This window comes from Exiguobacterium sp. s95 (assembly GCF_018618655.1).
Classification (GTDB): Bacteria; Bacillota; Bacilli; order Exiguobacteriales; family Exiguobacteriaceae; genus Exiguobacterium_A; species Exiguobacterium_A oxidotolerans.
In genome coordinates this window covers 57,672-173,014 of sequence record NZ_JACSMM010000004.1, presented here as the reverse complement: position 1 = coordinate 173,014, position 115,343 = coordinate 57,672, and the positions used below count along the sequence as shown (strand labels likewise).

Sequence of the window (115,343 nt, the reverse complement as noted above, 5' to 3'; positions counted from 1 at the left end):
TGACGGACAAAGCGGGATGCGTGCTTTCTCACGCGCTGCTTGCAAACACGCGGAAATCATCCACGATTACAACTACGCGCAAGTCTTGACGTTGAACCTCGTTCGTAAAGGATTCCGTCTGAAAGAAGTACCGATTCGTTACCGGGTACGTGAATCAGGAAAATCTTTTATCCGCTTGAACTATATTCAACGTGTGGTCCCTGCCATTTACAAAGAGTGGCGTCGACCAATCGTTGCACTACCGATTGAAGAACGTTTTGAACGAAAGGAGCATCTCGGATGATAAAACGTTTAGTCCTTCCGGTCGTTGTTTTCTTCTGTCTCCTCGCGACTCCTTTATCGGCGTTTGCTTACAGCTATGGTGACCCGGGCAAAGAAGCTTTTGCGGAAGCTTATAAACAATTTGAGGAACAGCTCGATCAAAAAGATTATGCACTTGCGAAGGAAACGATTGACGCGTATGATAAAGAATTTAAACTTTACTTCCCTGAAGCGAAGGAAAAAATTGATGCTGCGTTAGCGGAAGAAGACGCAGAGAATGCCAAACAGGCGTATCGCGTTGCCTTACGTCAAAACATCGAACGTCGTCTTCATTTTGCGGATGAGCAGTTCGAAGACTTCGGACAGGCGAAGCTGTTACTTGCGAAAGCACGCGGCACATATGATGTACTTGCTCCTTATGTCAAAGAAAGCACAGATGCAAAAACGTCCGATGCATTGTATACTGCGTTTGACGATGCACTTACTGCGCTCGGGAACCCCGGACTGTTCGGAGTCGGGAAAAAAGCGAGTGATAAAGAAACATTTGATCAAAACATTGCATTAATCGAAGATACAATTACACCACTATTCGTTTTACCCGGAGAAGAAAAAACCGGTTTATTTGAAGAAGAGGATTCGATTTTCGGACAATCCTTCGGAACAGATGAGATTTGGAAAACGATTGCGATTGGTCTTGTCATCGTTCTAATCGTCATCGTCATCATCGGTCAACGAAAAAAGAAACGTCAACATCACTGATTAGGGAGGAAGGACGATGGATTTTCAAGCGTTTTTAATTACGCTTCGTGAATGTCTCGAAGCTGTCTTGATCGTCGGTTTGATTCTCGGCTATCTCGATCGACTCAACGCACCGCAATATAAAAAATGGGTCTATGCCGGAGTCGGACTTGCGCTGCTCGCGAGCCTCGGTGTCGCCTTTTTATTCCAAGTCGTCTTTACGAGTTTCGCAAGCTTCGGTAGCGACACGTACTTGCGTCTTGGTATTATGATGATCTCCGTCATCTTACTGACACACATGGTGCTCTGGATGGGGAAAGAGGCGAAAGAAAACCAACAGGCCTCGCAGGCAAAAGTCGCGGCGGCGGTCTCGACAGGCAGTGCCATCACGATGATCATCCATTCGTTCCTCGTCATCGTCCGAGAAGGCATCGAGACGGTTTTCTTCTTCGCTGCCATTTCCGGCGGTGAAATCGAGAAAGTCTTGACGAGTTATGGTGCCGTGTCTGGTCTCTTGCTCGCACTCATTTTCGGTTACCTGTTCGTTTCCGGAACGATGAAGATTCCAGTCAAACGTTTCTTCCAAGTGACAGGCATCCTGATTCTGTTTATTGCTGCCGGCATGCTCGTCCAAACGATTGGACGTTTCCAAGACCTTGGATTGCTCGGAAGCCTGTTGACGAACGCCGATGGAACACCGGCAGCCTTGTATAACATCGTCGGGTTTATGCCGGAACACTACATCGACCAAATTCAATATTTGCGCGATACAGGCAATCCGACATTAATCAGCGGACAAATCGGTACGTTTATGGGTGCGATGTTCGGCTACAGCCATAATCCATCACTTGAGCAAGTGATCGCCTGGTGGGGCTACTTCGCGTTTGCCGGTTTCATGCTGATGCGTCAAAATCGAACACCAAAAGCAGCCAAAAAACTTCAGGAGGTTTCTTGACCGTTCGGAGCGATCGTCTACTTGGACGATCGCTTTTTTTCACGCTCTGTTTCGCCATCTCACTATTGCTGGGTGTTCATCTTTATCTGGTCAGCCCGTTTGTCGCAAGCTACGACATCGCCAACTTTACGTTAGCGGTTGGACAGTATGATTTGGCGAATTTGCAGCCACATTTTCCGGGGTACCCGTTTTTCATCTTACTCGCGACAGGTCTCACACGACTCGGGCTTGAACCCGTCCGTGCGCTTGGCATCGTCTCGACGCTTGGCTTCACGAGCGGACTGATTCCGTTATATTTGCTGTTAAAACGTCAGTCGTTTGATACGGCACGTTTACTAGCTGCTTTCACTGTCATCTCGGTTGCTTCACTCGTCGTCATCTCTGCGACCGGGATGTCGGACGGTCTTGCACTTGGTGTCCTCTGTTGGTTCATGTGGAGTGTCGAACGTGCTCGGCACGGTCATTTCCGTCTTTTGCCGTACCTCTTATTCGGACTGTTGATGGCAACACGATTATCCTATGCGCCGTTCGGAATCGTGTTACTCTTTTTACTTTGGCAAACCCGAAAAGACTACTGGCAACTCCTGTCCGAACTGGCGACGTTACTCCTGGCACAACTTGCCTGGCTGTTACCGGTCGCCTTCTCGGTCGGGGGACCCGCGTCCTTCGCTCAATTGTCACTCAGTTTCGTGACGGGTCACTTTTCGGACTGGGGCGGTACGGCACAAACGGACGAAGCCTCGTTGATTGAACGACTTGGATTGACACTCAAACAAATCGTTTGGCATGGTTTAGGATTTACAAGTTGGCTCGGTCTTGCTTCAGGGCTATTCTTGTTCTGCCAACGAATCCGTCCGCTTCCTCTTTGGTGGAGCGTCACCGGTACTGGTTATTTCCTTTGGGTCTGGTTGGCCCAAAACATTGATAAACCACGCCATGTTTTACCTCTCGTCTTACTGCTCGTCTTCCTGCTTGTTCGCCATCTGTCAGTGCGTTGGCTCGTCCCATTTTTATGTATTCAATTGGTGATGGGAAGTATCGCCTTGTACCGCCAAGCGACAATTGAACCGGCAACTATCCAGTTGGCGGATGCCATTACCGGTTTACCGGCGTCAGCGACCATCTTTACGGATGAAGAAGACCGCCAGTTTTTGATGGCACGTCCTGACGCTACGATCGTTCCGATTGGATCTGTCAGCAAATGGCGGGCGGAGCCTAAATCAGCGGAAGTTTACCTGACCGGACGATTACTCAAACAGTTGCGGGTGGCAGATGTATCGATTGAAGTGACGGAGGTTTTCCGCTTCACGAGTGACCCCCGGTTTGAACCGGAGGATGCGGAGGCGCGGTTGTACCGGATGATCTTACGATAAGGAGCGGATTGGGATGAGTATCATTGGAACCGGCAACACGGCAACGATTCAAAAAGAAACTGCGGCGATTGTTCGAAAGCAGTTTCACGCACACGTTCCGCATGCAGCGGTCCAGCAGGAATTTCAAAATCATCTGTCCATCCAGAACCACTTTCCGATGACACCTCGTGTTTATAATCAAGTTGATCATTCCATTCGAATGGAGTATTTAAAGGGTGAAGCGCTCGGAGATTTGATGAAACGTCATCCCGTTCGGATTCTCCGCTACATGACGATCATGGTCACCTTACACCAGCACCTTCACAGGTTATCCGTCGGCGGGTTACCGCGTCTTCAAGAACGGTATCCCGCTCACACTACACTTGTAGCGGGACATACTTTATGTCATGGTGATTTTCACCCGTATAATCTGTTGCTTGTTAAAGAAAACGTCTATGTCATCGATTGGATGGATGCCTCCATCGGCAATCCACTGATGGACGTCGCCCGTACTTTTTTGTTGATTCGCTATGGAGGACGAATGTCTTTACGAAATCCGGCAGAATGCATTTCCCGATTCATCCTCAGTCATTTGTATCGTGTCTGTTATTTTAAGCGCATCAGAAAAGTCACCGCATTCGAGGCTTGTTTACGGCTGTGTGCAGCTTCCCGCTTGAAAGAGCAGATTACGCCTGTCGAATCCGTTCTGTTACAGCGTTTTTTAAAGTGATATCCAACGAGTCACAGATCATCGCCACTTAATTAATCTGAAAATAAAAAATCACTCTTTTCCACGCGCTTTCCTCAGGCGAGACACAAGCCAGTTTTCCTGCCTCCATGAGGCAGAAAATCGGGTCTTGTTTGTCTCTGACAGCGCAAGTCGTCTTGCGCTTTTTCCTGTAGGAGTCGCGTGAAGCGAGTGATTTTTTGATTTCAGATTCTTGATGGATGGATTTTAACAGCTTAACAAAACGTCGTTGAGAAGCAGACAAGACGAAGACTCCTGCGGGAAAAGCGGAACAGGTGAGACCCCGTAAGTCGCGCAGACGACGCGGAGGCTCACGTTTCGCCCGCGGAAAGCGAAGTCTTGTCTGCGTATCAACGAATCTTGAAATGAATTCAAAGTACTTCACTCATCATTCAAGTTGCATACGGTCGTTCCATGTAATCAAATTGTCCGCCACTGATTTCAATCGTCTTGACCGGGACGAATCCAAGACGTCGATAGAGACGTTGCGCCCCAGCATTCGTCTGATCGGCATTTAACGTAAACGCGCGTAATCCACGCTTCTCCCCTTCGTCCGCTGCTGCCTGCAACAGCTCAGACCCGATTCCTCTTCCGCCATATGCCGGATCGACCGACAATGTATCGAGATAAAAGACGTTTCCTTCCGTCTCTTGATCAATTTGTATCTCTTGACCTGTCCACGCGAGGAGCTGACGTTTAATCGGTTCATCCAACTGCGCTGCATCCACTCCCGCATATGCGATGACGATGCCGACGACGCGCCCATCGAGCTCCTTGACGAGAATGTTCTCGTGACTTAACCGGTTTCCCGTTTGCGTCACAAACAGCGCAAGCCGTTCCAAAATCAATTCCTTTTCCTGCGTTCCGGTCAGTGTCTCGGCAATTTCATGAATCGCCTGTTCAATCAATGGTGCGATTTGATCGGCGTCTTCCGCAGTCGCTTGTCTAATCATTGGGTAGCCCCCTTCTCGTTATCTCTTTTTATCCTAAAACAAAATCCCTCCTGATGTCAGGAAGGATTTTATTTATTTCAGTTGTGGCGCTGGTCTAACTACTGGTACAGTAACCGGTTCGCGTGTCATGACTGAGACGACGCGTCCCGCGATGGCAACTGCAAGTAACGTATAAAGCGTCAAACTGACTGGCAAGTAGACGAGTGAAATGACAAGAACAATTGCATCGAGACTAAATAAAATCGTCCCGATCGATAAACCTGTCACTTTGCTAAGGGCCATTGATAAAAGGTCGTCACCACCGGTCGCAGCACCACTCTTCAACACAAGACCAAGTCCGTATCCCGTGATGATCCCACTCGCAATGGCGGCGATTAACGTTGCCGGCCAGGCCTGTTCCGGGAAATGGAACAAATCAAGCTGATGCCACATCTCATAAAAGAGCGATAGTGCACCTGCTGAGACAAGTGCCTCACTGACAAAGCGTTTTCCTTTAAAATAAAGTGCTCCAATAAAGAATGGAATGTCGAGCACGATCATCGAAATCGATGGATTGATATCAAAGAAATACCGTCCTAATAAAGATAACCCGATAAATCCGCCTTCTGCTAATCCAAACTGTTCATTCAAAGTATAGTAGCCGAACGCCATAAGTAACGTTCCTGCTAAGATGGTTGCGATTCGTTTCATGTTTTATTGTCCTCTCCCGTATCTTCCATGGGAGAGGTTTTATTGTTGCCGTTTGGGTATTCATCTATTTTCGCTCTCCCTGATTTTTTTAACCATTACTGTCTTGTTTACGTAAGACCAGCGATGCTAAAAATCAGGTAAGCTAAATAGATGATCGGTCCTCTCGGTATCCATCGGTTTCCACCCTTTCATTTAGTTCTCCATCTTATTATAACCCGAACTTCAGAAACTAAAACATTTTTACGGACTTTTAACAAAAACGTTATAAGTCATTACCTCTTTGTTCACAAATTCACAATCCAGACAAAACTATGCTCAATTATGAACAAACTACTTGAAACCGACATTGTGAAGTATTACACTAAGGTTATCAAATCGAATGTGATTAATATCACAATTAAACAAAAAGGGGACTTTACTCATGAAAGTAGCAGTCATCGGTTGTACACATGCAGGAACAGCAGCAGTCAAAGAGCTTACGGCAACGAACGAAAACCTTGAAATCACAGTCTATGAACGAAACGATAACGTTTCATTTCTCTCTTGCGGGATTGCCCTTCACGTCGGTGGCGTCGTTGAGCATGCCGAGTCACTCTTCTACTCTTCACCTGACGAGCTGGCTGACCTCGGAGCAACGATGCGCTTGAAACATGATGTCCTTGAAATCGATAGTACGAACCAAACGATTCTTGCGAAAAATCTTCTGACGGGTGAAACCGTTCACGATACGTACGACAAATTAATCATGACAACAGGTTCATGGCCAATCATTCCGATGTTACCGGGCATTGAACTGAATCAAATCGAACTTTGTAAAAACTACCACCATGCTCAAACCATCATCAAAAAAGCAACGGATGCCGAGCGGATTACAGTTGTCGGTGCCGGCTACATCGGTGCTGAACTCGTTGAAGCGTTTGAAGCATACGGCAAAGAAGTGACGTTCATCGACAGTGCCGACCGGATTTTAAATAAATACCTCGATCGTTCATTCACGGATATCATTGAAAGTGAATTGACAGATCGCGGCATTCAGCTCGAGTTGAACCAGACTGTCCAAAGCTTTACCGGCGTAGACGGCAACGTCACACAAGTCGTCACGGACAAAGGAACGTTCGAAACGGATCTCGTCATTCTTTGTGTCGGTTTCCGTCCGAGTACGGAGCTTTTAAAAGGACAAATCGATATGTTACCGAACGGTGCCATCATCGTCGACGACTATATGCGGACGAGTAATCCGAATATCTTTGCTGCCGGTGACAGCTGTGCCGTCTACTACAATCCGGCCCGGACACATGCCTATATCCCACTCGCGACGAATGCCGTCCGTATGGGAACGCTCGTCGGGAAAAACTTACTTGCCCCGACGATTCGTTACCAAGGGACGCAAGGGACGTCCGGTCTCCGGTTATATGACTTAAATATCGCGTCGACCGGCGTCACGGAAGATGCTGCTCCATTCTTTGGACTAGAAGTCATGAGTACGACCGTCACAGATGCGTATCGACCTGAATTTATGCCGACTGCAGAAGACGTCCAACTCAAACTTGTTTTTGAACAAAACTCTCATCGCGTCGTCGGGGCCCAAATTATTTCGAAGGTCGATTTGACGCAAGCGATGAATACGTTATCGGTCGCGATTCAAAATGAAATGACGCTTGAAGAACTGGCCTTCGTCGACTTCTTCTTCCAACCGCACTACAACAAACCGTGGAACTTACTGAATCAAGCAGCTCTACAAGGGATGAAAGAGCTGACAGCAGAACGCGTCTGATCGCTCATCCACCTTATCTTTAGTAAAAATCGGAGTTCACACCTGTGGACTCCGATTTTTTTATTCGCTCTTCGTTCGCATTCAGTTATTTGTTGCTATAGCCTTATCGAGCAGCCTTTTCGCTCTAATAAAAACTTCACTTGGTTAATAAGTTGACGTTTAAACGTGAAATGACAGGGAACATATTTCTTATGCAAATCAAACCACTACCTAGGAGGAATCAGTTCATGTCACAGTCTAAAAATCCACTTACACAACACTTCAACGATGATTTCCCAAAACAGTATCAGGAGCCACCGGCTGTCCAGGCAAAAATGGAACCCGTTCCGGATTGTGGAGAAGAAAGCTACAAAGGTTCAGGTAAACTAAAAGGTAAGAAAGCGTTGATTACAGGCGGTGATTCAGGAATCGGACGTGCTGCTGCGATTGCTTATGCCCGTGAAGGAGCAGATGTCTTCCTGAACTATCTCCCGGAAGAACAACAAGATGCAGAAGAAGTAAAAGCACTTGTCGAAGCAGCTGGTCAAAAAGCGTACTTACTCGCAGGTGATTTAAGTGACGAATCGTTCTGTCAGCAACTTGTCAAAGAGGCACATGATTCACTTGGCGGACTCGACATCCTTGCACTCGTCGCCGGAAAACAACAAGCTGTCGAGGACATCATGGATCTGTCAACAGAACAACTGCGGAAAACATATGAAATTAATGTCTTCTCGCTGTTTTGGGTCGTTAAAGCCGCTCTCCCACTTCTAAAAGAAGGCGCTTCGATCATCACGACAACTTCTGTTCAAGGATACAATCCGAGTGAGAACTTACTTGATTACGCCTCAACGAAATTTGCCATCAATGGATTCACACGCGGCCTCGCGAAACAAATTGCGCCAAAAGGCATCCGCGTTAATTCGGTCGCACCGGGTCCAATTTGGACACCACTTCAAATCTCAGGTGGTCAACCGAGCGAAAACATTCCGGAATTCGGACAAGAAACACCACTCAAACGAAGTGGTCAACCGGTCGAACTTTCGAGCGTCTATGTCTTCCTCGCGTCTGACGATGCCAGTTATGTCACGGCACAAATTTATGGTGTGACAGGCGGAATTGAACTTGCTTAATTGAATGCCAGAGTAAAAAGCGGTTTTGATGGCGACATCAAAACCGCTTTTTTTGGTATCAGTTGCTTCTCCCCGTCCGATTTAGTCTAATGAAGATATACATACCGTTAGGAGATGATTCATGTGACAGAAAAAGAAAAGATGATTCAAGGTCAGTTGTATTTAGCCGGGGATGCGGAGCTCGTGGCGGACCGGAAACGGGCGCAGATGCTTTGTCATCAATTCAACCAACTGAGCATCGAAGAGCTGCCCGACCGAAAATCTCTCCTGCAACAACTTTTCCGGACGGAACAAACGGATTTTTACATCGAACCGTCTTTTAAATGTGATTATGGCTACAACATCACGCTTGGCGCCCGGTTTTATGCCAATTACGATTGTGTGCTGCTCGACATTTGCCCGATTACGATCGGTGACAACTGTATGCTTGCTCCGGGCGTCCACATCTATACAGCGACGCATCCGTTAGATCCTGTCGAACGAAATAGTGGGTATGAATTCGGCAAACCCGTCGTCATCGGGGATAACCTCTGGATCGGCGGACGAGCTGTCATTAATCCCGGTGTGACGATTGGCGATAATGCGGTCATCGCTTCCGGGAGCGTCGTCGTTAAAGATGTCCCTGCGAATACGGTCGTGGGTGGAAACCCTGCTAAGATCCTCAAAACGATTTGATATGGGAAACAGACTGAACCGGCGGCAAATGAAACTTTTTTTCTTAATTTGGCGTACACTAGAGACAGAACGTCATATTTATGGAAGAAGGAATTCATGATGGATAAAAAACGTTGGGGAGGCCTTGCCGTCGCCGGAGCATTTTTGCTCTCGAAAGGAAAGGTCGTCCTTGCACTCTTAAAATTTTCGAAGTTCGGAGGAACGCTGATTTCGTTCGGTATTTCGCTTCTCTTTTATGCCCAAATTTTTGGTGTTTGGTTTGGTGTTGGTTTGCTTTACCTATTGTTCATTCATGAGATGGGACATTTAGCTGCTGCAAAACGCCTGGGTTTTAAGACGGGACCAGCGATTTTCGTTCCGTTCATGGGGGCCGTCATCGGGATCAAAGATACATTCCGAACGCCGAAACAAGAAGCAATCTTAGCCTACGGGGGTCCGCTCGCCGGACTGCTCTCCCTTATCCCGCTTTTGATTGGATATGCCGTGACAGGAAATGATTTTTGGCTCGTTATCTTCCACTTAAGTGCCCTGCTCAATCTATTCAATTTACTCCCGGTCAGTCCGCTCGATGGCGGACGGATTTTAGCTGGTCTGCCGATCGTCGTCTGGATTGCAGGACTCGCTGCCCTGATTGCCTACGGTCTCACCCATTTCAGCATCATCTTATTGTTGATCGCTTTCCTCGGCGGCAGTGCCGTCTGGAAACGGTACCGTTTTGCGAAACAATACGAAGACAATCAATCCGTCCTGATGTTGTACCGGGCAGCCCGCAACCGTGTTTTACAAGCAAAAGCGGAACAGGAACAACAGCCAATCGCTGAACCGGCTGAGAGCGATCAACTCGACTCAGGTGAGACTACAGTCTCCGCTACATCGAGCTATGATCCGATTGCATGGACTTTACGCCATGACTTGCAAAGTCTGCGGAGTGCAAGTCCGGAAGAAGCAAAACCAGCTGCTGACGAACTCTTACGCTATCAATATGATTCGGCGAATGATTACGATGCCTTGCTGCGTCGACTCGACCAACGCATCGAACCGTTGCTTGAAGCGGAAAAATCGGTTGAGTACCACCAGATGCCGAAAAAACAACAAGCGATTACGTTAGTTGCCTATTTGGCACTCGGAGCGATTCTCTTCCTCGCTTTCGAATACTCAAAAGGCTATTTACCGTTACCCTCTTAACGCGCAAACACTCCGTCACTGTACTGTTGTCGGAGTGTTTTTGTTTTCATACCGATTCGTCACAAGGATAGAACAGTTCCTCTTTGCACATTGCCTGGAGTGATTTCTTGCATCTGCCGACCCAAGCGACTAGTCTGAGTAAAAGTCAACGTACTTACCTTAAAGGAGGCTCTCCTACTGATGAATAAGAATACTGCCCAATTGGGAGATGCACCCATCAATAAATTATTGATTGGATTATCGCTCCCGGCGATGATTGGTATGCTCGTCACTGCGCTCTATAACATCGTCGATACGATTTTTGTCGCCCAAGGAATTGGGACGATTGCTGTCGCTGCCGTCGGAATCGCGTTTCCCGTCCAACTCGTTTTGATGGCGATTGCTAATTCACTTGGAATCGGCGGCGCCGCGATTGCCTCCCAACGACTCGGTCAAAAAAATTTAATCGGAGCCAGTCGCGCATATGCGAATGTCTTGATGGTCGTGTTCGTCGTCAGTATGCTCGCCATCGTCTCCGCCTTCATCTTCGTCGAGCCATTGTTGCGTGTCTTTGGAGCAACCGATGAAATCATGCCATACAGCATCGATTTCTTGCGTGTTTTGCTGTTCGGTTCCCCATTCTTCATGTTGACGATGGCATCAAGTGCGATGTTACGGGCGGAAGGACGCGCGAACTACCAAATGCGTGTCATGTTGACAACTGTCGCCATTAATACGATTTTGACCCCTTTGTTCATCTTCGGATTCGATTGGGGCATTAAAGGAGCGGCACTCGGGACCGTCGTCGCTCAAATCGTCGGTTCCATTTTGATTTTCCGGTTCTTCTTTACGAAACAGAAAAAGACAAGTCTCCTATTAGACCGTGAAGCCTTCCGTTTTGAACCAAAGCTTGTTGTCCGGATGTCGCAAATCGGTTCGTCGTCCTTCATCATGCAAGTTTCCCAATCGATTTTGTTCATCACCGTCAACCATATGCTCGTCCGATACGGGGGGACGACGGAACTTGCGACCTTCGCCGTCATCAACAAATTCATGGCGCTCGTCGGGATGCCGATCATGGGAATCGTCCAAGGGATGCAACCAATCGTCGGCTACAACTTTGGTTCGAAACAATTCGACCGCATGTCGCTCGCCATCAAACTTGCGATGCGGTACGGTCTGTCATTATCGATTACACTTTGGTTATTGATTCAACTCTTCCCACGCTTTTGGGTCGGAATGTTCACGAATGATACCGCACTGCTCGATGATGGTTCGACCGCGATGCGGATTCTTTTCGCCGTCTCGTTTGTCTATGGGATTCAGATGATCATTAACGGCATGTATCAATCACTCGCGAAAGCCCGTGTCGCGCTTTTCCTTTCTTTATCACGTCAAACACTTTACACGATTCCACTCGTGTTGATTTTACCGATGTTCTTCGGCGTCAGCGGTGTCTGGTTCGCCTTTCCGATTGCTGACTTGATGGCAGTCCTGACTGCGAGTGTCTTTGCTTATCGCGACCGGGTCATGCTCTTTAAACCCCAAGAATATACAGACCCAGCACCTGAAGCCGTTCAAGCTAAATAATTATCATCGCCGTCCCGTTCACATGTCATGTGAGCGGGTTTCTTGAGGAAAAAAAGATGCTTGGGCCGAAATACGAACATGCATTCTAAGTCTGAATACGGTATGCTCTAAGAAAAGGAGTGATGATTATGGTACAACCCTATACATTAGCCATCGACTTTGAAACAGCGAATCGAAACAGTCGCAGTATTTGTGCATTCGGTTGGTCTGTCCTCGCGAACGGTCAGGTCGTTACGAGTAATCAAGTCTTGATCAATCCAGAAGAAGAATTCGATGCCGGAAATATTCGGGTCCATGGCATCCGTCCGAGTGACGTTTGGAACGAACCTGCTTTACCGGAAGCGATGGAACAACACGGCTTATATGATTTGATTGCCGGTGCCGAACTGATTGTTGCACACAATGCAGCATTTGACATGGGTGCTCTGCAAAAAGCAATTCAAAAGTATGACTTGTATCAAATCCCCGCATTTCGATATGGCTGCACCGTCAAGCTATCCCGTAAACTTTATCCGTGGCTGCCGAATCATAAATTGAACACGATGGCCGAGTTTTTAGGTGTATCGTTTAAACACCACGATGCAAAGGAAGATGCCTACATTTGCGCATTGTTGCTAAACGATATGCTCGACCGGACAAATCTTGACCATCCCGTCACCCTCCACGAATTTTGTGGTGTACGAATGGGACAAGTCGCTTATTAATTCTTATTTCATAGGCGATTTGTTCGGATACAATAAGATGACGCTCATGGTTGCTTTTCGCTTTGGAAGCGATCCACGACGGAACGCGCTTTAAAACGTCTGCATGCTAAAAGGAGGACTCGACTACATCGTCGAATCCTCCTTTTTTTAAGCGCGTTGTTTAGTTTGTTGTTTGTTTAATCGGGAACCAGCCTGGACGGCTAATAATTCCTTGCCACAGTGCATCCGGCATCACGAGTTCTGCTTGTGTTGTTGGATCAAGTTCTGTCCGAATCGACGCGACGTCTCCTGCTTCGACTTTTTCGACCCAGTTCGGTTCCATGATTAATTCACGACCGAGTGCGACGAGCGGCACTTCTGTCAAGGCACGTTCGACTTCTTCTGGTGTGTGGAGTGATCCGACACCGATGACTGGAACTTGTTGTCCCACACGCTCTTGAACGAGTGTGATTGGTGAACGTGTTTCGTTTTCATCACGAATCGAACCAGCAAAGAAGTTCATGACGGAGACGTGCAGGTAGTCTAAGTCTTTTTTAGCGAGCACATCAACGAGCTGCATTGTGTCTTCTAGTGTAATCCCCGGGTTTTCGATTTCTTCTGGTGAGAAGCGATATCCGACGATGAACGATGGGTCTTGTTTTGCGACCGCTTCGACTGCATCGACGACAGCAAGTGGGAATGCCAAACGTTTTTCAAGGCTGCCCCCCCATTTGTCATCACGACGGTTTGAGTGTGGTGAGACGAATTGTTGAATCAGGTACGTATTTGCACCATGAATTTCAACACCATCAAATCCAGCTTCCATCGCACGACGCGTCGCTTGACCGAATGCTTCGATGATGGCTTCGACTTCTTCTGCTTCGAGTGCACGTGGTGTCATGGCACCTTCACGTTCTGGCGCTACAGCACTCGCGCTGACCGTCTGCCCGCCGACGAGTTCTGGTGGTGCCATCCGGCCTGCATGGAAAATTTGAAGAATCGCTTTTGCGCCTTTGTCTTGGATTGTTGTTGCAAGACGTTTTAAGCTTGGAATGAGTTCATCACGCTCTGCGCCGAATTCATTCGGGAAACCTTGTCCATCCGCTGTGACGTTGGCACAAGCTGTGATGACTGCACCGACGCCGCCTGAACGTGCTGCATAATAAGCGAGTTCCGCTTCCGAAACTTCACCATTCTCTTCTGCCGCATAGTTGGTCATCGGCGCCATCATGACGCGGTTTTTCAATGTCACTCCGTTTGGAAGTGTAAACGTATCAAACATCTTTTCATTAGCCATTGAAACATATCCTCCTCTGAAATCTTAACTTGAATATCGTCAGTATACGCTCGGACTTTTCAAAATACCTAATGATGTGCCTAGCCAATCTGCTCGCTTGTTTAGTGGAGCTTCATTTGGCGTTTCCGTCGACCGCCCGGCCACCACCAGTTCCAGTGTCCGAATAACTTCATCAAGGCTGGAACTAACAGCATCCGAACGATCGTCGCATCGATGAAGATCGCGAGCGCAATCCCGACACCGAGTTGCTTAATCGGGCTGACACCCGTGAAGGCAAACGCTCCCGTGACGACAATCATGATCAAGGCAGCCGATGTGATGATTTTACTTGTTTTCGCAAGCCCCATTTCCGTCGCCACGTCATTGTCACCCGTCTCGTCATAGTATTCTTCCATCCGTGAAACTAAAAACACTTCATAGTCCATCGATAGACCGAATACGAGCGAGAAGATAAAGACCGGCGTCAAAATGCCAATCGTTTCTGCCGGAAAAACGAGTCCTGATTCAAATAAAATGACGAGCAATCCGAATGTCGCACCGAGACTGAGTAAGTTCATCAAAATCGCTTTAATCGGAATTAAGATCGAGCGAAACGCAATCAATAAAATCAAGAACGTCGCGAGTAACACGACACTGAGCGCAAGCGGCATCTTGTCATAAATCTCATCGTAGATTTCTTGATTGAATGCGGCAGGACCACCAATCGTAAAGCCCATTTCCCGGACTTTCCTGACCCAGTCCTGCGAGGCTTGATCACCGGGGTCACCGGCTAAATTGACGTTCACCCGGGCGACGTCCGCGTCAAACGCAATCCAAGGGGTCAACTGTTGTTTCGCCTGCTCGATTTGAACGGCTTGCTGCAAATCGAGTCCGTTCTGCTCGGCTAAGGTCGCGCCGGAAATTACTTCTTTCACACCGCTATCTGTTTGAAACTGTCGTGTCGCGTCCTCGAGACGACTGAGTCCTGCTTCAGACGAAAAGTCTCCCTCGACTAACACGACTGCGTCGGTCCCGTCATCCCCAAACGTTTTTTCCCATGACTCAAAAGCAAGCCTTGATGCATAATCTTCCGGCAGGGCACTCGCTTGCGGAATGTTCAACTCAAGATCACGCAATGGAATCAAGCACGGGACGAGTAATATCAATGAAAATACCGTAATCGCCACAGGACGCTTCATGACGAAGCGCGCCAGATTCCGCCAGCGTCGTTCACCACGATCCGAGCCCGACTTAAAAATCCGTCCTTTTTCTAATCCTGCACCGAACAGTGCGAGCAAGGCGGGTAATAACGTGATGGCACTAATGACCGCGCCAAGTACCGAGACGAGTGTCCCGATTGCGACCGCTTGAAAGACGTCGACATCGATGACTAACAGACCAGCGAGCCCGACAAAGACGCAAATCCCAGAAAATAAAATCGAACGACCGGCTGTCGCGACAGAGACTTCTGCTGCCCGCGCAATCGAATACCCTTTGCCCTGTTCCTCTCGAAAACGATTGACGTAAAGCAGTGAAAAATCGATTCCGAGCGCGAGTGAGATCATCGCGACGGCGTTTAGAACGAAAATCGATAACTCTTGTTGTCCCGCGACAAAATAGAGAATCCCGGCACCGAAGATGAACGTAACGAGTCCCATGATGAGCGGTAAGACAGCTGCCAAGGGTGTCCCGAAGACGATAAGTAAGACAAGTAAAGCCGCTGGAACACCAATCAATTCAGCACGAACCAAATCGTTTTTCGAGGCCGTGTTCAAGTCGTCGACGATCAGTGGTTCTCCAGTTAGACGGACAGTTACATCACTCGGAACATCCAGCTTGTTTTCGATGGCTTTTGCCCATGTCCGTTCGATGTCCGGTGTCCCGACCGTAAGATATCCTTTGCCGTCCCGAATCGCTTGTGGATTTTCGGTTGGTCCAACGACCTGTCCGACTCCTTTGATGTCACGAAACAACGTGACATGCCGCGTCATTTCTTTGCGAATCGTTTGTTCATCCCCTTCAAACAAGACGATGATTTGATGGGGGTCTTGCTTAAATTCTTGTTCTAACACCTGCTCCACTTGTTGAAATTCCCCATCACGGGTGAAGCCGTTCCCTTTCAATTGATCGGGTAACTGAAGGGCGAAATACCCAAGGACAATCAGTGCAATCAACCAGACGAGACTGATGCTTTTTCGAAAACGAACAATCTTCTGACCAAGACGTTCCATCTGTCGACTCCTCCTTTTTTCTACTTAGACAGCAAAAACATCCTTCGTACGACCGACAAAGGATGTGTTTACGTCTTGTGAAAAATTTGAACCCACGTGTTTCCGAAATTCGGTGACGTCGAAACGATTGCTAGTCGTCTTGCCTGTTCGTCAAGCAACAGACTTTTTAACAATACGGACGACTGACACCCTTCAAATTTAAACTTTAATTGTTTATCCTCATAGAGGTAAAATCGTGTCGCATCTGTGACAGAAAACAATTGTTTCTGACTATCGACGAGTGAATATTCTTCATAGTCCGAGAACGGGATGACTTGTTCTTCTTGCTTGACCGCATCCCAAATGACGTATCGCGTCTGATCGGGATCGTACGAGATAATCGTCGCCGGCGCAATAAATCGTTCGAACGTCAATTGTTCATTGTATCCACGCTCGACGATGCGCCCTAATAAAGGGGCTTCTTCATAGTCTGAAAAAGTTCCTGCTTCCGTCATCAAATCAAAGCGGACGATATCCGTTTCCGCTGCGTATAAGAACAGTTGATTGCCACTCCACTCATACAGGTTACTAAACCAAGCATCCGCCCAGATATCCGGGCGATTCATATATGTTATCTGACCATTCTTTAAATCAAGTAATCCGAAGACAATCGTTTCTTCGAAGACGATGAACGCACGACTTCCATTCGGTTCGAGGTACCACGTGAATGGAACATAAGCACAGGCTGTTTCCCAAACTATTTTTAAATCCGCATCGCATTTCGTAAATCCTCCTTGCTCTCGAAACAAGACGAATTCCTCTCCTACTCGTTCAAATAACGATACCGATTCATGGAGCAACAGCTCAGCCGCTGGTTTATACATATACATCACTTCCTACCTCCTACGGTATCAACCTTCTTGATTTCTAGCTACTGTCGATGCGCTCGCGTTGTATGTCTTGTATACTAGAACCAATCATCAAAAGGAGGATCTTTCATGAAACCATTACAACTTTCTGCTGATACGGCAGTCGAGCTCGCGAAGCGTCTGAATGTACCACTCGAACAATTGATGCATATGCCGCGTCACATCTTAATCCAAAAGTTAGTCGAACTCGAGAGCGAACAAGCGGATGCTGCAACTGAATCAAGTGATGAGGAGACAAACTGAGCTCCACTTCTGACAAGCAGCACTCCAATCCCTACGAAAAAAAGAGGCGCTAGGCCTCTTTTTTTACGCTTGCGGATTATACTCCGACTTGCCGTACCGAAAGACATTGACAATTGCTTTCCCATCACTCGGATATCCATTCGGATGATCAATCGGAAAGAGTGAAAAGAAAACAAAGTAGAAGGAGAAATAAGCGAACTGATACGTAAAGATCGATGCTTCGAACACTCCGGCATAAATCAATCCGTTGACGATTAAAATACCTGCAACGTTCGCTAACGAACCACCCAAGTACACCATGATGTTCGTAAATTTATTTTCATGCCGGAGTGCCTCATACTGGCACCAGCCATCCCAAAAGTAAATTCGATTCAAACGAATCGGTCCGACACGTACCAATGACTTGCCTGACCCAATATTGATTTCCATATTTCCTCCGAACAATCGTGCGAAGAAATAATGCCCCATTTCATGAATTAATGTCACAATCGGTAATAACAGAAAAAACGATAAGAAAAATTTCCAGATATCATCAAATCCAAACATGCTGACGCTCCCTTTCAGAAAACTAATCCTCTAAATACTACTTAATCTATTTTCCCGCATCAGATGAATTAAAACTGGATTATCTAAAAAGAATTAATACGAAAAGATGACAGCCGCAACGCGACTGCCATACTAGGTTACTCTTTTTTTCGACGTTTGTTTGCTGCATATAAGAGACCGATGATCGTCAATGCCGCGCCACCCGCGACCGCATACTTTTTATAGTCTGCTTTTCGCTCGGCCACTACGGTCGTTGTCAGTGCCGGAATCAATAATTCCCGTTCCTCGTGCAGACGAGGCGCATGAATTTTGACTGCCCCGTTTTCGACAAGCACTTCGAACTCACCACTTGGCAATTCAATCGTTACGTCTTCATCTGTCGCATTATGATAGACGCGTTGCCGCTCGACGTAACCTTCATACGTCCGCTTCAGCTCATATGCAATGATGCCTTCCCCTTCTTCTAGGAAGCGGAGATGTTTGCGAATCATCGCTGTATTTTCAAGGCGGAACATCGGATATTGACGACGCATCGCTATCAACCCTTTGACATATTCAACGGAAGAACTGAATGTCTCTGCCCGTTCATAATCAAGCCGATTCACGACTTCTCCCGCATTGAAACTATCACGAATCCCATCCTTCGTCCGGAAGAACTCTTGACCCGCGTGGAGGAACGGAATCCCTTGTCCCGTCAAAATGATCGCATTGGCAAGCATTTGACGCTTACGTCGTACTTCATCCGTATCCTCCGGGCGTGAGACAGAGAGCTTGTCCCAAACTGTTAAGTCGTCATGCGCTTCGACATAGGAGACGACTTGGTTCGGCTCATCCGCAAAGCCTTGCGATGAAACGTTCCCGGCAATCCCGCGCTTGACTTCATTCGTCCGATCGAACGCCCCACTGATAAAGCCGCGGTTCTCCGGTGTTTGGACATCTCCTTTTAACCCGTCACGCAAGCCGTTATTAAAGTGTGCAATCCCCGGCATCTGCGGGGCATTGAAATAGTTCGCTTTTTGGTCGAGCGGTAACGGTGTATCAAGATCCCAGCCTTCACCGATGATTAAAATTGACGGGTCGATTCGATCGAGTGCATGACGAACTTGGTTCATCGTTTCGATATCGTGGAGTCCCATCAAGTCGAACCGGAATCCGTCGAGATGATACTCTTTTGCCCAGTACGTCACGCAATCGATGATGAATTTCCGCATCATGAAACGCTCAGAAGCTGTGTCATTGCCACAGAAACTACCATTCGAAAGCGTTCCGTCTGCCGCTTGACGGTAAAAGTAACCCGGAACGAACTGACCAAGCGGAACCTTTTCTGCTTCATAGGTATGGTTGAAGACGACATCCATGATGACTCGGATTCCACGGTCATGCAGTGCCTGGACCAATTCTTTGAGCTCACGGATGCGTGCTTTCGGATCATCTGCGTTTGATGAATAGGAACCTTCCGGTGCAAAGAAATTGACCGGATCATATCCCCAATTGTAATTATCCGGATCGTTTGGTGCTGCTTCGTTGACCGAACCGAAATCATAGATAGGAAGTAATTGGACGTGCGTCACACCTAAATCAGCTAAGTAGTCGAGTCCCGTCAATCCACCATTTTTCGTCCGCGTACCTGCTTCCGTCAATCCGCGGAACGTACCTCGTTCGACCACACCACTCGCCGGATGACTTGTCGCGTCGCGAACGTGCAACTCATAAATGACAGCATCTTGTGACGAATGGAACATCGGTCGCTCCTCAATCCAACGGTCCGGTTGTACGTTGGACGGATCGATTAATGCACCACGCTTTCCGTTCGTTCCGACTGCTTTTGCATAAGGGTCGACCGCTTCGACTTTCTGACCGTCGACGATGGCTTGAAATGTATAAAAATAACCTTCATACACAGCACGATCGAGTTCTGCGACGAATGTCCCCCGTTCAGCGGCTGACAGTTCGACTTCCTCTACTTTTCTTGCACGCAGCGTCCGGTACAGACGGATGACCACACGTTCCGCCGTCGGTGCCCACAATCGAACACGAATCGTCGTCTCTTCAAAAGTCGCACCCAAGTCCATTCCTCTATAGGCATAACGCTCATCCATCTCCTTTGGCGTGAGCGTCAACATATCTGCTGTTTGTTTCAAAGCCATGCACCCCTTTCATTTCATGGTATTCATTATAACAAAATTTCAAAGTGGTGGACGCTTCCGCTGTTCCTCTCTAAAATAGAGAATAGAACGAAAGGGGAGATGCCATATGGCAGCAAAAGATAATTCATTTGATATCGTGTCACAAATCAACATCGAGGAAGTCAAAAACGCGATGCAAGTCGCACTGAAGGAAATTACGAACCGCTTTGATTTTAAAGGTTCGAAGAGTGACATGAAACTTGAGAAAGAGGATTTAATCCTCATCTCGGATGACGACTTTAAACTCGATCAAGTCAAAGACGTCTTGACGACGAAGTTGATTAAACGCGAAGTCCCGACAAAGAACTTACAGTATGAAAAAGTCGAACAGGCAGCCGGGAACACAGTCCGTCAACGTGTCATCCTAAAGAGCGGAATCGACCGTGATGATGCGAAAAAAATCAACAATGCCGTCAAAGAATCCAAATTAAAAGTCAAAACGCAAATTCAAGATGACCAAATCCGTGTCACGGCTAAATCGCGTGATGACTTGCAACAAGTCATGCAGATCGTCCGTGAGTTACCATTATCTGTCGACGTCCAGTTCATCAATTTCCGTTAAGCAGCAAAAATCCCTTTCTCCAAGTCGGAGGAAGGGATTTACTTATGCTCATTGCGCTGTATATCCACCATCAAGGACGACGGCTTGACCTGTCACGCCAGCTGCTTTATCACTTGATAAGAAAATTGCATAATCTGCGATTTCTTTCACTTGCAACAAACGCTGTTGTGGGACGAGCGGGTAGATGACTTCTTCTAAGACAGACTCAAGTGGTACGTTCCGTGTTTCAGCGAGTGAAGACAATTGTTTTTGGACGAGTGGTGTATCGACGTAACCCGGGCAAATCGCATTGACCGTAATACCGGATGTCGCACCTTCAAGTGCTGCTACTTTCGTTAAGCCAATCACGCCATGTTTCGCACTGTTGTATGCAGCTTTCCCGGCAAAGCCAATCAAACCATTAATGGATGACATGTTAAGAATCCGTCCGAATCCTTGTTTTTTCATGATCGGGAACACGTATTTCGTATAGAGGAATGGTGCCCGTAACATGATACTTTGCATCAAATCAAACGTCTCTGTCGAGAAGTCTTCGATGGGTGAGACGTGTTGCATGCCGGCGTTATTGATGACGATATCAATTTTTCCGTAATGTGCCATCGTCTGTTCGATACTTGTTTTAATCGCCGCTTCACTCGTTACGTCACCCGCGACCGCAAAAGCGTCAAATCCTTTATCCGTCAGTGCTTCTGCTGCATTTTTCGCTGCCTGCTCCTGCAAGTCGACAATCACGACCTTAGCGCCTTCTTGCGCAAATTCTTCAGCGATTTCAAGACCGATTCCACTAGCTGCTCCAGTAATTAACGCTACTTTTCCTTCGAGTTGTTTCATTTCCATCTACTCCTTCTTTACGGTTTCACTTCTTTTACTGTACGCTTGCAAAAACAATAATAAAAATGAATCCTTATTATGCTATGTATAACCATTAGGAATAGGAGGAAATACGATGGATTTTCGACAACTCGAATATTTTACTGAAGTCGCCCGGTTCAAAAGCTTTACCCGTGCCGCCGATTATCTTCATGTCACGCAACCGACTTTAAGTAAGATGGTCCGCAGCCTTGAAGAAGAACTCGACATTGCACTATTTGATCGCAGTAAACGACAAATCGTGTTGACAGACGCTGGTGAAACACTCCTTCTTGAAGGTGAAAAAATCTTACGTCAACTTTCTGATCTCCCCTCTCATCTCTATGACGTAATGCACTTAACAAAAGGAACCATTCGAATCGGACTTCCTCCGTTAATCGGTTCACTCTTTTTCCCCCGTCTGCTGCATCAATTTTCAGAACAGTACCCGATGGTGACAATCGATATTGTCGAGGCCGGCGGTCACGCCTTAGAGAAAGCCATCGTCGCGGGTGACGTCGATTTAATTGCGACCGTCTTTCCTGCAGATGAAAACTTGACGGTTTACCCCTTTATGGAAGAAGAGCTGCACCTGTTTTTACCGGAACAGCATCCGCTCGCTTCACGCGCTTCCATCGCGTTAGAAGAAGTTTCACAGATGCCGTTCGTTTTGTTTAATGAAACCTTCTCTCTCCATAACGTCGTTTTAAACGCCTGCCGGGCAGCTGGTTTTGAACCGACTGTCACACATGTCAGTTCGCAGTGGGACTTTCTTTGTCTGCTCGTCGCAGAAGAAAATGCCGTCACACTCCTTCCCCGCTCGCTCGCAAACCGGATTCAAGTCAACGGGGTCAAAATAGTTCCGTTAGAAACTCGGGTACCCTGGCAATTAGGTGTCGCTGTCCCGACCGGACGTTATCAGTCGTATGTCACACGGGAGTGGATTCGTTTCGTCCAAGATTCTTATTCACAAAAAGAATGATATGTATAAAAACCATGTATTTGTAGCATGGTTTTTCTTTCGTTATGATGGGATGTATCGTTACTTCAGAAAGGAAGTTATTTACTATGTCAACGCATGAAACACGTCACGAAGTCGGTCTCAAAAAATTAAGTGAGTTCACAGATGCGAATTCAGCTCAATCCACACATGATAAAATCTCAGAGTCATTAAAAGACATCGCACCTGCCGTCGGCGAATGGATTACAGATTTTGCTTACGGTGAAGTGTATAGTCGCACTGGACTCGGGAACCGTGACCGTGCACTCGTCACAATCTCGACGCTCGTCACACAAGGAACAGAACCGCAACTTGCCTTACACATCAACACGGGGTTAACAGCCGGTCTCTCAGGAAATGAAATCGTCGAAGCCATCATGCACCTCGTACCGTATACAGGTTTCCCTCGTGTCTTAAATGCCCTTGAAGTCGCAAAAACTGTTTTCGCAGAACGTGGTATCACGGTCGAAACAGAATAAGGATAAATGCGGTATCACCCAGGGTATAGCCTTGTATAAGGGGGAGATGCCGCATGCAGTACGCATTGATTGCAGACTTGCACAGTTCATTTTCGGATACACGTGCTGTGCTACAAGACATTCGTAAACGCGCTCCCGCGGCAACGATTTTTTCACTCGGTGATTTGCACGAGTGTCATGTCGGGAAAAAAAGAGCGCGTCGTTACACGTATGAATCGATTGCCCATGTCGTAACGCTCAATTCAGAGTATCTCCAGTTACTTGATTTCGAGACGTTACTCGGCAATCAAGAAGAACGAATTTTTTCAATCGTCCCAACCGGCGTATCCGGACTGCTTGACCGACTCCGGTCGGTCCCCCGGACAAAGCAAGTGGGTGACGATGTCCTGTTTTTACACGGTGATCAGTTCGAGTGGAGTTATACGTTAGTACCGAACACCTCCCAATTCGAACAACGACTATTGTTTTTCGGTCATAGTCATCAACGTGGTTTGTTTCGCGACGGACGCCGGTTGTCGACGCAACTGGACGTTCCGATTTCCATCAAAAAAGAACGATATGCTGTCAATGTCGGTCCTGTTCTCGTCGAGCGAGAATGGTTGCTCTACGACACACAGGAAGAATCCATCGTCTACCGCCAAGCATGATAAAAAGACCCTCGGGTTAAAAGCTGGAGTCATCTCCATGCTTTCATCCGAGGGTCTTTTCTGATTACAGGTAACGGACGAGTGAAGCTTTCACTAAATCGACCTGCGTTAATTCATGTTTCTCGACGAATTTATCGACGACACGACGTACTTCTCCTTGACGACGGACGAAGCTTGTCGGGACCGGTGTTTTGCCGACAAGTTGTTCGTATAACGTCGTCAATTGATGATCATCGATGACGGTTGTCATCGAATCGAGGAACAATAAGACGTGGAGACGGTTGAGATAGTCCCATGGCTTGTCTTCCGACCGGAATTCATTCCGGGCCAACCATTTTTTAAGACCAATCGCATCGATTTCACTGAGTGTTTCCTTCGAACGTGGTGCTTTCCAAAGCGCTAAAAGTTCACCTAATTTTTTACGCGTTTGTTTTTTACCCATGAAAAATTCGAAGTTCACTTTCGTTTCGAGTGCATCTCCACTAACAGGTGCGATTAAATCGGCACCTGGTGCTGTCACGACATCAAAGATGAAGTCGACAGACTCTCCAGGCAACCACGTTGCCACTCTCCCGTGAAAATCAGCGATGAACGCAATCGCTTCTTTCATGTCTTCGTTCTTGATTCGTTCTGCTGCCTGCTGCAACCGTTCGTTTGTTTCTTTATTCATATGCTAACCCCATCTTTAATTTAATTTTATTACATTTCTTCTGGAGCGCCGACACCGAGGAGGCGTAGACCTTCCGTCAATACAATCGTAACCGATTTCACGAGTGCAAGGCGAGATTGTTTTGCCGCATCCTCTTCAAGGACACGTACTTGACCATAATATTTGTTAAAGCTTTGTGCGAGATCAAGGACATAACGGCTGATGATGGATGGTTCACGACGCACGAACGCCCGGTCAATGACTGCCGAGAATTGGTTAAGCATCGAGACGACCCCCCAGGCATAATCGTCAGCACTTCCGTCGAAGGCTGCACCATCATAGCCGCCTTTACGGAGTAACGAGTTGGCACGGGCATTTGTGTACTGAACGTATGGACCCGTCTCCCCTTCGAATTTCAACATCTGCTCGAGATCGAACTCGATATTGTTCATGCGTTCGTTTTTAAGGTCATGGAAGATGACTGCGCCGACGCCGACTTGTTGTGCTGTTTGGTCGGCATTCGCAAGGTTCGGATTTTTCTCGGCGATATTTTGTTTTGCGACGTTGATTGCATCTTGAAGGACTTCCTCAAGCAAGACGATCCGCCCTTTACGCGTCGACATCTTTTTGCCATCTTTCATGATCAGACCGAATGGTACATGGTGCATGCCGTCAACATTATCAAAACCAAGCTTTTTCAAAACCGCAAACAACTGTTTGAAATGGAGCGCTTGTTCTCCGCCGACAACATAAAATGCTTGTTCGAAACGGTACGTCTCGAGACGATAGACCGCAGCTGCCAAGTCGCGTGTCGCGTAAAGCGTCGCGCCATCTTTTTTCTTGATTAGCGCAGGTGGCATACCTTCTGCTTCAAGATCAACGACCATCGCGCCTTCAGACTCGACGAGCAGTTCTTTTTCTTCTAATAAGTCAATGACATGCTGCATTTTGTCATTATAGAAGGCTTCTCCGTTCAGGCTGTCGAACTGTACACCAAGCATGTCGTAAACACGGCTGAATTCGACGAGTGAAACTTCACGGAACCATTTCCAAAGAACGGTTGCCTGTTCGTCACCTTGCTCGAGTTTTTTGAACCAGGCCCGACCTTCATCTTCAAGTTCCGGCTTACTTTCTGCTTCTTCATGGAACCGGACATAGAGTTTCAATAGTTCTTTGATTGGCTCAGCCCGGACATCTTCTTCTTTACCCCACATGTTGTAAGCCACCATCAATTTACCAAACTGCGTGCCCCAATCACCTAAGTGGTTGATCCCAACGACCTCATATCCTTTTTTACGTGAAATTTGGTTTAATGCATTTCCAATGACCGTCGAACGCAAATGTCCCATCGAGAACGGCTTCGCGATGTTTGGTGAAGAGAAGTCAGTGACAATCGTCTTCCCATTCGACTCACTTGATCCGTAGTCCGCTTTTTCGTTTAAGACACGATTGACGATTTCTTGCGAGACGACCTCACGGTTCAAGAAGACGTTGACATATGGTCCGACTGGTTGAACGTTCGCAAAGAGTGGATTATCGATTTTTTCAGCGACATCTACTGCAATCATGTTGGGTGCTTTGCGGAATGCTTTCGCCAACAAGAAGCAAGGGAATGCGAGATCTCCGTGGTCTTCATGTTTCGGTTGTTCAATCAGTTGCTCAATTTGTTCAAGTGTCAATGCGTCTCCGATGACTCCTTGTAAAACTTCAGCATATTGTTGTTTGTAGCTCATTGTATTACCTCCAACAGTTTATTTTTTCCAATAAAAAACGCCCTTTGCGCAACTCGCAAAGAGACGGAATGACCGCGGTACCACTCTTCTTGGTGTCGTTTTCGACACCCACCTTAATTGGGGATAACGGGGTTCCCCCGGCTACGCCTGATCGTTACGATTCGGATAGCGTCTCTGAAGTGCGTTTCACGATTTCTTTGTCCATTCAGGCTTCCACCGTTTCCTGATTCGCTGGCTGACAAGATAAAACCGTTACTTTCTTCGTCATCGACGATTTGATATCTTTCACATTATACGCAATGACTCGATTTCTCTCAACCTTATTTTTTTGTAAATCACTTATCATAATTTCCACAAATCGGGTATAGATACAGAAGGATCGCCACAGAGAGGGGTCTATTCCGCTATGGTTTACTATCGAAAAGTAGCACGTATGAGCTGGATCACTTTAGCACTTACTGTTGTTTTGCTGTTTCTTGCATCGCTTGCCTTTCCCGTCCATATGAACCCAGCGATATCGCTTGGAAATGCAAGTTATCTTCTCATTTTAGTCCTCCTCTTCCAATTCGATAACATCCGCCGTGGTGGGATTTATTATACATTTCAAGAAGGTATTATTTTATTCATTTTTCTTAATTACGGTTTATTGATTGCCGTCATTTTGAGTCAACTCGGTGTCCTGATTTTCCAATTATTTTCGCATAAAAAAGAAATTCGGATAAAACGATTCATCTACCTGTACCCCGTCAACGTCTTATTCGACATCGTCTATATCTCAGTTCCCGCCTCCGCTTACTTGCTACTTGGAGGTCCGACCGGCCCGGGCTTTACTTATACCGAATCACTTATCCCGTTTATCGGTTATCTGGTGGGTGTCTTTCTTATTTCCTATCTTCAATGTCGATTCGTCAATCGTTTCTTAAACTTAAAGTATGACTGGACCCGCCTCATCCGACTTCAGACACTCGTTTACGGAATCAGTATTTTAAGCGCGCTTCTCGGGATTTGGTTTTATGATGAAAACCCGTTAGTTGCTGCGACTGTCTCGACTTTAATTTTATTCTTATTCAAGCAACTCCTACAACAGCGTGGCGCATCCTTACAAGCTACACACAACGCTAAACGGTTCGACGATGCGAAGGAACGGTTGCTCGTTTCACGCTTTGAACGGGAAGCGATTGAATCCTTACTGATTGATTTACCTCATCTAATTGATTTCTCCGACGGCTGGCTTTCTATTCAGCAGCAACGAAAACAAATCATCTATGACATTCGGACAAAAAAGACAGTTGATGTCTTACCTTTATTTCATACGTTATCAGCGAATGATCTGCGGACTCCGATTCTCTATGGCCTTCGGTTCGACTGGGGAAATGATGTCCAACTCTCGCTTCCCGTCGATCGGCATTCGATGCTCGCGATTCCTTCCATCACAAGTGGAGAAGTCGATGTCTCAATCGTTTTATTTCATCAAATCGCTGATGCTTATGATGAAGCAAAAGCGGATGAAATTTATCGCCTGCTTCGAACATTTTGCCGCGTACTCGAGCGTTCCCAAGAAAACTTTCAATTGTATGCCGAAAGCCGGACGGATGCCTTGACCGATCTCCCGAACAGCCGTGCTTTTTATGAAGAGGGGGCACGCCAGTTTGCTTCCGAACACTTTCCGCTGTCGATCATCCTATTTGATATCGACCACTTTAAATACGTCAATGATACGTACGGACATAAAGTCGGAGATCTCGTCTTACGTGAGCTCGGAAGACGGATTAAATACGTCATCCACCGCAACGATTCCGTCTTCGCGGCACGTTATGGGGGGGAGGAATTCGTTGTTTTGATTGCGGATTGCTTACAAGACCAAGCAATCTCCATTGCTGAAGAAATTCGTCACACCGTTCTCGATCGCCCCTTCATTGTCGACGATCACCCTCTCTCTATTACCGTCAGTCTTGGCGTCGATACAGTAGAACATCCTTACCAACGCACATTTGAAGAATCATTACGTCAGGCAGATCACGCACTGTATGTCGGCGGAAAACACAATGGTCGAAATTGTACAGCCCACTACGCTAATCTTTGAAAGGTTGTGTTTTACATGTCTATTACTGAAATTGAGTTATCGCTTCCGATGAATCAACAACGGCGGACATTGCGGATTTATCGTCCCCCTGAGGTCGCGACGGATGTTGCATTACCCGTCATCTATATGCATGACGGACAAAATGTCTTCAGTGGTGCGAGTGCTTCCTTCGGTAAAGGATGGGATGTTCATCTCGCCCTCCACGAAGTCGGTCTACAGGCAATGATCGTCGCCATCGATAGCCCGGATGACCCGATGGACCGGTACGATGAATATGCGCCTTGGACGGATGACGCGTTATTGATGCGAACCGCATATCCGTCACACCGGACGACGATCGGTGGAAACGGGAAAGCTTATATGGAATGGATTATCTATGACTTGAAACCGTACATCGATTCGCACTATGCGACGATTCCGACTGATACAACGATGATTGGCAGCTCGATGGGCGGCGTGATTTCCTTATATGGCCTATTTGCTTATCCGGAAGTCATCACGCGTGCCGCCGCCTTATCGACAGCCGGATGGGCGAACTTCTCTTCTTTACTTGAGTTCATCGAGCGAAGTCTCCCACTGTCTGACGCGCACCGTTGCTACATGGATATCGGGACAAAAGAAGTCAGCGGTCCGATGACGGAAGAAGATTATTTGCACACGAATGATGTCATCTCGGCGGCAGTACGTCAAAAAGTCGAGCAGATGCAATACACCGTCATCGCAGACGGTATTCACCATGAGACAGCGTGGGCGAAACGTATGCCGGACGTGCTCCGATTTCTCTTTTCATAAGAATTAAGTGTTAACGCATTTGAATCATCTGCGTGACACGTCTTTTTCAGTGGTACAACCTAAAAAGGATGATGTACGCTCTAACGAGCACACATCATCCTTTTTCATCTTATTTCACGAGCTCTTCAGTCAGTTCTTTTTCATAACGATTCCGCGGATGTTCCCGGCATTCGTCGGAACATGAACGCATTACTTTCGGTTCACATTCTTCACAGCAGAAATGCTGACGATTACATTCCGGGTTCGCACAATTAACATAACGTGTTTCTGCCTTACCACAGTAGTAACACTCGGATACGACAGTCGGATTGACTTCATTGACAGGTACTTGAACGCGTTCATCGAACACGTACAGCTCCCCTTCCCAGTCTTCTCCACGCGTGACTTCATCTTTTCCGTACATGACGACGCCACCTTTCAGATGGAAGATGTCGTCGCTGTTTTGACGTTTACGGAAATAAGCCGTGAACTTCTCACAACGTACGCCACCCGTACAATACGTCAAGACTTTTTTCCCTTCGAACAAATGCTCATTTTCATCGAGCCACTGTGGAAACTCACGTGACGCCGCAACGTCGACCTTGACGGCATTTTTGAAATGACCGAGATCGTATTCGTAGTTGTTTCGGACGTCTAAGATGACGACGTCTTCATTTTGCATCATCTCTTTCCACTCAGCAGGCTCAAGATAGGCTGCATTTTCTTTCGGGACATTAAACTCATCTTCAAAACGCCATGTGACGAGCTCTTTTTTGTAACGCACGAAGATTTTTTTGAAGGTATGCTCTTCGACTTCATCGATTTTAAATTCGATGTCGCTAAAGCGCGGATCCGCTAGTAAATCTTGCATGTACTGTTCTGTTTGTTCGACCGTTCCAGAAAGTGTTCCGTTGATACCTTCTGGTGCAATCAAGATTCTTCCTTTGATTCCGAGTTCCTTGCAGTATGCCAGGTGCTCTTTTGTTACTTGTTCCGCATTTTCAATCGGAACATACTTATAAAATAATAGTACGCGATAAGGTTTCATAATCCTCATTGGCCCCCATGTCAGTTTTTTGCAGTAAAACGAACGTTGGCGAACGAAGCGTCATAGCTAATAGCTAGCTGGGAACGCCTGCAAAACGCACCCATTTAAGTATAATACCAACTCCGATTCAATTGTACAATCGACAAATCCATGACACTTACATCGTAATTCAATTCCCTTTCTGATGCGGAAAGAGGTAAAATAGAAATCAGCAGTTTATTTTGTAAGGAGGATTCCGAATGCTCCAAACTATCCGTCAATGGATCGAGCACATGATTATATTTCTACAAGATCTTCCGGGTGGAGCTTCGACTGGATTGATTGCACCCTTCTTAGAATCACTATTCCCATTCCTCCCACTCGTCCTGATCATCTCCGCGAACGCGGCGACCTATGGTTTTTGGATGGGAGTGCTCGTATCTTGGGTCGGCAGCATGTTAGGTTCACTCGTCGTGTTTGCTTGTATCCGCTATTTATTTCGCCGTCCAGTCACCCGGTGGCTTGAAAATCATAAGGCAGCACAACACTGGATTGAACGCGTTCGTCACATGAGTCCGATTTCGCTCGGCTTTTTCTTTTCGCTCCCGTTCATGCCGGCCTTTATCATTACATCCATCTCGGCGATGATTCAGTTATCACTCCGTACGTATTTAATCGCAGCTGGCGCCGGACGCCTGATTGTCGTCATTTTGTTTTCTTTGATCGGCAAAGAGTGGTCAAGTTTTTTAGAAAGACCTGTTCGTCTACTGTTCCTTTTCTTGATCCTACTTACGATTTGGGGAATCAGTCGCGGTATGGAAGAATGGATTAAACGCCGGGCACTCGCACGTCGTACGAAAAACTTACGTGAACTAGAAAATGTAATTGAAGGTAAGAACAAATAAACAACTCTCTCAAAAACACATGACTTACCCAAGTGTTTAATTTATTTCACTATCCGGATGGAAGATCGCTTACATGTGATGTTCCATCTTTTTTTGGTTATGCCACCCTTCTTTATGAATCAGATGTTATTTTAGTTCATGATAGAATGATATTTGAACTACGCCTAAATCGACTTACGATTAAGACTAGGTCTTTTGAATCATTTTCATTCGCTATAATTATATAAAAATACTGTTCACACATTAGACATTATTGATGACGCTTACATTTAATTGGTAAGACCAATATTAGAATAATGTTCACGTTTCGACTCAATAAAATAGGATGGATTTTCCAACTTCTTCATTCCTATAATGAATCTATATTTACGATTCATCGACTCCTTAAGACGGGTATTCCTCTCGTCAGCAAGTCCGAGCATCGTCTCTCTTGCACCCTCGTTCAATGTCACCGGTATCATTGAGCGTACGTAATTTTTGTACCGGAATCGATGGAGCGGCATCTGTCACTCCATCAACAGAATAATCCCCTTAACGGCTCCTTCAACCCCCTTGAAGGAGCCGTTCCCTTTTACTTTCCGCTCCGCCCTTGCGATACTTAACGTACTATGGATTGTGAAGGGATGGACCTGCATGGAATTTTATTATTTTTTACCGCTTGGATTTTTTATTGGCATTATCTCTGGCTTCTTCGGAATCGGGGGCGGAATCATTTTGACGCCGCTCCTGTTGATTCTTGGATTTACCCCGAGTATCGCCATCGCGACAAGCCTCATGTTGACACTTGGTTCGACCGTTTCCGGAACACTCTCTCATCTTCGTCTAAAAAACGTTGTTTGGCGTGATAGTCTCGTCATCGGTGGTGTCGGGATTATCGGTTCGACGATTGCAACGCCCCTCGTCCTTCGACTCGAAGAAGTCAACGGGGCACACCTCGTCATCTCGATTGTTTACATTGCTTTACTACTCTATTTCGCGAATAAGTTCCTTCGTCCAAAGTCGACGAACGGTTCGCAAGACGGTTGGCGTAATCGTTACGTCGCTCTCGCCTTTACCGGTCTGTTCGCTGGTTTCGTATCGTCGCTACTCGGTGTCAGCGGAGGCTTCATCATCACGCCACTACTCGTCGGAATCGTCGGTTATGAACTGAAACGAGCGGTCGGGACAAGTATCGCCTCTGCCTTATTGATTGTCCTATCTGGACTCGTCAATTATACGGTGGCGAGTACGGATGTCGATTTGCTCGTCGGTGTCATGTTAATTATCGGCGCCTTACTCGGTGCACCGATCGGCGCCAAACAATTGGGACACTTCGAAAGTCCGTTCGTCAAAAAGTATTTAGGGATCTTTTACTTAACGGTCGCGACAAGCGTGCTGCTTGAAGTGTTAGGCTTTAATACAGCTTCGTTAATCGTCTTAGTGACCCTTAGCGTCGTCTTCTTAGTGACGTTACTTGTATACAGCCGTAAACGTTCAACATCCTCTTAACTGTTTCTCATACTAATAGCCGTCTCCCGTTAAAAAGGGGACGGCTATTTTTCTCTATTTCTTGTTAAGCAACTTTTCGAATCGTACCGGCTTCGTACTCTTTTGTATGATCAATGACGATTTTCGATAATAATAACATCCCGATTAAATTCGGAATCATCATCAGACCGTTCGCAATATCAGCGACCAGCCACAACAATTCTAAATTTGCGATTGCTCCATAACAGGCTGCTAATGCAAAGATGACTTGGTAGAGGCGATTGAATTTCGTCGCACCACTTAAATATTCAAGACATTTCTCACCATAGACATACCACCCGATAATCGTCGAATACCCAAAGAAGAAGACCGAGAAGGCAACCGTCCATTGACCCAGTGGTCCAAGTACACTGGCAAATGCGGCCGATGTAAGTGCCGCTCCTGTCAATGAGCCGTCATGTGTGACACCTGATAACGTCCCTCCCGTCGGATCCCAAAATCCAGTCGTCATTAAAACGAGTGCCGTCATCGTACAAACGATCAACGTCACGATAAACGTACTCGTCATCGAAATCAATCCTTGTTCTGCAGGTCGTTCACTTTTAGCAGACCCGGCAATTAAAGCAGCTGTTCCCAGTCCGGCTTCGTTCGTAAAAATACCACGTGCGACACCAACCTGCATGGCAACCATGATGGACACACCCGCAAATGCGCCGACTGGTGCCAGCGGCTGAAACGCATATTGTACAATCAGCCCTAACGCGGGAATGATTTGGTTCGCTTGAAGAACTAAAATAATGAGTGCCGCCACGATGTAGAGCAAACTCATCACCGGTACAAAAATCGTCGAGATTGAACTCACACGCTCAAGCCCACCACGAATCGAGAAATAGACCGCGACGGCTAGTACAACTCCAAAAGCAAGTAACGGGATGTGGAACGTCTGCTTCAATACCGTCGACATCGCATTCGCCTGGACCGTATTTCCGACGCCAAAAGAAGCAATCAGACCAAACAAGGCAAACGCAACCGCTAACGGCTTAAAACTTTTTCCAAGACCTTTCTCGATGTAGTACATCGGTCCACTGACAATTTCACCACGATCGTTTCGCTGACGAAATAAAATCGCTAACAGACTCTCGGCATACTTCGTCGCCATCCCGACGAGACCAATCACCCACATCCAAAAGATTGCACCTGGCCCCCCCATCGTCAAAGCGACGGCAATTCCGGCGATGTTCCCATTCCCGATTGTCGCAGCCAGTGACGTCATCAGCATTTGAAAGCTACTGATTTCCCCTTCACCATGCCCCGTTTTCGTCAATGCGAGTTGAAACGCTTGTTTTAACCGGCGAAACTGTAATCCTCGAAGACGAACCGTAAAATATAAGCCCGTCCCGACCAATAACACCATGCTCGGGATTCCCCAAATCCATGATGAAATCATGTGTAACACTTCCATCGCACTCCAAATCCTCTCTATCTCTATCTCAGTTGACTCTGCCGCTCACCTTAGCATATTTTTGTTTATTCCTACAATATAAATCGATTGTTTTTGTGGTTATACACAAACGGTTGTATACTAAACATAAGGAATACGATAGAGAAAGAAGGAACTTCATTTATGTTAGAAGCAACGTACCATTCCCTCGATGATTTAGCAGAAGCGATCGGCCTCGCACTCAATGCACCGATAACGATTGAAGACCGCAATCATCGTCTGCTCGCCTACAGTACGCATACGACTGATACAGATCCTGCCCGTGTCGCTACCATCATCGGCCGCCGTGTCCCTGAATCCGTCATCGATCAACTTTGGAAAGATGAGGTCATCCAAAGCTTAGCGGCTCAAGATGATCCACTCGTCATCACTGCCCGGACGAGCGTTGGTTTGAACGACCGCGTCGCCATTGCCATTAAACAAGATATGGAGATTCTCGGTTACATTTGGTCAATCGCTCGCAACACTCCCTTCACGGCTTCAGAGCTAGGCGATTTAAAGAAAGGTGCCATGCTTGCACAACGACAGTTGCTTGCAATCGACATGCAAAAAAAACGGCAAGAAGAACAGACGGAGCAATTCTTTTTTGAGTTACTCCATGAAGAGTTACCCGAAAGTGAAATCCTAAAGACGTTCTCAAAACTTCATCTCGCTCCGCCGGGAATCAGTCGCTTAATGGTCATCCGTTTCCCGGAAGCCATTACGCCGCGTCTAGCCGATCGCCTCCGTTATTTATTGACGATTCAACAGACGGTACGTCCCCTGCTGTATGCATACGACACGACAGATTTTATTTTGTGGATCAGCACAAACGATCGTGACATTCAGCATGAACGCATTCAGTTCGATGCTTTCATCCAGTCATTCCGCCAACTACTCGCCGAACGGTTTTCTTATACAGAATTTGTTGTATCGAGCAGTGAAGTTTTCACCGGCGTGCAGTCGATTCCAGAACGTTACGAAGAAGCAGGTATCGTCTTACGTCTCAAAGACGCCTATCCTTTCGAACTTCAAAATGTGACGCGATACGAGCGACTCGGACTATTCCAGTTATTACCTATCTTTTCAGAACGCCTACGGAGACGGACGGTTCGACTGGAAGAAATCGAACGTCTTCGCGCTTACGACTTGAAACACACAGCTTCTTTATGCGAAACGCTCGAGTGGTTTTTGCATTACGATGGAAACGTCAAACAAGTTGCCGCCCACCTTCACGTCCATCCGAATACGATCTTATACCGCATGCGGCGCATCGAAGAAGAAGCCGGCATTCGGATGGAATCATTACCTGAACGTTCGTTACTTTATCTTTACTTGAAAGCCGACCGTTACCTTTTGTGATTTCTCACAAACAATCCTCTTATTTTTTGAAAACACCGATAAAGTCGTACGCTTTCATTTCTCGTATACTGAGGGAGAAGTAAGTAGTTAAAGGGTTATTGGTTGTTCATTTGCGAAAGGGGATCGCTCTTATGATCATTGGAGTATTAAAAGAAATTAAAAACAACGAAAACCGTGTTGCGTTAACACCTGCCGGGGTAGCAGCGTTAACGATTCATGGACATCAAGTCATCGTCGAAACATCTGCTGGTATGGGGAGCGGCTTTACAAACGAAGAGTATATCGAAGTTGGTGCACAAATCATCGAAACAGCGGCAGAAGTTTGGGCGACTGCTGAGCTTGCATTGAAGGTCAAAGAACCCATCGCTTCAGAATATCAATACTTCCGTCCCGACTTAACCTTGTTCACTTATCTACACCTTGCAGCGGAGCCAGAACTCACACGGGCACTTGTTGACTCGAAGATTACGGCAATCGCTTATGAAACGGTCGAAAAAAATCGGACATTGCCACTTCTGACACCAATGAGTGAAGTCGCTGGTCGGATGGCTTCACAAATCGGTGCACAGTTCCTTGAAAAACCGCATGGTGGAATGGGGATTCTACTTGCAGGCGTCCCTGGTGTTCGCCGCGGAAAAGTTACTGTCATCGGTGGTGGTGTCGTTGGGACGAACGCAGCAAAACTCGCAGTCGGTCTTGGTGCTGACGTGACGATCATCGACGTCAGTCCTGAGCGCCTTCGTCAACTTGATGATATTTTCGGTAACTCAATCAACACGTTGATTTCGAATCCGTATACGATTGCAGAAGCCGTCGCTGAAAGTGACCTCGTTATTGGTGCCGTCTTGATTCCAGGAGCGAAAGCACCGAAGCTCGTGACAGCAGAGATGGTTGAACGAATGAAACCAGGTGCTGTCATCGTCGATGTCGCGATTGACCAAGGCGGAATTTTCGAAACCGTTGACCGTATTTCGACACATGATAATCCAACGTATGAAAAATTCGGTGTTGTTCACTATGCCGTCGCGAATATGCCGGGTGCTGTTCCACGGACGTCGACACTCGCGCTTACGAACGCAACACTTCCTTACGTTCTCGAACTCGCGAACAAAGGCACACACCGTGCACTTGCTGAAAATACTTCGCTTGAAAAAGGTCTCAACGTCGCGCAAGGATTCGTGACGTACGAAGCAGTCGCGCGCGACCTCGGTTACACGTATAAATCCGTTGAAGATGTATTGCACCTTCACGCTTAATAGAAAACAGCAAAAAAGCAGCAGGTTTCTTCTTTATAGAAGAAATCCGCTGCTTTTTGTTTTTACCTGAATCGCGCGGCGTCTTACCGGTGAAGCAAGTAGCAACATCTATTAAAGCGCAAACGCAACGAGTGCACCGATTGAAAGCGGGATGAAAACATTATCTAAATCGCGATAGGACACGGCTTCAATCAAGGCAGCAATATTCGCAAGCAAAAAACCGTAACTGATTGCAATCCAAGCCGGTAATGCATATATAAGAAACGTGGAAGTCAGGACGAGGAACGAGAATAAAAACATCGCGATGCTTCCTTCAAACGATCGTTTAATCGCCCCGCGTGTGTAAAACGTCTTCCCGTAGCGTCGACCTACTAAAGCAGCCATTCCGTCGCCCCACGCGAGCACCATGCTGCCGGCAACAAGTGCCATTGGTTCTCGTTCAAAAAAGAGTCCGACTAGAATCAGTAAAGAAATCGGGTAGTAGACCGTCCCGTAAGATATGCGTTCCACTTGATTCATTTGACCCGTCCCGCGTTTTAAGGTCAGCAGATTAACGACCGTGAAAAATAATAACGGGACGATTGCGACATACCAATGATCGATCCAGGCAAGCGCCAGAAAGACCCAATGCCCGACTGCGATATGAATCCATTTCCGAACCGTTTCCGGCTCTGCTCCCACGCGTCGACCAATCGCTTCCAACAAGAACAAGATGAGTCCAATGATGACGATTGTTCCAACAGCAGCAACCCATTCCATATGAATCCTCCTTCTTTTGCTCCATTCTATTGTACTTTGTCTGATTGCCGTTTGCTCTTTCGAACCTTCATTTGATAACATAGGGTCAAATGACGTCCTAGAGAGGAAGTATTCTGAATGTATGATGCTCAAGCCGTGCAAACGTTATCTAACTGCCTATCACATTTAAAAGAAGGAAAAGGGATCGGCACACTCGTTTCCGAGGATGAATCGGATCTTCCGAAAGTCATCCATCGCCTCAAACAATTTGATGCGACGAAAAATGGTTTATCGATTAACGAAATCGTCCATCTCGCGAATGCCTTAATTGGAGAACATATGTCTGCGACGACGATTCAAAACTGGACGAAGCGTGAAGTACGGGACATCATCGGTGTTCCGCATCGCGGGAAAAAATACTCGATCAATCAGGCAGCCATCATCTACTTACTTGATGACTTAAAGCATCTCTTTTCTTTAGAAGAAACACGTGAATTATTGACGATCGTTTTTAAGAACCCCAATATCGATGAAGATGATTTAATCAGTCCGCTCGACTTTTATCTCGTCTATACACAGCATGCAGAGACGAGTGGACCAATCGAACTGACGGAGAAGCGTCTGAGACGCTCTTTAGAGCGTATCCATGCCTATCGACCTGAGACGGTCCACGTCTTACAGCTCTGTCTGTACGCCCGTCGTATTTCGCACCTGACGCACGAAGCAAAACAGCGTCTCCAGCAAGTTTTACAATCTTGAAGTAAAAAGATGCCCTCCAGAATAAACTGAAGGACATCTTTTTTTATACAGCTGTAAGTGGTTTATAGTTGACGGAGTTCGTCAAGCTCTTTAAGACGGACAGCAGTTCATACATTGAGAGTTTGTCAGCATCTTTTACGAGACGATATTCATCGCCGTCTTGCAGCAATTCTGCGACGACTTCGCCTGCCGCACTTCGGACTGAGAATTTCCCTTTTGTCAGGTCGAAGGAAATGACATACGTGCCTCGTTCGTACACGTTATATTCACATTTCTTCGAGAAGAGTGAAAACTTCTCACGCATTTGACCTACCTCTTGACCATCATGGTTCATCACGACCCATTTCTTACATGTCGGGATGAACTTTCCAAACGCTACCCCTCTACCTTCACCATTCATTACTTGAACACGACCTGTCTCGTCGTGTTGAACCGCACCAATCATTTGGTGTGCTTCATCATAAATCGCGGCATGACCTTGCGAAAAAACGCAACCCTGCACATAGACAACTTTGCGCAACAGAAATTCTCCTCTCACTGCTAAAAAGTGCTGGTATTTCGTCCCCAGTATATTTAGACATCCTGAATAGTTTAACTTTCTTTATCTCTATGATATTTCGTTAACGAAAATGATTATTGCACCGTTTGAACAAATTGACAACCCCCTTTTGTCGACAATCATTCGACAACATCAGTGAAAGCCAATTTCTCGTGCAAACTCAAGCAATTCTTCTCGATCAATCAAGCGCACCCGATTCGGTTCTGCCAAGCGACATGCGGCGTCCGTATACGTCGAATTCGTCACGACCCATCCTTCATCCATGTCGTAAAAAGGTACTGCCGCGGCGACTTGTTGAACCGCCTCTAATCCAACCGGTCCACCATAACGTTTTGCTTGAATCGCTATTCTATACCCTTGTGCGTCTTCAATCAATAAATCCGCCCCAAAATCTCTTGAGGCCGGCGTCAGTTCAACGCGATAGCCGGCACCTTCAAATAGTTCGACGAGCCACTCTTCAAACTCCCTGCCTTCCATGCGATCAATTCGATTCGCAAGTGAAGGGGTAAAGAAGGAAAGTAATAAAAAAACGATACATCCTACTATACTGATTCCGACAATTAAAAGTTCCCAGGAACTCGAAAAAAAATAAGTTCCGGCGACTCCGAGCACCGCGAACAGTAGTGCGATTATTCTGCGTTTCGTACGTATTTGCATGACTTGATTCTCCTTCACTCTGAGTTGACTCGAATTCAATCGGTTTCTTTAAAATTAATATACTAAATTCTCTTTCGGTTCGCTTCCTCGAAAGGAACGAACAACGCAGATGGAGAATAAGTGTTGAGAGAAGATTACGTTTTTTAATAATCATCATGCACCGGACTTTATTTTTTGAAAGGAGGTCGCTTATGACTGAACACTCATCCACATCCGCAGAAGCACTTATCCGTGCGACCTTACGTGCCGTCTCAGAACCGCTCGCTTTAGTGGATCGGATGGGCCGAATTAACTTTGTGAATGATACCTTTCACGCCCAATTCCCTACCGACTCCAATGACAAGTCACTGTTTTCACTTTTCTCACTCGACGAACAGTCTCTTCCATTATCTGATTCGGTCCACTTCCGGGTAATCCCTTACGAACTCATCGTCTCACCGATTGCGCAGACTTCCCTTTTCGTCGTTTCCGTTAAATCGCTCGCGATCGACCGCTTGCTCGAATCGACATTAGATGCTGCCCTACTCGTCACAGACGCAGACTTCCATATTACCGCGTTTAATGAAACAGCAGGTACCTTGTTCGGTTACGAAGAACACGAGCTGATCGGAAGATGTCCTGATGACTTACACGATCACGCAGAGTTTGATGAGCGGAAGCGACACTTGGAGCAGTTGAATTTAAAAGACTTATCTCCAGCCGATGTCTTATTGTTGCACGGGCGTGATGCGGAAAACGAATGGGTGTATCACCGTAAAGACGGCTCGACCTTCTATGGTCGATTGTATATGACCCGTCTAGCAGACGGACAATTTTTCTTGTTCATCGTTGATATGAGTGCCAAAAAACAAATTGAGTCACACCTGACGAAAAGTGAACGCCGTTTCCGTCTGTTTTCCGAATCAATCGTCGAAGCGGTCATCTTCCACGACCGTGGTACCATTCTCGACGCGAACCGAGCAGCTGAAGTGATTTTCCGTACAAAACTTGAACAAATCAAGGGACGCAATGCCCTGGATTTCATCCATCCTGACTTTCATGAAGAGGTCAGCCGGCGTATCGAACTCCACCGTAATGATCCGTACGAGGTCATCGGACAACGGGCAGACGGGACACCTGTCGAAATTGAAATTTTCCCGCGCGAAATCATGTACGAAAAAACACGGATGCGTGTCGCCGTCATTCGGGATATCAGTGAGCGTAAAAAAATCGAGAGCATGTTGGAACGTGAAAAAAATGCCATCATGCGTCAACGCGATATCACCCAATCGATTCTGCAAGCTTCAAACGAAGGGTTTTTACTGACAGAAGAAGATGGCAGCTTCATCTTCATGAACGTCAAAGCCCGAAAACTGCTCGATGTTCCAGGGATTGCACCAAGCAAGATTCAAGAGCGGATCAGTATGATTCCGAATCTCGATCTCGCGACCCGCTATGAGATGCTACAACAAGTCGAAGAACTCCTTGCCGGCAAGCATTCTGAACTGTCATTTCGGTTTACACTACAACGTCCGAATGAATCCAATCATCTTTACTTCGAGTTTTATGCGACTTCAATTAAGAAGGAACGTAGTCGCATCTCCCGTCATGGTTTTTTGTTCGTCTTCCGCGACCGGACAGAAGAGCAAAAAATGGACCAGGTCAAAGATGAACTCATCAGTACCGTATCGCATGAGCTCCGAACACCCCTCTCATCGATTCTCGGTTATTTGGAGTTGTTGCGCTATCGTAAGCTCACACCTGAAAAAATACAACGCTATGTCGAAATCATGCATGAAGAAGCCAAGCGGTTAACGACGCTCCTCAATGAATTTTTAGATATTCAACGGATGGAAGGCGGCAAACAACCGTACGATTTTAAATCATTCTCTTTACGTCAACTGCTCCTCGATACAACGGACGCTTTTGGTGAAACGGCCGAAACCCATCGCATCGTGCTTGATGTAAAGGAAGATCCTGTCATGATCGTCGCTGATGAAAATAAAATTAAACAAGTCGTTTTGAACTTACTCTCGAATGCAATCAAATATTCACCATCCGCCGACCACGTAACGGTCAGTCTACACACACAAGGCGAGCAAGCCATCATTACTGTGACTGATCACGGTCTCGGAATTCCTCAAAATGCATTCGATAAGCTTTTCACGAAATTTTACCGTGTCGATAATTCAGCCGTCCGTAAGATTGGCGGAACCGGCCTCGGTCTTGCGATCTGTAAAGAAATCATCGAATCACATGGTGGGGCGATTTCCGTCGAGTCGGAGCTCCATCAAGGGTCGACTTTCACGGTTGTACTCGATTTAGATTCAAGAAAGGATTATGCAAAATGAAACGGACTTATTTCATGACAGGATTCCCCGGATTCCTTGCCACCAAATTAATTGAACGTCTCGCTCTTGTGCCGGAACAAATTGACCGGTTTTATTTGCTTCATCTACCGAGCGAACGAACAAGTGCCTTAGCAAAAAAGGAATCGTTACTCGAACACACGCGTCTTGAAGAAGCACAACTCGTTTTATTAGAAGGTGATATCACAACACCCGGATTAGGATTGAACACAGAGACGAAGCAACGACTGTCGACTGAAGTGACGCATCTCTTTCACCTGGCAGCACTGTATGACTTGGCGACGACATTTGATATCGCTTTTCGAATTAACGTCATCGGAACATCGAACGTGACGCAGTTTGCTCATACGTTGCATTATCTTGAACGCTACATCTACTTCAGCACCGCCTATGTCTCCGGGCTCCGGACCGGGACGGTTCTTGAACAAAACCTCAAACATGCCGCATCATTCAAAAATGCGTACGAAGAAACGAAGTACCTGGCAGAAGTTCGCTTTCATGAAGAAGTCGGTTCACTTCCTTACACGATTATTCGTCCAGGTATCGTTGTCGGTCACTCCGAGACAGGGGAGACACCAAAGTGGGATGGGGTTTATTTCGTCTTAAATGCGCTGCGCCTGCTCAAGCAATTCGCCCCCCTTCCTTATGCAGGTAGAGTCAATGCACTCGTCAATCTCGTTCCGTATGATTATGTCATCGCTGCGACGACCTATTTAAGCCATGTACCAAGCGGCGTCCGTCAAACGTATCACCTGACGGATCCATTCCCACACGGCGCACGGACGATTTATGAGCTGTTACATGATACCTACTATGGTGCTTCTCCACGAGGTGTCGTCCCGTTTCGCCTCGTGACGTCCCTGTTGACCCCGCGTATCGCTACGCGCTTACAGATGCAGCGGCAGACGCTTGATTACTTTGTTCACCCTGTTCACTACGATACGACGAACACACTTCGTGATTTAGACGGAACTGGTATTGTGTGTCCTGATCTTGCTGAGTTTCTTCCACGACTTGTCGATTACTATAAAATTCAACATCCCGAAATGGAGAAAACACAATGAATTCTCTTGTTACCGGTATGAATGGTACAGTCGCACCTGTACTTGCAGACGTCTTACGCATGCATCAGTATGAAGTTACAGCTTGGGATCGATCGGTTGTCTCGACGACTGATCCCGCAATCATGGAAGCTTTTATTGATCAGGTCCAACCTGATCTACTCTTACACATCGGAATGGGTTCTGCTGAATTTGCAGAATCATTGGCACGGCTATCTTTTGAGCGTAACATTCCCTTTCTCTTTACGAGCACGGCTTCTGTCTACGCAAATCATCAACAGGGACCGCATGATCCATCTGTACTTCCGGAAGCAGACGATGACTACGGTTTTTATAAACGAACATGCGAACGACTTATCCAAGCAGTCAATCCTGACGCCTACATCGTCCGGATCGGCTGGCAAATCGGTCAGGTTGCCGGATCAAATAATATGATTGATTATTTAGAACGACATGCCTCAACGGGTCCCATTCCGGCAAGTAAAAACTGGTATCCCGCTTGCTCTTTTTTAGAAGATACGGCGCAAACGCTCTATACAATCTTGACGACTCAAACACCTGGCCTTTATCTTGCCAATGGAAATTCGACCCATTCCTTCTTTGAAATCGCTACAGCATTAAATGTATACCACGGTTCGAAATGGAAAATCGAAGAAGATAATACAATCCAGCGTGATGATCGAATGAAGGATACTCGGGTGACCATTGCCCCAATCTCAGATCGATTATCATTTATGTAAGAAAAGTGCCTCGCCATTCGATGCGTTATCGAACGGTGAGGCACTTTTTAGGAGACATCTGCTACTGACAGCCAATCAACCAATCAGCATATTTTCTTTCGGATAACGAATCAAGCGATTGTGTTGCGTCGCGACCGTGAAGAGAATCGTCAAGGAACCGACACGTCCAAGCAACATCATGAACATGATTAGTCCTTTTCCAAAATCATTCAACTCTGATGTCACATTTAACGAAAGTCCGACCGTCCCGAATGCGGAAACCGTTTCGAAGAAGAGCCCTGTAAACGAGATATTCGGTTGCGACAGTGCCAAGAGCGTTGTGATGACACCGATGAATAAAATGCTGAAAATAGCAATCGCATAAGCTTTTGATACGGCCTGCGCCTGGACGGTCCGACGCATCAGGACCGTTTCTCGTTGTCCCCGTAGATACGTCCAGACGTTCTTTAAGATGACGGCTGCTGTCGTGACTTTAATGCCTGATCCCGTCGACGCCGACCCCGCTCCGATATACATCAAAACCATCATCAAACCGATCGAAAGTGGCACCATCGTCGTCAAATCAATCGTCTGGAACCCTGCCGTCCGGGTCGTCACGACTTGGAAGAAAACGATATGTAGTGCTTGAAAGAACGAATAATTTTGAAGGGAACCGAGATGTGAGACCCACTCATACACCATCATCGCGACCGTCCCGATACCGTTGATGACGAGTAATGATAAAATCATTAATTTCGAGTGTAATGAAATTTTCTTGAAGCTGCGGTTAGCCGAAACATCAGCGATGACCGTGAAGCCCAATCCCCCAATCATCAATAGAGCAGAAATCGTAAAAATGAATGTCGTATCTTGTTGGAAGGACGTCAAACTGTCTCCCCATAACGCAAAACCGGCATTATTAAAGGCGGAGACCGCATGAAACAGACCATAATACAGTGATTTTGAGAGCGTATATTTGTATTGAATGAACAGATCGAGAGCAAGTAAGATCATCCCAATCAACTCCAGGATGACGGTCGTCAAGAGAATGTTCCGGACGAGTCGAATCGTTCCTCCCGGACTATCTAAGTTGAACATCTCTTGAATGATGATCCGCTGACGAATCCCGATTTTTCGACCTGTGACACTAAGTAGAACAAGTGCAATCGTCATGAATCCGAGACCACCGATTTGAATTAAAATCATTAAAATCAGTTGCCCCCACAAATTATAGGACTCTGCAATGTTAATCGGCGAAAGCCCCGTCACCGTCGCAGCCGATGTCGCGACGAACAGACAATCAATTAATGCAACGTGGCTATCGCTTTGTTGAAACCAGGGGATCCACAACAATAATCCTCCGAGCAAAATCGTCAATGTGAATCCAGTCGCGATGAAACGGGCTGGTTTATCAAATAATTGATGATACGTTCGTTCTCCAAAATCTCCAAATTTCGCTAAACGTGTATGTCTTTTATGCGAAAACATGCGTTGACTCCTCCTAGATGAGATTACTCAATTGCATTTATCATACTCTCTCGAAAACATTAGTTCTATCGAAATTTGCAATCAACTAAACGTTTTCGTTTTTTTTTGGTAAAATAGATAAAAGCAGACGTGTTAACTTTAAAGGAGGTTGAGGGAAACAGTGGACCCTAGGACGGCTGACCATTCGATTGAGGATGTCTCGCGAAGGCTAGAACGACAATCACAATGGATGCCCGCACAGTTATATTATCAGTTCGAGGAATTATTATCGTTACATCTGGAACAACCGATTCTAAATGAATTGTATAATGTATTAAAAAAATACGACGTATTAACCGATATAGAGCGTGACGAACGAAACGAAAGCATTCAATTGCTAATCGACGAAAACGGCGCTTAATTCTCGGTTTTTGGATTTCCGAGCAGAAGATGCGTCTTCTGCTCTTTTTATTTTTTCGTTCACGACCCTAACAACATGTGGAAAGGTGGCACAATTAACAATGGATATCGTGTCGATAATCGGTATTATTCTTGGACTCATCACGCTCGTCGGAGGAATGATTCTAAAAGGTGCTCCTCCAATCGCCTTACTGAACCCTGCGGCACTCGTCATCATCTTCGCAGGTACAGCAGCAGCCATCATGATTTCCTTCCCGAAGGAACGGCTCAAATTGATTCCAGCCCTGTTCAAAGTCATCTTCTTCGAACAAAATTTAATGACCAAACAAAATCTCATGCTTCAATTTTTGACACTATCGACGCAAGCGCGTAAAGAAGGTCTCTTATCGCTCGAAACAGCGATTGAAGAAGTCGACAACGCGTTCATGAAACGTGGTGTCATGATGGTCATCGATGGTCAACCTTCTGAATATGTGGAAGATGTCATGACACGCGACCTCGAAAACATGACAGAACGCCACCATGCGAACGCGAACATTTTCACACAAGCTGGTACATATGCTCCGACCCTCGGTGTTTTAGGGGCCGTCATCGGTCTAGTCGCCGCCCTATCCGATCTGTCGGATATCGAGAAGCTCGGACACGCAATCTCGGGTGCCTTCATCGCCACATTATTCGGGATTTTCACTGGGTATGTTTTATGGTTTCCATTCGCGACGAAACTCAAACAAAAATCAGCAAATGAAATTCAACTCTATGAAATGATCATTGAAGGAATTCTTTCGATTCAAAACGGGGAATCTCCAAAAAACTTGGAGGATAAGCTACTCGTGTATCTGACGCCGAAGGAGCGTGAAACTTATGAAGCGGAAAAAGAAGCCGCATGATGAACACATCTCGGAAGGTTGGCTGATTCCGTATGCCGATCTTTTGACTCTGTTACTTGCGCTTTTCATCGTCCTTTTTGCTTCGAGTAACGTCGATGCCGTCAAACTAAAAGCGATGTCTCAATCATTCAGTTCCGTCTTCAACGGTGGCTCCGGCATGATTACCAATAGCTCGCTCGCGACTTCACAAGAAGAAGAGGACGAAAAAAAGACGGATGCTCGGACGAAAGCACAAAGTTTTGAAATCTCAGAGCTCGAAAAAATTAAAGCCCAAGCGTCCGACTATATCAAAAAAGAAAAGCTCGAAAAAGATATTAAAGTCGAAATCACGAATGAAGGTCTCGTCTTCACGATTCGAGATCGCGCTCTATTTTCTCCTGCGCAAGCTGAAGTCAAAGGCGAAGCCATCCAAATTGCTCAAGGGATGAGTAACTTACTCGTCAAATCTGGACAACGTCAAATTCAAGTGTCTGGTCATACAGATAACATCCCCATTCGTACGGCACAATACCCGTCGAACTGGGAACTCAGTACGGAACGCGCCATCAGTTTCATGCGTGCGTTGCAAAAAAATCCAAAGTTAGAACCAAAACGGTTCACCGTCACCGGATACGGCGAATACCAACCCATCGCTTCGAATCAAACAGAAAGTGGACGGAGTCAAAATCGGCGCGTCGAAGTCCTCGTCCGTCCGTTACTTGATATCAAAGCAGCGAATTTGCTAGATGAAACAACGGTCAAACCGTAAGAAACAACTAATTTCGAAGATGAAGATATACACGAAGGGATTGCCATCTAACATCGATGCGCAATCCCTTTAGACTGTAAAAACCTTTTTATGAAGCATGAACATGCTGCAGGGTCGCGACCGATTGCTTTTCGCGGTTCTAAAACGATTCGAGACGGATTACGCTCTAAATCGTCTGCATGCCCGGTTTGCCGTCACGGTATTACCTAAAGAGCGTCACGTTTCGTTGACTCCTACGGGAAAAAGTGCGTTGAAAACGCACTTTCAGAGGCAGGCAAGACCCTACTCGTTGTCCGCTAGGATCAAGGAGCAATGGCTTGCGCCTCGCCCGAGGAAAGCAACGAAAAAAAACGCTTAATGTCACGATAGCACGTTGTCTACAGTCTAAAGGGATTGCCATCTAACATTGATGAGCAATCCCTTTAGACTGTAAAAACCTTTTTATGAAGCGTGAACATGCTGCAGGAATAATGTCAATTTTCTCGCCTTGTCTTCAAAGAAGCAATTCACATTGCACTAAGTGAGGAACAAAAAAAGTGAGTCCCAAACACAGACAAGCTGCGTGAAGACCCACTTAACTCGAACATTCATTTTTAGTAATATGGACGAATCATGATGTAGACGATGACACCCGTCAGACTGACATACAGCCAGAGCGGCATCGTAAAACGTGTCCATTTTTTATGTTTCTCGAAATTTTGATTGAGCGCATGTGCGAGCGACATCAAGACGAGCGGGACAATAACCGCTGCCAAAATGATATGCGAAATCAAAATAAAGAAATAGACCGGGCGAACGAATCCTTCGCCGCCAAACTTCGTCGACTCACTCACGGCGTGATACGTCACGTAAGAAACTAAAAAGAGTGTCGTCGTCGTCATGGCACCACCGATGAAACGACGGTGATTGATCCGGTTTCCCCGACGAATAGAAATCCATGCTCCAAGTAGGAGCATGAACGTAAAACTGTTAAAAATCGCATTGAAAAACGGTAACAACGTCCAATCAAAGCCATCACTCACCTGAAGCGGTGGCGCGAAAAAAAGTAAGGCGACAAGTAAGTTGATGACGAGCGTCAAAATAATGACGACCGGCACAAAATTACGCCGTTTAGCAGGTTCTTGCATGAATCATTCTCCTTGTTTCCAGTCAAAGTATCGTTTCAACCATTTCGGCAATGGACCATCAAAGAGACGCTCACGCCAGTAAAGATCAGCCGCACGTTGCACAGCCGCACCACGAATCGGATACGGGTGGACGACACGTGACAATTGACCGACTTTATCTTTACGAGCCATCGCATAAACGACTTCTTGCATCCACTCGCCAGCTTGCTCCCCAATCGCATGAGCACCAATTAGTTTACCACGTTTGTTCGCAATCAATTTGACGCGGCCTTCTGTCCGACCATTGATGACGAAACGATCGACTTCATCGAGGCCTGTTTGATAAACCTTGATTTCGTCATATTTTTCGCGTGCTTCTTCTTCGGTCAATCCAAGATGGAACAGCTCAGGCGTCGTGAATGTGACCCACGGGACGGCACGGTAATCGGGCTTCGTCCGTAAACCGAACAAGGCGTTCGTAACGACCGTCTTACCTTCAAGACCCGCGACGTGTGTGAATGGTAACGATTGAATCGTATCACCGACAGCAAAGATGTGCCGTTGACTCGTCCGAAGTGATGCGTCGACTTGCACGTACCCTTTTTGCACATCAACACCGGCGCGATCGAGGCGTAAGGCTTCAATCCGCGGTTTACGTCCGACAGCGACGAGTACGGCATCCGTTTCGATGACACGTGATTCTCCATCCGTTTCGACCGTGACTTCAATCCCACCTGACGCTTTTCGAACTTGCGTCACCGTCGTGTTCAGATGCAACACAAGCTCTTGCTCAATTTGGCGTTGCAAGACTTCAACCATGCCTTTATCTTCTTTCGGCATCAGTGATTTTGCACCTTCAATGACCGTCACTTCTGTTCCAAGATGCGCGTAGGCTTGCGACAGCTCCATCCCGATTGCGCCGCCCCCGATGACGAGCAGACGTTCTGGACGCTCCGTCTGTTCAAAAATCGTTTCGTTCGTCAAATACGGAACCGTATCAAGACCATCGATTGGCGGAATGATTGGTTGCGAGCCTGTCGAGATTGCAAATTTTTCCCCGACAACAAGTTGTCCTGCTACCTCGACTTCGTTTGCACTGAGGAAACTCGCTTCACCGATATAGACATCTACGCCTAAGTCTTCGAACCGTTTTGTTCCGTCATGTGATTGAATGATGTTTCGTGCCCGGTCGACGCTCGCTTTCGTTTTCGAGTAGACCGCGTCACCATTTAATGTGACATTATATTTTTCAGCAGTCTGCTTCATGACATAGACATCGTGTGCTGCTTCAATCAACGCTTTTGACGGGACACACCCGTAGTGTAAACAATCTCCACCGAGATGCGTATGACGTTCAATCAAAGCGACGTGCGCACCAAGACTTGCAGCACCAGCTGCAATAGTCATGCCTGCTGCTCCACCACCGATAACAACGAGTTGATAACTTTTCATTGTGACTCCTCCTTCTGATAACGGTTAACGATATCTTCCATCCGCTTTCGATTGACGCCCCAGTCGGAGTAACCGACGCGTGAGGCAGACCGGAAATGAACAAGATGAGTCGACTGATCAAAATAAAATTCGACATCATCCTTAAAGTGGAAAAACTTACTCGAGAAGACAGCATGGATATAGTCTGGTGTTTCTTTCACGATTTTAACTCGATCGAGACTTTGCAAAATCCGCATGACTTGGAATTTCGAATCTTTCATCGTACCTTTGAACGGTAATGGGTCCATCTTTAACGCTTGTTGATCCGTTTGTGTCGATACTGCGTTCGGTTTTCCATTTAGCAGACTTAATGCTCCATTTGAGACGCCAAGTGCCATGTCTGATTCCTCCGTTTCATTTCTTGAAAAAATAAATACTATTCCCATTTTACTTTACCAGTTCGATTTCGAAAGCGCTTCTCATTCGACTCCCCTGTTATGCTTTCGTCACCGGAAGCAAGATTGTCGCGATAGCACCACCTTCTGGTTGATTATCGATAAATAGTTTTCCTTCATGTGCTTCAACGAGTTCACGGCAAATCGATAGACCCAGCCCGGTCCCACCTTTTCCTTTTTGGACTTGATAAAATTTCTCCGTGACATGACGTAAATGTTCTTTCGGGATTCCTGGTCCTTCGTCACTAAAGGATAAAAAGAGCACACGTTCTGAACGGACGAGACGGATTGTAATTTCGCCACCTACGGGCGAAAAACGAATCGCATTATCTAAGAGGTTCAAGAAGACTTGTTTCAGTCGATTCTCGTCGTAGAGACCGATGACTTGTGCTGGTAACTTCCGCACGATGGTGACTTCTTTTTCTTCGACCTTTTGACGCAGTTGAGCCGTGACGGCTTCGATGATTTCCGTCAAGTTGACTTCCTGACGGTATAAGACGAGGCGACTCGTCTCAAGCTTCGAAAAGTCGAGTAACTGTTCAACGAGTGAAATCAGTCGTTCCGTCTCCGAGTGGATGATGCCCATACCGAGCGAGGCTTCTTCCGGTAGACGCTCTTTCTCTGCGAGCAATGTTTCACTCCATCCTTTGATTGAAGTCAGCGGTGTCCGTAACTCATGTGATATCCCAGAAATAAATTCATCTTTCAACGTTTCTTGTTGCTTGATCTGTTGTCCCATGTAGTTGATCGTCCGCGCGAGTTCTCCCAGTTCGAACGTATAGGCCTCATTCACTTTAACGTCGTAATGTTGCTTTGCAATTTGATCTGACGCCCCGATGACTTCTTGAATCGGTCGGACGATCGAGGAGACGAGTCGGGAAGAATAAATATAGGCGAGCCCCCAAATGAGGATTCCGAGCAAAAGGATTGCTAAACAAATCTCCATAACCCGTTGATCGATTTGATTGAGTGACGTCGTATAGCGTAACGCCCCTGTCGTCTGTCCGAAAGAGACGACGGGTTCTGTCACTTCAAGCAGATGTTCATCCGTTGCAACATCATCATAACGCTTCGTTATTGTTTCCCCAGCTTGGAGTTGTGTAATCTCTTCGTTCACTAATTTTCGTTTTGAGATGAAGCCAGTCGACGAATAGCGGGGGACGCCCTTCGCATCCAGCACCTCAATCTCAGCATCTTCATACGCATAGGAATCGAGGACGTCATGAATCGTCGCATCTGAATCCATGTAGTCATATGCCAAGCCACTATTTGCGAATAGGACAGCGCTCGCATTCGCATGCCGCTTCAAGACGTCTGTCGCCGTCACATAATAATAGTTATAGGTCACAAACGATAAAATCCCGATGACGAGCAGAACGGTCACCGTAATAATCGTCATGAACCGCATCAATATCTGTCGTTTCATTTTTCGTTACGCCACTTGTAGCCATGCCCCCACAACGTTTCGATAAACTGTGGTTCAGCCGGGTTTTCTTCAATTTTTTGACGAAGACGACGAATGTTGACATCGACGGTTTTTCGATCGCCGAAATAGTTTTCTCCCCAGACGGCATCAAGCAATTCATCCCGTGACATGACTTGATCTTCATTTTTAATGAAATGACAAAGTAAATCGTACTCTGTCGGCGTCACTTCGACATCGACGCCTCCTTTTTGGACACGCTTCGCGCCAAGATCAATCCGGAATGGTCCTGAAATCAGCTCGCGTGGTTGCTTCCGACGACGTAACGTTTCGACGCGTCGTAACAACGATTGAATCCGAGCCAGTAATTCGGCCGGGCTAAACGGCTTCGCGATGTAATCGTCCGCCCCGACACTGAGCCCCATGACTTTGTCTTCCTCACGTGTCCGCGCTGTCAACATGATGATCCCGACGACTTCATCTTGCGCCCGTGCTTGCTCGCATACAGCAAATCCATCGACTTCAGGCATCATGATATCGAGTAACATAATATCGAATGTCTCTTGTTTAAATTGTTCTAACGCTTCTCGTCCATTTTCCGCTTCACTCACTTCATACCCTGCCCGTTTTAAATTAATGACGATGAAACTTCGAATCGCGTGTTCATCCTCAGCCACTAATATTTTTGTCATGTTCGCTTCCTCCTACTTCGACTCTATTCGACGAGCGTTACGTTCGCTGCGTACTCTTCATATGATTTTGTGACATCCACGACATAAACGTAGTCAATGCCTTCTTTGATTTTCTTTTTTTGTGGACTGGCAATGTACTGATTCTTCGGAATCACTTCGATTTCGAAATCAATCCCATTCGTCTCCTGATTGATGAAGCGGATTCGATTATCTTTTTTATCAATCGTCTCTCGCGTCGCCCAGCGCGCCGGGAAGCGCATGACGAAATTGTATTCTAAATCGATGTATTGTTCTTCTCGGAGTTCAAATCCCGATTCGAGAAAAGGCGCCACGTCCAAGCCGTTCCATGTGTAATAGGCCGTGATATGCGGTTTGTCCTCACCAATCGGACCACTGCTGTTTTTTGGTGTGTACTGGTGTGCAAACTCTACGATTCCATCTTTATCAACGTCTTTCGGATACGTATACATCGGTTCGATGATTTCTGCTTGATCGCCGAATGTATGCTGCACAAGCCGACCTTCGTCCAGTTGAAACAGCGCCACATGCATCGCGGCATCACGTGTAAAAGAAATGAGCAATCCTCTTTTTTTAGACACATCAATCGAATCAACTTCAAACAAATCATGATCCGCGAACAAGTCACCCTCTTTTGTCGTCAAAGACATCGCCTGGCGATCAGATGGATTTAACACATCCTTGTAGTACATCACTTTTGCCGGTCGCCCTTTTTTCAAAAGAAGCATATCTTGTTGCTGATCTTGATTTAAGTCAGCAATCGTGACTCGATCGTATGTATCTACCTTCGTAATGTCTGCCGTTGGTTGAAGGAGATTTTTTAAGAGATAAACCGTGTTCGTCTCAAGGTTCGATATACCAATCACTAATTGATTAGACGTTTTCATCCGATTCAACACAACATGCAGTTGGTCGATTGCCTTTCCTTCTGCAATCGATCGTCGTACCTTTAATGACCAACTCTCTTGTTTACGCTCGTGAACCAATAAATGAATTTGGAAGTCTCCGTTCACTTCAGTCCGATAAAAGGTGACCGCTTCTTGATGACCGTCCTGATTCAGGTCGATCAATTCATATAACCGTGATATCGACTGGTTTCGGGGGGCGATGATTTCTGCTCGTTCCGGGAGGTCGTGCTCAATTTTTTCCTTTAATGCAGTCTCCCATTTCGGTAGGGCCGGATGCTGTAGTAAGGTCGCAGGGTGCGGCAGGCTCAGGCCACATCCTGCTAAATATAGGGTCGATAAAATAATGGCAACATATCTCATAGTGGTTGAATCCTTTCCATTCGTGCTCTAATCAAACTGTATCATACTCTTCCTAAGGAGAGTATATTGTCGAATAGGAGGCAACTTGATACGATAGAACAGATAATTGAAAGGGGCTTACACTGAATGGCTTACGAAATGATTGTGCTCGATCTTGATGATACATTGTTGACGAGCGACCATACGATTTCCAAAAAAACGAAACAGGCACTACTCGACGTACAACGTCGCGGAAAAAAAGTCGTCCTCGCGAGCGGACGACCTACTTATGCGATGACTGATTTAGCGAAGGAACTTGAACTCGAACGTTACGGAAGTTTCATCCTTAGTTTCAACGGTGCATCCATCATCAACTGTCAGACAAACGAATCACTGTTTTCGAGTACACTCAGCCCGGAAACGGTTCATGGGCTTTACGATTTAAGTCGTCGTGAAGGCATCTATATCCATACGTACGTCGGTCACGAAATTTTTACGGAGACACCGAACGAGTATACGACGCTTGAAGGTCAATTGACGGGGATGGACGTCATCACGGTACCGGACTTTAAAGCTTCCGTAACAGAGCCAGTCGTCAAATGTCTGATGCTTGCTGAAGAACAACGCTTAGCGGAAGTCGAACAACAACTTCAAGTCGAACTTGCGGGTCAACTCGCAGTCGCACGTTCTAAACCCTTCTTCCTTGAGTTCACAGAAGCTGGTGTGACGAAAGGTACGAGTTTGGAACTTCTCGCTCGTCACCTCGGTATTAAACAAGCAGACGTCATCGCCTGCGGGGACGGCAACAACGACTTATCGATGATTGAATGGGCAGGCCTCGGTGTTGCGATGGCAAATGCTGCCGATACCGTCAAAGAGCGCGCTCAGCATATGACGGCTTCAAACGATGAAGACGGCATCGCACTCGTCATCGAACAATTCATGATGGATTGAGTTTTCAGATGACGATGCGCTAACTACAAAAAGCCGAATGTCTTCCCGCACTTAAAAGGGGGAAATCATTCGGCTTTTTGTAGTGAACCTCCTACCCAAAACAGAATTTCCTGTTCGTTTGTCAACCGTCTAATCCCGTTTAGAATATTCTCTGTTTCATGAGATACACCAATCAATCGGTTGGCGCCCTTGTTCTTCGAGCCACTGATTGACACGCGAGTAAGGCCGACTTCCAAAAAAACCACGGTTCGCCGATAACGGGCTCGGATGGACCGACTCCACTATCAGATGACGCGAGGTATCAATTAATACTTTCTTACTTTTTGCATGATTTCCCCAAAGAATAAACGCAATCGGTTCCTCCTGTGCACTGAGTACTTCGATCACTCGGTCAGTAAAGGCCTCCCAGCCCTTTTTAGCATGGGATCCGGCCTTCCCATCTTCGACCGTCAACGATGTATTCAAGAGGAACACCCCTTGATCCGACCACTTTTCGAGATTTCCAGTCGTTGGTTGCGTGCATCCTAAATCGGTTACAAGTTCTTTATACATGTTTCGTAACGACGGTGGAATCTTGACCCCGTCGTTCACGGAAAAGCTTAATCCGTTCGCTTGATTAGGTCCATGATAAGGATCCTGTCCTAAAATGACGCATCGAACGGCTGACGGTGCGACCGCATCAAACGCATGAAAAATCCGATCCCTCTCCGGATAAACCGTTGTCTCTTGATAGGCCGATTGAACGAACGACCAAAGTTGTTGAAAATATTCTTTTTCTTTTTCTTCTTTTAAAATCGTTTGCCAAGCAGGATGCATACAACTTCACTCCTTTTTCGGTCTTAGGACCCTGTTTGTTTAGATGGGTTCTGCTATGATGGAAAATGAGGTGGATTAACAATGATTCAAACAACAGAACTATTCGGGTTACCGTTCGTCAATGCCACACCATCGACATGGTATACCCATATTAAAACAGTCTTACACGACAATGAAAAAGCTTTTCTTGTGACGGCAAATCCTGAGCTCGTTCTCCGCTCTTTACGTGATCCGGAATACAACGTCATCTTGAAAAAAGCGACGTTCATCACACCAGACGGCATCGGTGTGACTGCCGCCAGTAAACGTCTAGGCAACCCGTTGCAGGCGACGCTTCCTGGAATTGAAACAGCACGGGAATTGTTGCGAACGGCTGACAATTTACACAAACGTGTCTTCTTACTCGGAGGTCGCCCGGAAGTCATGAAATCGTTGATTAAACAATTATCGATCCGTTTTCCGAATATCCAGTTCGTCGGGACATTTCATGGATTCGGTAAGGATCAGGAAGCTGCCGACGCCATTCGCTCTGCACAGGCTGATTTAATCCTTGTCGCGCTCGGAGCACCCAAGCAGGAGCAATGGATTGCTTCCGTTTATGATCTCGTCGATCGCGGCATCTTCATCGGGGTCGGTGGTGCCTTCGATGTTTGGTCCGGTCATAGCAAACGAGCCCCTAAAGTGTTCCGCAAACTAAAACTAGAATGGCTTTACCGTATTTCGACACACCCTCGCGGTTTCGAGAAACTGAAGGACCTCGTTTTGTTTGCATTGCTTGTTCTACGTAAAAAATCACACATCTAATCAAAAAAATCCCTTCGTCCAGTCATTCGGACGAAGGGATTTTTTTAACTTACGCGTTGACCGTTGAGAACGCACGACCTAGTTCTTTCGCTTTTGCGATTGCTTCTTCTTTGATTTCTTCTGCTTTTTCTGGGTTCATCGCCATACCTTCGATGAAGAGCGCGTCGTATTCAGTCACACCTGTGAATGCGAGTGCTTGACGGAGATAATCGTCACCGAAGTTCAAACCAGAACCTGTGTAAACGCCGCCTGTTGCTTGGATGTGGAGTGCTTTTTTACCTTCCATCAATCCTTTTGGACCTTCAGCTGTGTAGGCAAATGTTTTTCCAGCAAGAAGAACGCTGTCGATGTACATTTTGAGACGTGCCGGGAATGAGAAGTTCCACATTGGTGTAACGAAAACATATTCGTCAGCTGCCATGAACTGCTCGAGGTGTTTCGTCATTGTCCCGACTTTAGCGATTTCGACTTCTGAAAGCTCTTCACCTGTCGCGAATTTGCCCCATGCACTTAATACGTCTGTATCGATTTCTTGGACGTCTTCGCTGTAGAGGTTAAGTACTTCTACTTCTGCATTCGGGTTTGCTGCTTTATAGCTTTCAAGGAACGCTTCACCTGTTTGAAGGCTGAACGAATGTTCCGTAGATTTTGGGTTTACAGTTACATAAAGTAATTTAGTCATTTTTATTTCCCCTTTTTATTTAAAGTAATTTCTGTAACTAAACATACCAACATCATTTTCATTTGTCAATTCGTTTGATTTCAAAGTATTAACTCTATGAAAAGACAAACAAAAAAGATGAAATCTCACCTTTCGGTGACATTCCATCTAGATTGAATGGATCGGCTGGCATTACGCTTTTTCAGAATGCGTATAATTATCTGCCCGGTACCCGACTCGTTTAAGTTGATCAATCAATTGTTCTTTTTCGCTAACCGTCAAGTCGCTGAATAAGTCCATCAAAAATGCTTCATGTTTCGGGAACGTTTCTTCCATCAACGCTTGACCTGCCTCAGTCAACGTACCGAATGTGACGCGACGGTCTGTCGGGCAAGATTTGCGTGCTAGTAGTCCACGATTTTCAAGTTTATCTACTACGTAAGTGACACTTCCACTCGTCAATAAAATCTTGTCGCCGATTTGCTGGAGCGGTGTATCGCCTTTATGATACAACAACTCAAGCACACCAAATTCTGAAGGATTCAATTGATGGGTCTTGATGTCTGCTTTTACTTGTTCCGTCACAGCATGCATCGTTCGCGATAAGACTACGAGCAATTTTAGTGCTAGTTTCGAATCTGTCGCTTCCATTTTACGTTCGCCCCTCTTTATCTTGATTCGCAAATAATCATAGTCCTCTTTTTTACATTGGTCAATTGCGGTCAAAATCCTCATGCCTTCTTCCTCTTGAAATTGTTCTTGCCGTGGAACGCGTTCCATAGTCTATCGTCATGGTATACACTACTAAGGAGGTCTTCTATATGTCGCTTCATACACGACTAAAACGTCTCTACAAATGGAACGTCGCCTTCGAACTTGCGATTGAGCAGCTCGGGACGCCGACCGGTTATTACCTTTGCAAACATACCTTGATTGAACAATATCCCCATTTAACACCGGCTGAAAAAATGAAGCTTCTCGAAAGAATTACGGAGCAAATCGAACGCTCTGATTCGTCGTCCGGACCGATCACGAAGCAACACTGGATTCAACTCGAACAACAACTATCTAGCTAAGGATAGGAGGGATTTTGAATGACGAACATTCGTGACTTGGCTCACGAAGCAAACGTTTCCGTGACGACGGTTTCACGCGTCCTCAACGATCATCCTTATGTCGCTGAAGAAAAACGGCGTGCCGTCAAAGAAGCCATTTTAAAGCTCGGCTACATCAGAAATCAGACAGCTGTCCATCTCTCGACTGGACGGACGAAAACGATTGGCGTCATGTTACCGTTCGTCGACCATCCCTATCATGCCGCGATTCTTCAAGGAATCGCTAAAAGTGCCTTCGAGGACGCCTATCGCTTTTTAACGTGGCAAACGAACTATTTCGAAGAACATGAACGAACTGTTTTACGCGCGCTTGCGCAACGTGAAGTCGATGGCTTAATCATCGTCTCACACAGTCTTGCCGTCTCTGAAATTCTTTCGTACGAACAATACGGTCCAATTGTCTTTTGCGAGTTGCATGAATATGTCTCATCCGTCTATATCAATCATTACACTGCGTTTTGTAAAGGCTTGACGGCACTCCAGCAACTCGGTCACCACCAGATCGGTATTTGCCTTGGACGGGCTGATAGTACGAATAGCCGCGCCCGCAAGCAAGCCTATCACGACCTCGTCGAACCTAATTCGAATGATTGGGTGTATGAGCAAACGTTGACGATTGAAGATGGTACCCGCGTCGCCGAACATTGGCTCAGTCAGAAACAGCGCCCTTCCGCTATCATGACGACGAGTGACCACGTCGCTGCCGGACTGATCATCGCGCTCAGAAAACGAGGGTACCGTATCCCGGAGGACCTATCTGTTATCGGATTCGATGGCAGTGACCTCGCAGAAGTGCTCGATTTGACAACGATTGCGATTCCGTATGCGTTAATTGGTCAACAAGCTTTTTCGCTCGTAACGCGTGATGTCACGAATCAACCGTTACAAATCGAAATCCCGGCAACCCTTCGGATGGGGAATACTGCGGCACAGCTTCCCTTTGCCGATTGAGAATGAGAACTAAAACACCCGCTTCTTGTCTCGCACAAGAGCGGGTGTTTGTCTTGTTCTTATAAAGTTCCTGCCGCGACGTAACGCGATCCCCAATACCCACCGCGGAATGATTCTTTGACGACTTGACCATAATACGAGTTAGCATTGATCATCGTCGAACCATCGACTGCAATACCGACGTGCTGGATGCCACTGCCATGCGTGAAGAACACGAGATCCCCGGCTGCTGGTGCCGTCCGTTTCGTTGCTGCATATTGTGAGGCTGCCGTACGTGGTAAAGATTTACCGAGCGCACGGTAAACGTAACTTGTGAATCCAGAACAATCAAAGCTCGTCGGACCCGTTGCACCAAAGACATATGGACGTCCTTTTAACCCTTCAGCGACAGATACAATCGTCGCACCTGTTTTTGAGAGTCCCGCTGTTGCTTTTTTATTGTAGCTCTTCGTGTACATCGCAGCGATGTACGCTGTCTTACCTTGATAACGCAACCGATACCAGTTGTTTGAGGTTTTGCTCGTGACAGTGACTGACTGGCCGAGCTTCAGCTGACCGAGTTTCTTCCCACTGACCGTGGCTTTCGAACGGATATTCAACACATCGACTGAAACGACTACTTTTTTTACCGATGCTGCTTTGGTTGCTTGTGGGACGGAACTCCAACTGCTAACGACTAATGTCACGAGTATAAATAAACGGATCCAGAGCGATACTTTCATCTTTTACTAATCCCCTTTTAAGTAAAGTTGACGGTTATGTAAAACGAATTAAATTGTCAGATAATTTCTGTTTTTATCCTATCATTTTGATTCCATCGCTCGTGTTACAGTTTATTGACAGGAATGCCTCCCTGTAATACTTTTGTAACAAAATAAAAAAAACAGGTTATAGAACGGCTTTATGAAGCCATTCTATAATTCCTGTTTCAGAGAGGTTTTTGTTTGAAATCAATTAATCGATTGACTTCTTTTTCCGAAAACGTGCTAAGAACTCATAGACAATCGGGACGATGAGAAGTGTGAGTAACGTCGAACTCGTTAACCCACCAATGACCGTGACCCCAAGTCCTTTCGAAATCAACGCGCCGCCTTCTAGACCGAGGGCGAGTGGTGATAAGGCACCAATTGTTGCGAGTGCCGTCATCAAGATAGGACGAAGTCGTGTGCCTGCTGCATCGAGCAGGGCCTCACGTGTCGCTAGACCTTCATTTTCCTTATGAATGACACGGTCAATCAAGACGATTGCATTCGTGACAACGATTCCGATCAACATCAAGGCTCCGATTAGTGAGGAAACCGAGATCGTTTCGCCAGTAATCAATAGGGCGAGTAAACCACCGATGATTGCGAACGGAAGTGAGAACAAGATGACGAGCGGCGTCAATGCTCCACCGAAAGTCACGACGAGAACGAGATAGACGATCGCGACTGCTGCTGCCATCGCAAGACCAAGTTGTGTGAACGATTCTTGAATCTGCTCCGTCACCCCACCGACTTTGTAAGAAACACCTGTCGGAAGGTCAATTGTTTTGACAGCATCGTCAATTGCTTGTGATGCTTCCGTCGCTTTATCTGTTTTCAGTTCTGCCGTCACGGTTGCGACGAGTTTCCCGTCTCGTTCATTTAACGAGTCCGGTGTCGTGCCTTTTTTGACAGAGACGAAATCAGATAACTTTTTAACACCGAGCGGCGTCGTGATATCGGCTTCTTCTAAATCATCAATCGAGTCGTACGTCGTTTGTTCGTTTGGTACGATGACGTCCAATTCTTTCCCGTCTACTTTTATAGTAGAAAGTGGTTTTTCGACGCCTTGCACGTTAGCGATTCCTTGCGCGAGTTGGGCTGTCGACACACCGAACTCGGCAGCTTTTTGTTGGTCGACTTCAAACGTGTACTGCGTATATGAATCTTTTAAGTCGGTCGTTACCTTCCGAACGTATTTTGATTCACCTTCGATTGCTTTAACGAACTTCGGTGTGATCGTTTCTAGATCTTCGATTGAATTCGCGAAGACTGAATACGAAACACCAGATGAACCGGCACCACCACTGAAGTCTTGTTCTTTCCATTCTCCAGTCGGGATGGCTTCATTCAAGTCTTTCACTGCCTGTTGTTTCACGTCTGCGAATTCCTCTGTATCTGGATCATACTGGGCGATGAAGACCGCTTGTTTCGTATTTCCCGGATTAAGTGGATTTTCGCCTCCTACCGTGAACTGGAGATTGTCGATATTCTTTTGTTTATCAAAATAAGCTTCAGCTTGATCCGCTGCCTCAAGCGAGTCATCAAGCGTTTGACCTGGTTCCGGATTATACGTCACATAAAACGTTTTTTCACTCTCTTGATTCAAGAAGTTGACCCCAATCGCCGGTACGAGAGCAAAGCTTCCGACAAGCATTAAGACTGCAAGACCGAAGACGATTAATTTATGGTTCAAGGACCAGTTCAACACGCCACGGTACCAGCTCGCTAATTTCCCGCCATCTTCTTTTTCCGGTTTCGGTGCTTTCCCACGTTTGAACAGTGAGTCAGCAAACATCGGTACGACTGTTACGGCAACAATCAGCGATGCGAATAATGCAAAGACAACTGTCAGTGCGAACGGCAGGAACAGTTCACCAACAAATCCTGTTACGAACCCGAGTGGTAAGAAAACAGCAATCGTCACGATTGTTGATGATGCGACCGGAATGAACACTTCACGTGTTGCATCGATGATTAAGGCTTTACCTTTAAGTTTTTCGCCGGGATCCGTTAAGCGACGATAAATATTTTCGATGACGACGATCGAATCATCGACGACACGACCGATTGCGACCGTCATCGCACCAAGTGTCATGATGTTCAACGAGATATCCATCTGTTTCAAGACAAGAATCGCCATCAGTAACGACAACGGAATCGAAATGACTGCAATGATTGTCGATTTAAAGTTGCGTAAAAATAAAAGGATGATGATGATCGCAAATAATGCACCAATCAAGGCTTTACTGATCATCGTTGAGACAGACTCTTCAATCGGTTTTCCTTGGTCGAGTGTGACTGACGTTTTGACCGATCCGTTTTCTTTTTCAAAATCTTGAATCGTTTCTTTGACGGCAGTGACGACATCGACGGTATTCGCATCCTGTGATTTCGTCACTTGAATTCCGATTGAACGTTCACCGTTCGACCGCGAAATCGATTCTTCGATTCCTTTATCTTCTACTTTTGCGAGCTCAGACAATTTAACAGTCGGGACTTGTGTTGGTGTTGGTGCTTGTCCTTCTGTTGGCGCTTGTGGCGTCGTCGGAGCTTGTGAAGGAGCTGCCGGTATATCGCTTGCTGCCTGTTGCGGCGTATAAGGCAAACGAAGATTTTTTAATTCTGTGACCGTCGTAGCTTTTCCATCAAGCACAACAGCTTGCTCTTTGTCACCAAGCTCGTATAAGCCGAGTGCTAAACGCGAATCATTCGCTTGAATCAGTTGCTTGACGTTATCTTCTGTCAATCCATATTGCTGTAGCTTTTCATCATCGAATCGAATTTCAATCCGACGAATCTCTTGCCCAGCGATTTGAACCGTTTGAGCGCCTTCGATCCCTTCAAGTTTCGGTTGAAGTTCTGTCTCGACGAGCTTCGTCAACTCGGAGAGTGAACGTTTTTCGTCTGATACTGCGAAACCGACAACGGGGAAAGCATCGAATGAAATCCGTGAGACATTTGGTTCTTGTGCGCCTTCTGGTAATTCAACATTCGCTAATGCTTCTTTGACTTGTTGTTCTGCTTCATCCATATCCGTACTGAAGCTGTAGTCGATTTGTAGATTTGAGGCGTTTTGGAAAGATGTCGATCGGACCGTCTCGACGCCTCCTAGATTTTCGACCTTACTTTCGAGTTCTCGACTGACTTCATCAAGGACTTGTTCAGGCGTCGCCCCTGGATAAATCGTCGTTACCGAAACAGTCGGTGTCGTAATGTCTGGTAGCGTTTCGAGTTTCATCGTCGTTCCTGCATAAATCCCAGCGACGGTGATGATGATCGTCAGCAACCAAAGAGCAAATTTATTATTCACTGAAAATTGAATGATACGCTTCATGGTAATTATTCGCCTTCTCTCTGTTTTTTATTTCATATTTACTCTTTATCTGAAGCTTGGTCGATTTCGCGCGCCCGTTTTAATAGACGCTCGACCAATTGTTGACGCTCTGCTTTTGACGGCTGAGCGAACTTAAAGTGCTCCGACATTTTCAACCCATCTAATACGAATCGAATCATCATCGCTTCGACCGGATCAGCGCTCTCCATCAATTGATTAAAGAACTGATTAACTTGCTTTTTTCGTTCTTCGACAAACGCTTCATTTTCTTTCAAGAACGATAACAAAAACAAGACCGTATCGATATCCAAGTGAAACTCTTCCTCGTGATTCGCTTGTAACGTGACAAACGCTTCCATCTGACCTAAACCTTGATCCAGATATTCTTGATACTGCTTAAACTGACGGGATTCTTGTTCTTCAATCACACCCATCAGCAACTCTTCTTTAGAAGCGAAATGATACAATAAGCCACCCTTAGAAACATTCGCTTGTTTCGCGACTTCTTCTAACGTCAATTGCGGAAACCCACGGCTCATCATGACTTGAACAGTCGCGTCAGTGATTCGCCGTCTCGTTTCTAACGCTTTCGCACTAACCATACGTTACCTCCTTTCTTTTACTATACCGTCCAGACGGTTTATTTCTTCACTATACGAATTTTCATTTGATAATGCAACCGTCAATGCATGTTTCACGTGAAACGTTTTCAATTTTTACGAAAAAAGACACATTCTCGTCTGAACCGTGACGGAATATGCCTAAAGTCGTTCGATTTACGCTTCGCGTGCACTCTCACTTAATGCCGCTCGCATTATTTTCTTCAATTCATGCGTACGTAACACTTGAACCCCACGATCAGTTGGTCCACCCTCCGCCGCGACATCATCAATCAATGCCTCAGTCGGTCGATCGTCTTGAAGCAAAAGTTCGGCCGACCCTTTCATTGCTTGGGCGATGATCCGTCGCGCTTGTTGTGCTTCAAATCCGGCTTCCGTCAAAACAGGAGTCATCGCACCTACGATTTCATAGAAGAAAGCCGGACTGCAGCCAGCAGCAGCCATTAAGAACGGCATAGTCGTTTCATCCGTTTCTACTACCTCGCCGACGCGTAGAAAAAGTTCCGTCGCCAATTGTTTTTGTTCCATCGCTACTTGATGACCAAACCAAAGCCCTGTCATCCCTGTCCGAAAAGCGACCGGTGTATTCGGCATCGCACAGACTGCACCGCAACCTGATATCTGTTCAATTTCATCCGGTGTGATATGTGCTGCGACAGAAACAAGCAGTTGATTCGTCCACTCATGACGCTCTACGTATTCCAGTACGCCGTCAGGTTGCATGGTTAAGACGACGATATCGAATGACTCGATATTCTCTTCTTCAATGATTTGAACACCATGTTCATTAGCGAGCTCTGATAAACGCTTACGATCTGCACGATTCGTCATCGTAATTGATTCGGGCGCAATTCCTGAATCAATCCATCCTTTGACCAACGATTCACTCATCGATCCTGCACCAACCATTAAAATGTTCATAACGTTCCTCCCACAACAAAAAAGGACCTGTTGTGCCAGGTCCTTTTCGTATTTTCCTTTTTAATTATACACGAAGTTCCAAGTCTTCGACAGCGACGACACGAAGCCCTTTTTCGTTCAATTTCTTCACGATTTTATTTTTTGTTTTCTCATCACAATCAAGCGGAAGGGTAATGAGAACACGACGCATGACACTACTTTTGGCATCAAGTGTCATGAGACTAGCAACCGTCGAGTATTTGTTGACGATTTTTGCGATTTTTTCAAGAGCACCTTTTTGTTCACTCAGTGCGATCGTCAACACGTAACTTCCTGAATCACGATTCCATGCCTCTTCCAACATCCCAAGCATTTTCCCGTGCGGTAAAATACCAAAGAATTGACCGTCATCATTTAGTACAGCGATGTATGGTAATTCTTTGATCGAAAAGAAGACTTCAAAGAAATTGCTTGCTGTATAGATGAATTTTGATGTGTTCTTAATGAGTGTCATGACATTGTCATCTAAACTGCCACCATTCATCCCATGGCGATAAATATGCATTTTATAGATATTTCCTTTAAATTCTTGACCTGACTGGTCGAGTACAGGTACGCAACGATATCCTGTATCTTCTAACGTCTTTAACGCTTCACGAAGCGTTGCCGTCTCTGAAATCTTGATACATTGGTGTTTTGGTATACATAAACTTTGCACGAGCATACAAAACGTCCTCCTCTATTTCACTTTGTGTTGTAACCTACTTCTTTATCCTTTGTACTTATTCGTTCTGTTATACATTTTTCCTGCTTCTCTTCTATTCCCTACTATTACAATAACAAAAACACAGATAAAACCCATTGAATACAAAGAAAATAGTCTTGAAAAATCTTTATCCAGATTATTTATTAATTTATCAACCCTATTAACTTTAAGTTTTATTAAGTTTTCGTAAACGCGGTACATAGTTGTATTCTTTTACAATAACGTCTGATACAATCGAACTCGTGAAGTTACTTCACTATTCTATTCTTGTTCTTAATATGGAGGCAGAAGAAATGTTTAGTAAAAAACAAGATCCATTCGCAGTGAAATTATCCGAGATTGCCGGACACTTGCAACAGACGTCTCAGTTTTTCGTTGATTTTAAAATCAATGGTATTGCGGACGTTAAAGAATTCGCGCATAAAGTCAAAGACTTTGAAACGGCTGGTGACGACTTGATGCACCAATTGATCATCGACTTGAACAATGCATTCATCACACCGATTGATCGCGAAGACTTGCTTGCACTCGCGAACTCACTGGATGATGTACTCGATGGATTTGAAGAATGTTCCGCGATTTTTGAGATTTATAACATCGTCCGTGCCGACGAACATATGATTAAATTCGTCGATGAGATTCATATCGCCGTCAACGAACTCGCTTTAGCGATGGACCTTCTTGTCGCACGTAAGCTTCAACCGATGCGTGAACATGTCATCAAAGTAAAAGAACAAGAAACGATTTGTGACGACTTACGTCGTAAATCAATCAAAGCATTGTTCGCGACTGAAACTGATCCAATTAAAATCATTCAATATAAAGAAATCTATGAATCGCTCGAATCAATCGCCGATTACTGCCAGGACGCAGCAAACGTCATTGAAACGATCATCATGAAAAACGCATAAGTGAGGAGCTAACGAGATGGATAGTCTGTTTATCATCACCGCTATAATCGTGATTCTCGCACTTGGCTTCGATTTCATTAATGGTTTCCACGATACGGCGAACTCGATCGCGACTTCAGTGTCGACTCGTGCATTGAAACCACGTCACGCCATTATCCTTGCTGCGACGATGAACTTTTTAGGGGCAATCACATTTACTGGAGTCGCTAAGACGATTTCCGGGGACATTGTTGACCCGTCAACACTAGAACACGGAAGTTATGTCGTCATCGCTGCTCTCCTCTCTGCGATTGCTTGGAATCTATTGACGTGGTACTTCGGTATTCCGTCCAGTTCTTCGCATACGTTGATTGGTTCGATTGCCGGTGCTGCGGTTGCTTCAGTCGGATTCGGCGGTATTGAAACAAAAGGCTTCTTAAAAATCGTCCAAGCCTTATTGATTTCGCCAATCCTTGCTTTTACACTCGGTTTTCTCGTCTACGGCATTTTTAAAGTAGTTTTCAAAAAAGGGAACTTGGCGAAGACGAATCGTCGCTTCCGTCATATGCAGATTGCGACTGCAGCCCTTCAATCATATACACACGGAACGAATGATGCGCAAAAAGCGATGGGGATCATTACCCTCGCCCTGATTTCTTCTGGTTTTCAGACCGATCATGATGTGGCCCTTTGGGTAAAACTCTCTTGTGCCATCGCGATGGGACTCGGGACGTCTGTCGGTGGATGGCGGATCATCAAAACAGTTGGTGGTCAAATCATGAAAATTCGTCCTGTCAACGGCGTAGCGGCTGACTTGACGTCTGCTGCCATCATCTTTGGTGCGACGGCGATTCACCTTCCTGTATCAACAACGCATGTGATTTCCTCTGCCATCATGGGTGTCGGAACATCGCATCGTAAAAAAGGCGTTAAATGGGGTACGGCTAAACGAATGCTGATCACATGGGTCATCACATTACCGATTTCGATGGCATTCGCCGCTCTGATTTATACGATTCTTGATTTTCTTTTCATTAAATAGTCTCGTCCCCCACTCGTTCATTTGAGGTGGGGGTTTTACTTACACTTCATAAGTTGCCGCAGTTGTCGCTCTGGTCATAATTCGCTATGATGAGAAAAAGAAGTAGCGCTATTTTATTAGGAGGAATTCCAAATGACAAAACGTAAAGCATTAACGATTGCTGGTTCTGACACGAGTGGCGGAGCCGGTATCCAAGCAGACTTAAAAACGTTTCAAGAACTTGAAGTCTACGGCATGAACGCGCTGACAGTCATCGTCGCGCAAGATCCTGATCAGGCTTGGCACCATGCGGTTTATCCAATCGATGCAGAACTCGTCCGGACACAAATCCATACAGTCCTCGGAGGAATCGGTGTCGATGCAATGAAAACGGGGATGCTTCCGACTGTCGAAATCATCGAAGTCATTGCTGAAAAAATTAAAGCATCAGGCGTTAACAACGTCGTCATCGATCCGGTCATGGTCTGTAAGGGTGAAGATGAAGTACTCAACCCGGATACAGCGAATGCCTTACGTGACATTTTGACACCGCTCGCGACAGTCGTCACACCGAACGTTTTCGAAGCGGGACAATTGTCCGGTCTTGGAAAAACACCTTCGACGATTGACGAGATGAAACTTGCAGCAGCACGGATTCATGAAAAAGGTGCTCAATATGTCCTCGTTAAAGGTGGCAGCAAGATTGATCACCCTCGAGCAGTTGACGTGCTTTATGATGGGAAAGAGTTTATTCTAATTGAGGATGAACGCATTGAGACACCATATACGCACGGGGCAGGATGTACGTATTCTGCAGCGATTACAGCAGAACTCGCTAAAGGCGCTTCGGTCGAAGAAGCTGTCCGAACTGCCAAATCGTTTATCACAGCAGCGATTCGTAACTCATTCCGTTTGAATGAATATGTCGGTCCGACTGATCATGCTGCACATCGTACAGTTAAGTCTTAACACGTTCAGGAAGTCCGCGCAGTGATTCGCGGGCTTCTTTCTGTATTCGAAGGGAGAGATACTATTGCAAACACTTGATTTAAAGGTCGTTCAACAGTACATTGACGATCATGCGAACACACCACTTTACGTCCATGTCGAAACAACGAACGGTGCGTATGCGACGCACCAAGACCCGACGTTCCACAGTGCGGGGATGTTTTTCCGCAATGCGGAAATCACATACGAACGCGGCTTGATCACAGGAAACGGTCCATACCGGATTGGTCTTAAACTTGCCCACGGATGGCTATACGGTGAAGGATTAACCGATTATGAATTCGCGGGAGAGCAACTCTTGATCGCAGGACATGATGTCGAAGGCCGCCTCGCGATTGCTTTTGAGCTCAGTCCGACACCATTCGCTCAAGGCGCAGAGGAGGTAGAATGATGGCTTACAATGAACACGATCACCTGCTCGTCATCTTCCCTCACCCGGACGATGAAGCATTCAGCTCGGCCGGGACAATCATCGAGCATGCAACGAACCGCGGACCTGTTACGTACGCCTGTTTGACGCTCGGTGAAATGGGACGCAACATGGGACGTCCCGTCTTTACGAACCGGGAACAACTCGCGACGATCCGCAAACGTGAATTAATCGCAGCAGCTGAAAAAATGCAGATTACCGATCTTCAAATGTGGGGATTACGGGATAAGACGGTCGAATTCGAAGATGAAGCAGCACTCGCTGAACGGATTGGACAGTTGATTCAAAAAACACGTCCGACTCGCGTGATTTCATTTTATCCGGGCTATGCCGTCCATCCGGACCACGAAGCAACAGCACGTGCTGTCGTTCGTGCCCTTCGCGCAATCGACGAAGCCAATCGTCCTGAATTTCTTGCCGTCGCTTTTGCGAACAACACAAAAAACGAACTTGGCGAAGGTACGTTCATTCATGATGTCAGTGCATATACGGATCAAAAAGTTGCTGCACTTGAAGCCCACGCTTCTCAAACAGGTGGACTGATGAAGGTCATTTCGGAAGACTCGAACATCCGGGACCTCCTTGTCAAAGAACGCTATTACCACTATCCATTATAATGAAGAACCTCGAAACGACTCCGACGTCGTTCGAGGTTTTTTTCGTAGAACAAAAGATTCACACGACTCAAGACGCTGACTCTGCGCGCTTTTCCCTGCAGGCGTCACAGGAGGCTGAATCTTTTGAAACCCGCAACGATTGACGCGAGAAAGAGTCGACTTTTTTTCTCCCGTCTGCTAGTGTGAATAGTTGAGACTGTGTCTCCGGAGTTCGTAACCTCCTCCGTCACAAAAACTAGGAATGGAAGTGTAAACTATGAAAAATGAACGTGCTCTTGTCGTCTTCAGCGGCGGCCAAGACTCGACGACTTGTCTGTTTCAGGCACTCGCGAACTATTCCGAAGTCGAAGTCGTTACCTTCAACTACGGACAGCGTCATGCCGAGGAACTCGAAGTCGCGCGAACGATTGCAGCAGAACTTGGTGTCAAACACCATGAGCTCGATCTCTCACTCCTCAGTCAACTCACAAGCAATTCATTGACCGATCACACTCAAACAATCACGACGAACGAAGATGGACTTCCTTCTACATTCGTAGATGGCCGAAACCATCTGTTCTTATCTTTCGCAGCCGTCCTTGCTAAGGGACGTGGCATCCGCCATATCATCACGGGTGTATGCGAAACTGATTTCTCCGGATACCCGGATTGTCGTGACTCCTTCATCAAGTCACTCAACGTGACACTCAACCTCGCGATGGATTATCCATTCGTCATTCACACGCCACTGATGTGGCTCGATAAAAAAGAAACATGGGCGCTAGCCGATTCGCTAGATGCTTTTGATTTCGTCCGTGAACGGACACTGACGTGTTACAACGGTATTATCGGAGATGGTTGCGGCGACTGCCCAGCTTGTGAATTACGGAAAAAAGGCTTAGACGCCTACATCGAGGAGGGAACTACCCATGAAATTCAACTATGAAGCACCTGAAACTGTCGAGCGCCCGACCGGCGACTCGCTCATCTATACAAAATCACGCGTCATGATCGTCAAAAAATTGACGTTTGATGCTGCCCATCACCTGTATGACTACGATGGAAAATGTCGTGCCTTGCATGGTCATACGTATCACGTCGATCTCGGAATCAGTGGATTCCTGGACCACCGCGGGATGACACTTGACTTTGGTGACCTGAAAAAGATCTTCAAAGAACATCTCGAACCATTGCTCGATCACCGTTATTTAAACGAATCGCTTCCCTATATGAATACGACGGCAGAAAACATGTCGGCCTGGATTTTTGAAACGCTCGGACAGCATTTACCGGACGAACGCGGTCTCCGTGTCGAATTCGTCAAGTTATATGAGACACCGACTGCCTTCGCTGAAGTCCGCCGCGAATGGATGAATGAAGCATGAGTCAACTGAAAAAAATACCAAAGATTCCCGTTCTTGAAATTTTTGGTCCAACGTTTCAAGGAGAAGGTCGTTCGATCGGACAAAAAACAATGTTCGTCCGGACAGGCGGATGCGACTATTCATGTGCCTGGTGTGATTCTGCCTTTACCTGGGACGGATCAGAAAAACCAGACCTCCTGACGGCAGAAGATATCCTAACGCGTCTCGATGCGCTCGGTTCGTATGGGCACGTGACGATCTCCGGGGGGAATCCATTGCTCCACGCATCAATCGGTACGCTCGTCGACGCCTTAAAGGCACGTGGCATCACGATGTCCGTCGAAACACAGGGTTCGTATTGGCAAAACTGGTTACTCGATATCGAAGACGTCACCGTCAGCCCGAAGCCGCCGTCAAGCGGCATGACGGTCGATTACGATCGGCTCGACGTCTTCTTCAAACGACTCCCTGAACTGCAACGTGCTGTCAAAATCGTCATCTTCGACGAAGCGGACCTCGACTTCGCAGCAGCGATTTCTGAACGATATGCGTTAAAAACACTGTATCTATCACTCGGTAATCCGGATCCGGCGGAAGAAGGTACGATTGCTCCGCGGATGTTGTCCGACTTAAAAACTTTATGGGAACGCGTTGCGCAAGATGAACGATTTAATCATGCCCGTGTTCTACCACAACTGCACGCCCTCGTTTTCGCGAACGATCGTGGCGTTTAAAAAGGAGTTCTATTCATGCGTCCAGAAGATTTAAACGACTTATCTTTGCTCGGTCAAAAGGCCGTTCCTTATATTTTTGAATATCAACCGGAAGTGCTCGAAGCGTTCCCGAACCGTCACCCAGAGAACGATTACTTCGTTAAGTTCAATGCACCGGAATTCACGAGCCTTTGTCCGATCACGAATCAACCGGACTTTGCGACCATCTATATTTCGTACATTCCTGACGAAAAACTCGTCGAGTCAAAATCATTGAAGCTTTACCTCTTCAGCTATCGTAATCACGGGGATTTCCATGAGAACTGCATCAATGTCATCGGAAAAGACCTCGTCAAATTGATGGAGCCGCGCTACCTTGAAGTCTGGGGGAAATTTACACCACGCGGTGGCATCTCGATTGATCCGTATTATAACTACGGAAAACCCGGTACAAAATACGAAAGAATGGCAGAACACCGTTTGTTCAACCATGATCTTTATCCAGAAACGGTCGATAACCGTTAATCCGAAAACCATCAAAAAAAGCCAAATTCCTGACGTGATCATTTCACGAGAATTTGGCTTTTCTTCTATCTAATCGACTGTGTATGAACGTCAGCTCGATGGTAAATCCACGATTTTTTCTCGTTCTGCCTGAGCATGAATCGCTTCTGCTGACCAAGTATGTCGTAAGAGGTGCTCATAAGGAACGCCTAGCGCCTTCGCTAAGCGATCAATCATCGAAACGGACGGATGCGCGATACTTGACTCAATCCGTTGAATCATCTCAAACGTTGTTTCCGTCATAAGCGCAAGTTTTTCTTGGTCGATGTTCTGTCGCTCACGTAATGTTTGGATACGCTCTCCATAATTCGCAAGTGGATTCATCGCTTGATTCATGAGTTTTCAGTCTCCTTTATCGTCTCCCAGCTACTCCTACCCGATGCTACTTTTAGTTTATTCCCGCTTTTCATTTTCAAAACACATTTTAGTTTAATATTTTTCACTATATGAAATATAATTTCAAATTATTCATTAAAAAAGACTAGCTTTTTAAAAGGTTATCGCTTACAATTTTAAATGCAAACGGTTGCATTAATCGCTTACATATTTGCACAATAAAGAGAAAATAGTCTGTCTGAGGAGTGAGAAAACATGCGTAAAACAATTTCATTCGACTTTTGGCAAAAGCTCGGAAAAGCTTTAATGGTTGTCATTGCAGTTATGCCAGCTGCCGGAATCATGATTTCAATCGGAAAATTAATCGGGATGTACGGTGGCGATATCACCATTGTGCAAACGATTGCAAGAATTGTTGAAGATCTCGGTTGGGCCATCATTACGAATCTCCACGTCCTCTTCGCCGTCGCGATCGGTGGTTCATGGGCTAAAGAACGTGCCGGTGGTGCCTTTGCCGCATTACTCGCGTTCATTTTAGTCAACCGCGTAACGGGTGCAATCTTCGGTGTCAATTCAACGATGCTCGCTGATCCGAAAGCAACGGTTAGTTCGTTACTCGGATCTGACTTGATCGTAAAAGATTATTTCACTTCTGTACTCGGTGCACCCGCTCTTAATATGGGCGTTTTCGTCGGAATCATTTCTGGTTTCCTCGGTGCCGTTCTCTTTAATAAATTCTATAACTTCAGCAAATTACCAGATGCACTGGCCTTTTTCAACGGCAAACGGTTCGTCCCATTCGTCGTCATCGGTGGTTCCGTCGTCGCAGCATTTGTTTTATCGCTCGTCTGGCCGTTCGTCCAAGGCCTCCTAAACGATTTCGGTCGTTGGATTGCGACGTCACGTGATACAGCCCCAATCATCGCCCCATTCGTTTACGGAACGCTCGAACGTCTCCTACTGCCATTCGGTCTTCACCATATGTTGACTGTGCCGATGAACTATACGGAACTCGGCGGAACGTATAAAATTCTGACGGGTGCTGCACAAGGCTCGACAGTAGCAGGGCAAGATCCACTTTGGCTCGCCTGGGTGACCGATCTCGTCAACTTAAAGCAAGCCGGTAACACACAAGGCTATAACGACTTACTCAACAGCGTCGTTCCTGCCCGCTTCAAAGAAGGACAGGTCGTCACGTCACTTGCTTCTTTGATTGGTGTCGCAGTCGCGATGTATATGTCGGTCGACGAAGATAAAAAGAAAGCATACAAACCCGTCTTCCTGTCTGCCGGTCTCGCTGTGTTCTTGACAGGTGTCACGGAGCCAATCGAATTCATGTTCATGTTCATCGCACCTGTCCTGTACGTCGTCTACGCTGTCTTGACGGGTGTCGCGTTCGCACTTGCTGACGTCATGCACCTTCGGATCCATGCATTCGGGGCAATTGAACTCTTGACCCGGATTCCATTGATCGCGAAAGCTGGTCTGATCGGTGATTTGTTACGTTTCATCGGAGTCTGCGTGTTCTTCTTCTTCCTCAACTTCTTTACGTTCCGCTTTGTCATCAAGAAGTTTAACTACGCGACACCAGGTCGTAACGGAAACTACCTCGATGACATCGTCGTCAAAGAGGACGGGACAAGTGAAGTCGCTGCAACTGTCGCCGCTGACGGTTCGCAAGCAGCACGCATCATCGAACTGCTCGGTGGTCAGCAAAACATCGAAGACGTCGATGCCTGCATGACACGTTTACGCGTCACGGTCAAAGATCCAAGCCTCGTCGCAAAAGAACAAGACTGGAAAGCGAATGGCGCACTTGGTCTTATCCTAAAAAATAACGGCGTGCAAGCCATCTATGGTCCGAAAGCGGATGTCTTGAAGTCTGATATCCAAGACCGTATCGGCGCATAAACCAGACGAATTAGGGTAAATAAAAAAAGGTGGAGCTCATCCGTGAGTTTCACCTTTCTTTATTCAGAATCAACACTCAGGAGGAACGACAGATGCGCCTACTCACACTCAATTGCCATTCCTGGCAAGAAGAACACCAGCTTGAAAAAATCAATCAAATCGTCGCTCAAATCATCCAACAGGATTATGATGTCGTCGCCTTACAAGAAGTAAGCCAATTAATGGATACACCAATCGTTTATGGTGCAATCCGTGAAGATAATTTCGTCTACATGATTCAACAAGCACTTAAAGAACGTGGGCATGACTATGAATTCGTTTGGGACTTCTCGCACATCGGATACGATGCGTACGAAGAGGGACTCGCCCTCTTGACGAAATATCCGATTTTGAAATCCGATTCGTACTATGTCAGCCGAAGCCAAGATACGATGGACTGGAAGTCACGCAAAATCGTCCGCGCGACGATTGATGTCGATGGAACACAAATTACGTTCAACTCTTGTCATCTCGGTTGGTGGGAAGATGCCGACGAACCGTTCAGCGAGCAGTTCAATCATTTGATTGCTCGGATGGATCCACTCGAATGGACCCTCTTCTTAGGTGACTTCAACAATGATGCCTTCGAACGGGAGACCGGTTACGATTATATGGTTGAACGGGGTCTCCATGACCTGTTCCTTCTAGCGGAAGAGACGGTTGGTGTCGAAACCGTCGAAGGTAAGATTGACGGTTGGGAAGAGAACCAGCATGGCTTACGGATTGATTTAGTGCTCTCGAATCGCAAAATTGATGTCGCGCGTGTCGGTGTGACGTTTGACGGAGTACTGGCGCCAATCGTTTCCGATCACTTTGGTGTCGAAGTCGATATCACGATTCAAAAAGATCCAATTTGACTGTTGACAACGCTTTCTTTTTTGCTTTATGATAAAGCCAACAAGCAAATAGTGCGGATTGTGACAGTACGGCTGGCAAGACCGATGCAACACCTAGAACGTTTAGGTGTTGTTCGGTCTTGCCTTTTTTTGTGGGCTGACCAGTCGCACACCTTTCCTAAAAGGAGGAATTCAAATGGATTACAAAAAAACAGCTGCGCAGGTCCTTACCCTTGTCGGTGGTCGTGAAAATATCATCACAGCAGCGCATTGTGCGACACGTCTCCGTCTCGTCCTTCATGACGAATCGAAGGTCGATCAAGCGGCACTCGAAGATCTTGACGGCGTCAGTGGTGCTTTCTCGAGTTCAGGTCAATATCAAATCATTTTTGGGACCGGGACCGTCAACAAAGTATTCGCGGAGTTCGCTCCCCTCGCTGGTGTCAACGTCAATGGTGAAGAATCAGTCGACGTGAAGAAAGCAGCTTCCCAAAAATTAAATCCGTTCGCGCGCCTTGCCCGGTCGCTTTCAAATGTCTTCGTACCATTGATTCCGGCAATCGTCGCCGCCGGTCTGTTGATGGGCTTACTCGGAATGATTAAAGCCTTCGGTTGGGTCGACGGGGCTTCACCGATCGTCCAACTGCTTGACATGTTCTCGTCTTCCGCTTTCATCATCTTACCGATTTTGATCGGTTTCTCTGCCGCGCGTGAGTTCGGTGCCAATCCATATCTCGGTGCGGTCATTGGTGGAATCATGACGCACCCTTCTCTGCTCAACCCTTGGACACTCGGAAACAGTGAACCGGAAGTGATGCACTTCCTTGGGATGAACATCGAACTGATTGGTTATCAGGGGACGGTCTTCCCTGTCCTCTTAACGGTTTGGGTCATGGCGAAAATTGAGCAGCAAGTCCGTAAACGGACACCGGAAACACTTGATTTGTTAGTCACACCGTTCGTGACGATTCTCGTCACAGGATTCCTTGCCCTCATCGTCATCGGACCACTTGGTACATTGCTCGGTAAAGGGATTTCATTCGTACTCGTCTTCTTCTATGAACAATTCTCGGTCGTCGCCGGTCTCTTGTTCGGTGGTCTCTACTCAACGATTGTCATCACAGGAATGCACCATAGTTTCCATGCGATTGAAGCGGGACTGCTTGCTGATAAGAGCATCGGGAAAAACTTCCTGTTACCTATCTGGTCGATGGCGAACGTCGCGCAAGGCGGAGCCGGTCTTGCTGTCTACTTCATGACGAAAAACGTTAAATTAAAAACGCTCGCTTTACCCTCTGCCTTCTCAGCATTTCTTGGTATTACGGAACCGATTATCTACGGGGTGAATCTTCGACTCGGTAAACCGTTCATCGGTGGTGCGATCGGTGGCGCAATCGGCGGTGGCTACGTCGTCTTGACGCAAGTCGCTGCAAACGCTTATGGTTTGACGGGCATACCGATGATTGCAATCGTCGCTCCACTTGGTGCTTCGAACTTAATCAACTACCTTGTCGGTTTTGCGATTGCTGTCGCGACAGCGTTCATCGCGACTGTCATCCTCATGCGTCTTGATGCACGAAAACAAAAACAAACCGATTTAGCCGCTTAAGTAAAAAAGACATGCGACCCTCACGAGTATACTCGTCGGGTCGCATTTGTCGGTTTTGTTCTGAGCACCGTTACCCGTATAATAAAGGGAGAAGGGAGGAGTCAGGCTGATTATTCATAAAGTACTCAACAACAATGCCATCGTCACAAAAGAACAAGGACAAGAACGCATCATCATGGGACCGGGGATCGCTTTCGGTAAAAAGAAAAAAGATCCCGTCGATCCCTCGAAAATCGAAAAGATGTTCATTCCCTCGTTCGAAAATGCTGAACTGTTTAAAGAAATCTTAACGACGACCCCATTAGAAATCATTGATTTGTCCGAACAAATCATTTCTTATGCGGAAGGCGAACTTCAGACACCTTTTCATGATTATATCCATGTCAGTCTGACGGATCACCTCGCCCATGCCGTTCGCTTAGCACGTGAAAATCTTGTCGTCCACAATCGGCTCGCGGAAGAAATTCGCTTGTTATATACAGCCGAGTACAAAATCGGAGCATGGGCGGTTGCGCAAATCGAACAGACACTTGCTGTTGTATTACCAAAGGAGGAAGCCGCGAACATCGCACTTCACCTCTTTAACGCCCGCCAACAGCATCCGAATATGGCGACGGCACTACAAACTGCTACTCTGTTGAACGAATTACGTGAACAAATCGAGAGTTTCTTTGGTCAAACGATCGAAACGACTTCCATGACGTATTACCGATTCTTCACACATATGAAACTTGTCCTCGCCCGGATTGAGCAGGGACAGACACTCCACGATATGGATGATGTCATTTTATCTGCTGTCAAAACACGTTACGCGGATGCGTTTCGTTGTGCAGAAAGTATGGCCGCTTGGCTCGAACAGGAATTAAAAACGACCGTCCCCGACTCTGAAGTTGGCTATATGGCACTTCATGTCGAACGGATTCGACCGGATTCAGAAAGGAGCGAACTATGATGAAAATTTTTAGTCTTGGAGAAGCATTAATCGATTTGATTCCACTCGATGACAGCAATACGACGTTCCAAAAAAATCCCGGCGGTGCTCCCGCCAATGTCGCCGTCGGACTTGCCCGCCTTGGCGCCGACAGTTATTTTCTCGGTGCTGTCGGGGATGACTCGATGGGGCATTTCTTGAAAGATACACTCCACCACTATGGGGTCAAGACGGATCACATCGTTCTTGACGCAACGAATAAAACGGGGCTTGTCCTCGTCACAAATGCTAAAAACGGCGAACGGTCCTTTGAATTCATCAACACGTATCGTGCCGATATGAGCTTTCATGAACAAGATGTTCCGGACGCACTGGCGGAAGCCGATTTACTTCACATCGGTTCGATTTCCTTAATCTCCGGTGATGCCGTCGCAGCAACACGTCGTGCCATCGCGCTCGCAAAAGAGCATCGGGTCCCGATTTCTTACGACCCGAACCTCCGCGAATCGTTATGGTCGAATCTCGATGTCGCCCGGACGACGATTCAGTCCGTCCTGCCTGACGCGCAAATCGTTAAGTTAGCAGAAGAGGAATTGACCTTCTTGACCGGCCAAACGAACCTGGATGAAGGGGCAGCCGAACTGCTCGCTGAATACCCGATCCAGTTGCTCGCCGTCACACGGGGTAGCGAGGGGTCCTTACTCTATACGAATCGTGCGATGGCAGAGATCAATGCGATTTCGGTGGATGCCGTCGATACGACCGGAGCAGGTGACGCTTTTATGTCTGGTTTGCTACACCAGTGTGCGACGCGGTCCTTTGCATTCGATTGGGATGAAGATGAACTGCAGGACATCGGGCGGTTTGCCGCGATTTCCGGCGGGCTTGCCGCGTCCGTCAAAGGGGCGATGGCTGCTTTACCGACACTCGACGAGGTATCACGTCGTCTCGACTAAAACGTAAAAAACCTTTCCGTCTAGCTTCGTAAAATGGCTAGACGGAAAGGCTTTTTTAATTCGATGAAAGGAATGACTCAATTGCTTCAATCGCCTCATCCTGTTGTACTTTTGGTATTAATGGACTCGTGTTGTCGCCCTTTTGTGCGCCGTACATCCCGAAATTCGCGTGATTGCCCTCTTCGATGAAATGGAATGTCGCGTCCGATTGAAGATTTTTTTTACTTGCTTCGATGTCCGCTACAGGTAAGACGCCATCCCGTCCGCCATAGACCGTCAAGGACGGTGTATCGATGGCATCAATCGGATAGGACGCGAGAAATATGATTCCTTTAATCTTCGAATTATCCTCAAGTACCGTCGAAGCGGCACTTCCACCTAACGAATGTCCCATCACATACCATCGTTTGATTTTCGGATGTGCATCGATAATCGGTAAGGCCGCGTTTGCGTCGAGTAATGCGATATTAAATGGTAATTTCGGGATGACGACGAAATGTCCGTTCTTCGCTAACTGACTCCCGATATAACTGTAGGCACCCGGATCGACCTTCGCCCCTTGATAAAACACAAATCCGACTTCACTCTCCGGATCACCAAACTGATAATCCTGTCCGATCTGTTGTTCAACATATGTGTTTGCTTCTTTTGACGGATCATAATCAAATTGCGCCCAGACCATGAAGGCTCCGATGACAAGCCCGATGAGTATGATGAAACCGATGCTGATTCGCTTGAGCCACTTTTTCATATTCATTCCTCCCTCTTAACTCCTACCCCATCTAATGTGAAAAATCACATATGAAAATTATTTTCTAAATTTTCAGTCAATGTAAGCGTATCTATCGCTTTTTCAATAATTGGTTTAAGATGAAAAAAGTATCGTTTCTTTTGAAAGGGGAATCATTTGTTTTGCCACGTACCGTAGTCTCCACGATTCAGTGGTTTTTGTTTATTATCTGTACTAACATCGCCCCGCCACTCGCCATTGCCGCATCGTTTGAACTATCGAGCGCGGACACATTGGCTTTCCTATCTCGTTGTCTGTTCGTTTTTGCGATTTTAAGCTTATTCCAAGTGTTCCTCGGTCACCGTCTACCGATCATGGAAGGACCGGCCGGGATTTGGTGGGGTGTCTTCGCCCTCTACTCCTCAATCGGCATTACATTGTACGGGAGTTACTCGAACACACTCCAATCACTTGGTTTTCTCCTCATCTTAAGTGGCATCATCTGTATCATTTTGACAGTAACGGGTATTTTACGACGACTCGTTCCCTTGTTCACGCCACAAGTCATCGGCGTTTATATGCTCCTGTTGTCTGCCCAACTGTCGGGCTCCGTCATGAAAGGGCTACTCAACCTGGAAAACGGCAAGATTCAAGTGTTACCTGCCGTCATTTCCGTATTGACCGTCATCATCTCACTTTATCTCGAACGTAGCGATCGTTTGCGTCAGTATGCCTTACTCATCACGCTACTCGTCGGTTGGAGCATGTTTGCCTTGATCGGACGCGCCGAGATGCCGAGCTTCGATGGTCCATTCTTTACTCTTCCTGATTTATTCCCGTTCGGCGGAATTCATCTGGACTGGACCCTTCTCCCGACAGCCTTAATCATCTCTTTACTGTTGATGACGAACGTGCTCGCGAACATCAAAGTCATCGAGCGCATCATCAGTGCGAAACGTGGCGAACACGTCAAAGGACAAGTCGGAACAGCCGGTGTCACGGCCGGTGTCGGACAGATTTTTGCCGGGATGTTCGGTACGGTCGGTCCCGTCGCGATTTCCGGAACAGCCGGATTCATCGCTTCGACGGATAACACGGATCGTAAATCGTTTGCGATTGCGAACGTCATTTGCTTATTTTTAAGTATCGTCACGCCATTCGTCGGTTTGATTGCAAAAATTCCTGTTGCCGTCGGTTATGCGATGGTTGCCCCGATTGTTGCCGGGATGGCTATCATCGGCGTCACGGAAGCAGCACGCGACTTAAATCGGCAAACGGCAATGATTACGGTCGGGTTACCGGTCCTCGTCGGAATCGGTGCCTTACTCTTACCAAAAGGTGCGACAGCCGATCTCCCTCCACTCGTCACGACACTGATGTCGAACGGACTGGTGCTCGGGACGCTTGTTGCCCTGTTCGCAGAATCATTACGCCATATTCGGACAAATGACTAACAAAAAGACAGGTAACTCGGAAAAAGAATCCGAGTTCCTGCCTTTTTTTGTGGATTCGAGCTTAGCGAATACCACGCATATATTTTTGGAGCCTTGGTGCAAAAGCAAACAAGAGAAGTCCGAGTGCAATCGCGACGACACCTGTAATTCCGAAGTACGCGACTTCTGTTTCTTTCCCGTAATATTTAACGATCTGTGCATTGACGGCTTGTCCCGTTGCATTCGTTAAGAACCAAAGACTCATTGTCTGTGCCGAGAAAGCCGCTGGTGCCAGTTTCGTCGTTGCCGATAAACCGACTGGTGATAGTAACAACTCACCAATCACGACGAGGAAGAAACTGAGTGCGAGCCAGAGCGGACTAACGATTGTGTCTGTACCAAACAATAGTCCAGGCAACATCATGACGATGAACGAAAGTCCTGCGAAAATCAGACCGAACGAGAATTTTTGCATCGTCGTCGGCTGACGATCACCGAGTCGGACCCAAAAGCTTGCAAAGACTGGTGCAAGCACGATGATGAACAATGGATTCAATGACTGGAAGAACGCAGGCTGAATCTCAAAGCCTAAGAAAGATAAGTCTGTCCGTTCATCTGCAAAGATTGATAAGACATATGACCCTTGCTCTTGAATCGCCCAGAAAACAGCTGCTGCGATAAAGAGTGGGATGTAGGCGAATAAACGCGAACGCTCATCATCTGTAATTTTCGGACTGCGTAACATGAATGTGAAATACGCAATCGGAATCAAGATTCCGAGGAACGTCACCATCAACGTAAAGCGGTCGATCGTTAGTAAACCTGTCAATGCGGCAATCGTTCCGAGAACTGCTAGCGCAATGACGACAACTGTCGCAATTTTAAAGAAACGTTTCCGTTCCTCGCCTTCTAGCGGATTCAAGACGTATGTTCCGGCTTGACCTAAATTCTTTTTCTTCGTCAATATGAACACAACAAGACCGGCGAACATCCCGACCGCAGCGAGTGCGAAACCAGCATGGTATCCTGCCGTATCTGAAACTTTACCGACGACGAGTGGTGCTAAAAATGCACCGGCATTGATTCCCATATAGAAGATACTGAATCCAGCATCACGGCGGTTATCCGTTTTGCTGTACAAATCTCCGACGATGTTCGATACGTTCGGTTTTAAGAATCCCGTCCCGATGACGATTAAGCCCATCGAGATGAATAATGCCGTGATTCCGGCTGGTAGAGCTAACACGATATGTCCAAGCATGATGAGAATACCACCATAAAAGACGGTCCGTGATGTCCCTAACAGACGGTCGGAGACCCATCCTCCGATGATTCCCGACATATAGACAAGTGAACCATATACGGCCATGATGGAAGCGGCAGTCGTTTTATCAATTCCGAGTCCACCGTTCGCAACAGAGTCGTACATGTAGAATATAAGGATGGCGCGCATCCCGTAGTAGGAGAATCGTTCCCAGAACTCTGTGAAGAAGAGTGTGAACAATCCTTTCGGGTTTCCGAAGAACCCTTTTTGCGGAACAGTCTTGTAGACCTGATCGCGATCAAAATCTGCCATAATGAAGGCTCCTTTCGTCTACCATTGTATTCGTGCATAATCTAAAACCTTTTTTCCCGCTTTCCCCAAATGATAAGCGTCTCGTAAACGATTAAAAGATTTACACGTTTTTAACTGAATTGCCTCACTTCTTTTTATATAGGAGACAGCACCTTATCATTCAACCGTAAATCATTTGACTAGTCAAATATTAATTTTAAGCAAAAAAAAGAGCGTAACGGAATCCGTTCGCTCATTTTTGCATGTCTTTTGATTCAACGATGGTAATACCCGGGGGCGCATGGAGTGTTTGCTCTATCATCGCTTTCGCTACTTTACTCGCTTCAATCGGGGCATAAGGACTCCGTTTTAATAACGGGCGAAGAACCGTCGAGACACGAGCCGCCGCCTGTTCGCCAAACCGAAACTCTTCTCGCTCCCCTAACAAGAGCGATGGACGGAAAATCAATAAAGCTTCGTAGCCAAGAACCCGTAGTCCGTTCTCTGTGTCTCCTTTGACACGATTGTAGAACGTTTTTGCATTCGGATGTGCGCCGAGCGCTGAAATGAGCGCGAAGCGTGTCGCCCCTAAATCGAGCAATTCACGTCCGACTTCAATCGGATACGTGTAGTCGACCTGACGAAATGCTGCTTGTGACCCCGCTTGTTTAATCGTCGTTCCGAGCGCGCAGTAGACGTGATCCACCGTCGGCAATTCGATTTCCGTCACGCGATCAAAGTCAATCACCCATTCTTCCAGCTTTTGATGAAACCGGTTCATGGGTCGACGAACGAGCACATGAACTTCCTCATACGCATCATTCGCTAATAATTGATCGACTAACTCTTGTCCAACTAAACCGCTTGCTCCTAAAATGGCTGCTTTCATCTTGTCTCCTCCTCTCAATCTTGCAATCGCCCAATCGGTAAAAAGTAAGAACGATTTCCGGTGATTCGTTCGCCTGCTCGGACAGCAATCGCACTTGCCCGACCACCGAGAACGAACACGCCAAACATATAGGCCACTTCCACTCCATTACTAAGTACATGTGTCGGCAATTCTTGATACTGCTGATAAACCGATGCTTGGTCACTAAAGGAACGCTGTTCATTCGATAACAGGATACGACCATCTGCTTGATAGATTGTTACCGTATCACCTTCTCTGCCAAAAACCGGTTTCTCGACAAAGGCGTGTCGCTGTTCAAGAAATACATCTGGTTCAAGATACGTTGGTAAAAAATAACGGTCTATGATTTGACGATCACGTCCTGTTAAATAAGCGTGGTCTGCTTCATGCAGTGCCCAAATCACTGCAAGAACGGACTTTGCCTGCATCAGAAACGCCGATGGTGGATTGATGATCTCGAGCAATCCTTGTTCGACGAGTTGTAACAATAAGACACCGAGTTCACGTCCCGTGTCATCGCGATCGAGAAGCGCCATTTCAATCGGAAAGGTCTGACGGTATAAAATATCAATCCGTCGTCCGTCCTGGTCGTACAATCCATCTTCCGGTCGAATTTCAAGGGCGTTAAGCGGGCAATACGCTGCCCCGTCCACGAACCCTTGCAAGTATTCTGTCGTCAGACGATCCTCGATATTGTCCCCATGTGACGTAAAGACGACATGCGGGCGTTGCTTCGTTCGATGTGTCGCTGCTGCGACGGCGCGACGGACGCTTGTCGCTAATTTCGCCGCTTCATCCGGGTTCACTGCCATCATGTGGCGTTTTTGCGCAATCCGGTCATTGACGTCAAACGATTCTTTAATGAACGTCGGCGTATCGGCATTCCACTCCATGACGGAAATCCGATCGTCCGTCACGATGAAGTCGAGCCGACTGATGATTGATAAGGGGCGCATCGTCTCTAGACGGAGAAAGGGAAGTGCTTGTTTTGGATACCCGAGCTCGAGTAACGCATCGTCTTCCATCGTTCGTAGAATCGGTGCGACTTTCTCAAAAATCAGATACACGTCTCGGGCAGCTACCCGCAAGCGCTCCAGCGTCCGCGACGAAACCGTTAAAACATCAGTCAACGCATAGATTTCACCATCCAACTCATCCCAAAACGACTCAATGTCACCATATAAATCCTCTCGTTCACTCATCCGCCAAAGAAACCAGACGACGATCCCGTCCCGAATCCTTTTGTCTTCGCATTATAACTTTTGACTGCGTTCGACTTCGGCGTATAGCCTTTCGTTCGCATCGCACTATGCATCAGGGCACGGGATGCAAAATAACTGCCTCCCCAGTAATAAAAACCAGAATGGGTCGATGTTGCATCATCACAATACCAGACGCCTTCTTCATTATCATATTCATAATCGTCACAATCCGGATCATCCGGACGTTCGGCTTGCGCATCGTCTGCACCGCAACCACTGAGTGTCGTTCCAATCAAAAGCGTCGCCGCAAGTGATGCTTGTTTCATCCATCTCACGATTCATACCCCTTTCTTAACAATTTGTTATTCTAAGTATACGCTTTTTCTCTTAAAAAAGTTTCCTTGTCGTACCAGAACTTTTTTCTGATCGTCCGAGTAGAACATATCATGCCGTTACAAGGAGGAATCACGATGTCACTTGCTTATTATGTCGAAGATCAAGATGAATATAAGTCGATTTATCAATACAGTCGTTTCGCAATCGAACCGGATGAAATCATCGCTCATCAATTATGTGAATTTCATATCATCGAAGGCCAACTGTATGAATTACGCTCCAACGAAATGGAGGGCGAGTACGATCAGCTGATCGTCGATCACGTCGAAGCCTCTCCGCTCGATGCAGAGGACCGGATTTATCCGCCTCATCAAATTCACATCGAGTTTCGCCGGTACATGCCAAGCAGTACATCACCACTTATCAAAACGATGACCGTCCCGAACCACGTCCAAGCGATGCGCTATTTAATTAAGGATAAGGTGACTGTGCCAGAGCATGGAACCTTTGAACGTGACAGCTGCGAAATCGACATCGACCGGAATTGTTATGTCATTTATCTCGGTCAGGTTGTCCGTTAAAAGGATGAATTAAGTAGAGTTCGTTTTCAAAAAGCGTTTTTTTTGGCATACTATAAGATAAGAACGAATTAATCGAGGTGAACACACATGAGCGAACAACCAAAAAAATTATCACTTCAAGAAGCGATGATTGAACAATTGAAAGCAAAAAAACAATCACAAACAAAACGTCCGACTGGTCTTCGTGGAACGGAAACGAAACAAATGACGAGCCAGAAGACGAAAAAGACGAACAACCAGAAAAAACGTACAGGTGTCTAATCACAGCGTTGAATTCATGAAATAAGGGAGTAGTTATGAGTATTTTAACGGTATCAAACTTAAGCCATGGCTTTGGTGATCGTGCGATTTTCGAAGATGTCTCGTTCCGCCTGTTAAAGGGTGAACACATCGGCCTCGTCGGAGCAAACGGTGAAGGGAAATCAACCTTCATGAACATCATCACTTCTCAGCTCGAACCGGATGAAGGGAAAGTCGAATGGGCGAAACACGTTCGTGTCGGTTATCTCGATCAGCACGCCATCCTTGCGAAAGGTTTATCGATTCGTGATGCGCTAAAAGGGGCATTCCAATACTTGTTCGATATCGAACAAGAAATCAATGACCTGTATGCGAAGATGGGTGAAGTCGAGCCCGAAGAACTCGAAAAGATGCTTGAGGAAGTCGGTGTCTTACAAGACATTTTAACGAATAATGATTTTTATACGATCGACGCAAAAGTCGAAGAAATCGCCCGCGGACTTGGTCTCGATGAAATCGGCTTAGACCGTGATGTCCATGAATTAAGTGGCGGTCAGCGTACAAAAATCTTACTTGCGAAGCTCTTACTTGAAAAACCAGATATCTTGTTACTGGATGAGCCGACCAACTATCTTGATGTGCAACACATCGAATGGCTGAAACGGTATCTCAACGATTACGAGAATGCATTCATTTTGATTTCGCATGATATTCCATTCTTAAACAGCGTCATCAACTTGATTTACCATATGGAAAATCAAGGCTTGAGCCGTTATGTTGGTGACTATGATAATTTCTTGACGGTCCATGAAGCGAAAAAGAAACAGCTGGAGTCTGCCTTTAAGCGCCAACAGCAAGAAATTTCTGAACTTAAAGATTTCGTCGCCCGTAACAAGGCGCGTGTCTCGACACGAAACATGGCGATGTCCCGTCAGAAAAAACTCGACAAGATGGATGTCATCGAGCTTGCACAAGAACGTCCGCAACCGGAATTCCATTTCCAGACGGCTCGGACACCAAGCAAGCTGATGTTCGAAGCAAAAGGTCTTGTCATCGGCTACGACGAACCCCTCTCGCGTCCGCTCGATTTAACGATCGAACGGGGGCAGAAAATCGCATTGCATGGTGCGAACGGAATCGGGAAGTCGACGTTACTGAAAAGTTTACTCGGTGAAATCCCCGCTGTTTCAGGGATGGTCGATCGCGGTGAAAACTTGCACATCGGCTATTTCGAACAAGAAATCAAAGAGAAGAATTCGAACACGTGTATCGAAGAAATTTGGGGGACGTTCCCATCCTTGACGCAACAACAAGTCCGGGCGATGCTCGCGAAATGTGGTTTGATGACAAAACACATCGAATCTAAAATCGAAGTACTCAGCGGTGGAGAGAAGGCGAAAGTCCGTCTTTGTAAGCTGATGAACACGGAATCAAACATTCTGGTTCTCGATGAGCCGACGAACCACTTGGACGTCGAAGCGAAAGAGGAATTGAAACGGGCCTTGCAAGAATATAAAGGAACGGTCCTCTTGATTTCACACGAACCTGAATTTTATGAAGCAGTCGCAACTGACTTATGGAATTGTGAATCGTGGACGACAAAAGTCTTTTGATTGATTGACTCTTACTTTTTTAAGAACGATGATTTGAGCCGCCCTGTTGATTGGGGCAGCTCTTTTTGTTTTTTATCGAAAAAGAGAATGGCAGTAATGCGGATTTTGTCAGCTCCTTTGGGTGAACGGTAGTGATTCAAAGCTTCTTCCTTTCCGTTGCTTTTCTCAAGCGCATGACTTGTCAGCTCCCTTGGATGAACGGCACAGTGGTACGTGATTCAAAGCTTCTTCCTTTCCGTTGCTTTCCTCGGGCGAGGCGCAAGCCGTTGCTTCTTGTCCCGTAAGGACAAGAAGCAGGGTCTCGCCTGCCTCTGACAGCGCGTTAAAACGCGCCTTATCCCGTAGGAGTCAACGGAAAAGCGAAGCTTTTTTAAGATTTCCCTAAGAAGGACGACATGTAACGCGAATATCTTGAAGCGCATTCCGGCTTGGATCGCTTCCGTAGCGAAAAGCGGGCGTCCGCGACCCTGCAACGCAGTGAAGCGGCGTGGACGCTCGCCGCTCGGAGACGAGACAAGGTGGAGACGCGCGGCACACTACGCACCTCTTTATCTCAGTATGCTGCAATTCGAAACGGGGCATCTCTGACCTGGAGTCAACAAAAAAAGAAAGCTTTTTTAAGATTTCCCTAAGAAGGACGACATGTAACGCGAATATCTTGAAGCGCATTCCGGCTTGGATCGCTTCCGTAGCGAAAAGCGGGCGTCCGCGACCCTGCAACGCAGTGAAGCGGCGTGAACGCCCGCCGCTCGGAGACGAGACAAGGCGGAAACGCGCGTCACACTACGCACCTCTTTATATCAGTATGCTGCAATTCGAAACGGAACATCTCTGACTTGGAGTCAACGAAAAAGAAAGCTTTTTTAAGCTCCCCCTAAGAAGGGCGACATGTAACGCGAATATTTTGAAGCGCATGCCGGCTTGAATCGCTTCCGTAGCGAAAAGCGACGTGGACGCTCGCCGCTCGGAGACGAGACAAGGCGGAGACGCGCGGCAGACTACAAGCTAGTCGATTTCAAGCACACCCCTATCCCGGCTCTCAAACGGCGGGGCGCAAAACGTTCTTTTCTTACTTTATTTTTTGTTCATAGACTTAACGATTGCTTTGCTTCCTAACTTGTATCACACTATGAAACATACGAAACTTTTTAAAGGAGCGAATGAGATGGAAACAATCACGAACAAAGCTAGTCTTTCTTTAATTGCCATACCGAGCGGAGGGAACGAAGCGCTATTTTGTCGTCTATATTCTCCGGCAAGTACAGGTCCCGCTCCGTTAATCGTCCTCTTCCACGGGTTTCCCGGGAAACAATTGAACATGGACTGGGCGGTCCGTCTCCAAGAAATCGGCTACCATGTCCTCGTGACCTCTTACCGCGGCAGCATCGGCAGCCCGGGTGCGTTCCGTTTTCGTCATGTCCTGGAAGATGCGACAGCGATCATGGAGCACGTCGCTTCTCCGACCTTTATAGAACAGCATGATGTGCTCGGCGACCAAATTACGATTGTCGGTCACAGCATGGGTGGATTTGCTGGTCTACACGCGTTTGCTGCTGTTCCGCACATCAAACACTACATCGGAATTTCTCCGTTCAACTTCGGTCTAATCGGTCAACTGATCCTCGACTACCCGGAACACGAGGACGCCTTACGCGGTGTTCTCAGCCGCGGTGCGTCTTTCCTTACAGCGACTGACGGTGACACGTTACTCGAGGAGTTAAAAGCTAACCATGCGAGTTGGAACCTTCTTGCGCTCAAGGAAGAACTAAAGAACCGCTCGGCATTGCTCGTCACATCTGAACGGGATGAAACATCCGTCAAAGCGCTCCACCACGACCTCCTTCAAAACGCCGGTTATTTCGAAGAACTGGTCGTCGACAGTGATCACAACTACATCGAAAATCGGGAAGACGCTTTTGTCGCGTGGACGAAGTGGCTCGAGCAACAATGAATAAAACCGGAATCCTCTTAAGACGTCGAGGATTCCGGTTTTATTTGTACTTTTGTTTTAGGACGTAGGCGCATCCGGTAAAGAATCAATGTGATAAATGTCAGTGTCGAAGCCGCGTACCAGATTGTCGTAAACAACGTTCCCGTATCTGTCCCGATGAAGAGACCATGGAGCGTCATCAACCCCCAAGCCGGTAAGACAAGCCAGTGCGTTAATTTCCATAAGATTTTTCCGAGCGTCTCTTTTAGGAAGTCCGACGTGATCAGGACAAAACCGAAGAGATAAAGACTGATTGTCCCAAAGGCATTCCACAGTGGTTCGTAAGAAGCGTTGCCCGGTATCAAAATCTCGAGGATGGATAGCGGTGCATACGTATCCACGACAATCAACGTCGCGTGGAGGACAATCGCGAGCAGTCCGGCCCATCCGCCATAGAGGTGGACGTTATGAAGTCGTGCTTTTTGTTTTCGGAGATTCGGAAACGAGCCTAGTAATCCAGCTAATACGGATAATGTCATCAAAAAGTGACCCGCTAGCCCACTGAGACGAATCATCGTCCAGGTCGAAAACATCCATTTCAACCAGTCCATAGTGCACATCCTCCTTTCTTCTCAGATATGATTTCACCTGACGCGTCGAGTAACAATAATCGTCCATTCGGAAACCATCTGAATAACTTCTCTTGCCGTTCCTGTTCTGTCATCTGAAAAGCAAGTTTCGTCATTACTTCTGCTTCATACAGCTGTGGAGCAGAAGCCGTCACTTGAATGAGCGGTGTCTCAATCGGTCGCCCCGTTTTACCGTCAAGTAAGTGATGATTCATCCGTTCGCCGACATGCCAGGAGCGATAAATTCGATTCGAGGTTGCGATTGCCCCTTGTCGAAGGCTGATTTCCGCGATTTCTTCGTCTGTATGCGGATGTGTAATGCCAATCTTCCATGGTGTTTCGTCCGACCAGACGACGACATCACCGCCAGCTTCAATCAATCCGCGTCGTCGTTCTTTCCGAAGCCGTTGCGCCACCATCATTGCGGCTGCGCCTTTCCCGATTCCACCTAAGTCAATTGCCCCTCCACCGACACGTGTCACTTCAAGCCCTTCGAGAATAAAGGGTGTAATCTCTGGGGGACCAACCCGTTCCGACTCAGTCGCATAGTGAAACGGAAAGGAATCCCGGTATCCGTTTGCCTGTTGTTGTTCAAGAAGAAACGGAGAAAAATAGTGATCCGTCTGTTCAAAATAACGAATCGAACGCTTTAGTAACCGAGCGAGTGGTAACGAAATCGATAAGGTTTCACCGATTCGAAGGCGATTCAACCGATTCACTTCACTCGCTTCAGCAAACCGTGACCACTCTCGATCAACGTAGCTGAAAAATCGTTCAATCTCCTGCCATTCTTCTTCAGGAATCTGATTTTCCGTCACGAATCGAATCGTATTATGCATCGAATAGAGTTGTCGTTCCATCACTTGACCTCCTATTTCGAGTGACTCGAGCGTCCGTCGCTATTTCCGCTCGGCTGGCTGAATCCGGAAGAATCCTCTCCTGACCATCCCTCATCATCATCATAATATCCGCCATCATCGTCTGACTCCTCGTCACCATAAGAATCCCCTTGCGTCGGTTGACTCGGGAAATTCGTTTCATTCGAATACGTATCCCCTGTACTGACCGGTGTCGTCGATTGTCCATCTGAGCTGACACTTAATTGACCAATCGCTAGACCGATAAACACCGTACTACTTAAACCGACCATCCATTTTGCAAACGGCTTTGGTTTCATCTTCCTTCATCCTCTCTCGTTTGTTGTTATCTTTACTGTAGCGCTAAAAACTGATAACTAGCTGACGGCAACTATGGGATAATAAGAAAAAATGAACGCGGGGGGAAAATTCATGCGTGTATTGATTGCAGAAGACGATCAGCGGCTCGCAAAAATGCTTCGACTCCATCTCGAACGTGCCGGCTACCAAGTCGATGTCGCACACGATGGTGTCGATGCACTCAATCAATGCCAGACATTTCGTTACGATTTGCTTGTTCTCGATTGGATGATGCCTCATAAAAGTGGGGTTGAGGTCGCAGCTGAACTTAGAAAAAATCGTTTTGAAGGTGGTATTTTAATGTTGACGGCACGTGATACAGAAATCGACCTCGTCCATGGTCTCGATAGTGGTGCCGACGACTATCTCGTCAAACCGTTTCAATCGAATGAATTGCTTGCCCGTCTCCGCGCATTAAGTCGTCGACAAAAAAAGGCCTTCGTCGATACGGTATCTTTTCAAGGACTTGAACTCGATGTTTCATCGCAAATGATTTCCTATAATCATCATCCACTTGAATTGACACGTCGTGAATTTGAATTTCTATCACTCTTATTACGTCGACCGGAACAAGTGATGGGTCGCGAACTGATCATCGAAGTCGTCTGGGGAATTGGTGCCGACGTTACGGACAACGCTCTCGATGCCTTGGTCCGTCTCGTCCGCAAAAAATTAGAGGCGGTTGGCGCTCCACCACTCATCAAGACCGTCCGCGGTTTCGGGTATCGTCTTGGTGACCACCATGCTTGAAGTGATCCGAAAACGGCTGACCCTTTTATTCAGTGGGACCTTCTTACTGTTATTAATCCTCATACTCGTTGGCGTCTATTTTACGACGGCACGGTTACTCGACCAGACAGAGCTCAATCAATTAAAAAACATCTCGAACCGTGACGTCTTCGAACGAATCGAACATGGTGAAGATCGCTTGACACCTAATCCGATTTATTTTCAAGTGCTGGACGAAACGGGTGAAGAACAGTATTCGAGTCTTCCGGATGATTTAACGGAAGAGACCGTTCAGCGTTTCGTATCCTCTGCTCAAGAAACTGAAAAAGTGACTGTCGAGGATTACCATTTTTTATTGTACAAACGCGACACGAACGAAGGCTCCATCGTTCTTTTAAAAGAAACGTCCGCTACACGCGATACACTCCAACGTTTAATCGCTGTCTTATCTGGAATCGCCGTCTTATCGACGTTGATTTTGATGGGACTCAGTTATGTTCTCGCCGGTCGAGCCGTCCAGCCCGTCCAACAAGCTTTCGACCGGCAACGTCGCTTCACGTCGGACGCCTCCCATGAACTGCGCACACCGCTGACGATTTTATATAGCGGAATCGAATTGCTTGAAGCTGAACCGCTCAGTCGTGAGGGACAGACGATTCTCGACGATTTGAAAGCCGAGACGACTTCGATGCAATTACTCGTCGCGGACTTGCTGTTGCTTGCCCGCGGGGGTCAATCCATGACCCTGCAATCCGTTGATTTCAGTACGCTCGTCTCAAAGACCGCTGAACGGTTCGCCCATACATTATCCAACCGGACACTGCGAATCGAGATTGAACCGAACCTCTTAATTAAAGGGGACGCTAACCAATTGACGCGCTTATTAATGGTCTTTCTAGAAAATGCTTCCGTCTACAGTGACGGACCAATCAAGGTCCGCTTGTCAAAAGCCCCTGGCGAAGTTCAGCTGACAATCGCTGATGAGGGGATCGGTATCGCGAAAAGTGATCAGGCAAAAATCTTCGAACGCTTCTATCGCGGGGACCACGCTCGCCACGGAACAGGGACCGGTCTCGGCCTCGCAATCGCTAGCTCGATTGCTGATGCCCATAACGCGAGCATCGAGGTCGACTCCAGTCCAAACGAAGGAACACGGTTTACGATTCATTTCCCTCATTAAATAAAGCCGTCAGCTAACTATCAGGTAGCAGGGGTAAAGTAATGAATAGTCATACACTCATTACTTAAGGAGGATTTATCATGCTATTCGGTGTTCCGCTCCACCCCTTACTCGTCCATGCTCCAATCGGTCTGTTACTGTTCGCTACACTACTATTATTCTTTAGTTTAAAATGGGTTCAATTGAAATTGTTTGCTCTGATTACCCTATTCACCGGTCTCCTCGCAGGGGTCGCTGCGTATCTATCCGGAGATGAGACAAAAGACTATGCCCGTTCGACGTTCAATGCGACACGGGCTGCGATTGAAGATCATGAACACTTTGCGCTTTACAGTCTGATTGCTTTCGGTATTTCCTTTGTATTGTTGATTTTCAATTATCGATTAAATAAAAAAATGCTTCTTATCTTCAGTCTAATCGTCGCTGTGATTGGTAGTGGATTACTTGCTTATGCCGGTCATCTCGGCGGACAGATGGTCTATAAATAACACAGACCAGTAAAGCGTCTCTTCAACGATAAAAAATCCCGTTTCCGATGAATGGAAACGGGATTTTTCTGTAGATTGATTTGTTTACTTCCGGTGTGTCCGTCCTGGGCGACGATTATTCGACCGGCGTGTATTGCCACGGCCTTCCGTTGTCGGCTTTTTCGTGCCTTTACTTTGGTCATGCTGTGCCCGAATCATTTCATCTGACAATTCGACGACGATTGGTGTAACTTCGACCCCAAGTTCGCGTTCCATGTCACGGAAACTCCGACCGTCTTTCGGTGTGACGATCGAAATCGCGACGCCGTCGTTCCCGGCACGTCCCGTCCGCCCAATCCGGTGGACATAGCTTTCTGCATCGTCCGGCAAGTCATAGTTGAAGACGTGTGTGACACCTGTGACATCCAGTCCGCGTGACGCAACATCGGTCGCAATCAAGAATGGTGTTTTCCCTTGATAGAACTTCGACATCGCCTTTTCACGTTTTCCTTGCGTCAATCCACCGTGTAACTCGTCCGTCGGATACCCTTGCATTTGCAATTCTTCGTTTAATTTCGTTACGCGACGTTGCGTCCGACAGAAAATGATTGCGGCATACGGGCGCATTTCGTCGAGCATCGTCCGAAGTGTCGCTTGCTTACGACGATCCGTCGTTTCGACGACGAATTGTTCAATCGCATCGACCGTTACTTTTTCAGCTTCGACTTGAATTTCAATCGGGTCACGAAGGTACGTTTTCGCGAGTTGCTCGACTTTTGGTGGCATCGTCGCAGATAACATGACGAATTGACGATCGACCGGTGCTGCTGCGATGATATCTTCGATTTCCGGTAAGAAACCAATTTGAAGCATCTGATCGGCTTCATCTAAGACGAGTGTCTTCAGCGCGCTCAAATCGAGTGTTCCCCGTCCGACATGGTCTAAAATTCGTCCAGGTGTCCCGATGATGATTTGCGGCATCCGTCCGAGACGTTGGATTTGTTTAAAGACATCTTGTCCGCCGTATACAGCAAGTGCCCGAATGTCTTCCATATTCCGAATCAACTTATGTGTTTCGTCGGCAATCTGACGCGCAAGTTCACGTGTCGGTGCGACGATCAATGCTTGAACCGTTTTACTCTCTAAATCGATTTGCTCGAGAATCGGTAACAAGAAGGCAAGTGTCTTCCCTGTACCTGTTTGTGCTTTTCCTATTAAATCACGTCCCGCAAGCAAATGCGGAATAGCTTGTTCTTGAATCGGTGTCGGTTGTTTGATGCCTTGCTTTTGTAGTTTTTTTATCCACAATTCTTGAATGTTTAATGTTTCGAATGTTGACATAGTATCCTCCTAAAAATTATCCACAGAAAAAAGCTGTGGATAACCTGCTTCGCATAGACAAAAACAGTTATCCACAGCCGTGCTTTTACTAGTATACACAATTTACGCGTTTGTTGCTTCCTGTTTTAGCTTTCGATCGAGTACAAACGTACCAAACGGAATGAAGGATGCGATAAAGGCGATACCTGCTTTGACAAACGACCAGCGGTATTTAAATTTAACGACGACAAGCCATAACGCATACATGACAAACAACACACCGTGCATGGCTCCAACGACCGAGACCGCCTCAGGAATTCCTGCCATATATTTTAACGGCATCGCAATCAGCAACAATACTAAAAATGAAATTCCCTCTACAATCGCAATTAACCGAAATTGACCTAACGTAGTTCTTAACATCCCGTCACTCCTTTTCGTGATTCTTTCTTTTAGTATACGGGACGTCGACGTCTCTGTGACCCGTGTCACAGGATTGTCAGATTTCGAGTGGACGAAGACGTGCTTCAATCTGCTCACGTTGTGGTTCTAAAAATGGTGGTAGTGCGAGTGTCTCGCCTAACTCCTCAATCGATTCATCTGTCGCAAATCCCGGTGTATCCGTCGAAAGCTCGAATAAAATATGATTCGGTTCCCGGAAGTACAAGGCTTGAAAGTAATGGCGATCAACTTTTCCGGAGTTCGGAAGACGGTAGTGGTTTAAACGCTCGACCCATAGATCATATTCCGCACTGTTCGGTACGCGGAACGCGACATGGTGGACACCGCCGCGACCAAGACGTTCTCGATCGAGATCCGGTCGCGCTTCGAGGTGGACTTCGGCTCCGATTCCTCCTTGACCCGTTGCATACACTTCAATATCCGCAAACTCACCCGCAAGCGACGGATAACTGCCGATTTTTTTAAAACCGAGGACTTCCGTCAAAACGAGCGCTGTTGGTCCCGGGTCGTTAACGGTCAATGTCACGGCACCTAAGCCGACGATTGCATGTTCTGCTGGAATCTCGTCGTGTTTCCAAGGTACGCCACCCGGGACGCCTTGTTCCCCATCTTCTGCGACGAGAATCAAACGTGTCCCTTCTTGGTCACGAAAGGCAAGCGTTTGTCGCCCTGCCCGTTCGATGATTGAATCATGATCAATCTCTTTTTGCTCAAATCGCTGTGCCCAAAACTTGAGTGCTGCCGTTGTCTTAACGCGAAGTGATGTTGAAGAAATACTCGATGCACCAGGTACACCTGTTCCGAGATGCGGAATGTCGAAGAACGTCAGATCAGTCCCCGGATTTCCTTCCGCGTCCCCATAAAATAAATGATACGACGTCGTGTCGTCTTGGTTCACTGTTTTCTTAATTAAGCGCATTCCAAGGACTTGCGTGTAAAATTGATAGTTCCGTTCCGCCATCCCGGTCAAAATTGAAACATGATGAATACCGAGTAATTCCATCTTTGCCACTCCCTTTTGAATTTGATTATATGCAAAGCATAGCGCACAGATATCTTAAATTCAAGATATTAAGACAATAAAAAAACCGCTCTTCCGAAGAAGAGCGATTGAATAGTTGAAATTAAAGTTTTACGACGTTAGCAGCTTGTGCTCCACGTGCGCCTTCAGTGATTTCGAATTCAACTTCTTGACCTTCGTCAAGTGATTTGAAACCTTCACCAGTGATTGCTGAGAAATGTACGAATACGTCTTCTCCGCCTTCAACTTCGATGAAACCGAAACCTTTTTCTGCGTTAAACCATTTTACTTTACCTGTGTTCATGGGAACAACCTCCAAAAATAAATTACTTAATACATATGACGATGCATATGAAAGAAATTCATTATTGTCCCGAAATACATGGAGCGACGAAAAGATTGTTCGTGACGCAATGTGAATCAGTAGTGACAATAACAATATTAAGCTAACGTCAGTATAGTATGGATGCGCTTTAAAAGTCAAGTTGTCTGACCAATATTTTTTCCAATTGATTCCACTTTTCAAAAGAAAAACAGACCTGGTTTCCCAGATCTGTTTTGTTCTTAACGGTGGATCCAGACAGCTCCAGCAGAGTTATCTTTCGCTTCACCGATGACTTGAATTTTAAGACCATTGTTCGGAAGAAGTTTCCCTGCATCCGGGATCAATTGGTTGATATACGATTTAGAATCATCGAATTTCGTTACACCTGAGAGACCTTTGTAGTCGTAAAGACCACGTGTTGGTGAATCGATCAACCAAGAAGGTGCTTTATCGTAGCTGAATGCAGCATCCGCAACTTGGTAACGTGTGCTACTTGATACGACTGGCTTGCCTTTAAGCGTACCGACGATTGCTTCAGGGTGTGAATCGACGACACCGAGGAATCCTTCACCCGGGTGAACACCGACCCAGTTATCTGTGAAGCTAGAATCTGCGTACCAAACGACGAGACCTGTGTTGTATTTCACGCCACGCGCATGCTCAAGTGCTTTATCTGAGCCTGCGTAGTTACGCCATTCGAGGTAGTACGCATTGTCAGCATAGCTGAAGCCGTCAGACGCGATGAACCCGTCGAGTTTAAACTTCGGTGTACCTTCTGCATCATCTTCGAAGACGACTTTACCGTCGACTGTCAATTTCGCGTTATCAAGTGCGAAACCGTCGAGTGCAAGACCAGCATCACCTGTGTAATCAAATTTAAGCGTTACTTTTTTGCCTGCAAATTCGCTGAGGTCGTATGATTTATCGACCCATGCACCTTTTGAAGACTCAGCACGTTGATCACCATCAGTATCTTCGTCACCGATGACGTCGATGACTTTTTCTACTCCACCAGCTGTTGCTGTAACTGTCAAGAAGTCATAATCGAACTCGACATCAAAGTACGCTTTGTAATCAAATTTAGCAGCTTTAGCAGCTGTCAAATCGAATTCTGGTGACGTCATTGACGTATGAAGATCGTTTCCTTTTGTGCTGTAATAGTATTTTTTACCGAACGCCGGTGCAATTCCTTTGACCGGTTTTTTCGGTAAGTCTACTTTGATGATTCCTGGGTTTTTCGATTTTGTAACACTTTGATCGATATAAGAAGCAGTTCCTGCTTTTGATAACGAATCAAAATCGATTGTCTCGATATTCGCCCAGTTTCCACCCATCACGTTTTGGAAGAATTCTTTATTTTGTGGTGAGAAACTTGTTGGTTCTGTTCCGGCAACTTTCCCGTTCCAGCTACCGCCACTCATGATTGACCATGATGCGACCGGCTCGCCTTGACCTGTGTACTGTGTATCGTACTCATCTGGAAGACCTAAGTCATGACCGAATTCGTGTGCGAAAACACCGACCGCGCCGTCTTCAGGTTGAACCGTGTAATCGTAGGCAGCCATTTTACCGCCCCAATAGTTTACTTTCGCTACCGAGTCAGCAACAGGATATACGTTGCCGAGTGTCCAACGGTGTGACCAGATTGCGTCATCTCCGAGCGTTCCGCCCCCAGCTTCTTGTCCTGTTCCTGCATGGATGATCATCAAGTGATCGACGAGGCCGTCCGGCTCGTTCAAGTCGCCGTCTCCATCCATATCGTATTGGTCGAATTGATCGTACTCTGCTAAGTTGATGCCTGATTTTACTGCAGCATTTAACGAATCTTTAACGAGACCACGTGGACCCTTAGCGCCTGGAAGGTTATCGTTTCCGCCCGCTGGATTATCCGAACCGTAGTCTTTGGCTGTACCTGGAACTGTTAACCAGTTCGAGACCTTACCATCAACCGTGTAGCTTCCGCCTGACTGTTCTTCATAATACTGTTTAAATGTCTTGACCTTGTCTCCGTTAAAGAGTTCGAACTCTTTATTACCAAACATTAAATCTTGATAATGCTTTTGGTTGAAGTCATTCGAATACATGTATCCATCTTCTTGCACAACATTGTTATGCTTAAAGTCACTGTACTCAACGAGTAGAACAAGGACTTTATCTGTCCGTGTATCACCGTTGTATTTTGCTTGTTTAGCTTTGTCGACTTTGACAAACCCATCTTTTTTACCTTTTTTATAATTATCGTGCTTCTTGTTCAACTGTTTTGCGAGTTGATCTTTTTGTTTCGTCAAAAAGTCTTTTGTTTTTTGATCGAATTCTTTCGCTTTTTCTGACTCATGTTCAGCTGCTGGTTTACCGTTCGACTTTTTATCCAAATACTTTTGGACAGCCTTTTGTTTCTCAGCTGCAGATGATGCTTTTGAGACGACCCCACGATCCTGCAATACTTTTAAGAGACGTTCCTGATCGACTGTGTTCAAGTCCATCGGCGCTCCTACTGCTGCTTTTTCAGCAGCATCAACAGATTTTACCTTCCCACCAGGTAAAACCGGACTAACTGCGAATGCAGCTGCCGTGATTCCAGATAAAACGGCTAAGCTAAGCTGTTTCTTTTTCCCCACGTGAACTTACCCCCTATGTAGTAGTGAAAAGCACACTTTTAATATACTTTTCTGAATATTCAAATCATATGTTATTTTAGTTCGTTAATCAATTAGTTTTTGTATAATTAGGACTTTATAACTATACCTATTTTTGGAATTTAGTTTAATATTCTTACATCGTGCCGATATTAATAAGATAGACCATTATATAGTACTAGAAAAATTCTTTGCTGCACGCTTGGATTAAGAAGAGGAGGAATTCCATGCAACCTTTAAAACGTTTTGAGCGACAAGTCTTAACGAACTATTTAATCGGCTCATTCGTTGCCGTTTTCGGTGTCGGCAGTTTGTTCATCTTCGAAACACTGACCTTCAGTCCACAAGAGCGGATACTCTTGCTTGGTATCATGGCAGGATCTGTCACCCTGATGTTCAGCTTGGAATACACAATCTATCGCCGACACGTTCGGTCCCTTTACATAGTATTTCAATCAAAACAGCCCACTGCTGACGAATTGACAATTGCTTTTCAGACGACGCATCGCTTCCCGGTTTTGACGATGCAACGTATTCTCGGTCCACACTTTCTCGGATTATCACTTCCTTCTTCTACCTTGACAGCTTTCGCCATATACCGTGGTTGGCTCGACATGCCCTACTATTTGATTGGTCTCGCTTGTTTCGGGGCGATTCTCGTCGCGATTCTTCATGCTCTGATTGAATTTTTCCTCACTTACCGGGTCACGGAACCGATGTTGCTCGAGTTGACGAAACGATCTCAGGCGGCAGGTTACGGCGACATCGTCTTAAAGAAACAACATATGGTCAGCTTGCGCCAAAAAATGTTGATTAGTACACTCGTCATCGGTGTATTTCCAATCTTACTGTTCGTCCTCGCTTCTGCCGTTCAGTTAACGGAAAACGAAAGTCTTCAGTCTTATTGGAGTTGGGCGACGTTAATTTTGATTGTCATCCTCTGCCTTGCGACATTTTGCAGTCTTCTACTATATGAAAACATTAAAAAACCGATTCTTGCTTTGCAAGAAGGGGTTGCTCAAATCGAGTCGGGTCAATTGAATACGATTTCCAATCCCTACTCCGATGAATTCGCACACTTGATTGGCGGATTTAATTTGATGGTTGAAGGAATCGAAGGACGCGATTTAGAAAATGAACGCCTTTTAAATAGTTTATTTACGTTGTTTGCCGCGACTTTAGATGCTCGCGATCCTTATACGGCAGGGCATTCTTTACGTGTAGCGGAATATTCCGTTGAAATCGCCCGTGCCGCTGACTTACCTGATGAACAAATCGAGTTATTACGAAAATCTGCTCTTCTTCACGATATCGGTAAAATCGGTATCCGAGATGCCGTTCTTTTGAAGGAAGGACGGTTAACGGAAGAAGAATTCGATGAAATCAAACGCCATCCGGTAATCGGTGTCCATATTTTATCGCAAGTTGATTTACCAGAGACGTTACAACCGATTCTTCCCGGGGTAAAGTACCATCACGAGCGTTATGATGGCAAAGGCTATCCGGAAGGCTTGACCGGTGACGCGATTCCGCTTTTCGGACGAATCATGGCAATTGCCGACGCCTATGATGCCATGACTTCCGATCGCCCCTATCGAAAGGGGATGCCCGCCGAACGAGCATTGTCGATTCTTGAAGAAGGAAGCGGCACACAGTGGGACGCAACTTTTACTAAACTCTTCTTAGACTTAAAACGACGGAACTTGACTACTGCTTCTTGATTTCTGACGAAAGGAGTCTCAAATGCATCCTAAAATTGTTGAACGTCACGAGCTTTATGTAATCGGACTCAGCATGACGTGCGAAGAAAATGAACTCCATACATTGATGCCTGAACTATGGCGTGAATTTTCACGTCGGGCGCATGAAATTCAGGCAGTCATACCGGACAGTTTTCCATTAGATGTTTCGCTTGCCCATCGCGGAACGACCTATACGCAATGCGTCGGCTTACCTGTCTCTTCACTCGAACGGGTTCCTAAGGGAATGAAAGGATACCATCTTCCTCCCGCTCGCTATGTCTTTTGGAGACATGAAGGACCAGACATCGAAATTTGGAAGTCGTTTGAAAAAATTCAACGTTTTGCACACAAACAAGGGATTGAACTTGATCCGCTTGATTTTAAAATCGATGAGACACGCGAAGGCACGCATCACTTATATCAACGAATTCTCTAAGGACTACTCAAATGAGTAGTCTTTTCCGCGTGTAGACAAACTCTAGCGTGAACTTACGATATCGAGACGGATTGTGCTCTAAACCGTCTGCATGCCCGGCTTTCCCTCCTGGTATTACCTACAAAGCGTCACGTTTCGTTGACTGCTACGGGAAAAGACGCTTTATCTACCGATAGTTCGTTGTCTACAATTTGAGGACTACTCACAGAATTTAAGGCCAGAAAGCCCGTTTCTTCAATGATAGGAGTGCTAGAAGAGTATTTCTTCACTCGATTTGTCTCAATGACTAAATTGTTCAGTACGGGTACTAAATACCTATTTTCAGAAAATTCTATTTAATCCGAATGCCTTATTCTCGTTCTCTATTTTGTTTGGCATAGTTAGACTCAACCCAAACAAGGAGGCGATTTATTTTGAAAAAGTTTCTCGCTACATCGCTTGTCGCAAGTGTACTTGTCGTTCCTACAGTCGTAGGCGCAGAAGGTCTTCAATCTGGCAAGTTGACGAAAGCATCGTCCGAGCCAGCTGCATCAATCGTTAAAGAGTATGTCGAAGGTAAAGGTGACTTCTCTGTACAAGATGTTCAAAAAGACGGATCATCTCACATCGTACGTCTCCAACAAGAAGTGGATGGCGTCCCGGTCTTCGGTAGTGTCGTCGTCGGTAACGTTGCGAAAGACGGTACTTTAAAAGCAATCGTCAATGATGCAGTCAAAGTCAAAGGGAAACCAGGTCTTGATAAGAAAATTGCAATCTCTGAAAAGAAAGCTTTAAAGTTGTATAAAAAATCAATCAAAGCAACAGAATTCGAAGTGGCTCCAACGAGTGAACTCGTTGTCTATCCAGTCAAAGACGATGCTGTCTATGCTTATAAAATCACATCGACTGTCTTAGCTGGCGACGAGCCGTCACGCTGGACATACTTCATCGATGCAAACTCTGGTAAGGTCATCAACAAATATGACCAACTGGCACATGCGAAACCAGTTACGACAATCACCGGAACAACGACAGTCGGTTCAGGTACGACGGTTCTTGGAACAAGTGCTACATTCAACACAACGAAGAGTGGTTCTTACTACTACCTTCAAGATTCAACACGCGGTAAAGGCATCTCGACGTACGATGCAAAAAACCGGACATCACTTCCAGGATCACTTTGGGCGGATGCCGACAACGTTCTCAATGCTACTTACGACCGTGCCGCTGTCAGCGCACAAGTCAATGCAGTGAAAACATATGACTTCTACAAAAACACATATGGCCGCAACAGTTACGATAATGCGGGTGCAGCACTCAATTCAACGGTTCACTATTCTTCACGCTACAACAATGCGTTCTGGGATGGATCAAAAATGGTCTACGGTGACGGAGACGGTTCGACATTCACATATCTTTCTGGCGCACTTGATGTAGTCGCTCACGAATTGACGCACGCTGTCACTGAATACACAGCAGGACTCGTTTACCAAAACGAATCGGGTGCGATCAATGAGGCTGTTTCGGATATCATGGGAACAGTTGCAGAGTACTCAGTCGGATCAAACTTCGACTGGCTCGTCGGTGAAGACATCTACACACCAGGTGTAAGTGGCGATGCTCTTCGTTCAATGTCTAACCCTGCCGCTTACGGAGATCCAGACCACTACTCAAAACGTTACACAGGTACGGCTGATAACGGTGGTGTCCACACGAACTCTGGTATCGTCAACAAAGCCGCTTACCTCTTAGGTAACGGTGGTACACATTACGGTGTCACTGTACCAGGCGTCGGCGTACCGAAACTTGGTGCCATCTACTACCGTGCCCTTAACGTCTACTTGACTCCGACTTCGAACTTCAGCTACCTCCGCGCAGCAGTCGTTCAATCGGCAAAAGACCTTTACGGTTCTTCAAGTGCTGAAGCAGCCGCTGCAGCAAAATCATTTGATGCAGTTGGCGTCTACTAAGAAAACCTCCTCCCAAGGATTTTCTCTTTCCTCTCGAGTCGATGACTCGGGAGGTTTTTATTGTGGAACCAACGCAAAAAAGCACGTTCACTCGACGGAATGAACGTGCTTCAGACTTTAGATAAAATGAAAGACAGGACTGTGCATCTTTGTGAGATGACGATCCTGTCTTTTTTGTCGTTGCGTTCAAATCCAACTCGCCATGTCCGGCTCTTGATTAGAGAAACTGACTAGCTCCAGTCTCAATCGATTCATTTCCCAAGATCACGTGCGAGACGCAAGCGCGTCGAACCGTTATCCGGGAATGCCTTGAGCTGTAATTTCTCACCCTCGTACCATGTGCCGTAATCCGTCTTTACGACCGGATCACCAAGTGCTGTTAAACCTGACGCTGAGACATTCATCCAGTCAATTGCTTCGACTACTCCATCTGATACGACGAGCAAGTACCCGGCGTTCGAGAAATGGTACGTATTGACGGCATCTTTTTGTATGTTGCCGAGCTTGCCATACTTCGCCTCAAACGTTTCAAGCGGTTTCCCGAGGTATTGTTCCGGCTTGTCAATCGGCTGATTCGCGACGACTTGTCCGAGTGTCGAAAGGAGTTCCTCATCTTTTAGACCAGACGGAGCCTCCATCTGAACATCTGTCTCCGGGATGTAGCCTTCGACCGCATCACTTAACTTCAGATGTACCATGCCGTCTTTTGCGTCGAGGACTTCATAAACATCCCCTAAGTCCGCCTTATAGATGACACTGGTCCGATTTGCATCTTGATAGACATCTGCAAACGGTCGTTTGATCCATGCCGCTGAACTAATCTCAGGTACTACTTCTTTTTTCGATTTCTTCGGCTCTTTTTTCTTCTCTTGATCGGCCGAATCTTTTTCTTTATCCTTTGATGTTTCTTTGGCAGAAGCATCTGTTTTTGGTGTTTCGACCGTCGATGTCGCTTGCGAAGGATCGTTATGCGCGACCATATAGCCCCATCCGCCGACGATCAAAGCCGTCGCCAAAAGGCCACCGAACGCAATCCCACGCCGGTTGCGCTTTTGTTTTCGACGCATGTGACGCGATTGCCGTGCCTGATCGTGCTCTTGTTCCTGTTGACTCATATTTGGTTCCTCCTGAATTGACCGAGTGATGTTTTATTCACTATACCATCTAATCCAGAACCAAATTGTTTAAATTTCGATGACAGTTCTGCCTTGATGTGTTCCTTCAAGCAACGACTTGACGACTGCCGGAACATCACTCAACGCTTTCATTCGGACCATCTCGGCAATCGATAAATGCCAGTCGTTCGCGAGATGATTCCATAAACGCTCACGCTCTGTGATTGGTAACTGAACAGCATCGATTCCAATCAAACGAACACCACGTAAGATGAACGGATAGACGGTCATCGTCAGTTCAGCACCACCGACGTTACCGCACGTCGTGACGAGTCCACCGTATTGTACGTAACGGATGACCGAGGCAAGTAGCGGACCACCGACCGTGTCGATAATACCGGCATACAGTCCTTTTTTCAAAGGTCGCGTTGTTTCTTCCAGAAGTGACTGGCGTGAGATGACTTCTGCGACACCTGCTTGCTTCAAGCGGTCATGCTCGGCTTCTTTCCCGGTCACGGCATGGACTGTAAACCCGAGTTTCACGAGGAGTGCGACCGCGACACTGCCGACGCCGCCCGTCGCTCCCGTGACGAGGACCGGACCATCTTGCGGTGCTACACGTTGAACGAGTTCATCAATCGACTGGGCAGCTGTCAGACCAGCTGTTCCGTAACTCATCGCTTCAAGCGTCGTGATGCCGTTCGGTAGCGGCGTAATCCAGTCCGCCGGCACGCGGATATACTCCTGGAAACCACCCGATGTATTCATTCCGAAATCAAAGCCGTTGACGACGACCGCTTGTCCTTCGCTGAAGCGTTCATCAGATGATGTTACGACATGACCTGCCGCATCGACACCTGGTGTATGTGGGTAATTTTTCGTCACCCCTCGATTTCCCGTGACCGATAACGCATCTTTATAGTTGATGCACGAATAGGCGACACGAATCAACACATCACCTTCTGGTAAGTCGTCGACTTGTTTTTGTTCGAGTGCCCCGACGAATTGTCCTTCTTCCTCACGTACGACGAATGCTTTAAACGTTTGTTCCATCTGTCTACCTCCTAGGAATTAAGCTTAATTGACATGCTTTGACTTAGCGATGCCCCCATGATAGCCCAATTACCCGTACAGTGCACAAATCATGTCTCATGTTCATCCGACTTTTTAAAAAACGTCAAGTGATGACACTTGTGGATTCGAGGATAGTACTTGAGGGAGAAGTGGTTCAAGTATTCGGATGAACTTGTTTTAAGTAAGATCTGAAATCGTGTTCGATTTTTTCGACGGTTTCTTTCGCGACTGTTTTGTCTGCTCCTTCGTCATAACGGATAATGCCATACAGCGTCCGTAATTCCTGCGACGGTAAAAATCCGATTCGTCCGAACCACTCGCTGAACGACTCCGTCTCTCGGCGTTTCAGGCGCGCCGGCAACTGACGATTGAACAAAACGACCTGTTGCCGAACTTGTTCGACCGGCAATGGCGGGAACGTTTCCTCTGAATCCACCTTAGTCTGTCGGTATTGCTGCGGTGGCGTCACTTCGTCTTCGAATACATCTTTTGGCCGGCCACGGCGTTTTCGGAAGCGACGGATGAGCAGGACAATCAAGAGGACAGCCGCTGCACTAAACCCGATTAAGAAGTAAGGGAAGCCTCCGTCCTCTTCGATTCCCACACCTTTTTCATCATGTTTAAATCCGAGTGAAATGAATTTAAATTTATCTTTAGGTTCTCCTCCCCCTTCACTCTTCTCATCCGTATCGTAACCATAAATCACACCCTCAGGCTTCGGTTCTTTCTTCCAAAGTAACTTCAGCCACCACCAGTCGAGCGGCTTGTTTTCACAATCTTCTCTGCACTGTTGCGCCGTCGCCGTCGCCGGAAAAACCTCGACATCACGCAGTGCTTGATACCCGGTCTCGACTAACGGTTTCATGATTCCAAGTGCCAGCAAAACTATACCCATCATCAAGAGTAATCGACTTCGAAATCGCATGCTCCCACCTCTTTAATGTAATTTTTATCCATTATATAACGTTTCAGTCCTAATTAACGGAATTTTTTGATTTTAATTAAAAAGGGCTTGAAGAACAGACGGGATGGGAAAAGGAATGTAGTGATTTTTAGAGAGGAGTTCAACCATGGTCATATTAGAAGCTACACACGATCCCTATCAAAACGGGCCATTGATTGCTGAATATACGGAAAGTAACACGAATCGCGCTGCCATTACCCGTGCTGAACAATTGATGACCGAAAGCCCGTTCGTCGCACCGCGTCGTGCGCCGCATCCGAGCCGCTACTTACGTTCGTTAATCTCACCACTTTTTTTAACGGACCGCGCCAAACATATCTTGCCCCTGACGAAAGCATTCGTCAGTGAACAGGATGAGCCCCGCCCGAGCTGGTTTGGTCGACTGACCTATGAATTCGAACAACTGGCCTGTCAGGTCGAAAAAGTCGATGTCCGGACGTATGGGGCGATCGGGGACGGAAAGACCGACGACACGCTTGCCTTCAAGGAAGCACTTGCGGACGGACATCGGCAAGTCCACGTCCCTGCCGGCACGTACATCGTCCGCGGGATCCGGCTCCCGAACTTTACGATTTTGACGGGTGACGGGAAAGGCCGGACGATTATAAAATTGCATGATGCTGCCCCGAAAGGACGCCGGTTAATCACGAACCAAAATTACTTACTCGGTAATCATCATCTGCTCGTCGAAAAAATGACCCTCGACTGGAACATCGAGCGGATCGGTGATGCTAAAAAGAGCAGCACATGGGGCAACCATTCGAGTTGTCTGACTTACGCCCATGTGACGTACGGCTGGGTCTTCGACGTCGAGGCAGTCGATCCCGGGCTCCATTGTTTCGACATTTCGACACCTTACTACAATTACAACGGGGACGGCGCACGGGCGAATTTAAGTAGTTCCTTCATTTGGTTCGACGGCTTGACGGGATCCGGATTCGGCGACGATGGCATCACGACGCATCATAGCGATCACTTATTCATCTCGAACTGCTTCATGCATGACCCGAGCGGGCGAGCCCACGCCGTCGGCTTTTCGAATTCGAACGGAATCGAAATCGATGATGGATCGCGCGATGTCTGGTTGTTCAACAATGCGACGTCCCGTTGTTTCGGCGGACTCGAAATCAAGGCACATGCGACATCGTCCGCTGCTTCGACCGTCAAAATCGTCGGGCACCTCTCAATCGATGATCATCGCTCGTTCAACTTCCGCCATATCGGCCACCACCAAGCAACGGACCCGACGTCACAAACTGCCTATAACATTATCGCGACACGGCTCGTCGCGCAGACGCCTCAATACACACCGCTCTATGCAAACTCAAAACCGCGGGCACTCGTCGTCTCGGCGTATCGGAACGTCGTCATCCATGACTTCACCGTCCTCGGTGACCCGAACTATGATTACCAGGAACAGCCGGTGATCGGAATCCAGTACAAGGCGAAAAACGTCACCTTGAGCCAAGTCAAGATGACGGGATTCCGTCAGGCTAAAACGGACATTCAAGTCTTTGGCGGTGAGAACGGGGCAGACGACGTCCGGCTCGTCGATGTTCGGATTGAAGATTCCGCACGCCACGGGATTACGATCGGCCCCCACATTGAGCGCATCCGTCTGATGAACGTCGCGATCAAAGGGGACGGGACGGTCGGATTGAATGCTAAATCCGAACCGGAGCTTGAACGCTTCATCGCAACCGGTTATCAAGTGCCTGTCCGGACCCATCCGTCCGCATAAAAGAAGCTCTGCCTGACCTCGGTCAGTGCAGAGCTTTTTCTCATTGGGCGCGGAGATAAGCAAGGACACGTGTATCGATCGTACGGTCCTGATGCTCACGCATCTCGAAATTCTCCGTATGCAGGTACGTCCGGAAAGCTTCTTCGAACGATCCCCGGTAACCGAGTTCGAGTAATTTATCCATCACTTCCGATTCAAGCGCCTCATCGATCGGCTTGATTTCTTCCGGTTTACTTGGTTGCAGGTAAAGGGTGTGCAGTTGATAAATCCGCTCGAGCTCTTGAATCGGACTCGGGTGATCGTCGACACGCAAATCGATGTAGCGGTCATTGAAACCACCATATCCACCGTTTTCCTTGACGACGAGGAGCGCAGCCGACTGCATTCCGCGTGAGTCACCGCCTGCTGCTTGTCCGGCAGCGAGGGCACGTAACAACCGTTCACCGAGCGGTCCATCCGTCGCCTCGAACACACGGGCCATCTCCTTGACCGTGTTGCCGTCGACTAAGATATTCCCTTGCGCGGCAAAGTGTTTACCGGCAATTCCGCCTGCCCAGTCGTTACAGGCGTCTCCCGTGAAAGTTGCGCTCCGACCAGTTGCGTCAACGATTCCGACTTGCCGCTCTGCCCGTCCTTCGTCCGCGTCCGTCAACAATTTTAAGACTTCTTCCGCCGACTTCCCTTCAGAAATCATCCGTAATCCTTCCGGACCGTATGTCGTATTCGCGAATGATTGGGTCGCGATTGCTCCGACACCTGCTTTTGCAAACGGGACGGCGCTGCCGACCGCAAGAAACTTCGATTGAACAGCGACTCCCCATGCTTGTTCTTTTTCACAATAGCCAACGATTGAATATGTCATGTTGAAATCCCCCTTTATGAACTTATAACTAACGTTCGTCTTAGAAGTTCCCGATTCCTGCACGAAAAAAACCTTCCGCACCCATTGCACGGAAGGTCGGTGTTCATTGAATGCCTAAGGTGACGGCGAGAAGCAAGGCGACGCAGGCAAGTGTCACCCAAATCGCAAACAACTTCCAAACGAAACGTAACCATTTTTCATACGGAATGCCGGCGATTGCAAGGAATGCCATCAAATGGGCACTCGTCGGGAAAATCATATTCGTCAACCCATCTCCATACTGGAAGGCGAGGACTGCGACTTGTCGTTCAATCCCTAATAGATCGGCGAGCGGAGCCATGATGGGCATCGTCGTCGCTGCTTGTCCACTCCCGGATGGAATGAAGAAGTTCGTAATCAACTGGACGATGTACATGCCGATGACGGCAAGCGACGTCGGTAAATGTCCGACGGCGTTCGATAAACCGTAGATGACTGTGTCGATGACACGACCGTCTTCCAAGATGACGACGATTGCACGTGCGAAGCCGACGATTAAGGCACCGAACGTCACTGCTTTCGCCCCGTCAATCAAACTTTCGAACGTCCGATTGATACCGAGCGTCGCGATTCCGGCAAGCATACCGATGATGAGGAACGATGCCGTCAACTCCGTTAAGTACCAGCCCCACTCAAAGATTCCAATGACATTCAGTGTGATGCCACCAATCAAAACGATGAGGACGAACGCATGTTTCTTCGAAAACCGTGAAAATGTTGTCGTTACTTCTTCTTTCCGATGTTTCTCTAAGTCATAGACTAAGCTGCGCTCCGGATTTTTTTTAACCTTTTGGGCATAGTTCATGACATATAAAATCGTCACGAATAAAAAAGCCAAGTAGATTGCAGTCCGGTAACCAATCCCACTGAACAATGGAACTTCGGCAATCGACTGTGCAACACCAACCGTAAACGGATTAAGCATTCCGCCGGCAAATCCAACCGCTGCCCCGAGACTGACGATCGCTGCGCCCGTCATCGCATCGTAACCGAGTGCCCGGGCGAGCATGATACCGATCGGGACGAAAATAATCGTCTCTTCTGCCATGCCGATCGTCGCTCCAGCAATCGAAAAGACAAACATCGTCATCGGAATCATGATATGTCCCTTTTGACCAAATCGATTAATCAATTGATTGATTCCGGATTCGATTGCTCCCGTCTCACGGATAATACCGAAGACACCACCGACGAGAAAGATATAGAAGATGATGCCAGCACCCGCTTCCATGCCTTTTGGTATCGCTTCAAACAACCCAAACAAATTAACGGGTGCCGACTCGACCGCCCGGTATGTACCATCGATGACGACCGTTTGTCCATCTTGTTTCTCACGATCAAATTGACCTGCTGGTAACGTATACGTCAAGATAACTGAAATCAGTAAAATCCCCATGATAATGGCATATGTATGAGGCATTTTAAAGAAAGAGCGTGAAGACGAATCTTCCTGGACTTTACGTTCGTTCATTTAGCTGCCTCCTCTCAAGTCTGAATCTAGCTACTCTTAAGATAATGCCCTATTTTTGGAAAAAGTAACAGGCATTCGAGGTGTTTTAATTTTTTTGTAACAAAAAAGAGAACTTTCGTTCGATTTAAACATAAAAAAAAAAGCCTGACATTGCCAGACTTTTCTCCTACTTATTATGCAGTGAACATTTGAACATCAAGTGGTTTAGCGAGAACAGTTTGTGCAAATGCAACGAACTGTCCGAAATGTGCACTCGTGTTGTGTGATTCAATTGCTGCTTGATCTTCCCATTTCTCAATCATCATGAAGACATTTTCGTCTTCTGTGCTTTGGAACAGGTCATAGCTGACGTTTCCTGCTTCTAAGCGTGAACCTTCGATCAATGCTTTAGTAGCCTCCAAAAAATCAGTACGTTTTGCTGGTTGAACTTCTAATTTTGCTTCGATTGCGATCATGTAAATTCCTCCTTCAACTTTCGTTAACTTACATAGTTTAGCACCTCGATTATGCAAGTGCTATAAAGATGCTTAGACGATTAATTTAATTCGATTTCGGGTAAAAAAATGTATCTTTTTTTGACACCAGAGAGGAGCACACACGATGAGTATCGAGCTTTTTCGTTTCGAGGACGATGGTGTGATTCCAAATAATCCACGTTACCCGGTTTTGATTTATCGTCATGTCTTCGAAGACCCTTCTGCCATCGAAAAAACCTTCCGTGCGAACAATTGGCAAAACAGCTGGGTCGACGGTATTTTTGATTTCCATCATTACCATAGTGTCGCTCATGAAGTCATCGGTATTCTCGAGGGACACGCCAGCATTCAGATTGGAGGACCGCTCGGGAAAACGTTTACGCTGACTGCTGGGGATGTCATCGTCTTACCTGCCGGAACCGGACATAAAGCGCTTGATACGAGTCGTCGCTTCAAAGTGGTTGGTGCCTATCCAAATGGTCAAGACTACGATACGTTGACAGGTGAATCCTGCGAACGACCGAGTAATCTCGAGCGGATTGAACGCGTCGAGCGTCCATCGACCGACCCCGTTTATGGCCAGTCAGGTCCTTTGTTTGAGCATTGGTAAACAAACGATTGACGTTTTTTTCTTATCCATCCGTGGTAAAGCCTATTATTGTGAATTTTGGAGGAGGAAGCGAGAATGAATGAGACAGAACGGACGATTCTACTTGCCGCGTTAAAACAACAGACGGTAGCATTTCCCGATTCAACACACGTTCGGGCATTCGGTCAAGGAACGTGGCACATGGGTGAAGAACCGACAAAACGACAAGCGGAAATCGAAGCTTTGAACGTCGGACTCGACAGTGGAATGGAATTAATTGATACCGCAGAAATGTACGGTGAAGGGGCATCGGAACAATTAATCGGCGAAGCAATCGAAGGACGACGTGAAGAAGTGTTTCTCGTCTCGAAGGTTTATCCTCATAATGCTAGCGGAGACAAGTTACGCGAAGCATGTGAACGTTCGTTACGTAACCTGAAGACGGATTATCTCGATCTTTACTTACTCCACTGGCGCGGTGACATCCCGCTTCAAGAGACGATCGATGGTCTCGAGCAGTTGAAGGCAGAAGGAAAAATTCGCCGCTGGGGTGTCTCGAACTTCGACATCGCAGATATGAAAGAGTTACTCGCGTTAGAAAACGGCGATCAATGTGCCGTCAACCAAGTACTTTATCACCTTGGCTCACGCGGGATTGAATACGAATTGATGCCGCTTTTAAAAGAGCACGGCATTCCAGTCATGGCGTACTGCCCATTAGCAGAAGGCGGGAGTCTCCGGGAGAAGCTACTTGATCACCCGACCGTTGAACGCCTTGCTGAAACACATGGTGTCGACCCGGCACAAATCCTACTCGCCTTCGTCGTGCGGAGTGGTGATGTCATCGCCATTCCGAAAGCCGGTCAGGCGAAGCACGTCGAAGAAAATGGTCGTGCCGCACTCTTACAACTAACTGATGAAGAATTCGCAGCACTTGATGAAGCATTCCCTGCTCCAACTAAAAAAGAATCGCTCGATATTGTCTAAGGAGGAATTTGCTTATGGATACGAAAGTCAAACTCGGAAAATCAGATCTCATGGTTCACCCGATCGGTCTCGGAACAAATGCCGTCGGGGGGCATAACCTTTACCCGAATCTCGATGAACAGGCAGGGCGCGATTTGGTTCGTGTCGCCTTGATGAACGGCATCAACTTTTTAGATACGGCCTTTATTTACGGACCAGAACGTTCAGAAGAACTCGTTGGTGAAACATGGAGCGATACGGTCGAACGCAAAGACGTCATCCTCGCAACGAAAGGCGCGCACAAAATCGTCGACGACAAGGTCGTCATCGATAACTCACCCGAGTTTTTGAAACAGTCGGTCGAAGAGAGCCTGAAGCGTTTAAAAACGGATTACATCGACTTGTTCTACATCCACTTCCCAGATGAAGCGACACCAAAAGATCAAGCGGTCGCTGCACTTGCCGAATTAAAGGAACAAGGAAAAATCCGAGCGATCGGTGTCTCGAACTTCTCACTCGAACAATTAAAAGAAGCCAATAAAGACGGGCACGTCGACGTATATCAAGGCGAGTACAACTTGTTCAAGCGGGATGCAGAAAAAGAAATCCTGCCTTATATCCGCGAACACGGGATTTCATTTGTTCCGTACTTCCCGCTCGCTGCCGGATTACTTGCCGGAAAATATGATGAAAATACGAAGTTCGATGATTTACGTGCGAAGAATCCCCTTTTCCAAGAAGATGTCTTCAAAGACAACTTAGCAAAAGTCGAGCTACTTCGCCCGATTGCAAAAGAAAAAGAGGTTGACGTCGCGCATGTCGTCCTCGCTTGGTACCTTGCGAAAGATGGCATCGATGCCATCATTCCTGGTGCAAAACGTGCCGACCAAGTAACAGATACGCTCCGAACGATTGAAGTCGAGCTGACGGATGCAGACATTAAAAAAATCGATCAAATCTTTAGTTAACGCCATGCAAACCCTCGGTCGCAAGATGACCGGGGGCTTGTTCATGAGCAAATAGCGCGAAAATCAAAAAGACAACACGTATGATAACAACAGAGGAGGCGATTTTGAAATGAAACATCATTTTCACTTAACAGCAGACTGGCCGGGAAACCGAAATGACATCGGCGACATCGAGACCGGTGACTTAAAAACAAAGATTTCGATTCCGGAAGCGATGGACGGTCCTGGCGTCGGGACGAATCCGGACGAAATGTTACTCGGTGCCGCTGCAACCTGCTACATCATCACGCTTGCCGCGATGCTCGAGCGCAGCAACATCAAAAAAGTATCGCTGACGATGGAGTCTGAAGGCATCGTCGATGTGACGAACGGCGTCTTTACGTATGATCAAATCATTCATCGTCCCACATTGATTTTACCTGCCGATACGACCGAGGCAATGGTCAAGATGGCACGTCGCCTCGCGGAAAAAGCGGAAGGTTCGTGCATGATTACCCGTGCGCTTGCAGGAAATGTAAAAGTCTCGCTTGAAGCGATGATTGAAGTCGAAGCTTAATCGATGACTTTCTCCATATAAAAATAGATTTTCATACTTTGCTCATTTTTGGCAACATGCTTTCCTACGGGATTCGTGTTGCCTTTTTTCATTAGAAGATCTTTCTCTAAATAAAGAGCGGTCTGAACCTGTCTAAAAAAGATTCTTCCCGTAGGAGTCACGAAAAGAGAATCTTTTTTTACATCATCGTTTCAGTAAAATAAGAAAAGAAAAAAATCTCCAATTATTTTGAACAATTGCAGAGTAATTTTCATTTGGAATTAGATTCTTGCTGCACGATTTCCAATTACTTCGTATACTGAATTTAGTTTGGAATTTATTGGAGGTAATCGGATGTCTTCGTTTCAGGAACAATTACAGAATCAGCACTCTACCACAGATTCTTCTACAAAAAGCGCACCTATTCAAACAGCAGATTATACAACAGAGCTCTTAACTCATTTAAATGAACTTTTTTATAAATCGATTGTCGATCTTCAACAAAATCAGTTGACTGAAGAAATGATCGAAACTACAAACCGTTGGCTATCCGCATTAAATGAACCAAGCTTGACGGTTCCATTACAACGACAGTTAACAGCGTCTTCAACACCGCTCCCACTTCAATATGAAAAATCATTAAGAGCTTGGGATTTAATCGCACCCGGTCAGGAAAATCAAGAAAAGTTATTACACCATTTGATTGATGAGTTGACTACTGCTCAATCAGCGGACTGGATGGTGAGTTTCACTCGACATTCTGGTATTCAAGCGTTAGTCCCAGCATTTCAAGAAGCGGAACGATTAAACAAACCAATTCGTGTTCTCACTTCGTTTTATATGAACATCACTGAAGCGAAAGCACTTCGTACACTGATGCAGTTCAGTAATGTTGAAATTAAAATTTACGAACCGATCAAAAAGAATCAAGCATTCCATCCGAAGGCATATTTATTTACACGAGAAACTGATTTACATAGTGCCATTATTGGTTCGTCTAATTTATCAAAATCAGCACTTACAAATGGCCTTGAATGGAATGTCCGAATTCCTCATTCTCCGCTTACTTCTCTCGTCTCTCAAGCGCAAACGTTGTTTACTAATTTATGGACGAGCAATGAAGCAATTACTTGTACAACAGAAATTTTAGAACAGTATGAGCAACATCATCTGGAAACGCCAAAGATTAAACAGTTTGTTGTAAACGACCGTGTTGCTGAAGACTCCGTGGACTATGACACGATCCACCCTAATGAGATGCAGCTCCCGGCCTTAGAACAGCTTCACCGGTTGCGCTTAAAAAAACAAACTAAAGCCATGGTGATCGCTGCGACAGGAACAGGTAAAACGTATTTAGCTGCTTTTGATGTAAAACAATTTGAAGCTAAACGTGTACTCTTTATTGCACATCGCGGGAAGTTACTGACCCAGGCAGAACAGACTTTTAAAAAAATATTTACTGATTCAACAGCTACTTTCGGACGCTATCAAGCAAATCAAAAAGAAGCAGATAAACAATTTACCTTTGCCACTGTTCAAACTTTTTCAAAAGAAGTTCATTTAGAACAATTCGATCGTTCCACATTCGACTACATTATTATTGATGAATTTCATCATGCAGCATCAGAATCGTATCAAAAGGTTTTGAATCACTTTACACCGAAGTTTTTACTCGGTATCACAGCAACTCCAGAACGAATGGACGGACTAAATATCTTTAAATTAGTCGATCATAACATCGCGTATGAAATTCGTCTCTATGATGCACTGGCTCAAGATTTATTAACTCCATTCCATTACTTCGGGATTCAAGATGATGAAGAGATCGACTATGAAATGATTCCCCAAAAAAATGGACTTTATATTGAGAAAGATTTAGTTCAAGCACTTGAACGGTCTTCCCGAACGGAATATATCCTCGAGATGATCAATAAGTTCG

At 46.6% G+C, this 115,343-nt stretch carries 114 protein-coding genes and 1 other annotated feature (2 of these 115 cut by a window edge); of the genes, 64 read left to right on the top strand and 50 right to left on the bottom strand.

The window, feature by feature from the left end:
* The 5 genes in view from KNP99_RS09595 to KNP99_RS09575 are tightly spaced (at most 16 nt apart) and all read left to right on the top strand, a layout consistent with a single transcriptional unit that may run on beyond the window.
* On the top strand, positions 1–283 hold the end of the coding sequence (locus KNP99_RS09595) for a glycosyltransferase family 2 protein (protein WP_088838097.1). It extends 449 nt beyond the left edge of the window; 283 of the gene's 732 nt are visible here — the last part of the coding sequence; its start codon lies off the left edge, out of view; the stop codon is at positions 281–283.
* The gene (locus tag KNP99_RS09590; protein ID WP_088838098.1) at positions 280–1,020 is read left to right on the top strand and encodes a hypothetical protein; all 741 of its coding nucleotides are present in this window, start codon (positions 280–282) and stop codon (positions 1,018–1,020) included. The genes KNP99_RS09595 and KNP99_RS09590 overlap by 4 nt, the downstream gene beginning before the upstream one ends.
* 16 nt (positions 1,021–1,036) lie before the next feature.
* Entirely contained in the window at positions 1,037–1,954 is a 918-nt protein-coding gene (locus KNP99_RS09585) for an FTR1 family iron permease (RefSeq protein WP_088838100.1), read from the top strand.
* Positions 1,951–3,327 carry a hypothetical protein gene (locus tag KNP99_RS09580; protein ID WP_215193195.1) on the top strand — a complete coding sequence of 459 codons (1,377 nt, stop codon included), beginning with the start codon at positions 1,951–1,953 and terminating at the stop codon, positions 3,325–3,327. Before KNP99_RS09585 ends, KNP99_RS09580 begins: the two co-directional genes overlap by 4 nt.
* A gap of 13 nt (positions 3,328–3,340) precedes the next feature.
* Positions 3,341–4,036 (top strand): phosphotransferase family protein, encoded by a 696-nt coding sequence (locus tag KNP99_RS09575; protein ID WP_215193194.1) that lies wholly within the window; start codon positions 3,341–3,343, stop codon positions 4,034–4,036.
* Positions 4,037–4,446: 410 nt separating this feature from the next.
* On the opposite strand, the gene KNP99_RS09570 is transcribed toward KNP99_RS09575, so the two are convergent.
* The gene (locus KNP99_RS09570; protein WP_088838107.1) at positions 4,447–5,007 is read right to left on the bottom strand and encodes a GNAT family N-acetyltransferase; all 561 of its coding nucleotides are present in this window, start codon (positions 5,005–5,007) and stop codon (positions 4,447–4,449) included.
* Positions 5,008–5,079: 72 nt separating this feature from the next.
* Positions 5,080–5,697 carry a YitT family protein gene (locus KNP99_RS09565; RefSeq protein ID WP_215193193.1) on the bottom strand — a complete coding sequence of 206 codons (618 nt, stop codon included), beginning with the start codon at positions 5,695–5,697 and terminating at the stop codon, positions 5,080–5,082.
* Between the two features lie 421 nt (positions 5,698–6,118).
* Between KNP99_RS09565 and KNP99_RS09560 the strand changes: the two genes are divergently transcribed.
* The 6 genes from KNP99_RS09560 to KNP99_RS09535 all read left to right on the top strand — a co-directional run bounded on the left by KNP99_RS09560 (position 6,119) and on the right by KNP99_RS09535 (position 12,716).
* A complete protein-coding gene (locus KNP99_RS09560) occupies positions 6,119–7,471 on the top strand; it encodes an FAD-dependent oxidoreductase (protein WP_214766414.1) in 1,353 nt (450 codons plus the stop codon).
* A 227-nt stretch (positions 7,472–7,698) separates the two neighbouring features.
* Positions 7,699–8,583, top strand: coding sequence for an SDR family oxidoreductase (locus KNP99_RS09555; RefSeq protein WP_214893368.1), 885 nt, complete (start codon positions 7,699–7,701; stop codon positions 8,581–8,583).
* A gap of 123 nt (positions 8,584–8,706) precedes the next feature.
* Positions 8,707–9,258: a maltose acetyltransferase domain-containing protein gene (locus tag KNP99_RS09550; RefSeq protein WP_483299361.1), complete on the top strand. Its 552-nt coding sequence runs from the start codon at positions 8,707–8,709 to the stop codon at positions 9,256–9,258.
* Between the two features lie 99 nt (positions 9,259–9,357).
* Positions 9,358–10,443: a site-2 protease family protein gene (locus KNP99_RS09545; protein ID WP_215193191.1), complete on the top strand. Its 1,086-nt coding sequence runs from the start codon at positions 9,358–9,360 to the stop codon at positions 10,441–10,443.
* Between the two features lie 180 nt (positions 10,444–10,623).
* On the top strand, positions 10,624–12,012 hold the full coding sequence (locus KNP99_RS09540; protein WP_088838116.1) for an MATE family efflux transporter: 1,389 nt from the start codon (positions 10,624–10,626) through the stop codon (positions 12,010–12,012).
* A gap of 128 nt (positions 12,013–12,140) precedes the next feature.
* A complete protein-coding gene (locus tag KNP99_RS09535) occupies positions 12,141–12,716 on the top strand; it encodes a 3'-5' exonuclease (protein ID WP_214766410.1) in 576 nt (191 codons plus the stop codon).
* Between the two features lie 160 nt (positions 12,717–12,876).
* Here KNP99_RS09535 and KNP99_RS09530 read toward each other — a convergent pair whose 3' ends face one another.
* The 3 genes from KNP99_RS09530 to KNP99_RS09520 form a co-directional block, all read right to left on the bottom strand.
* Positions 12,877–13,992, bottom strand: a complete 1,116-nt coding sequence (locus KNP99_RS09530) for an NADH-dependent flavin oxidoreductase (RefSeq protein WP_214766408.1) — start codon at positions 13,990–13,992, stop codon at positions 12,877–12,879.
* 101 nt (positions 13,993–14,093) lie between these two features.
* On the bottom strand, positions 14,094–16,202 hold the full coding sequence (locus KNP99_RS09525; RefSeq protein ID WP_214845950.1) for an MMPL family transporter: 2,109 nt from the start codon (positions 16,200–16,202) through the stop codon (positions 14,094–14,096).
* Between the two features lie 68 nt (positions 16,203–16,270).
* Positions 16,271–17,071 carry a hypothetical protein gene (locus tag KNP99_RS09520; protein WP_088838122.1) on the bottom strand — a complete coding sequence of 267 codons (801 nt, stop codon included), beginning with the start codon at positions 17,069–17,071 and terminating at the stop codon, positions 16,271–16,273.
* 108 nt (positions 17,072–17,179) lie between these two features.
* Between KNP99_RS09520 and KNP99_RS09515 the strand changes: the two genes are divergently transcribed.
* The gene (locus KNP99_RS09515) at positions 17,180–17,353 is read left to right on the top strand and encodes a YycC family protein (RefSeq protein WP_088838124.1); all 174 of its coding nucleotides are present in this window, start codon (positions 17,180–17,182) and stop codon (positions 17,351–17,353) included.
* 63 nt (positions 17,354–17,416) lie between these two features.
* Here the strand turns inward: KNP99_RS09515 and KNP99_RS09510 are convergent, their stop codons facing one another.
* Together KNP99_RS09510 and pulA are read right to left on the bottom strand one after the other, a co-directional pair.
* Positions 17,417–17,899: a hypothetical protein gene (locus KNP99_RS09510; RefSeq protein ID WP_029331967.1), complete on the bottom strand. Its 483-nt coding sequence runs from the start codon at positions 17,897–17,899 to the stop codon at positions 17,417–17,419.
* Positions 17,900–18,036: 137 nt separating this feature from the next.
* Positions 18,037–20,046: a type I pullulanase gene (gene pulA / locus KNP99_RS09505; protein ID WP_214771696.1), complete on the bottom strand. Its 2,010-nt coding sequence runs from the start codon at positions 20,044–20,046 to the stop codon at positions 18,037–18,039.
* Positions 20,047–20,152: 106 nt separating this feature from the next.
* Between pulA and KNP99_RS09500 the strand changes: the two genes are divergently transcribed.
* Positions 20,153–20,647, top strand: coding sequence for a YajQ family cyclic di-GMP-binding protein (locus KNP99_RS09500; protein ID WP_029331969.1), 495 nt, complete (start codon positions 20,153–20,155; stop codon positions 20,645–20,647).
* 48 nt (positions 20,648–20,695) lie between these two features.
* Here KNP99_RS09500 and KNP99_RS09495 read toward each other — a convergent pair whose 3' ends face one another.
* Positions 20,696–21,478 (bottom strand): 3-hydroxybutyrate dehydrogenase, encoded by a 783-nt coding sequence (locus tag KNP99_RS09495; protein WP_214845948.1) that lies wholly within the window; start codon positions 21,476–21,478, stop codon positions 20,696–20,698.
* A 115-nt stretch (positions 21,479–21,593) separates the two neighbouring features.
* Here KNP99_RS09495 and KNP99_RS09490 point away from each other — a divergent pair, with 115 nt between their 5' ends.
* The 3 genes from KNP99_RS09490 to KNP99_RS09480 all read left to right on the top strand — a co-directional run bounded on the left by KNP99_RS09490 (position 21,594) and on the right by KNP99_RS09480 (position 23,622).
* Positions 21,594–22,478 carry a LysR family transcriptional regulator gene (locus KNP99_RS09490; RefSeq protein ID WP_214802220.1) on the top strand — a complete coding sequence of 295 codons (885 nt, stop codon included), beginning with the start codon at positions 21,594–21,596 and terminating at the stop codon, positions 22,476–22,478.
* Between the two features lie 86 nt (positions 22,479–22,564).
* Positions 22,565–22,975 (top strand): carboxymuconolactone decarboxylase family protein, encoded by a 411-nt coding sequence (locus KNP99_RS09485; protein WP_214802223.1) that lies wholly within the window; start codon positions 22,565–22,567, stop codon positions 22,973–22,975.
* Positions 22,976–23,028: 53 nt separating this feature from the next.
* On the top strand, positions 23,029–23,622 hold the full coding sequence (locus KNP99_RS09480) for a metallophosphoesterase family protein (protein ID WP_214802226.1): 594 nt from the start codon (positions 23,029–23,031) through the stop codon (positions 23,620–23,622).
* 64 nt (positions 23,623–23,686) lie between these two features.
* On the opposite strand, the gene KNP99_RS09475 is transcribed toward KNP99_RS09480, so the two are convergent.
* Both KNP99_RS09475 and argS read right to left on the bottom strand, forming a co-directional pair.
* Positions 23,687–24,292, bottom strand: coding sequence for a hypothetical protein (locus tag KNP99_RS09475; protein ID WP_088838133.1), 606 nt, complete (start codon positions 24,290–24,292; stop codon positions 23,687–23,689).
* 29 nt (positions 24,293–24,321) lie between these two features.
* A complete protein-coding gene (gene argS / locus KNP99_RS09470; protein WP_088838135.1) occupies positions 24,322–26,004 on the bottom strand; it encodes an arginine--tRNA ligase in 1,683 nt (560 codons plus the stop codon).
* A gap of 56 nt (positions 26,005–26,060) precedes the next feature.
* Positions 26,061–26,281: a binding site (T-box leader), on the bottom strand.
* 129 nt (positions 26,282–26,410) lie between these two features.
* Here argS and KNP99_RS09465 point away from each other — a divergent pair.
* Together KNP99_RS09465 and KNP99_RS09460 are read left to right on the top strand one after the other, a co-directional pair.
* Positions 26,411–28,087: a GGDEF domain-containing protein gene (locus KNP99_RS09465; RefSeq protein WP_215193190.1), complete on the top strand. Its 1,677-nt coding sequence runs from the start codon at positions 26,411–26,413 to the stop codon at positions 28,085–28,087.
* 15 nt (positions 28,088–28,102) lie between these two features.
* On the top strand, positions 28,103–28,879 hold the full coding sequence (locus tag KNP99_RS09460) for an alpha/beta hydrolase (RefSeq protein ID WP_214766394.1): 777 nt from the start codon (positions 28,103–28,105) through the stop codon (positions 28,877–28,879).
* A gap of 109 nt (positions 28,880–28,988) precedes the next feature.
* Here the strand turns inward: KNP99_RS09460 and trhO are convergent, their stop codons facing one another.
* Positions 28,989–29,906, bottom strand: coding sequence for an oxygen-dependent tRNA uridine(34) hydroxylase TrhO (gene trhO / locus KNP99_RS09455; RefSeq protein ID WP_088838140.1), 918 nt, complete (start codon positions 29,904–29,906; stop codon positions 28,989–28,991).
* A 239-nt stretch (positions 29,907–30,145) separates the two neighbouring features.
* Between trhO and KNP99_RS09450 the strand changes: the two genes are divergently transcribed.
* Together KNP99_RS09450 and KNP99_RS09445 are read left to right on the top strand one after the other, a co-directional pair.
* A complete protein-coding gene (locus tag KNP99_RS09450) occupies positions 30,146–30,790 on the top strand; it encodes a TVP38/TMEM64 family protein (protein WP_088838142.1) in 645 nt (214 codons plus the stop codon).
* 633 nt (positions 30,791–31,423) lie between these two features.
* Positions 31,424–32,278, top strand: a complete 855-nt coding sequence (locus KNP99_RS09445) for a sulfite exporter TauE/SafE family protein (RefSeq protein WP_088838144.1) — start codon at positions 31,424–31,426, stop codon at positions 32,276–32,278.
* Between the two features lie 64 nt (positions 32,279–32,342).
* Here KNP99_RS09445 and KNP99_RS09440 read toward each other — a convergent pair whose 3' ends face one another.
* A complete protein-coding gene (locus KNP99_RS09440; RefSeq protein ID WP_088838145.1) occupies positions 32,343–33,719 on the bottom strand; it encodes an alanine/glycine:cation symporter family protein in 1,377 nt (458 codons plus the stop codon).
* 162 nt (positions 33,720–33,881) lie between these two features.
* Here KNP99_RS09440 and KNP99_RS09435 point away from each other — a divergent pair, with 162 nt between their 5' ends.
* Together KNP99_RS09435 and ald are read left to right on the top strand one after the other, a co-directional pair.
* On the top strand, positions 33,882–35,099 hold the full coding sequence (locus tag KNP99_RS09435) for a PucR family transcriptional regulator (protein WP_029331984.1): 1,218 nt from the start codon (positions 33,882–33,884) through the stop codon (positions 35,097–35,099).
* Between the two features lie 131 nt (positions 35,100–35,230).
* Positions 35,231–36,355, top strand: coding sequence for an alanine dehydrogenase (gene ald, locus KNP99_RS09430; protein ID WP_214808370.1), 1,125 nt, complete (start codon positions 35,231–35,233; stop codon positions 36,353–36,355).
* Positions 36,356–36,466: 111 nt separating this feature from the next.
* Here the strand turns inward: ald and KNP99_RS09425 are convergent, their stop codons facing one another.
* Entirely contained in the window at positions 36,467–37,114 is a 648-nt protein-coding gene (locus KNP99_RS09425) for a diacylglycerol/polyprenol kinase family protein (protein ID WP_088838148.1), read from the bottom strand.
* Positions 37,115–37,231: 117 nt separating this feature from the next.
* Here KNP99_RS09425 and KNP99_RS09420 point away from each other — a divergent pair, with 117 nt between their 5' ends.
* Positions 37,232–37,852 (top strand): DUF1836 domain-containing protein, encoded by a 621-nt coding sequence (locus KNP99_RS09420; protein ID WP_088838149.1) that lies wholly within the window; start codon positions 37,232–37,234, stop codon positions 37,850–37,852.
* A gap of 43 nt (positions 37,853–37,895) precedes the next feature.
* Here KNP99_RS09420 and KNP99_RS09415 read toward each other — a convergent pair whose 3' ends face one another.
* Entirely contained in the window at positions 37,896–38,372 is a 477-nt protein-coding gene (locus tag KNP99_RS09415) for an LURP-one-related family protein (RefSeq protein WP_088838151.1), read from the bottom strand.
* Between the two features lie 171 nt (positions 38,373–38,543).
* Complete coding sequence (locus KNP99_RS09410; RefSeq protein ID WP_214845941.1) at positions 38,544–39,068, bottom strand: restriction endonuclease; 525 nt, start codon at positions 39,066–39,068, stop codon at positions 38,544–38,546.
* 191 nt (positions 39,069–39,259) lie between these two features.
* Here KNP99_RS09410 and KNP99_RS09405 point away from each other — a divergent pair, with 191 nt between their 5' ends.
* From KNP99_RS09405 to KNP99_RS09395, 3 genes are read left to right on the top strand one after another with little or no spacing between them, the layout of a single operon-like run.
* Positions 39,260–41,398: a PAS domain-containing sensor histidine kinase gene (locus KNP99_RS09405; RefSeq protein WP_214845939.1), complete on the top strand. Its 2,139-nt coding sequence runs from the start codon at positions 39,260–39,262 to the stop codon at positions 41,396–41,398.
* Positions 41,395–42,480 carry an SDR family oxidoreductase gene (locus KNP99_RS09400; protein ID WP_088838156.1) on the top strand — a complete coding sequence of 362 codons (1,086 nt, stop codon included), beginning with the start codon at positions 41,395–41,397 and terminating at the stop codon, positions 42,478–42,480. Before KNP99_RS09405 ends, KNP99_RS09400 begins: the two co-directional genes overlap by 4 nt.
* Positions 42,477–43,217 carry a sugar nucleotide-binding protein gene (locus KNP99_RS09395; protein ID WP_214766387.1) on the top strand — a complete coding sequence of 247 codons (741 nt, stop codon included), beginning with the start codon at positions 42,477–42,479 and terminating at the stop codon, positions 43,215–43,217. Before KNP99_RS09400 ends, KNP99_RS09395 begins: the two co-directional genes overlap by 4 nt.
* Positions 43,218–43,292: 75 nt before the next feature.
* Here KNP99_RS09395 and KNP99_RS09390 read toward each other — a convergent pair whose 3' ends face one another.
* Positions 43,293–44,684: a TrkH family potassium uptake protein gene (locus KNP99_RS09390; protein ID WP_088838158.1), complete on the bottom strand. Its 1,392-nt coding sequence runs from the start codon at positions 44,682–44,684 to the stop codon at positions 43,293–43,295.
* Positions 44,685–44,844: 160 nt separating this feature from the next.
* On the opposite strand from KNP99_RS09390, the gene KNP99_RS09385 reads away from it, so the two are divergent.
* The 3 genes from KNP99_RS09385 to motB all read left to right on the top strand — a co-directional run bounded on the left by KNP99_RS09385 (position 44,845) and on the right by motB (position 46,718).
* Entirely contained in the window at positions 44,845–45,084 is a 240-nt protein-coding gene (locus KNP99_RS09385) for a hypothetical protein (RefSeq protein WP_029331998.1), read from the top strand.
* Between the two features lie 100 nt (positions 45,085–45,184).
* Positions 45,185–45,970, top strand: coding sequence for a flagellar motor stator protein MotA (gene motA / locus KNP99_RS09380; RefSeq protein ID WP_088838159.1), 786 nt, complete (start codon positions 45,185–45,187; stop codon positions 45,968–45,970).
* Positions 45,945–46,718: a flagellar motor protein MotB gene (gene motB / locus KNP99_RS09375; protein ID WP_088838160.1), complete on the top strand. Its 774-nt coding sequence runs from the start codon at positions 45,945–45,947 to the stop codon at positions 46,716–46,718. The genes motA and motB overlap by 26 nt, the downstream gene beginning before the upstream one ends.
* Before the next feature lie 593 nt (positions 46,719–47,311).
* Here the strand turns inward: motB and KNP99_RS09370 are convergent.
* From KNP99_RS09370 to KNP99_RS09345, 6 genes are all read right to left on the bottom strand, one after another.
* On the bottom strand, positions 47,312–47,845 hold the full coding sequence (locus KNP99_RS09370; RefSeq protein ID WP_088838161.1) for a DUF420 domain-containing protein: 534 nt from the start codon (positions 47,843–47,845) through the stop codon (positions 47,312–47,314).
* Between the two features lie 3 nt (positions 47,846–47,848).
* Entirely contained in the window at positions 47,849–49,276 is a 1,428-nt protein-coding gene (locus tag KNP99_RS09365; RefSeq protein WP_029332004.1) for a dihydrolipoyl dehydrogenase family protein, read from the bottom strand.
* Complete coding sequence (locus tag KNP99_RS09360) at positions 49,273–49,653, bottom strand: DUF1499 domain-containing protein (protein WP_088838162.1); 381 nt, start codon at positions 49,651–49,653, stop codon at positions 49,273–49,275. The genes KNP99_RS09365 and KNP99_RS09360 overlap by 4 nt, the downstream gene beginning before the upstream one ends.
* A gap of 97 nt (positions 49,654–49,750) precedes the next feature.
* Positions 49,751–51,136: a sensor histidine kinase gene (locus KNP99_RS09355; RefSeq protein ID WP_214766385.1), complete on the bottom strand. Its 1,386-nt coding sequence runs from the start codon at positions 51,134–51,136 to the stop codon at positions 49,751–49,753.
* Positions 51,133–51,825 (bottom strand): response regulator transcription factor, encoded by a 693-nt coding sequence (locus KNP99_RS09350; protein ID WP_088838164.1) that lies wholly within the window; start codon positions 51,823–51,825, stop codon positions 51,133–51,135. Before KNP99_RS09350 ends, KNP99_RS09355 begins: the two co-directional genes overlap by 4 nt.
* A 23-nt stretch (positions 51,826–51,848) precedes the next feature.
* Positions 51,849–53,111: a hypothetical protein gene (locus tag KNP99_RS09345; RefSeq protein WP_214766383.1), complete on the bottom strand. Its 1,263-nt coding sequence runs from the start codon at positions 53,109–53,111 to the stop codon at positions 51,849–51,851.
* Positions 53,112–53,237: 126 nt separating this feature from the next.
* Between KNP99_RS09345 and KNP99_RS09340 the strand changes: the two genes are divergently transcribed.
* Entirely contained in the window at positions 53,238–54,044 is an 807-nt protein-coding gene (locus tag KNP99_RS09340) for a Cof-type HAD-IIB family hydrolase (protein ID WP_214766381.1), read from the top strand.
* Between the two features lie 156 nt (positions 54,045–54,200).
* Here KNP99_RS09340 and KNP99_RS09335 read toward each other — a convergent pair whose 3' ends face one another.
* A complete protein-coding gene (locus tag KNP99_RS09335) occupies positions 54,201–54,860 on the bottom strand; it encodes a uracil-DNA glycosylase (protein ID WP_214845937.1) in 660 nt (219 codons plus the stop codon).
* An 81-nt stretch (positions 54,861–54,941) separates the two neighbouring features.
* Between KNP99_RS09335 and KNP99_RS09330 the strand changes: the two genes are divergently transcribed.
* Complete coding sequence (locus KNP99_RS09330; RefSeq protein WP_088838168.1) at positions 54,942–55,664, top strand: WecB/TagA/CpsF family glycosyltransferase; 723 nt, start codon at positions 54,942–54,944, stop codon at positions 55,662–55,664.
* Between the two features lie 49 nt (positions 55,665–55,713).
* Here KNP99_RS09330 and KNP99_RS09325 read toward each other — a convergent pair whose 3' ends face one another.
* A complete protein-coding gene (locus tag KNP99_RS09325; protein WP_029332013.1) occupies positions 55,714–56,346 on the bottom strand; it encodes an NAD(P)H-dependent oxidoreductase in 633 nt (210 codons plus the stop codon).
* A gap of 171 nt (positions 56,347–56,517) precedes the next feature.
* The gene (locus tag KNP99_RS09320; protein ID WP_088838529.1) at positions 56,518–56,976 is read right to left on the bottom strand and encodes a MarR family winged helix-turn-helix transcriptional regulator; all 459 of its coding nucleotides are present in this window, start codon (positions 56,974–56,976) and stop codon (positions 56,518–56,520) included.
* A 170-nt stretch (positions 56,977–57,146) separates the two neighbouring features.
* On the opposite strand from KNP99_RS09320, the gene KNP99_RS09315 reads away from it, so the two are divergent.
* On the top strand, positions 57,147–57,401 hold the full coding sequence (locus KNP99_RS09315) for a hypothetical protein (protein ID WP_088838169.1): 255 nt from the start codon (positions 57,147–57,149) through the stop codon (positions 57,399–57,401).
* An 18-nt stretch (positions 57,402–57,419) separates the two neighbouring features.
* On the top strand, positions 57,420–58,391 hold the full coding sequence (locus tag KNP99_RS09310; RefSeq protein WP_088838170.1) for a LacI family DNA-binding transcriptional regulator: 972 nt from the start codon (positions 57,420–57,422) through the stop codon (positions 58,389–58,391).
* 59 nt (positions 58,392–58,450) lie between these two features.
* On the opposite strand, the gene KNP99_RS09305 is transcribed toward KNP99_RS09310, so the two are convergent.
* The 5 genes from KNP99_RS09305 to cbpA all read right to left on the bottom strand — a co-directional run bounded on the left by KNP99_RS09305 (position 58,451) and on the right by cbpA (position 64,715).
* Complete coding sequence (locus KNP99_RS09305) at positions 58,451–59,113, bottom strand: C40 family peptidase (protein WP_088838171.1); 663 nt, start codon at positions 59,111–59,113, stop codon at positions 58,451–58,453.
* A gap of 232 nt (positions 59,114–59,345) precedes the next feature.
* Positions 59,346–62,471 carry an efflux RND transporter permease subunit gene (locus KNP99_RS09300; RefSeq protein ID WP_214845935.1) on the bottom strand — a complete coding sequence of 1,042 codons (3,126 nt, stop codon included), beginning with the start codon at positions 62,469–62,471 and terminating at the stop codon, positions 59,346–59,348.
* Between the two features lie 38 nt (positions 62,472–62,509).
* The gene (locus KNP99_RS09295) at positions 62,510–63,073 is read right to left on the bottom strand and encodes a TetR/AcrR family transcriptional regulator (RefSeq protein WP_088838173.1); all 564 of its coding nucleotides are present in this window, start codon (positions 63,071–63,073) and stop codon (positions 62,510–62,512) included.
* A 174-nt stretch (positions 63,074–63,247) separates the two neighbouring features.
* Positions 63,248–64,012: a pyrroline-5-carboxylate reductase family protein gene (locus tag KNP99_RS09290; RefSeq protein WP_215193189.1), complete on the bottom strand. Its 765-nt coding sequence runs from the start codon at positions 64,010–64,012 to the stop codon at positions 63,248–63,250.
* Between the two features lie 64 nt (positions 64,013–64,076).
* Entirely contained in the window at positions 64,077–64,715 is a 639-nt protein-coding gene (cbpA, locus tag KNP99_RS09285; protein ID WP_088838175.1) for a cyclic di-AMP binding protein CbpA, read from the bottom strand.
* A gap of 335 nt (positions 64,716–65,050) precedes the next feature.
* On the opposite strand from cbpA, the gene KNP99_RS09280 reads away from it, so the two are divergent.
* The 9 genes from KNP99_RS09280 to queF all read left to right on the top strand — a co-directional run bounded on the left by KNP99_RS09280 (position 65,051) and on the right by queF (position 71,304).
* Positions 65,051–65,668 (top strand): DUF47 domain-containing protein, encoded by a 618-nt coding sequence (locus KNP99_RS09280; RefSeq protein WP_029332023.1) that lies wholly within the window; start codon positions 65,051–65,053, stop codon positions 65,666–65,668.
* Positions 65,669–65,684: 16 nt separating this feature from the next.
* On the top strand, positions 65,685–66,689 hold the full coding sequence (locus KNP99_RS09275; protein ID WP_088838176.1) for an inorganic phosphate transporter: 1,005 nt from the start codon (positions 65,685–65,687) through the stop codon (positions 66,687–66,689).
* Between the two features lie 132 nt (positions 66,690–66,821).
* Complete coding sequence (locus tag KNP99_RS09270) at positions 66,822–67,637, top strand: bifunctional hydroxymethylpyrimidine kinase/phosphomethylpyrimidine kinase (protein WP_088838177.1); 816 nt, start codon at positions 66,822–66,824, stop codon at positions 67,635–67,637.
* Between the two features lie 64 nt (positions 67,638–67,701).
* A complete protein-coding gene (locus tag KNP99_RS09265) occupies positions 67,702–68,067 on the top strand; it encodes a YojF family protein (RefSeq protein ID WP_088838178.1) in 366 nt (121 codons plus the stop codon).
* The gene (gene bshB2, locus KNP99_RS09260; RefSeq protein ID WP_251132199.1) at positions 68,067–68,723 is read left to right on the top strand and encodes a bacillithiol biosynthesis deacetylase BshB2; all 657 of its coding nucleotides are present in this window, start codon (positions 68,067–68,069) and stop codon (positions 68,721–68,723) included. The genes KNP99_RS09265 and bshB2 overlap by 1 nt, the downstream gene beginning before the upstream one ends.
* A 256-nt stretch (positions 68,724–68,979) precedes the next feature.
* On the top strand, positions 68,980–69,648 hold the full coding sequence (gene queC / locus KNP99_RS09255) for a 7-cyano-7-deazaguanine synthase QueC (protein WP_088838180.1): 669 nt from the start codon (positions 68,980–68,982) through the stop codon (positions 69,646–69,648).
* Positions 69,632–70,087 carry a 6-carboxytetrahydropterin synthase QueD gene (queD, locus tag KNP99_RS09250; protein ID WP_029332031.1) on the top strand — a complete coding sequence of 152 codons (456 nt, stop codon included), beginning with the start codon at positions 69,632–69,634 and terminating at the stop codon, positions 70,085–70,087. The genes queC and queD overlap by 17 nt, the downstream gene beginning before the upstream one ends.
* Positions 70,084–70,800, top strand: coding sequence for a 7-carboxy-7-deazaguanine synthase QueE (queE, locus tag KNP99_RS09245; protein ID WP_214805289.1), 717 nt, complete (start codon positions 70,084–70,086; stop codon positions 70,798–70,800). Before queD ends, queE begins: the two co-directional genes overlap by 4 nt.
* A 15-nt stretch (positions 70,801–70,815) precedes the next feature.
* A complete protein-coding gene (gene queF, locus KNP99_RS09240) occupies positions 70,816–71,304 on the top strand; it encodes a preQ(1) synthase (protein WP_029332033.1) in 489 nt (162 codons plus the stop codon).
* Between the two features lie 90 nt (positions 71,305–71,394).
* On the opposite strand, the gene KNP99_RS09235 is transcribed toward queF, so the two are convergent.
* The gene (locus KNP99_RS09235) at positions 71,395–71,679 is read right to left on the bottom strand and encodes a helix-turn-helix domain-containing protein (protein WP_214770156.1); all 285 of its coding nucleotides are present in this window, start codon (positions 71,677–71,679) and stop codon (positions 71,395–71,397) included.
* Positions 71,680–71,934: 255 nt separating this feature from the next.
* On the opposite strand from KNP99_RS09235, the gene KNP99_RS09230 reads away from it, so the two are divergent.
* The 5 genes from KNP99_RS09230 (at position 71,935) to KNP99_RS09210 (ending at position 77,961) form a co-directional block, all read left to right on the top strand.
* On the top strand, positions 71,935–73,590 hold the full coding sequence (locus KNP99_RS09230) for a PTS transporter subunit IIBC (protein ID WP_214766371.1): 1,656 nt from the start codon (positions 71,935–71,937) through the stop codon (positions 73,588–73,590).
* 92 nt (positions 73,591–73,682) lie between these two features.
* On the top strand, positions 73,683–74,486 hold the full coding sequence (locus KNP99_RS09225) for an endonuclease/exonuclease/phosphatase family protein (RefSeq protein ID WP_214845933.1): 804 nt from the start codon (positions 73,683–73,685) through the stop codon (positions 74,484–74,486).
* A 175-nt stretch (positions 74,487–74,661) separates the two neighbouring features.
* Positions 74,662–76,074 carry a sucrose-specific PTS transporter subunit IIBC gene (locus tag KNP99_RS09220; RefSeq protein WP_088838185.1) on the top strand — a complete coding sequence of 471 codons (1,413 nt, stop codon included), beginning with the start codon at positions 74,662–74,664 and terminating at the stop codon, positions 76,072–76,074.
* 106 nt (positions 76,075–76,180) lie between these two features.
* Entirely contained in the window at positions 76,181–77,026 is an 846-nt protein-coding gene (locus tag KNP99_RS09215) for a PRD domain-containing protein (protein WP_214766442.1), read from the top strand.
* Positions 77,026–77,961 (top strand): carbohydrate kinase family protein, encoded by a 936-nt coding sequence (locus KNP99_RS09210; protein ID WP_214766368.1) that lies wholly within the window; start codon positions 77,026–77,028, stop codon positions 77,959–77,961. Before KNP99_RS09215 ends, KNP99_RS09210 begins: the two co-directional genes overlap by 1 nt.
* Positions 77,962–78,016: 55 nt before the next feature.
* Here KNP99_RS09210 and KNP99_RS09205 read toward each other — a convergent pair whose 3' ends face one another.
* Entirely contained in the window at positions 78,017–78,712 is a 696-nt protein-coding gene (locus KNP99_RS09205; RefSeq protein ID WP_214766366.1) for an alpha/beta hydrolase, read from the bottom strand.
* A gap of 161 nt (positions 78,713–78,873) precedes the next feature.
* Here KNP99_RS09205 and KNP99_RS09200 point away from each other — a divergent pair, with 161 nt between their 5' ends.
* Entirely contained in the window at positions 78,874–80,145 is a 1,272-nt protein-coding gene (locus KNP99_RS09200; RefSeq protein ID WP_029332042.1) for a purine/pyrimidine permease, read from the top strand.
* A 61-nt stretch (positions 80,146–80,206) separates the two neighbouring features.
* On the opposite strand, the gene KNP99_RS09195 is transcribed toward KNP99_RS09200, so the two are convergent.
* The 4 genes from KNP99_RS09195 to KNP99_RS09180 all read right to left on the bottom strand — a co-directional run bounded on the left by KNP99_RS09195 (position 80,207) and on the right by KNP99_RS09180 (position 84,117).
* Complete coding sequence (locus KNP99_RS09195; protein ID WP_088838189.1) at positions 80,207–81,700, bottom strand: peptide MFS transporter; 1,494 nt, start codon at positions 81,698–81,700, stop codon at positions 80,207–80,209.
* A 232-nt stretch (positions 81,701–81,932) separates the two neighbouring features.
* Entirely contained in the window at positions 81,933–82,568 is a 636-nt protein-coding gene (locus KNP99_RS09190; RefSeq protein ID WP_214766364.1) for an NAD-dependent epimerase/dehydratase family protein, read from the bottom strand.
* Between the two features lie 14 nt (positions 82,569–82,582).
* Positions 82,583–83,791: a glutathionylspermidine synthase family protein gene (locus tag KNP99_RS09185; protein WP_214766362.1), complete on the bottom strand. Its 1,209-nt coding sequence runs from the start codon at positions 83,789–83,791 to the stop codon at positions 82,583–82,585.
* Positions 83,788–84,117: a hypothetical protein gene (locus KNP99_RS09180; protein WP_029332046.1), complete on the bottom strand. Its 330-nt coding sequence runs from the start codon at positions 84,115–84,117 to the stop codon at positions 83,788–83,790. Before KNP99_RS09180 ends, KNP99_RS09185 begins: the two co-directional genes overlap by 4 nt.
* Before the next feature lie 144 nt (positions 84,118–84,261).
* On the opposite strand from KNP99_RS09180, the gene KNP99_RS09175 reads away from it, so the two are divergent.
* From KNP99_RS09175 to KNP99_RS09160, 4 genes are all read left to right on the top strand, one after another.
* On the top strand, positions 84,262–84,708 hold the full coding sequence (locus tag KNP99_RS09175; protein WP_214766360.1) for a hypothetical protein: 447 nt from the start codon (positions 84,262–84,264) through the stop codon (positions 84,706–84,708).
* Positions 84,709–84,795: 87 nt separating this feature from the next.
* On the top strand, positions 84,796–84,969 hold the full coding sequence (locus KNP99_RS09170; RefSeq protein WP_012371785.1) for a hypothetical protein: 174 nt from the start codon (positions 84,796–84,798) through the stop codon (positions 84,967–84,969).
* Between the two features lie 35 nt (positions 84,970–85,004).
* Entirely contained in the window at positions 85,005–86,561 is a 1,557-nt protein-coding gene (locus KNP99_RS09165) for an ABC-F family ATP-binding cassette domain-containing protein (RefSeq protein WP_214766358.1), read from the top strand.
* A gap of 1,165 nt (positions 86,562–87,726) precedes the next feature.
* Positions 87,727–88,512, top strand: a complete 786-nt coding sequence (locus tag KNP99_RS09160) for an alpha/beta hydrolase family protein (protein ID WP_214805299.1) — start codon at positions 87,727–87,729, stop codon at positions 88,510–88,512.
* Between the two features lie 17 nt (positions 88,513–88,529).
* Here KNP99_RS09160 and KNP99_RS09155 read toward each other — a convergent pair whose 3' ends face one another.
* Genes KNP99_RS09155 through KNP99_RS09145 form a run of 3 tightly spaced genes read right to left on the bottom strand, consistent with a single transcriptional unit; the run spans position 88,530 to position 90,297 of the window.
* Entirely contained in the window at positions 88,530–89,102 is a 573-nt protein-coding gene (locus KNP99_RS09155; RefSeq protein ID WP_214845930.1) for a ferric reductase-like transmembrane domain-containing protein, read from the bottom strand.
* Positions 89,090–89,980, bottom strand: a complete 891-nt coding sequence (locus KNP99_RS09150) for an FAD:protein FMN transferase (protein ID WP_214770174.1) — start codon at positions 89,978–89,980, stop codon at positions 89,090–89,092. Before KNP99_RS09150 ends, KNP99_RS09155 begins: the two co-directional genes overlap by 13 nt.
* A gap of 11 nt (positions 89,981–89,991) precedes the next feature.
* Complete coding sequence (locus tag KNP99_RS09145) at positions 89,992–90,297, bottom strand: hypothetical protein (protein ID WP_214770178.1); 306 nt, start codon at positions 90,295–90,297, stop codon at positions 89,992–89,994.
* A 112-nt stretch (positions 90,298–90,409) separates the two neighbouring features.
* Between KNP99_RS09145 and KNP99_RS09140 the strand changes: the two genes are divergently transcribed.
* From KNP99_RS09140 to KNP99_RS09130, 3 genes are all read left to right on the top strand, one after another.
* Positions 90,410–91,087: a response regulator transcription factor gene (locus tag KNP99_RS09140; protein WP_088838197.1), complete on the top strand. Its 678-nt coding sequence runs from the start codon at positions 90,410–90,412 to the stop codon at positions 91,085–91,087.
* Positions 91,080–92,246, top strand: a complete 1,167-nt coding sequence (locus KNP99_RS09135; protein ID WP_215193188.1) for a sensor histidine kinase — start codon at positions 91,080–91,082, stop codon at positions 92,244–92,246. Before KNP99_RS09140 ends, KNP99_RS09135 begins: the two co-directional genes overlap by 8 nt.
* 80 nt (positions 92,247–92,326) lie before the next feature.
* Positions 92,327–92,734 (top strand): DUF2231 domain-containing protein, encoded by a 408-nt coding sequence (locus KNP99_RS09130; RefSeq protein ID WP_215193187.1) that lies wholly within the window; start codon positions 92,327–92,329, stop codon positions 92,732–92,734.
* Positions 92,735–92,818: 84 nt separating this feature from the next.
* Here KNP99_RS09130 and KNP99_RS09125 read toward each other — a convergent pair whose 3' ends face one another.
* The 5 genes from KNP99_RS09125 to KNP99_RS09105 form a co-directional block, all read right to left on the bottom strand.
* A complete protein-coding gene (locus tag KNP99_RS09125; protein WP_088838200.1) occupies positions 92,819–94,054 on the bottom strand; it encodes a DEAD/DEAH box helicase in 1,236 nt (411 codons plus the stop codon).
* A 102-nt stretch (positions 94,055–94,156) separates the two neighbouring features.
* Positions 94,157–94,456: a DUF3817 domain-containing protein gene (locus KNP99_RS09120; RefSeq protein WP_088838201.1), complete on the bottom strand. Its 300-nt coding sequence runs from the start codon at positions 94,454–94,456 to the stop codon at positions 94,157–94,159.
* A 76-nt stretch (positions 94,457–94,532) separates the two neighbouring features.
* Positions 94,533–95,498, bottom strand: a complete 966-nt coding sequence (locus tag KNP99_RS09115; RefSeq protein ID WP_088838202.1) for a ring-cleaving dioxygenase — start codon at positions 95,496–95,498, stop codon at positions 94,533–94,535.
* A 121-nt stretch (positions 95,499–95,619) separates the two neighbouring features.
* Positions 95,620–95,820, bottom strand: coding sequence for a cold-shock protein (locus tag KNP99_RS09110; protein ID WP_012371797.1), 201 nt, complete (start codon positions 95,818–95,820; stop codon positions 95,620–95,622).
* A gap of 260 nt (positions 95,821–96,080) precedes the next feature.
* Positions 96,081–98,459 (bottom strand): immune inhibitor A domain-containing protein, encoded by a 2,379-nt coding sequence (locus tag KNP99_RS09105; RefSeq protein ID WP_215193186.1) that lies wholly within the window; start codon positions 98,457–98,459, stop codon positions 96,081–96,083.
* A gap of 245 nt (positions 98,460–98,704) precedes the next feature.
* Here KNP99_RS09105 and KNP99_RS09100 point away from each other — a divergent pair, with 245 nt between their 5' ends.
* The 3 genes from KNP99_RS09100 to KNP99_RS09090 all read left to right on the top strand — a co-directional run bounded on the left by KNP99_RS09100 (position 98,705) and on the right by KNP99_RS09090 (position 102,604).
* On the top strand, positions 98,705–100,198 hold the full coding sequence (locus tag KNP99_RS09100) for an HD-GYP domain-containing protein (RefSeq protein WP_088838204.1): 1,494 nt from the start codon (positions 98,705–98,707) through the stop codon (positions 100,196–100,198).
* 22 nt (positions 100,199–100,220) lie between these two features.
* Positions 100,221–100,655: a GyrI-like domain-containing protein gene (locus KNP99_RS09095; protein ID WP_214766344.1), complete on the top strand. Its 435-nt coding sequence runs from the start codon at positions 100,221–100,223 to the stop codon at positions 100,653–100,655.
* 413 nt (positions 100,656–101,068) lie between these two features.
* Positions 101,069–102,604 carry a M4 family metallopeptidase gene (locus tag KNP99_RS09090; RefSeq protein WP_214766342.1) on the top strand — a complete coding sequence of 512 codons (1,536 nt, stop codon included), beginning with the start codon at positions 101,069–101,071 and terminating at the stop codon, positions 102,602–102,604.
* A gap of 251 nt (positions 102,605–102,855) precedes the next feature.
* Here the strand turns inward: KNP99_RS09090 and KNP99_RS09085 are convergent, their stop codons facing one another.
* From KNP99_RS09085 to KNP99_RS09075, 3 genes are all read right to left on the bottom strand, one after another.
* Positions 102,856–103,719: a hypothetical protein gene (locus KNP99_RS09085; RefSeq protein ID WP_214802296.1), complete on the bottom strand. Its 864-nt coding sequence runs from the start codon at positions 103,717–103,719 to the stop codon at positions 102,856–102,858.
* A 69-nt stretch (positions 103,720–103,788) separates the two neighbouring features.
* On the bottom strand, positions 103,789–104,772 hold the full coding sequence (locus tag KNP99_RS09080; RefSeq protein WP_215193185.1) for a YhdH/YhfP family quinone oxidoreductase: 984 nt from the start codon (positions 104,770–104,772) through the stop codon (positions 103,789–103,791).
* 175 nt (positions 104,773–104,947) lie between these two features.
* Positions 104,948–105,718 carry a hypothetical protein gene (locus tag KNP99_RS09075; RefSeq protein ID WP_215193184.1) on the bottom strand — a complete coding sequence of 257 codons (771 nt, stop codon included), beginning with the start codon at positions 105,716–105,718 and terminating at the stop codon, positions 104,948–104,950.
* Between the two features lie 145 nt (positions 105,719–105,863).
* On the opposite strand from KNP99_RS09075, the gene KNP99_RS09070 reads away from it, so the two are divergent.
* Positions 105,864–107,498, top strand: coding sequence for a glycosyl hydrolase family 28-related protein (locus KNP99_RS09070; protein WP_215193183.1), 1,635 nt, complete (start codon positions 105,864–105,866; stop codon positions 107,496–107,498).
* 40 nt (positions 107,499–107,538) lie between these two features.
* Here KNP99_RS09070 and KNP99_RS09065 read toward each other — a convergent pair whose 3' ends face one another.
* The 3 genes from KNP99_RS09065 to KNP99_RS09055 all read right to left on the bottom strand — a co-directional run bounded on the left by KNP99_RS09065 (position 107,539) and on the right by KNP99_RS09055 (position 110,325).
* Entirely contained in the window at positions 107,539–108,360 is an 822-nt protein-coding gene (locus KNP99_RS09065) for a DUF1028 domain-containing protein (protein WP_088838211.1), read from the bottom strand.
* A gap of 103 nt (positions 108,361–108,463) precedes the next feature.
* Entirely contained in the window at positions 108,464–109,870 is a 1,407-nt protein-coding gene (locus KNP99_RS09060) for a YfcC family protein (protein ID WP_088838212.1), read from the bottom strand.
* A gap of 173 nt (positions 109,871–110,043) precedes the next feature.
* Entirely contained in the window at positions 110,044–110,325 is a 282-nt protein-coding gene (locus tag KNP99_RS09055; RefSeq protein WP_088838213.1) for a putative quinol monooxygenase, read from the bottom strand.
* Between the two features lie 145 nt (positions 110,326–110,470).
* On the opposite strand from KNP99_RS09055, the gene KNP99_RS09050 reads away from it, so the two are divergent.
* From KNP99_RS09050 to KNP99_RS09030, 5 genes are all read left to right on the top strand, one after another.
* Complete coding sequence (locus tag KNP99_RS09050) at positions 110,471–110,956, top strand: cupin domain-containing protein (protein WP_214805316.1); 486 nt, start codon at positions 110,471–110,473, stop codon at positions 110,954–110,956.
* A gap of 75 nt (positions 110,957–111,031) precedes the next feature.
* The gene (locus KNP99_RS09045; protein ID WP_215193182.1) at positions 111,032–111,922 is read left to right on the top strand and encodes an aldo/keto reductase; all 891 of its coding nucleotides are present in this window, start codon (positions 111,032–111,034) and stop codon (positions 111,920–111,922) included.
* Positions 111,923–111,936: 14 nt separating this feature from the next.
* On the top strand, positions 111,937–112,869 hold the full coding sequence (locus tag KNP99_RS09040) for an aldo/keto reductase (protein WP_215193181.1): 933 nt from the start codon (positions 111,937–111,939) through the stop codon (positions 112,867–112,869).
* 109 nt (positions 112,870–112,978) lie between these two features.
* Entirely contained in the window at positions 112,979–113,425 is a 447-nt protein-coding gene (locus KNP99_RS09035; RefSeq protein WP_088838217.1) for an OsmC family protein, read from the top strand.
* Positions 113,426–113,758: 333 nt separating this feature from the next.
* Positions 113,759–115,343, top strand: the 5' portion of a protein-coding gene (locus KNP99_RS09030) for a DUF3427 domain-containing protein (protein ID WP_215193180.1). Its footprint extends 1,577 nt past the window's final position; the window shows 1,585 of its 3,162 coding nt (coding positions 1–1,585); the start codon lies at positions 113,759–113,761; its stop codon lies off the right edge, out of view.

Bases quoted from the DNA above. Each gene is read 5' to 3' on its own strand.
- KNP99_RS09590 (WP_088838098.1), top strand. From the start codon at position 280: ATGATAAAACGTTTAGTCCTTCCGGTCGTTGTTTTCTTCTGTCTCCTC.
- KNP99_RS09585 (WP_088838100.1), top strand. From the start codon at position 1,037: ATGGATTTTCAAGCGTTTTTAATTACGCTTCGTGAATGTCTCGAAGCT.
- KNP99_RS09575 (WP_215193194.1), top strand. From the start codon at position 3,341: ATGAGTATCATTGGAACCGGCAACACGGCAACGATTCAAAAAGAAACT.
- KNP99_RS09570 (WP_088838107.1), bottom strand. From the start codon at position 5,007: ATGATTAGACAAGCGACTGCGGAAGACGCCGATCAAATCGCACCATTG.
- KNP99_RS09565 (WP_215193193.1), bottom strand. From the start codon at position 5,697: ATGAAACGAATCGCAACCATCTTAGCAGGAACGTTACTTATGGCGTTC.
- KNP99_RS09560 (WP_214766414.1), top strand. From the start codon at position 6,119: ATGAAAGTAGCAGTCATCGGTTGTACACATGCAGGAACAGCAGCAGTC.
- KNP99_RS09555 (WP_214893368.1), top strand. From the start codon at position 7,699: ATGTCACAGTCTAAAAATCCACTTACACAACACTTCAACGATGATTTC.
- KNP99_RS09545 (WP_215193191.1), top strand. From the start codon at position 9,358: ATGGATAAAAAACGTTGGGGAGGCCTTGCCGTCGCCGGAGCATTTTTG.
- KNP99_RS09540 (WP_088838116.1), top strand. From the start codon at position 10,624: ATGAATAAGAATACTGCCCAATTGGGAGATGCACCCATCAATAAATTA.
- KNP99_RS09535 (WP_214766410.1), top strand. From the start codon at position 12,141: ATGGTACAACCCTATACATTAGCCATCGACTTTGAAACAGCGAATCGA.
- KNP99_RS09530 (WP_214766408.1), bottom strand. From the start codon at position 13,992: ATGGCTAATGAAAAGATGTTTGATACGTTTACACTTCCAAACGGAGTG.
- KNP99_RS09525 (WP_214845950.1), bottom strand. From the start codon at position 16,202: ATGGAACGTCTTGGTCAGAAGATTGTTCGTTTTCGAAAAAGCATCAGT.
- KNP99_RS09520 (WP_088838122.1), bottom strand. From the start codon at position 17,071: ATGTATATGTATAAACCAGCGGCTGAGCTGTTGCTCCATGAATCGGTA.
- KNP99_RS09515 (WP_088838124.1), top strand. From the start codon at position 17,180: ATGAAACCATTACAACTTTCTGCTGATACGGCAGTCGAGCTCGCGAAG.
- KNP99_RS09510 (WP_029331967.1), bottom strand. From the start codon at position 17,899: ATGTTTGGATTTGATGATATCTGGAAATTTTTCTTATCGTTTTTTCTG.
- pulA (WP_214771696.1), bottom strand. From the start codon at position 20,046: ATGGCTTTGAAACAAACAGCAGATATGTTGACGCTCACGCCAAAGGAG.
- KNP99_RS09500 (WP_029331969.1), top strand. From the start codon at position 20,153: ATGGCAGCAAAAGATAATTCATTTGATATCGTGTCACAAATCAACATC.
- KNP99_RS09495 (WP_214845948.1), bottom strand. From the start codon at position 21,478: ATGAAACAACTCGAAGGAAAAGTAGCGTTAATTACTGGAGCAGCTAGT.
- KNP99_RS09490 (WP_214802220.1), top strand. From the start codon at position 21,594: ATGGATTTTCGACAACTCGAATATTTTACTGAAGTCGCCCGGTTCAAA.
- KNP99_RS09485 (WP_214802223.1), top strand. From the start codon at position 22,565: ATGTCAACGCATGAAACACGTCACGAAGTCGGTCTCAAAAAATTAAGT.
- KNP99_RS09480 (WP_214802226.1), top strand. From the start codon at position 23,029: ATGCAGTACGCATTGATTGCAGACTTGCACAGTTCATTTTCGGATACA.
- KNP99_RS09475 (WP_088838133.1), bottom strand. From the start codon at position 24,292: ATGAATAAAGAAACAAACGAACGGTTGCAGCAGGCAGCAGAACGAATC.
- argS (WP_088838135.1), bottom strand. From the start codon at position 26,004: ATGAGCTACAAACAACAATATGCTGAAGTTTTACAAGGAGTCATCGGA.
- KNP99_RS09465 (WP_215193190.1), top strand. From the start codon at position 26,411: ATGGTTTACTATCGAAAAGTAGCACGTATGAGCTGGATCACTTTAGCA.
- KNP99_RS09460 (WP_214766394.1), top strand. From the start codon at position 28,103: ATGTCTATTACTGAAATTGAGTTATCGCTTCCGATGAATCAACAACGG.
- trhO (WP_088838140.1), bottom strand. From the start codon at position 29,906: ATGAAACCTTATCGCGTACTATTATTTTATAAGTATGTTCCGATTGAA.
- KNP99_RS09450 (WP_088838142.1), top strand. From the start codon at position 30,146: ATGCTCCAAACTATCCGTCAATGGATCGAGCACATGATTATATTTCTA.
- KNP99_RS09445 (WP_088838144.1), top strand. From the start codon at position 31,424: ATGGAATTTTATTATTTTTTACCGCTTGGATTTTTTATTGGCATTATC.
- KNP99_RS09440 (WP_088838145.1), bottom strand. From the start codon at position 33,719: ATGGAAGTGTTACACATGATTTCATCATGGATTTGGGGAATCCCGAGC.
- KNP99_RS09435 (WP_029331984.1), top strand. From the start codon at position 33,882: ATGTTAGAAGCAACGTACCATTCCCTCGATGATTTAGCAGAAGCGATC.
- ald (WP_214808370.1), top strand. From the start codon at position 35,231: ATGATCATTGGAGTATTAAAAGAAATTAAAAACAACGAAAACCGTGTT.
- KNP99_RS09425 (WP_088838148.1), bottom strand. From the start codon at position 37,114: ATGGAATGGGTTGCTGCTGTTGGAACAATCGTCATCATTGGACTCATC.
- KNP99_RS09420 (WP_088838149.1), top strand. From the start codon at position 37,232: ATGTATGATGCTCAAGCCGTGCAAACGTTATCTAACTGCCTATCACAT.
- KNP99_RS09410 (WP_214845941.1), bottom strand. From the start codon at position 39,068: ATGCAAATACGTACGAAACGCAGAATAATCGCACTACTGTTCGCGGTG.
- KNP99_RS09405 (WP_214845939.1), top strand. From the start codon at position 39,260: ATGACTGAACACTCATCCACATCCGCAGAAGCACTTATCCGTGCGACC.
- KNP99_RS09400 (WP_088838156.1), top strand. From the start codon at position 41,395: ATGAAACGGACTTATTTCATGACAGGATTCCCCGGATTCCTTGCCACC.
- KNP99_RS09395 (WP_214766387.1), top strand. From the start codon at position 42,477: ATGAATTCTCTTGTTACCGGTATGAATGGTACAGTCGCACCTGTACTT.
- KNP99_RS09390 (WP_088838158.1), bottom strand. From the start codon at position 44,684: ATGTTTTCGCATAAAAGACATACACGTTTAGCGAAATTTGGAGATTTT.
- motA (WP_088838159.1), top strand. From the start codon at position 45,185: ATGGATATCGTGTCGATAATCGGTATTATTCTTGGACTCATCACGCTC.
- motB (WP_088838160.1), top strand. From the start codon at position 45,945: ATGAAGCGGAAAAAGAAGCCGCATGATGAACACATCTCGGAAGGTTGG.
- KNP99_RS09370 (WP_088838161.1), bottom strand. From the start codon at position 47,845: ATGCAAGAACCTGCTAAACGGCGTAATTTTGTGCCGGTCGTCATTATT.
- KNP99_RS09365 (WP_029332004.1), bottom strand. From the start codon at position 49,276: ATGAAAAGTTATCAACTCGTTGTTATCGGTGGTGGAGCAGCAGGCATG.
- KNP99_RS09360 (WP_088838162.1), bottom strand. From the start codon at position 49,653: ATGGCACTTGGCGTCTCAAATGGAGCATTAAGTCTGCTAAATGGAAAA.
- KNP99_RS09355 (WP_214766385.1), bottom strand. From the start codon at position 51,136: ATGAAACGACAGATATTGATGCGGTTCATGACGATTATTACGGTGACC.
- KNP99_RS09350 (WP_088838164.1), bottom strand. From the start codon at position 51,825: ATGACAAAAATATTAGTGGCTGAGGATGAACACGCGATTCGAAGTTTC.
- KNP99_RS09345 (WP_214766383.1), bottom strand. From the start codon at position 53,111: ATGAGATATGTTGCCATTATTTTATCGACCCTATATTTAGCAGGATGT.
- KNP99_RS09340 (WP_214766381.1), top strand. From the start codon at position 53,238: ATGGCTTACGAAATGATTGTGCTCGATCTTGATGATACATTGTTGACG.
- KNP99_RS09335 (WP_214845937.1), bottom strand. From the start codon at position 54,860: ATGCATCCTGCTTGGCAAACGATTTTAAAAGAAGAAAAAGAAAAAGAA.
- KNP99_RS09330 (WP_088838168.1), top strand. From the start codon at position 54,942: ATGATTCAAACAACAGAACTATTCGGGTTACCGTTCGTCAATGCCACA.
- KNP99_RS09325 (WP_029332013.1), bottom strand. From the start codon at position 56,346: ATGACTAAATTACTTTATGTAACTGTAAACCCAAAATCTACGGAACAT.
- KNP99_RS09320 (WP_088838529.1), bottom strand. From the start codon at position 56,976: ATGGAAGCGACAGATTCGAAACTAGCACTAAAATTGCTCGTAGTCTTA.
- KNP99_RS09315 (WP_088838169.1), top strand. From the start codon at position 57,147: ATGTCGCTTCATACACGACTAAAACGTCTCTACAAATGGAACGTCGCC.
- KNP99_RS09310 (WP_088838170.1), top strand. From the start codon at position 57,420: ATGACGAACATTCGTGACTTGGCTCACGAAGCAAACGTTTCCGTGACG.
- KNP99_RS09305 (WP_088838171.1), bottom strand. From the start codon at position 59,113: ATGAAAGTATCGCTCTGGATCCGTTTATTTATACTCGTGACATTAGTC.
- KNP99_RS09300 (WP_214845935.1), bottom strand. From the start codon at position 62,471: ATGAAGCGTATCATTCAATTTTCAGTGAATAATAAATTTGCTCTTTGG.
- KNP99_RS09295 (WP_088838173.1), bottom strand. From the start codon at position 63,073: ATGGTTAGTGCGAAAGCGTTAGAAACGAGACGGCGAATCACTGACGCG.
- KNP99_RS09290 (WP_215193189.1), bottom strand. From the start codon at position 64,012: ATGAACATTTTAATGGTTGGTGCAGGATCGATGAGTGAATCGTTGGTC.
- cbpA (WP_088838175.1), bottom strand. From the start codon at position 64,715: ATGCTCGTGCAAAGTTTATGTATACCAAAACACCAATGTATCAAGATT.
- KNP99_RS09280 (WP_029332023.1), top strand. From the start codon at position 65,051: ATGTTTAGTAAAAAACAAGATCCATTCGCAGTGAAATTATCCGAGATT.
- KNP99_RS09275 (WP_088838176.1), top strand. From the start codon at position 65,685: ATGGATAGTCTGTTTATCATCACCGCTATAATCGTGATTCTCGCACTT.
- KNP99_RS09270 (WP_088838177.1), top strand. From the start codon at position 66,822: ATGACAAAACGTAAAGCATTAACGATTGCTGGTTCTGACACGAGTGGC.
- bshB2 (WP_251132199.1), top strand. From the start codon at position 68,067: ATGGCTTACAATGAACACGATCACCTGCTCGTCATCTTCCCTCACCCG.
- queC (WP_088838180.1), top strand. From the start codon at position 68,980: ATGAAAAATGAACGTGCTCTTGTCGTCTTCAGCGGCGGCCAAGACTCG.
- queD (WP_029332031.1), top strand. From the start codon at position 69,632: ATGAAATTCAACTATGAAGCACCTGAAACTGTCGAGCGCCCGACCGGC.
- queE (WP_214805289.1), top strand. From the start codon at position 70,084: ATGAGTCAACTGAAAAAAATACCAAAGATTCCCGTTCTTGAAATTTTT.
- queF (WP_029332033.1), top strand. From the start codon at position 70,816: ATGCGTCCAGAAGATTTAAACGACTTATCTTTGCTCGGTCAAAAGGCC.
- KNP99_RS09235 (WP_214770156.1), bottom strand. From the start codon at position 71,679: ATGAATCAAGCGATGAATCCACTTGCGAATTATGGAGAGCGTATCCAA.
- KNP99_RS09230 (WP_214766371.1), top strand. From the start codon at position 71,935: ATGCGTAAAACAATTTCATTCGACTTTTGGCAAAAGCTCGGAAAAGCT.
- KNP99_RS09225 (WP_214845933.1), top strand. From the start codon at position 73,683: ATGCGCCTACTCACACTCAATTGCCATTCCTGGCAAGAAGAACACCAG.
- KNP99_RS09220 (WP_088838185.1), top strand. From the start codon at position 74,662: ATGGATTACAAAAAAACAGCTGCGCAGGTCCTTACCCTTGTCGGTGGT.
- KNP99_RS09210 (WP_214766368.1), top strand. From the start codon at position 77,026: ATGAAAATTTTTAGTCTTGGAGAAGCATTAATCGATTTGATTCCACTC.
- KNP99_RS09205 (WP_214766366.1), bottom strand. From the start codon at position 78,712: ATGAAAAAGTGGCTCAAGCGAATCAGCATCGGTTTCATCATACTCATC.
- KNP99_RS09195 (WP_088838189.1), bottom strand. From the start codon at position 81,700: ATGGCAGATTTTGATCGCGATCAGGTCTACAAGACTGTTCCGCAAAAA.
- KNP99_RS09190 (WP_214766364.1), bottom strand. From the start codon at position 82,568: ATGAAAGCAGCCATTTTAGGAGCAAGCGGTTTAGTTGGACAAGAGTTA.
- KNP99_RS09185 (WP_214766362.1), bottom strand. From the start codon at position 83,791: ATGAGTGAACGAGAGGATTTATATGGTGACATTGAGTCGTTTTGGGAT.
- KNP99_RS09180 (WP_029332046.1), bottom strand. From the start codon at position 84,117: ATGAAACAAGCATCACTTGCGGCGACGCTTTTGATTGGAACGACACTC.
- KNP99_RS09175 (WP_214766360.1), top strand. From the start codon at position 84,262: ATGTCACTTGCTTATTATGTCGAAGATCAAGATGAATATAAGTCGATT.
- KNP99_RS09170 (WP_012371785.1), top strand. From the start codon at position 84,796: ATGAGCGAACAACCAAAAAAATTATCACTTCAAGAAGCGATGATTGAA.
- KNP99_RS09165 (WP_214766358.1), top strand. From the start codon at position 85,005: ATGAGTATTTTAACGGTATCAAACTTAAGCCATGGCTTTGGTGATCGT.
- KNP99_RS09160 (WP_214805299.1), top strand. From the start codon at position 87,727: ATGGAAACAATCACGAACAAAGCTAGTCTTTCTTTAATTGCCATACCG.
- KNP99_RS09155 (WP_214845930.1), bottom strand. From the start codon at position 89,102: ATGGACTGGTTGAAATGGATGTTTTCGACCTGGACGATGATTCGTCTC.
- KNP99_RS09150 (WP_214770174.1), bottom strand. From the start codon at position 89,980: ATGGAACGACAACTCTATTCGATGCATAATACGATTCGATTCGTGACG.
- KNP99_RS09145 (WP_214770178.1), bottom strand. From the start codon at position 90,297: ATGAAACCAAAGCCGTTTGCAAAATGGATGGTCGGTTTAAGTAGTACG.
- KNP99_RS09140 (WP_088838197.1), top strand. From the start codon at position 90,410: ATGCGTGTATTGATTGCAGAAGACGATCAGCGGCTCGCAAAAATGCTT.
- KNP99_RS09135 (WP_215193188.1), top strand. From the start codon at position 91,080: ATGCTTGAAGTGATCCGAAAACGGCTGACCCTTTTATTCAGTGGGACC.
- KNP99_RS09130 (WP_215193187.1), top strand. From the start codon at position 92,327: ATGCTATTCGGTGTTCCGCTCCACCCCTTACTCGTCCATGCTCCAATC.
- KNP99_RS09125 (WP_088838200.1), bottom strand. From the start codon at position 94,054: ATGTCAACATTCGAAACATTAAACATTCAAGAATTGTGGATAAAAAAA.
- KNP99_RS09120 (WP_088838201.1), bottom strand. From the start codon at position 94,456: ATGTTAAGAACTACGTTAGGTCAATTTCGGTTAATTGCGATTGTAGAG.
- KNP99_RS09115 (WP_088838202.1), bottom strand. From the start codon at position 95,498: ATGGAATTACTCGGTATTCATCATGTTTCAATTTTGACCGGGATGGCG.
- KNP99_RS09110 (WP_012371797.1), bottom strand. From the start codon at position 95,820: ATGAACACAGGTAAAGTAAAATGGTTTAACGCAGAAAAAGGTTTCGGT.
- KNP99_RS09100 (WP_088838204.1), top strand. From the start codon at position 98,705: ATGCAACCTTTAAAACGTTTTGAGCGACAAGTCTTAACGAACTATTTA.
- KNP99_RS09095 (WP_214766344.1), top strand. From the start codon at position 100,221: ATGCATCCTAAAATTGTTGAACGTCACGAGCTTTATGTAATCGGACTC.
- KNP99_RS09085 (WP_214802296.1), bottom strand. From the start codon at position 103,719: ATGAGTCAACAGGAACAAGAGCACGATCAGGCACGGCAATCGCGTCAC.
- KNP99_RS09080 (WP_215193185.1), bottom strand. From the start codon at position 104,772: ATGGAACAAACGTTTAAAGCATTCGTCGTACGTGAGGAAGAAGGACAA.
- KNP99_RS09075 (WP_215193184.1), bottom strand. From the start codon at position 105,718: ATGCGATTTCGAAGTCGATTACTCTTGATGATGGGTATAGTTTTGCTG.
- KNP99_RS09070 (WP_215193183.1), top strand. From the start codon at position 105,864: ATGGTCATATTAGAAGCTACACACGATCCCTATCAAAACGGGCCATTG.
- KNP99_RS09065 (WP_088838211.1), bottom strand. From the start codon at position 108,360: ATGACATATTCAATCGTTGGCTATTGTGAAAAAGAACAAGCATGGGGA.
- KNP99_RS09060 (WP_088838212.1), bottom strand. From the start codon at position 109,870: ATGAACGAACGTAAAGTCCAGGAAGATTCGTCTTCACGCTCTTTCTTT.
- KNP99_RS09055 (WP_088838213.1), bottom strand. From the start codon at position 110,325: ATGATCGCAATCGAAGCAAAATTAGAAGTTCAACCAGCAAAACGTACT.
- KNP99_RS09050 (WP_214805316.1), top strand. From the start codon at position 110,471: ATGAGTATCGAGCTTTTTCGTTTCGAGGACGATGGTGTGATTCCAAAT.
- KNP99_RS09045 (WP_215193182.1), top strand. From the start codon at position 111,032: ATGAATGAGACAGAACGGACGATTCTACTTGCCGCGTTAAAACAACAG.
- KNP99_RS09040 (WP_215193181.1), top strand. From the start codon at position 111,937: ATGGATACGAAAGTCAAACTCGGAAAATCAGATCTCATGGTTCACCCG.
- KNP99_RS09035 (WP_088838217.1), top strand. From the start codon at position 112,979: ATGAAACATCATTTTCACTTAACAGCAGACTGGCCGGGAAACCGAAAT.